We start from the raw sequence: 104,603 nt of genomic DNA, 5'->3' as shown, positions 1-104,603 counted from the left end.
TTGGTGGGCGATTAAGTTTAAGAAACTATAATGCTCAGGTTGGTGAAACCTACGCCATGATTAAAGCGTTGAATAAGCTCACAGGGTTAGGTATGCCTAAAACGATAGAAATAGCCTAATAATCATCCATATTGGCAGTTTCTATCTGAGATCCAATTAGGAAACAAAGCCTGACGAGTGGTATCATCGACAATGACAGAATGGTGCCCTATATGAACTACTTTGGTGCAATTCTCCTCCGTGTAACCGTCGTTATGCCGTTAATGACTTAGACCACCTCTCTTTTCTAGTTATTCTCTATTTTTATGAACAGGTATAAAAATTGCTATGTAATCAATAAAATAGAATCAAAAGGATTTGAGATGGATCTGACTCATTCAGAAAAGCATTGGTTACCGTGGTTTGGACAAGCCGGAAAAATAGCAATGAAGGCATCGTGTTTTGCGAACCGGAATCGAATTGGTGAATTAGAAAAGACGTTTGAAAGTATTGCTGAGACGCGGGTGAAGCTTCTCACTACGTGGGCGAAGAACCAGTGGCGTTTTCTAGAGGATGCGGCTTTTTATCTGTCTTCAAAACCAGAGGATGAATATTCAGAAGCGTTGGGGTTATTGCTGGAACGTGGTCGAGACTTTTCCGAGCTTTTTATTGTTGATGCGGCAGATAGTGTTAGTCACTCAACGTATCGAGCACATATAAATACCCGCGTTACCGAAAGAAAAGCGCTGGAATTAGGTCGACAAAAAAACTTTTTACATGGTCCATATGTGGACGCCTTAACACTGAAGATAGGTCCCTCATCGTCTAAGTTTCATGACGCGGTTACGCTCATGTTCTACCAGCCTTTACTGACCAATGATGGTGAACAACGTATATTATGTGGCCGAGTACCGAACGACGTGCTCGGTGACATAATCCAACGTGAAGCTGGGCATATTTACAGTGAATCGGGTGATAATTATCTTTTTATGGTTGATGCCAAATTCGATACCTCTATTCCTCAGGGCACGGCACTTTCTCGTTCACGATTTGAAGATAATACCTTTTCTCACGGAGAGAACCTGAAACAAGGCATTTCGACGGACTGGGGGATGGTGAAAATCAAGCACCATACTGAATTCGAAGTCATGTTTAATGACCCCGCAACCAACCAGCTTCATCCTGGAGTGAGAGAAACGATTCGGCATGGTAGTAATGTGTATGTGGCGTATCCGGGGTATTCCGATTACCGACATATCCCGGTGATAGGAAAAGGCGTGACGTTTACGCTACCGGGCTCTCCCGATAGGTGGGGAATGATGTGTGAGTCTGACTTAGAAGAAGTGCATCGACATCGTTCGCTTTCCAGACGACTAACGTCTCGGTTCTTTATGTCTGCACTTCTTATCACTTCGCTGCCTTTAATACTTCAACACTTCTTGTCTTGGTCTGCAGCGCTGAGTGCCGGTGTTTCTTTGGTGTTTGCAATGTTGATGACAGTATTGTTTCAACAGTTGACCGCCAAACCATTGGCAAGAAGCTTAGAGCAGATGACCGGTGTGATGAAGGTATTGGCGGAAGGGGATGGTAATTTAACGCAGCGGCTTGATGCGACAAAATTTAAATCAGATGAGACCGGAGATCTAGGGCGTTGGACCAACAGTTTCATTGATAACCTTGAGACTGTGGTATCGGAGCTCGTTTATGCCAGTCGCGAGGTGAATAAGGTCTCCGAGTCGATGTTTCGTTGCAGTCAGCGATTGTCGAATTCAAGTGATGAAACGGCACATTCTATTGCTCAACTACTTGATTTATCGGGCAAGCAAGGGCATGAAATACAATCTGCCAATGATAATGCGCACGAAATGCACGGTCTGATGCAAGACTCGGTTGAACATGCGCAAAATGAATATGAGAAAGCCAGAGACAACGCCGAGTCCATTAAATCGATAGTCCAATCGTCGGCGATTAGTGTGAACGATGTGAATACTGAAATGGAAAAGATTGGCGATATCGTCACCCTTATTACGGATATTACGGCACAAACCAATTTACTGGCGTTAAATGCGGCGATTGAAGCGGCGCGAGCGGGAGAGCATGGTCGAGGGTTTTCTGTTGTGGCGGATGAGGTTCGAGTGTTAGCGAACAGAACCGCCCATGCGGCACAAGATATTGGGCAGTTGATGGATAAGTTGCGTCAGCAGTCAGAAAAAGCCGTAGGAACGATGCGACAAGGCATATCGAATGTAGAGAGTCGCTCCCAAATTGTTGACGCTTCCCAAAAAAATGATCACCTTCAGAGCTCTGTGAACTCACTCTTTGAAGTGATTACTGATCTGGCCAGCATGAGTGCGAGCAATGCGACAACCGCTGAAAAAGCCGCTCACTCGACAGACTCACTTCAGGGACAATCACAACAATTGGCACGCCGAACCGCATTAATGCAAAATGCGATCTCAAGGCTCGACCAGCTTGTAGGGCGCTTCGAAGTGTCATAATTGCTTACAGAAGTTCATGTTTCTGTCATATTTAACGATTATTTTAGGTGGCGTAGTGAAGGAGTACTATGTCATTTAAAATTAGAAAACAATTTGTCTTGCTCTCAGTGTTTGTGGCGTTAACGGCGATCTATGTTTATATAGCATTGCCAAAAATCAGTGTTTCAGATGCCCCTATTTTTTCACAAGCTCGGTGTTCGGTTGATGAAGCGCAAGGGAGTGCGTCATTTAGAATCTATATTCCCACCGATTGGAATGCCCAGCAACTGGCAGATAATTTCTGTAATAGGCTATTAAAAAATAGCCAATATAGTCATGTTGTTGTGTCTTGGAAACCTCGTCAACAATTGTCTGCTGATGAGATGCTGGGTCAGCAATATGAGCTTATCATGACGCGGCATCGGGAATTTAATGGGCTCGTCCCCGACTACCTTACCCTGTATCGAGAAATCGTCTCGTACCCCAAATATTCAGTGTACTTTTATGGACAAATGACCATAGCGGCTTTGTCTAGCAGCGTTTTTTACAAGCGCACAATAGGATTATTACGTGATAACAAAAGTCAGTCTGGGCACCTTATTCCCCTTATCACGTTAAAGCAGCATGGTGTTACTTTTGACAAAGAGCGCATACGTTGGTTTAGCAACAGAGAGCAAATGCTTCGTGCTTTTGAGCAGCAAGAGGTCGACTTTATTCCTGGTTTGGGGATAGAGCCACAACTTTCAAAGTGGCCAGAGAACAAGCGAATACTATTAAAAACGATGCCCTCGTTGGGCAGTTTTTTTATTGCGAACAACGTAGAACCGTCACTTTCTTGTCGAGTCCAGTCGTATTTTCTTAAGGAATTAACGTTGAGTTTGGAAGAGTATTCGCCGCTTTTTGAGATCTCTGACTTAAGAAAAGGCGAACAATGTTAATTTTTTCTACGTGGTTTTCACCATCGACATCCGCGCTTAGGAGGCATGATGTTGGTTTGTGCGTCCAGGTACTGCTGATTGTCGCTTCGATTCCCTTATCTTTCTTCTTCTTACACTATTTACTTGAGAGCGCTATCGCGCGGATGCTAACGCATCGATTACCTGAATTATTACAGCAAGCCTCAGTCAATAGCGTAGACGCTCATGCATTAGTGTTAAGCAGTAGTGCGAACATAAAGACATTCATTGAGGGCCTCACACTGCACAATGGCCTCATTGGGCAAATAGTCAATACGATAAAGGTGTTAGAGATATCTCTAACACAGGAGGAGGCCGGTCAATTTGCCGATGTCCGTTTCATGTTTGACCAGCGTTTGTATGCAATTCAATGGTCGTTAAAGATGACATGGCATTGGTGGGGGCTAGCACCACTGCTTATCGTCAATCCAATATCGATGATGACTGTTGGTTTTCTATTTTTGCGCAGTGATTCAGCATTATCAGCCGAGATAATCACCGCGCCAGCTCGAGTTGAGACGAAAGTGGCGTCTGATGTTGAAAGTATTTTGGAGACCCCAGCCATCGATGAGCCCAGCTCAGATATTCCTCCCAAGAACACCATCACTCGAGCAATGCGACATGACACTGACCATTTACCAATCTGTGATAACGAGGAAGAACTGCTCTTTGAGCTAGCAACACAAAGTATTGTGATAGGGGGAGGGCGTGTTGTCATGCCCAAAACGCCTTTCTTTTACTACTTGTGGTACGCCAAGCGGCAGCTGGAGGGGTTACCGCCGTATGTGAATCCTTCAATGCACCAACCCGATAAACAGGCAGGCCAAGAACTGGCGCAATTAATGCGAGGTTATGGTGGTCATGCTCGAGCAATAAACGATCTCGAACATTTTGGGCTGAGAGCAAAAACGCTCGATCAAAATCGAAACAAAATTAAAGATGAATTGACCAACGCATTGGGTCATAAGGCGAAAGATTTTTTGTTTTGTAAAACTAGGCACGCCAAAACAGGACGATATCAATATCAACTCGTCATAAATAAATCGCTTATAAAACAGATTGATATGAGTTAGAGATATCTATAACTGGTTAGAGTGATGGTTGAAACGTAACTGTCACATCTTTTTCCTAACTTGGGTGGCGACATTAATCCCATTTGAAAGGAATCATGATGAACACCAAGTTAGCGACACTCTCTCTTGCCATTGGCCTTGCCAGTACATTCAGCGCTCAGGCTCTTAATATTGTTCTAACGAATGATGACAGTTGGGCAACTGAGAATATTCAAGTACTGCATGAAAAACTGCAAAGCGCCGGTCACGATGTGATCATGGCTGCGCCATGCACAGGGCAAAGTGGTAAAGGTGGCGCGGTACACTTCTTTGAAGCGGTGAATGTTGATCGCAGTAAGTTGGCGGACAATCAAGTCTGTGTTGGTGATACTGACGAAAGCGTTGCCTACGATCAATTTGTTGAGGGGACACCGACGATGGCTGCTCTGTATGGCATCGATGTTTACGCTCAAGAAAAATGGGGAAAAGCCCCTGATGTTGTCATATCAGGTCCAAATGAAGGGAATAATTTAGGTTACCTAACGAACAACTCGGGTACGTTGGGTGCCGCCAATGTGTCCATTGCTAAAGGCATTCCCGCCATTGCGGTTAGTGCGGCCGATGGTGATGCGACAAAGGCACCTTATGTGGCTGAAATTGTTGTGCAACTGCTAGCCGAGCTGGTGGCAAAACAAAAAGAAGGGGCGCCGTTATTGCCTCGTTATACCGGACTGAATGTTAATACACCGGCGGATCCACAAAATCATCTTGGGTTTAAACACACGCAAGTAGGCTGGAACCCAGGTAATGGCGGCTTAGTACTCAAATTTGCAGGGGACATGGCTGACAACGTGATGGCAATGGAATTGGTCGCGGAAGAAATTATGGCCAATGTCCCTGGTATGACAAAAGAGGAAGCGCTGGCGATGGCGAAAGACATGTATCGTGATAAAGGCGGTGTGGTCATTGACCTAGACCAAAATTACCCAGACCAAGCGGAAAATAGTGAAGGGGTGGCCGTCTCGAAAGGCTATGTGACGATATCAACGATTGAAGCGAATGTTCAGGCGACCACTGCAAAGTCAGAATGGACTCGCTACCAACTTCGTGACCTGTAGGAGGCACTATGTATCGTTTATTATTGGCGTTTTCTTCGCTCGCTCTGTTGTCTGCATGTGATGATACCGATACGGGATCTGATGTGACTTCCCAGAGTGACTTTGTTGAGCAGTATCGAGGACAATATGTGGGGACTCAGCTGGTTGATGGTTCCGCGGTCGGTTATCAATTAACGGTCAATGACGGTCAGTTTTATCTCGAAAAGGTATTAGATAATGAAGCATCGCAGTTGACACTGGGTGTTTATAATCAGCAAACCGGCGAAGTGACATTTTCAGAGCTTGAAACGTCGTGTTCACTAACGGATGACACGCAGCTCTGCCGCGTGGCGGGGGCGGAGGTAACCATGACGGGTCGTGCATTGGATGTCGATGCTATCACGATTGCTGATTTAGATGGCCATTTTGAGAACCGTTTAGGCTCAGTGATGACACTGAGCCGTAATGCAGAAGTTATTCATTTGGAATTAGGCCACTGCACGCAAGAAGCCAGTGTAATGAGTGGAACCGAGATCCAATTTCAAGCTGGCACGTGCTTTGCGAAAGCGACAATGAGTATGGTGGAAGGTCATACATTAAATCAACAAGGGGATGTCTTGTATGTAACGTCCTCAAATGCCGATTTGTCTGGTTATTGGTATAAATAGTGATGTGGAAAGTGCGGTTGAGCAACTAAGCACTAACGGTAAGAAATAAAAGAAAAACCTAGCCCCGTTCATTGACCTGTTCGGGGCTTTTATTTTTACTCATTATCGATAAGCTAGTGATATCGGTTATCTGGCAGGTGGGTTGCTAATGTAACCATCCGCTACCAGGCAAAGGACTGAATGACATTTTCTTTGGTGATAGGATTCATCGCAATATTCTGATTGATGCGACCTAGAAAGGTATCACGTGCCGCCGGCAACATGCCACGCATGGGGGAGATATTGTTGCCGTGGTCACCCCAATAATAACAATCAAACCCATTCATGTTTTCTAGTAGATATTTTTCTTCTTCTAGAATTTGTAAAGGCGTCGGCAAAGTAAACTCACCACGCGCGACTTCTCTTTCAAGCTCAGATCCAGGTTGTATGGCTAAGGCCATGGGAGCGATGGCATCTGGCTGCATAATATTCAGCAAGCTTGTCGTATTTACAGCGTGTTCTACTGAGCGTTCTTTACCGCCTAATCCAAAGATAAATGAAGCAAGTACTTTGATGTTAGCGTCTCTGGCCAGCGCCATACCTTCAATTGCATGTTCACGCGTCATCTTCTTTTTGATGCGCTTCAATACGGTTGGGTCTCCAGATTCTAGCCCTGAGTAAGCCATTGTTAAGCCAGCAGAATGAATTTCTTTTAATTCCGATAAACTTTTGCGGCGAAAGTCGTTAAATCCTGAATATAACGAAATGTTTTTAATCTCTGGAAACGTTGTTTTGATCTTATCAAGGATAGCAATCAGCATTTCGGTTCTGATCGCCATGACGTTCCCGTCGATCAGAAAGATGGATTCAACGTATGGGTAGAGGGTTCTGGCTTCTTCAATATCAAGAAAAATGTCCTTAATATCGCGAACTTTAAATCTTTTATCGTCAAACATCGTGCAGAAGGTGCATTGGTTATTGCTACATCCGAGTGTGGTTTGGATGAGAATACTCTCTGCTTCGATCCAAGGACGATAAATTTTACCTTCGTAATGCATAAGTGTTCCTAAGCTAGATGTTGAGTTGACCGGCGCAGTGTAGCAAAGGAAAAAAAATTGATAATAATCACTATTAATGAATCAGTTTTTAGAAAATATTGATAATGGTGGTAGTAGAGTGAAGGCGTTGTAAGGCGGAGTGTTTTATAACGAGCGTAGGGTTTGTAAGTGTCGCTCGAGTATATTTCCGTAATGCATTTAACCTTATGTGCATAATGGGTTACCATCTATGACTATAACGTAACTATTTGAATAAAATGGAATTGAAAGCGAATGTTGTTTGAACAGATTGTCGAAATTATCGAATTTACTGATAGTGAACACCTAGCGAAGGCGATGGATATTTTTAATCAGACAGGGACCGTGTCTGATGAGCACTTACCTTTTCTGAGTGTGGTATTTGAACAAGCCCCTGAGCAACTTATTGCTCGCTTGGTGGGTATTGGGTTTAAAGGGCAAGTTGTTATCACGCGTATAGAAAATGCGGCTGGAGGTAAAGGCTACCTACTTATCGATGCTGAGCGAATAAAGGTTGGTGAGCCTCTACCATCATCACGACGTTTGTTTGAGCCTGTATAAGGATAGTTTTTTCAACACCTTAAGACGCAGTGTCAGTTAAACATAGCATGTGGAATTTTGATGAATACCGTGCTGCTTGTGAGAACCATAATAGAGCGTGCTGATTACCAAAATCAATCCAATGTTGACCGTCTTTTTAGTTAGCACAAAGGTGTCCACCGTAGGGTTTCAGAATAAATCGTCAAGCCTTTATGACGGGTACGTATGCTATTTATCGATAGTTCGTGTTTTTGCTTTATTGGTAGAGAATGTTACGGTCTGTTTGGTCACGGAGACAAACGATTAAAGGACTTCAAACGGCAACCCAGAGCGAAATTATGTCTGACACCTTTGAACGTTATCGGGCTGCGCACAGCCCAGCCCCTCTATTGCGAGTATCTCACTTATCGAGATGTTATTTACTTATATCATTAGGTAACGCCTTCTGCTTTCACGTCATGAAAAACGGCTTATTTGTGCGTCGGCGATCAAAGTACAGTGTGTGGATGCTGACGGTATTGATAGTGAGTACACCATTTATTGACGTGTATGCAGCAAGTTCGCCTGTGAATAAGCCCCTTTCTACTCTAAAAACATCGAGCATTAAGCATAAAGATACCCCTCTGGAGGCACGTCACTTAGTAACAAGTGCAGGCGCCATGGTAGAAATTCAACGGACAGATAAGTCGGGCAACTCAACCGATTGCTTGATGGATGCTAAGACGAAGCAAATCCTAGTGTGTGCAGATAAAAAATAAGTAAATCACTAATTACGAGCTTTGTTTGCAGCTTGGTTTGCAGCCATGGTAGAGGGTGTATATTTTTAGCGAATCTTTTATCGCATATCACTTTCGAACACCGAATAGGTCGCCAAACAATTCGCTGAAATAATAGTGCCTGAGTTTGTTCATAGAAAAACGTGCAGTATAGTGAGATTCACGTTTTTAAAGCGGCAGCCAAGTTGGTTGCAGAAGGAATACTTATGGATATTACGATCACGACTAACCCATCCGCGCAAGATGTGAAAGATATCCGTGACGGGGTGATACAACACAATTTATCAAAGCTAGGAGAGGTGTTTTTTACCGATTTTGCTTGCTTCACTTATTACGCTGACGGCACAAAGTCAGGTGGACTCACTGGCGAGATCTTAGGGCAGTGGCTGAGTATCAAGTTCCTGTGGGTAGATAGTGAATCTAAAGGACAGGGTATTGGTAGCGAGTTACTTCGCCAAGCTGAGCAGTTTGCATTAGAGCATAACTGTCACTCCAGTCTTCTCGATACATTTAGTTTTCAAGCAAGGCCGTTTTATGAGCGTCATGGGTATCAGGTAGAAATGACCTTACGTCAACACCCTATATCCACTAGCGAGCGCTACTTTATGACGAAAACACTGTCGTCATAAATGCCTCATTTTAATTGCCATGGGCGATTAAAAAAGCCAGTTCATGTGAATGACTGGCTTTTTTAACGTGCTTTGAGGTGCGTGTTTCGAGGCTCGCTTACCGTGCGTGAAAGTTAACCTTCAGCGCGCTTAACTCGAATCTTGCTCTTAGCAACGTCAGTCAGGTTCAAAGTAGAAATGGCTACTTTCGCCTCGTCGTCATTCGGCATGTCAACAAATGCAAAGCCCTTCGATTGGCCCGTTTCTTGGTCAAGTACGAGTGTACATTCACCGACCGAGCCATGAGCTGAAAATAGAACACGGATTTCATGTTCAGTGGTTGTGCGCGCGAGGTTGCGAACTAAAAGTTTCATAATGAACCGTTGATATTGGAATTCCAAGTGGGATTGTCTCAGGTTCACGAGTGCAAACCAAGAGATTAATGGCGCTAATTGTATTTTGTCATCAATTGATGTTCAGATTGACGGCAAAGCCGTTGCTAGAATATTTATTGCGCGTGTTAAGTTGTTTTTGAGCAATAGGTTTTGTGAGAGTAGACTGTGTGCCTAAATATAGATTTTAATGGGTGTCATGTGACTATGAATCGTCATAATATTGTTGGTGCGCTTTTTGCCTTGATTGCTTTATTTTTGAGTGTCTTTTTTATTGTAGAAGGTTCGCAGTTCTCTATCTATCAGTGGATCCCTGAAGCTTTTCATGGACTTGTGTTTAGTTTTGTGTGGGGGTTTGGTGTCTCAACGTTTGTTGGATATGCTTATGCTGCGATGACATTTGTGACCATTGCGGTGGTCAGTTTTGCATGTGGGCATAAAGTGAGCCGTCTATTTAGTCATTCAGATGAAGGCTAAGCGAACGACAACTCTTGCCTTTAACATTGTCTATTAACACAAGGATCACGTGTTGAAAAAAATCGCCGTCATGTCGGATATCCATAGTAATGTACACGCTCTTAAGGCGGTAGTCGCTCATGCTAAATCAAAAGGCGTGAGCGATTTTATCAACTTGGGGGATATTCTATATGGTCCCATCGCGCCGAGAGCCACCTATGACTTTTTGCAGTCATTGAATGCCGTCACGATCTGCGGTAATCAAGATAGGCAAATCTACCAAGCTACTCACGCTGAAATAGAGTTCAACCCAACCATGCAGTTTATTTTGCAAGATCTGGGGGAAGAGCCCTTAGAGTGGATGCGCCAACTTCCTTTCGACTGCCACATTAATGATGATATTTATGCTTGCCATGGTACCCCTTCTGATGATCTGGTCTATCTTCTTGAAGAGGTCAGTTCTGGGTGTGCCAAGGTTAGAGAAGATAAAAATATTATTGAATTATTAGGTCATGTGAGTGCACCTATTGTGTTGTGCGGTCATACTCATATACCTCGGAGCGTACAACTCTCAACAGGGCAGATGGTTATTAACCCAGGAAGTGTGGGCCTGCCAGCTTATGAAGACGATGCGCCTTTGCCACATCGAATGGAAACGTATTCTGCGATGGCGTCATATACAGTAATGGCTCAAAGCTTTGATGGCTCGTGGCAGCCCGAATTTTATAAAGTACCTTATGATGTTGGTGAGGCGGCAAAAGCAGCCAATGCTCGACACAGAGATGATTGGGTCCATTTCTTAACGACCGGGCGATGTTTAGCCGAAGGATAATGCATCGCCAGCTAAAGCAGTATGAGGAGCTCAATTGACCAATTTACAAACACTGTCGCCGTCAGAGGCAAAAAAACTCGTACTCCTGTCCCAGTTATTACCAGCAAAATCGCAGCGAAGTAAAGCACGTAAAGAAAACAAAGCAAGTGAAGCCACACTGACGGTGATCGAGCAGCTCGGGTATATTCAGATCGATACGATCTCTGTAGTACAACGTGCGCACCATCATACGTTGTGGTCCCGAAATAGAGGCTATCAACCTACTCATCTAGACCAGCTTACCCACGAGCGAAAAATTTTCGAGTATTGGGCTCATGCGGCCGCATACTTACCAATGAAAGATTATCGATTCACTCTATTTCGTAAGCGGGCATTTAAGAATGGCAGTCAACGTCATTGGTACCAAAGTGACGTAGCGCTAATGGATCAAGTTCACAGCAGAATCAAAACTGAGGGGCCATTGCTAGCAAAAGATTTTGAAGGCAGTGGTTATAAAAATAAAGGCTGGGGCACTAAACCGGCAAAGCGGGCACTGGAATGCTTGTTTATGCAGGGGGATTTAATGATTACGGAGCGCCGTAATTTTCATAAGGTGTATGACCTTACCGAGCGCGTGCTTCCTTCAGCTATTGATACTCGAGTACCGACTGACCGAGAGTATGCCCAGTTCTTACTCACCCAATACCTAACGGCGAATGGCGTTGGACGGTTATCGGAAATGACATACCTGTTGAAAGGAATAAAGCCAGTCGTAAATGCGGTCATCAACGAGATGCTTGAAGACAGAAGGTTGGTCAGCGTAAACATCAAAGGTGATCAGTACGTGATGTTTCCTGAGGCGTTAGAGCGGCTAAAATACCCACTTTCACGCTCGAAAGCGGCGATACTGTCGCCATTTGATAATGCATTGATTCAACGAAAGCGAACGAAAACGTTGTTTGATTTTGATTATCTACTCGAGTGCTATGTGCCAGAAGCAAAAAGACAGTTTGGTTATTTCTGTTTACCCGTGTTGTGGAATGGTGAGCTGGTGGCGAGGATGGATTGTAAGGCCAATCGAACCACGATGACGCTAGAAGTTCGTCATTTATTCGTTGAAGCTAAATTACGAAAAATGGATACATTCATGTCGGCATTAGAAGCAGAGCTACAACAGTTTGCGACTTTTAATGGTTGTGAGTCGTTTAAGATTCTTCGTGTTACCTCAATGAGTAGTACGACGTAAGAAGAGTGCAATACCTAGAGGGTAACGAGGACAGAACAGTATCGAGTGATAGACAAGAGTGATAAAAAAAACGCAGCGGGAGAGCGCTGCGAAATACAAAGATAGTAATCAAAACCAGAGGGCTGAGTTTCTGGTTGTTTTTTAGGATTTGGGTACTTGATAGTAACGCTGAGATCATAGCGATTTCCCGTAATGGGGAGAACTCGACTAAAGGGGTATACGTCGCGTCAAAGTTACAAACTAAGTTTTCATCTTTGGTGATGTTAGCTGTTTATACATGTAGCTCATAGATAGCGGTACATTCGATTAGCTTGTTTATATTGATAAGAGTCTGTGTATTTGTCACCGAACTGTCGTTGTTATGCTGACGGGGAAGCATAAAACTATCACCGTCATCATAACCAACCCTTGAACTCATCGATGAACTAACGAATTAGCAGCAAAGGCACCCGACTGTTTGCGAGTACTTGCGTTGTATTGCTCCCAACAAAAAACTGCCTGAGTTTAGTATGTCCGTAAGCGCCCATTACCATCATACCGATCTGGTGTTGTTGCTGATAATCAAGGAGTGCTTGCTCGATGGGACCTTCGAGTATCGCCTCTTGTACGTTAATCCCGACTCGTTGCAGTTCGCTGAGCGCTTGTTCAAACGCCGCGCTTTTTTTGCCTGAATCATCAACCATGACTAAATGACAATCTAGCCCTTTGAGCAAGGGTGTACTGATGGCTTTTGCAATGAGCTTTTCACTAATTGGACTGCCGTCAAAAGCAATAAGGTACGAATCTGGACGTTGAAATTTGTTGCTGACCACTAAGATATGAGCTTTGATTGAGCGAATCACGCTTTCGAGCTGAGAGCCGATGGCGCTAACATTCTCATTCTCTTGCTCAGATTTAGCAATGACAAGGACTCGAAGCTCGTCTTCTAGATCCAAGAGATTGTCTAAGAGGCTGCCGTGACGTTGTAGTTTACTGACATTAACCACACCTTCATTGGACGCCCATGCTGTCGCATCTTCAAGTAATTTATTGCTATGTCTAAGCATTATCTTGCTGCGAGCTTCGTCAAGTTCCGCCAGTTCTGCGAGCAGTTCCTCTTGGCTGCCTAAGCCTATTTGCCCCGATAGTTCGCTGGGAACGGGGCGTGTCGTTTTATCAATGGCGTTAAACAGAATTAGTGGTGCATCAATGGTTTTCGCGACCCAAGCGCTGGCTTTGCAGGTCGAGAGAGTAGGACTAATTCCATTAATACAAGCAATTACGTTTTTCATTTTTGTCTCCTCTAATGTCCAGCCAGTAATTTTTCAATTTCTTCTGGTTTATCGTGCACACCAAATTTGTCGACGATAGTCGTGGTGGCTTGATTCATACCAATGAGATTGACGTGAGTTCCTTCACGGCGAAACTTCACGACAACCTTATCTAATGCCGATACTGAGGTGACATCCCAAAAGTGAGCGGCTGATAGATCGATGGTGACGGTTTGTATCACTTCCTTAAAGTCAAAGGACTCAATAAACTTATCGGAAGAAGCAAAAAATATTTGCCCAATAACCTTATATTCTCGAACTGTATCTTCAGTCTTATGATTTTTTATTACCATCATTCGGCTGATTTTATTGGCAAAAAACAAGGATGCGAGTAATACGCCGACAAGAACACCAATGGCTAGATTATGTGTTGCAACGACAATACAAACTGTCGACAACATAACAATATTGGTTGATAGGGGGTGTTTTTTTAGATCGGTAACTGAGCGCCATGAGAAGGTGCCAATCGCGACCATGATCATGACGGCGACAAGCGCTGCCATTGGGATTTGTTTTAGCCATGGACCGAGGAAAACGACCATGATTAATAAAAATACACCGGCTGATAGGGTCGATAACCGTCCGCGCCCTCCTGATTTTATGTTGATCATGGATTGACCGATCATGGCACACCCGGCCATCCCGCCTAGGAAACCAGTAAAAATGTTAGCAATGCCTTGGCCTTTACATTCCTGATTCTTGTCGCTGCTCGTATCAGTTAGATCATCGACAATAGTGGCGGTCATCATTGATTCCAGCAAACCGACTACAGAAAGTGCGATCGCATATGGGAAGATAATCAATAATGTTTCTAGATTTAGAGGGACATCTGGCCAAAGGAAGATGGGCAAGGTGTCAGGTAAGTTGCCCATGTCACCGACAGTACGTACATCAATACCAAAAGCGATGGTGACCACCGTTAAGGTGATAATACAGATTAACGGCGATGGAATGACTTTGCCAATGATAGGCACGTAAGGGAAAAGGTAAATAATACCAAGACCTGCGGCCGTCATCGCGTAGACATGCCAGGTGACGTGAGTCAGCTCAGGTAATTGAGCCATGAAAATCAAAATGGCCAAGGCATTCACGAAACCGGTGACCACGGAGCGGGAGACGAAGCGCATTAAGCTGCCGAGTTTTAAATAACCCGCCACGATTTGCAGCACGCCAGTCAATACAGTGACAGCAAGCAAGTACTCTAGGCCATGTTCTTTGACTAGCGTCACCATTAATAGGGCCATTGCCCCTGTCGCTGCGGATATCATTCCAGAGCGCGCGCCGGTAAAGGCGATAACAACGGAAATACTAAAGGAAGCATAAAGCCCAATTTTAGGGTCAACACCAGCAATAATGGAAAAAGCGATGGCTTCTGGGATTAACGCTAGGGCAACAACGATGCCTGCGAGTAAGTCGCCACGGACGTTAGACATCCAATCAAGTTTGAAGTTTTTTAACATTGAATTCTCAATTTTTGCACAGGAAAACGCACCAGAGGAAGATCTGGAGTGCATCTTGTGCTTCTTTTGATAAAATTTTGGCGCGGAAAAGTAGCCTAAAAAGGCAAATAATTAACAAGCGCAAAGAGTGAGCAAGATACTAGAGATTAGTATTGTGCTTAGATTAGCAATGAGAGCTATGGGGGATGGAGCGGTTAAGGCGGCGTAATTGACACGGTTATTAACATCCTCTTACATTATTAACGTGGCGACTATACGGCAATGTTTTTTCAAAGGCAATGATAGTTTGCTAAGTGAGGATGAATGTAAATGCGGTGATTGGTCTTGTCATATTCTGATGGTTCTACATTCTATGTTTCCTTCTCCCGATAAATCGACCGATCTTCTGTCGTAATATCCCTGATCGTAACCCACCAAGAAAAACTGAGAAATAATGTATCCTTTGGGAGATTCAAACGTGTTGTCTGTAGTGATGACTATTTTGAAGGCAAAACGATGTTTGAAGTGTTCACCAAATTATCGGATTGGTTTACGTACACTCTTTTCGGACTAAAACCTGATGTCCCTCTCGGGGCCGGAGTCCATTTTTTTATTGAAGATACCAGCAAAATACTGGTGCTTTTGGTATGCCTTATCTATGTCATCTCCTATCTACGTGCGAGTCTAAGTGTAGAAAAAGTACGTGACTATTTAAAAGGGCAGCATCGTGGTGTTGGGTATTTACTTGGTTCGTTTTTTGGCGCTGTCACCCCATTTTGTTCTTGTAGCTCTATTCCTCTGTTTATGGGGTTTGTTTCAGCGCGTATCCCGATTGGTGTCACTATTGCGTTTCTTATTACGTCACCGCTTATCAATGAAGTCGTCGTTATCATGCTCGGCAGCATCCTCGGCATTAAATTTACGCTAATGTACGTCGCGATCGGTATGGTATTAGGGGTGTTGGCGGGTTACGTGTTGGATATGTGTCGAGCCCATCGATGGCTACAACCGTTTCTGGCGAAAGCGTATCAACAAGATGAGCATCCGGGAGAGACCACATCGCCTGAGCTTGACGTCGCAGTGATGACTTATAAGACTCGCCACGACTTTGCAGTAAATGAAACGAGCAGCATTGTGAAGCGTATCTGGAAGTGGGTGATTATTGGCGTTGGTTTAGGTGCATTTATACATGGATTTGTGCCCGCGCAATGGTTTGAACAAAACCTCGCCAATGGTCAATGGTGGACAGTGCCCCTAGCGACATTAAGTGCCATTCCTATCTACACCAACGCATCGGGCGTTGTTCCTATTATGGCGTCATTGATTGATAAAGGCATGCCGCTGGGTACCACATTGGCTTTTTGTATGGGGGCCGTAGCCGTAAGTGTACCTGAATTTATTATGCTAAAGCAGGTGATGCAATATCGATTACTCGCGGTGATCGTGGGGTACCTGTTTATCGCTATTTCTATCACAGGATGGCTGTTTAATGCCTATTACTAAATGAGTTTAACGGAGGTTATAATGAAAATTGTACAAGTTTATGGTTCTGGTTGTAAAAATTGCACAATAACCGCGCAGCGTATTGAGCAAGTCGCTAATGATCTTGGTCAGCAGGTTGACGTGCAAAAAGTGACGAGTTTACAGGCGATTATGGAGGCTGGTATTGTGAGTACACCTGGGATTGGTATCGATGGTGTCGTAAGGCATACGGGTTCAGTGCCTAGTGTTGAAAAAGTGCGAGAAATACTGGCTTAATACAATCTAATCGCAATGGTTATTAATGCTGATTTATTTATTCAGAGTAAGCATCGCACTGCCTAGCTAAATGGTAGGGCGGTGTCTTACTAAGAGGGGGGGGCGATGAAATGTTTAATGAAGGCATGGCAAGAAACAGAGCCAATGCTTTATGGCTGGTTAATGAAACAGACTCAAAGTCAGTATGATACTGAAGACATCATGCAAGATGTTTTCTTAAAGGCAATGTCCAATAGTGAACGTTTTTGTACTCTGGAAGACAGTCAATCGTGGTTGTTTAGGGTAACCAAAAATCACCTTATTGATCGTTTACGTCGTAAAATTAATAATGAAGATATTGGGGATCTTGCGGCTCCCGATACGGTGTTACCTGTCATGACTCAGCTGCAAACTTGCCTACCGCGCCTTCTGCCTGAGCTAACACCGCCAGATAGACACATTATTGAGGCGTGTGACTTAAATGGCCTCACGCAAAGAGAATATGCTGAAAAGAATGGTTTGAGTCTTCCTGCTGCCAAGGCTCGCTTGCGCCGTGCGCGTTTTGAATTGAAAGAAAAGCTGATTAATGAGTGTCAGGTTAAACAAGATGACCATAGAGTATGCAGCTTTAAACGTCTTAGAGAATAAGGAACGAGATTGTCAGACCACCGGCTTTTTTGGTGTAGTCTACTTGTGACCGAGCCTAGATGCACCGACGCAAATAACGGACTTTACTGAACAGAAATGCGCATAGATACGAGAGAAAAAAAGCCAACAGTGCCACTAAAGGTATGTAAACAGATACATCCATTTTGTCGAGTAGCCATCCCTCGCCTTGAGAAGATATTAGTTTAATAAACAGTGGATGAATCAGATAGATGCCAAAGCTCAATTGAGTGAGTTGACTCAATTTCAGGTCATAGTTGAAATGCTCTTTAACTAAGAAGAAACACGCAATAGATACCGCAACGACATTGATACTCAAATATGAATAGAAATAAAGATGTGTGACAAAGTAACTACCAAGTACCGTTAAAAATAAGCCAGCAATAAAAATTGCTAAGCATCTATTTTTATTAGGCTTTACGTTATATTTTGCGATGTATCCACCTAAGCAAAAGTAGCCTAAGTAATTCAAGAAGTCATTGGTGAAAAGGCTCACTTTGGCACTCAAATCAAAATACAATAGAACAATGTTTGCAAGCGAAGACAGCATGGCTAAAGCAAAGCTGACGCTGATAAAAAGAAAGAACTCTTTTCTTGTGATCGAATTTATAATCACTCTTAGGAGTGGCGTTACCAGGTACAAGAATGGAATCATGAAAAGATACCAAAGATGGTAATACGGCTCTCCGAGCGCCCACCCTTTTGCAACGGTAAAATACGCGATGGACATATCGCCTCGCATGTAGAACTTTATTAGTACCCAAAGAGAATAAAATAAAGACCAAAACACGAGCGGAATGAGAATTTTACGGATTCTTTTTTTGAAAAAAACGACATTGGATTCAGTTTTATTGAGTAAAAAATATCCGCTAATCATCACAAATAAGGGAATGCACCACATAGTGATTGACGTGTAAAGGTTGCCAGCCCACCAACTGCTGCTTCCATATAGCGGGTTCATGATGTCTATATCACTGACAAAACCTGAAGCGACGTGCAATAAAACAACAGCGAATACAGAAAACACACGTAAGTTATCAGCCCACACAAACAAATCCTCTAAAGTTTTCCAAAGTTTATCACCAAAGGTGGACTAGATAGAGAAAGGAAGCGGGTTTTCTTAGACGATAATGCAGGGGGGAGTGTTGTTGAGTGGCTTTCGCAATACTAAGGCCGCGTGACCGGCCTTAGTATTGATAGGTGCGACCTCTTTATTTTGCCACGCTAGGTTCGTTCACTGCGTTTAGATATTTCACTGCTATGGATTATTTCGCAGTTACTATTAATTCGTCGTGACTGGCTTTGCCGTTGGTGATTCAGCAATCATTTGGGCCAATACACATTTTAATACCGCGTAGTCATACTTTTGTTCGAAGTGCTCATGGAGCGGCTTCAGTTTTCTTTCTGTAAGCGTGTTGAGTATGATTGCTTGCCCTTTGATGGCGTTCATCTCTGAATCGGGTAATTCGATAACCTGCTCGAGATTACATGCACCTGTTTCAATCGCGACGGCCAAATGGGCGAGTACCGTCGCAATTTTAATATTACGCGTTTGAGCAATGTCGTCAGCACTTGAGCCTTCCTTGAGCATTGTTAATGTCACTAACTCAGTGTCGCTGAGTGCTGGCTCATCATCAGTTTTAGGCGTGATAACAGAGATAAACTGCTGACCGTACTTGTTGATTTTTGTCTCGCCAAAACCTGAAATATGAGTGAGTTCACTCAATGCAAGAGGGCGTTCCGTTGCTAAGGCTTCTAATGTCGCATCGTGACAAATCATATACGCAGGGATTTGTTGCTCGGATGCCAGCATTGCTCGCACCTCTTTTAGGGCGTTAAATTGCTTAGTGTCAGCAAGTGATAAACCTGAACGCGTGTGTTTTTTTGCCGTCTTTTTACTTGCAGATGCGCTTCGCAGCGTTCTTAGCTGAATGGGTTGCTGGCCTTTTAGAAAAGGACGGCAGGTTTCGGTTAACCGCAGGCTGCCATGCTGACCGTGCACCTCAAGTAAATTCATCGCGAGTAGCTGCCTAAAGACACCTTGCCATTGCTTCGCGTTTAGCTCTGTGCCGATACCAAATGTTGACAAGGTGTTGTGTTGATTTTGTTCAATTCTTTGATCACTTTTGCCCAGAAGAATATTGATAAGATAACTTGCGCCAAAGCGTTGCTCGGTTCTAAATACTGTAGAAAGCGCCTTTTGTGTTGCCTGTAAGCCATCCCAAGTGTCTGGTGGCGACAGGCAGTTGTCACAATTTCCACAAGGCTCTTCTAGGGTTTCGCCAAAATAGGCGAGTAGGGATTGTCGACGACAAGTGGCGAGATCACAGTAGCCCAGTAGCGAGTTGAGCTTTTGGATAGAGGTAAATTTAAATTGTTCTGATGCGTCAGAATTTTGCACCATTTGGCGCTGTAGCACCATATCTTGCATACCAAACGCCATCCAGGCATTGGCTGGCAGACCATCACGCCCAGCACGTCCAGTTTCTTGATAATAAGCTTCAATACTTTTGGGTAGGCTTAAGTGAGCAACAAAACGAACGTCAGGTTTATCAATCCCCATGCCGAATGCGATGGTGGCGACAATAATAATGCCATCTTCCCGCAAAAAACGTTGCTGATTGAGCGCTCGTTGTTCATTAGACATGCCGGCGTGATAAGGCAGCGCTTGTTTGCCTAAATCACTCAACCATTTTGCTGTTTCCTCCACTTTTTTACGTGAGAGGCAATAGATGACCCCAGCATCATTAGCATGATGTGTTTCAATAAAAGACCACAGTTCTTGCTTGGCATTACTCAAATCAGAGACTTGGTATTGGATGTTTGGTCTATCGAAACTGTGTACAAAGAGACGGGCATCTTGCAGGGCAAGCTGCTCAATGATCTCGTCACGAGTGCGGTGGTCTGCTGTTGCCGTGAGTGCGATTCGCGGAACCGCTGGGAAACGTGCCTTTAGAACACTAAGCTTTTGATACTCGGGTCTGAAATCATGCCCCCACTGACTGACACAGTGCGCCTCATCGATGGCAAACAACGAAATATGAGTTTGTTCTAAAAGCGATAGTGTTCGCTCTAAAAGTAATCTTTCTGGCGCGACGTATAAAATTTGTATCTCGCCCATCCGCACCTGTTGTTCAACCGCTTGTTGATCGTAGGGGCTAAGGGATGAATTTAAGTATGCCGCCTTCACACCAATCTGATGCAGTGCCTCGACTTGATCTTGCATCAGTGCGATCAGCGGAGACACGACGACCCCCACACCGTCACGAAGGATAGCCGGAATTTGATAACACAGCGATTTACCGCCACCGGTTGGCATCAGTGTCATGACATCTTGCCCTGAGACTAATGCATCGATGATCGCTTCTTGTTGATGACGAAAATCATCATAACCAAATAGGGATTTGAGTAATTGTTTTGGGGTCATGGTCGGCAATTGGAATAGGTTGATACGTTAAGTTTCGCAATCTGGCGCGCGGTTTTCAAGCGCTGTGAAAGTTTGTTTGCGATGACTCGCGTTAACATGATGATTCAGTGTCGATAAAGTAGTAGAAGAGGTTATGTCGTTGAGGGGTAAGAAAGGGAAGAGTGTCGGGCTTAGCTTGGCATGTAAGCCCGACATTTACGGAGCTTTGGAATACAGAGCGTTTCCATCGCATACCACGCCTTTAAATACGTGGCACTTTTTAGACACGGAGTGATGGAAAAGTTCCTCAGCTCCGTATCAAAAAGTGATTAAAGACCTTTGATGTTTTCTACTTCAAGTTCGTTGAAGTATTTCACTGTCTTCACTTTCAATTCTTGTTGCGCCGCTTCATCTGCAACGATGATGGCTTTACGGTGCATTTGAAGTGCCGTTACTGTCCACATGTGGTTTACAGAGCCTTCAACTGCCATTTGCAGAGCAACCGCTTTGTTATGACCAAGCGTTAGGATCATCACTTCTTCGGCATCAAGCAGAGTCGCTACGCCGATTGTCAATGCGTACTTAGGTACCTGGCTGATATCGTTGTCGAAGAAACGAGAGTTTGCGATACGAGTATCTTCAGTCAGTGTTTTGATACGAGTACGTGAAGCAAGTGAAGAACCTGGTTCATTGAACGCGATATGTCCATCGATGCCAACGCCACCCATGAATAGGTTGATTTTACCATATGAACGCATTTTTTCTTCGTAAGCCGCACAGTGCGCATCGATATCGTCAGCTTGACCGTTAAGAAGGTTAATGTTTTCTTCTTGTACATCAACGTGGTTGAAGAAGTTATTGTACATGAAAGAACGGTATGACTCTGGGTGATTAGGATCGATTCCTACGTACTCATCCATGTTGAAGGTCACAACGTGTTTGAAGCTCACTTCGCCAGCATTATAAAGCGCAATCAATGCTTTATAAGTTGATAGAGGCGTGCCACCAGTAGGTAAACCAAGAACAAATGGCTTGTCTGCTGTTGGTTTGAAAGCGTTAATGCGCTCAGCGATATGACGTGCTGCCCATTTACCTACTTGATCTGCTTTTTGTAATGGAATAAGTCTCATGGTCTTCCCCTAATAGAAAAATTTGTGTGTGCTGAAACATTAATTCGCATTATAAAATAAGTTTTTCGAGTCGGCTATTACTTTTCAGTGAATTTTGTGTTTTTTCTTGATCAAGATCGCTAATGTGACGAAATTCTTATTGGTTGGTAACGTTATAGCGTGTATTTGTCTGCTAATTTTTGACAGTAAATAAAGTGCAACCGCTTAAGAAGAAAGGTGTATCAGGATAACGGTTACTGATGTTGTGGTTACTCGTCAACAATTCGAATGCAACGTTTTGTCCTGTGAAATGCCTGTAGTGTGTTGTGCTGAGTGAGTTTGGGGTAATTAGTCATCCCGACGGTGAGGATAAATTATCAACGACTCTGATCGACTTGTTTTTATCTCGCGTAAGCATGCAATGAAAACTCAACAACACGATAGAAAAGGAAGACAACATGTTTAAGCGAATGACAGCACTTTTTACTCTAATGATGGCCTCTTTTGCATTTATGAGTGGGGCGCATGCAAACCATCACGGGATGAAGAAAGACATCGTTGATGTGGCGGCAGAAAATGGCTCATTTACTACCTTGGTGGCGGCAGTTAAAGCGGCGGGTCTGGTGGAAACGCTGAAAGGAAAGGGGCCTTTCACGGTCTTTGCTCCTACGGATGCCGCGTTTGCCAAACTCCCTGACGGCACTATTGATATGCTGCTCAAGCCGGAAAACAAAGACAAGCTTGTCGCAATTCTCACCTATCATGTTGTCCCCGGTAAAGTCATGGCATCAGATGTGGTTGCGCTGACGAGTGCAGACACCGTACAAGGAGAAGCGGTAGCGATAAGCGTGGTAGATGGGAAAGTCATGGTCAATAACGCGCAGGTTGTGGCAACAGATGTTGAAGCCAGTAACGGCGTTATTCATGTTATTGATACTGTTTTAATGCCGAAATAAATCGCGATACCGCTAGAGAACGTTAATACGATTAACCGTTGATATGTCTCTCGCAGTTGAAAATATATAGCGACACCTACAAGCAATAAGCGCATCCAATCGAGTGGATGCGCTTTTTTATAGAGAGTAGTGGCCTAGCTATATTGCGTTGCTTTGTTCGTCGATAAGTAACCTATAGTAACTGCTCGTTAGCGGTCACTTTTACATCGACATTACCGCGTAACGCGTTGGAGTATGGGCAAACTTGATGGGCAACTCGTACTAATTCGACAGCAGCCGATGTTTCCATATCCAATGTCACTTCCAGTGCAACATCTAATACAAACCCGCCTTGGTCGTTTGCTTTCAGTGCGACGGTCGCTTTAGTTGGAGCTTCACGCAATGCGATTTTTTGCTGTTGAGCAATGTGCAAAATAGCATTTGAAAAACAAGCGGAATAACCTGCGGCAAATAGCTGTTCTGGGTTAGTTGCTTCACCCGTTCCGCCTAATTGTTTTGGGTAAGACAAAGCGAGATCCAGCATGCCATCGTCCGTTTTTACTTGTCCGTTTCGGCCTGCTAGTGCGGTTGCAGAAGTCGTATATAAAGCGCTCATAAAGATGTTTCCCTTTGTTCTTATCGGAGTTCGATTGAATTTTTATTTTGAATCTAGTGACGTCGTATCAAGTGTCGCTGTTCTTATTTGGATTGTCATCAACTAGGTTGTGCGCAAACTATATTGCCAAATCAATATGAATGCAAGTATATTGTGCACAACTTAATTTTCATTGGCTCACGATAATGGATAACAATAACCCAGATAATTTGGATCTAGACAAGCAGGTATGCTTTGCTCTTTACAGTGCGAGCAATGCATTAATCAGAGCCTATCGCCCGATACTTGATGCGTTGGACTTGACGTATTTACAGTACATGTCGATGCTGGTGTTGTGGAAAAAATCGCCGATGAATGTCAAAAATATCAGTCAGGACTTGCGAATCGACTCTGGTACGTTGACCCCGTTGCTGAAACGTTTAGAACACAAGGGTTTGATATTGCGTAAACGAAGTGAAATCGATGAGCGTGCGAGACTTATCTCCCTTACCGATGAAGGCTGGGCCCTCAAAGAGCAAGCCTTAGCTGTGCCTTCGGCTATTGGATGCAAAGCTAAATTATCCTTGGATGATGCTCTCGAGCTTAAACGGCTTTGTGATCGATTGACTGAAAATTTGGCAGGCTAGAACATGGATTTTGAAAGACTCTCTCGAATTAGCTTTAAACATTTGACAGCGCTGCACGTGATGTTAGATACCAACAGTGTGACGAAATCTGCCGATGTTTTATTGGTAACTCCATCAAGCGTGAGCAAAACCATTGCTCAATTGCGCGAGATTTTGAGTGATGAGCTGTTCTATCGCGATGGCACTCAGCTTACCCCGACCAGGTACGCATTAAAGATTGCCCCATTGGTGCATTCAATGTTGGCCAGTATGAACGGTTTGCTGAATAAAACGAATTTCGAGCCGCAACGGTTTGAAGGGCGTTTTTCGTTGTCAATGCGTGAAAGTACCTTTGAGCTGTTTGCCCAGCCCCTCGCTCACTTGACGAATGACTGCATCCCTAACGCCAAGCTGAATATTTTAACCAAAGCCAAATATGGCTTTGATGCATTAATGAGTGGGCAAGTAGATTTTATTATTCTGCCTCATGATGTGAGTCAGCCCCCAACGAATATGAAGGACTTGGTTTGGGAACCCATCCTTGAAGATGACTTTGTTTGTCTAATGTCCCCAGACCATCCTTTGGCTGATCAGCCGTTGACAATTGAAGCCTACTTGAATAGCCAACATGTTGGCATTACCGACTCTGAGCTGAATCGCCCTTATTTTGAGCAAGCGCTTCGTCAAACGCACCGCGCTCGTGATGTGAAAGTGATGCTACCAGATTTTGGGTCTGCGGCGATTTTGTGTCGACAATCGGAGCTGCTATTTACTTGCTCTAAGCGATGGGCAGATGTTGCGATGCAAGCCAAAGGACTGGTCGTGAAACCTGCGCCGTTTGAGTATGAAAAGTTGGGATACAGTTTGGTGTGGAACAAGGCCAGTATCAATGATCATGCGATTCAATGGTTATGTAACTACCTAAGAGGGTTGATAGAAAATTGCAGGGCAACGGAGAACGACAAGGATAGTGAGGCGTAATATTGGATTAGGCATGGGACAATCGGAAATAAACACCGTTGCATAATCCCGCCTTTGCCCGTAGTGTAGGTAATGTTCATTTATGGAGAATCAAATGATAATTCGTGTGACTTACCTCTGGCTCATTCTGCTTATACCTGTAGCCCGGTAGGTAACACTGTGCCTGGCTACGAGTAACGTAGTGAGGCAAGCCAACCTTATTAATTCTCGTAGCCCAATAAAAGTAAAAGGGAGACTAGAATGACGATAACCAGCAAGCCGATTGACGGTAGCCATCGCTCAAGCACTGGCATCAACTCAACTGCACATACTAGTTCAGGTGCGATCAGCCGCTCTAAGGCCATGGTTCCGGCTAAATCCAGATCTCGTATATTAACTGGAATTTTTCTTGCGCTGCTGGGTGCGACATTATTTTCGCTTAAACCAATCCTCATTAAAATTGCCTTTCAATATGGCGGCGATACGACTTCTATCATGTCGTTACGTGCCATTAGTTCCTTGCCGTTTTATCTGTTGATATTGATTTTATTGTGTCGCTCGAATGATCAAAGAGCGCGAGTGAAAAAAGAAGGTTGGAAAGCCGCTGCCTTAGGTGTGTTGGGATACTATTGTGCCAGTTATCTGGATATTGAAGCGTTGAACACTATCTCCGCTCAGTTAGAGCGTTTGCTATTGTTTTTATTTCCAAGCTTTGTGGTGCTTATCTCTTGGGTGTTTTTAAAGAAAAAACCGTCTAAAAATATCGTCACCGCCGTCGTGATTGGATACAGCGGAATCGTGTTAATTGTGGCTCATGATGTATCTTCATTCGGTAATGAGGTATGGGTAGGCAGTGCACTCGCGGTGTGCTCGGCAATAACGTTTGCTTGTTATCTGATTTTGAGCAAGCCGGTGATTACGACATTAGGAAGCAACGCTTTTACTAGTATCGGGATGGGTAGTGCAGGAGTGGCCATATTGATTCACTTGCAATTATCTCAAGCGGATACCACGCAATGGAGTCCTGAGCTGGTGGCTTTAGGTATCGCCTTAGGCTTGTTCTGCACCGTGATTCCGTCTTACCTAATGGCAGGGGCAATGGCGAGATTGAGTGCAACCGAATTCAGTCTCACGGCTAATATTGGACCCGTTATTACCGCTGTCGCAGCGGTGATGGTTCTTGGCGAGCAATTTACAATTTTCCATGGCGTCGGCATGGTGCTCGTGATTGTGTCGGTATACTGGATGAGTAGACCTGCAGTAACCAAAAATAGGAATGAAGAATACGATAAGCGTTGAATGGCTGTGCCCTAGCACTGTGGCTCAGTCTAGGGCACGATGCACTCTACCAAGCGCCGCCAAATTGGATGTACGTGGTCCACTCTTCTGGGCCTTTAGCAACATCAATACCCATGCGTAAACCCAGTTGTCGGGCAAGCAAGTAACGGAATCCGCCGCCACGAGTATAGTGTACCTTAGCATCACGGATACTCTGATCATGCTCAAAGGCGGTACCGGCACCAGCGAATGCCAAAACCGTCCATCGTTCATCAACATCGTAACTCAGTTCAACCTCGCCTAATGCCGTGTTGTCGGCTTGATAGCGCATCGCTGCGATACCACGCATGTCCACAAACGGTTTAGCGTAAATAGACTCCGGAACGCCCAGTCCTTCGGAAACAGACTTAGCATCTGCTCTTAAACCTAGCCCCCATTTCTGAGATAGTCGACGGTAGTTGTGCACGTAAGCATGATATTTCTCGTAATTCGAACTTCCGCCAAATGCTTTGCGGTGATGATCAACCTGAAACTGAGCCTTGGTTCCCTCACGAGGCGCAAACTGGTTATTGCGGCTGTCATAAGAGATTCGCCATCCGAGTCGTCCGTCTGTACTGCTGTCGGAGAGATCACTGTTGTTCGCCAAGGTAATATCAGAAGACATGTAGCTATAGCTACCACCAACAAAGAAGTCAGTGTCACCCAATCGGACATCAAGATCTTGGAAGAAATAGGTGCCTTGGATACTCAGATCCATCGGTGCCATTTCTGGGGCGTAATACTTTAGGTTGAACTTTGCGCCAAATAAACCACCGAGATATCTCACTCTATCGTTGAGCCAATTGCCAGAATGAAACCCGCCGTACATATTGGTGCCGTTAGTGGTACCTAAGGCCATGACACCGGAAACACTCGCTGGGATATCACCCACATGTTCCCCTGATAGACGTTTCTCTTTGCGCTCTTCTGATTCATGGAAAAATAACAATGCAGCCCCGCCACCAAATCCTACCGCAGGGTCGGTAATCGTGAGTGGCACTGGTAGGAAACCGGCGGCGTTATCGAGAATGAATTGGCTAGCGTCAAGGCGTCCGTCCTCTGGGTCAATAAACGAATCCATCATGCTTGCGTTTGTGATTGAGGTCGTACAAGCGGAGACGATCAATAACGAAGTGACCGATAAAGTATTTGAAATTTTCATTGATAGCGATTTCTATAGTTGAAGAGGGACAGCACTCCTTGCACTTATTAAGCATTATAAACCGTGACTTCTCGTCCAAAAGTCAGTGTTGGGTCTATTATTGCTAAATAGTATTAATGTTCAACTATTAGGTATTCGAATAGTGAATGGCTTCTAACTTGATATTAGGTAGGTTTAATCATCTGGTGATTTTCGGCAAGACTCAATGATTTCTACCAATGTTGTGATCCCTGTTTTCCATGCGTTATTGTCGTTAAAATTCGCCACGCTAAAACGTAAGCAGTGATTAAATTGTCCTTTCGAACCAAATAAGCTGCCTGGTAAAACGGATATGCCTTGCGCCAAACATTGCTGATAAATACGGTCACAATCTAAATGAGAGGGCAGTGTCAACCAGCACAAAAATGAACCTGATGGGGTCGCAATTGAATATTCACCATTAAAGTGGTTGTTTAGTTGTTCTCGGAGTAGGGCAATGAATTTTGTTAGATTATCTTGATAATGGCGGTTCATTCGTCTGACGTGTTGCTTGTATTTTCCAGTAGATAGGAACTCACCGACAGCAGACTGAATGAGATTTTGACTCCCCATATTGTCACTAATGAGTGAGCGTTCAATCTGTTGGCTGTATTGCCCAGCGATGAGCCAACCGATTCGGATACGGGAATCGAGCGTTTTTGATAGCGACGTGCAATAAATCACGCGGTGTTGGGTATCCAATTGTTTAAGCGAAGGGACCGAGTTGTCATGGCATAATGCGCCAAACACGTCATCTTCTATGATAGGTATATTCTCACTGCTTTGAAGCAATTGTTGACGGGCCTCCAATGGCATAAATGCACCGGTTGGATTGGTGAAATTTGGGGTAACGACAATCGCGGCGACAGGCCATTGCTGTAGTGCGGACTGCAATGACGGAATGTGCATGCCCGATTCCACTGAACTTGGGATTTCTAAGGCTTTTAACCCCAAAGACTCCAACATCAATAAGATACCAAAATAACACGGTGACTCGACCGCAACCGTGTCGCCAGGCACAGTGACTGCGCGCAGTGCTTGGCTGATAGCTTGCTGGGAGCCATTGGTGACGAAGATGGATTCGCCGCTCGGATCGATGCCTTGGTCGATGGAAATGTTAGCAATCTGCTTGAGAAGTTTCTTGTTGCCTGGAGGCAGTTGATAATGGCTCGGTATATGCGATTGGGCACGGCTGTGTCGGCCGATTTCGGCGTATAAACTGCTGATCGCCGGTCCTTCAATGTTGGGATGCGCAGAGCCGGCGGGCATCGATAGAGATTCTCTAGCTTGACCGAGAATCTCTTTTGTCATTGAAAGGAGGTCCACCGTCGTTGGAACAGTCTCGGTGGGCATCGGCGTGACTAATGGAGTGCAGTGACGAATAAAAGCAGGTTGCACGATAAAACCAGAACGATCCTGCGCCGCCACTCTTCCTGTGGCTTCTAGCTCTTGATACGCCCGGATGACCGTATTCTTAGCCACCCCTAACTTGATACTGGTTGCTCGAATAGAAGGGAGTTTATCACCTGAGCTTAACGCACCGTTTTGTACCAATTTTTCAATGTATTCCTCAACGGCTCTAAATCGAGATATTTTTTTAGTATTGATGGCCGGCATGATCACTCCGTTGATCGTTTTAAAGCTCAGGTTATCTGTACCCATTAAATAACAATAATCTGTATCTTTCGGTAATTTTTGTACCCTGATAATTTAGCATCATCATGGAAAGATTGGCTAGGTAATATCATGTTGAAACGATGCATTCCTTTTATATTTGTTCTTCTCTGGGCATCGGGTTTTGTTGGCGCAAAAATTGGTTTGGTTTATGCCGAGCCAGCAACACTATTGACGATCCGTATGTTGGGGAACGTCGTGTTATTTTTAATACTGATGTTCGTTCTGAAACGGTCGATACCAACGGGCAAGGCGTTACTCCACTCTTGCGTCGTAGGGATATTGATTCATGGGCTCTATCTTGGTGGTACGTATGAAGCCATTCAATACGGTATGCCTGCGGGATTAAGTGCACTATTGGTTGGAATTCAACCATTATTGACGGCGCTATTGGTGACGATTTTTTCACAACAAGTATTGAAAAGTTCACAATGGCTGGGCTTGATCATTGGTTTTATTGGTATTGGCTGTGTACTGGTGGGTAATATCCATTGGCAAGAGGGGAGTGAAAAGCTGGCGGCGTTTATTTTTGTGTTTGCCGCGCTTTTCGGTATTACCTTAGGCACGTTGTACCAAAAACGATTTTGTCGGGGCGTCGATTTACTTGGCGGTGCGATGGCGCAATACGTGGCTGCGGCGACTCTTTTCATTCCTGTTGCTTTGATGACAGAAACGAGGCAGGTGGATTGGACGTGGGAATTTTCCTTGACCATGGTGTGGTTAGTGGTCGTGCTGTCGGGCATCGCTGTACTGTTGCTGTTGTATATGGTGGAGCATGGAGAATCCTCCAAAGTCGCTTCTGTATTTTACCTAGTTCCACCGGTTGCAGCACTGCAGGCGTGGCTTCTGTTCGGAGAGTCTTTCGACCAATTTGGTCTTCTTGGATTCTGCCTCGCCTCTGCTTCTGTTTATTTAGTGGCGAAAGCGCCAGAATTTAAGAGGAAAAAATCAAAAAATGTGGGTAAAACCATGTCCAAGCAGTATGAAATACGTTAATGTCCGAAGTTCTTAACATCTTATAGTAAGTACTGCGATGATAACCCGTTTTTTAAGCCTGTCTGAATCGACAAAAGGCGTTGTTGCTTCTGTTTTTGCTTCCTGCTTATTTGCTTTGATGCCTGTTTACGTTCAGTTTCAACCTCAATTGGATAATTGGACGATAACCGGTGGCGAGGGGCATTGGATTGCGATTCAACGAGTCATCTGGAGTGCTCTTCTGATGATACTTGTCTTAATGATGAGTGGTAGGATTCGATTGTTTTGGCAAGCATTTAAACAGGCTCATCGATGGCATCGTTATCTACTGTCAGCGCTGCTGGTGGGGCCTCAATATTGGATTTTTGTTTGGGCGCCACTGAATGGAGAGACACTCTCGGTTGCTCTTGGGTATTTTTCTCTACCTTTAGTTTTGGTCCTAGTGGGGCGATTTGTTTATGGCGACCAATTGTCCCCCCTGCAAACGCTCGCATGCCTAGTGGCAACAGCGGGTGTCGCGTATGCATATGCAATGGCTGATGGATTGTCTTGGATTGTTTTATTGATCGCATTGGGGTACCCAGTCTACTTTGTTCATAGACGCACACTGAATATCCAAAGTGACGTAGGATTCACGCTTGATAATGTCTTTTTGTTGCCTTTTGCTATCAGTGCTATGTTTTACTTGCAGCCTTTCGAAGCGCTTCGTGAGCTAGACTTATCGATAATAGGTTATTACATTGGTTTAGCAATAACCGGCTCTGTACCCATGCTGTTGTTTTTGTATGCCTCGCAATCATTGTCTATGTCTGTCTTCGGATTATTAGGTTACGTAGAGCCCGCGCTCGTGTTTTTAGTCGGGCTGATGTTGGGCGAGCGAGTGGCCACGGCCGATTTACCTACCTACTTATTAGTGATGACAGCGTTGGTTATTTTGGCGATCGATGGTGTGCGTAGAGCGCGCTCTCAAGGTTTAGGAATAAACTAACTAATTCTAGTTGAGTGATAACCATGATTGAAAAGATATGGGCCGAGTATCAGGACGGTTTACAGCGATTCTTGCTGAGTAAGTTATCAGACCCTGATGATGTTGATGATGTACTGCAAGAGGTATTAATAAAGACGCACCAAAATCTTGATAAGCTCGAAAACCCCGAAAGCATTAAAGCATGGCTATTTCAGATAGCAAATCGCTCTGTGATTGATTTGTATCGACGCAATGGTCGAAGCGCAATCTTGGAAGGGGAGACGCTATGGTTTGATCAAGATGAAGAAAGTGCAAAAGAGCAGTTGGCGCAATGCATGGAACCATTGATCCGCTCCTTGCCGGGTACTTCCGCAGCCTTATTGACATCGGTTGACTTGGAAGGGAAATCTCAAAAAGAGATGGCAAAAGAGATGGGGATCAGTTACTCGACACTAAAATCCCGTATTCAAAGAGGACGCGTTGACCTGCGCAATGTCTTAGAACAGTGCTGTCAGTTGTCATTCGACACGAATGGTAACTTGATGGATTATCACCCAAGAAAAAAGGATTGCGACGGTTGCTAAGTAAAAATGGCTTTTGATAAATAAATATTTATTTATCAAAAGCACAGAGCGTAAAGGTTTTACATTGTAAATTTAAGCCTTAATAGACTGGATTATTAGACCGCAATAGATCGTTATTCCTTACTAGAGAGTTAGTCCACGATAGTTTGTTATTACAAAATAAATGGTTAACGAAGGCTGATTTCACCTAGTGTGACCTTGGTTAGAGCTAAATAGGCTAGGTTAGAGTGATGAACCAGTCGTGTCGCACCCTCTAGTTCAAACCCCAAGTCTAATGATTCATTGGCATGACCTTTGATTTTATTTAATCGATCAAGAGCGCTTGTTAAGTCTGAGTTTGAGCCTTTAGGGGTCTTCAACTGTTGTAAACTCATTAGCTGGTCAGTGAGCTTTCGCACGCTGACCTCTAAGTCGTAAGCATCTTCGGTTCGACAGATGCGATGTCGATATTTTTCTAATAGTTTTAGAGTATCGATAAGGTGTTCTTGAAGCGTTAACTGATCCATGTTCGGAATATCCTTAATAAAGTCACCTGTTTAGCGGTGAGCGGTGTTGAGGATAAGTGTCGTTCATTATTGGGCAACGGGTAAAAAAAAGAACAACAATTCGATTTATATCACATTAACTGAATAAAAATTCATTTTATTGCATGATTGATTCATGAGTCTTTGGTCTTGTGGATGGCTTTGATCTACTTATTTGTAACGTGGTGTATTAAGCCCTTCAGTTTTGCTAATCCCCAAGCCCCTGTTGTCACAATATCCTGAATCTCACCCTCGATGATCATTGTTTCAAATTCCTCAATGGAAAAGGATTTGGTGATTAAGTCTTCTTCTTCGACATCAAGGTTACGAGCGGATTGGCTAAGCTCAGTGGCAAGGTAGATATGACAGGTTTGATTGAGAAAACCATAAGCAATAAGCTGTTGACCCACATAAGTCATATTACCAGCGATCAATCCCGTTTCTTCTTGCAGCTCTCCTTTTGCCAGTTCTAATGGGTCGGCTTCAGGGTTGGACTCCCAAGCACCTTGCGGCAGTTCCCAGTAACGACAACCTACGGAATAGCGGTATTGCTGGACCAAGTGGATTCGAGCGCCGTCGATGGCAATAATGACAGCGCAGTCAGGTTTATCAACGACCCCATAAATGCCGGTGGCGCCACTTTCTCGTTCGATTTGATCTTCTCTTACCGTCATCCACGAGTTTTGATAAACAATGGTTGAGTTCAATGTTTTGATAGACATAAAATAATGCTCGCAAGTAATAAAGGTCTGGCGTCACTATATAACGCCTAACGTTAGAAAGCTAAAGCTAGAAAGCGATCGCATTCTAGCTAGGTGCTGTGCATTTGATGTGTGAAGCTGACGGGGTCGCAAACCCCTACTCAGTTTCACTAGCAGTGAGTGTTGAAGGAGGAAAATAAACAGAAATATGAGGAATTTCTACTAGTTTGACTGAAATATAGATAACGAAGGGTTCTCAGATGAAGCAATGCCGATGGTTGTTTCTATTTATTATTGCGCTTTCCACTCTTCAAGCGAAGGCGTTAGATTCATTTCCACTATCGCCACCTGACACTCATTCCCCTCGGGCGACATACGAGAGTTTTACAACCATTGTCGCTCAGGCTAATTCTGCGTTGAGTCATGCACTTGCGGATGAGTCAGGGGTCACGACTGAAGAAAAGCAGCGAGTTTATGGATTGTTTAATAAAGCCACTCAAACCTTTGATTTGTCGGATATTCCAGCTTCTTATCATCAAAGAATTGGTATTGAATCAGTAATGTTACTCAAAGAGGTATTAGATCGTCTTCCTCCGTTTGACGTCGACGCGATACCAGACGACCACAACTTGACTAGCTGGCGTATTCCTAACTCAAGTATTGAGATTGTTCGTTCAGAGACGGGACAGTTTTTATTTTCCAAAGTGACGGTTGATCGTTTGTTTGATTATTATTCACTTGTGAAGCACCTTCCAGCTAACGATGTAACGGCACTAGATTATTATGAGTATTATTCACTTAGCGCGGGTCGGTTGATACCGCCAGCATGGTTTCATCATATTGAGGGGTTACCTAAGGTATTCATGTCTGAATTTGGTGATCAAGCGCTATGGCAGTGGTTAGCCATTACTGTGTTGACGATATTGCTCGCCGGATACGCGTTTCTTGTGTACCGGCGACTGAGACGGGCGATCGTCAAACCTGTATTGATGGCAGCGGGATTATTTACTTATATCTGGCTTGCTGATGACCAGCTAAATCTTACTGGTAGTGTGATGAGTTTGCTCAATATCACGGGTGAATTACTACTTTGGCCGTTAGTTGCACAAGTTGCTTACATGCTTGGTGCCTCGATATGCCAATGGTTGATTGGACGGGATAAAAGTCATAATGGGTTACGAAGAAGCTTGGCGCAAATCTCTGGAACAATAATTGGTAGTTTGTGTGCAGTGGCGGTGTTGGGGTTTGGATTACATCGTTTAGGTGTCCCTGTTTATGGCATTGTGACAGGCTTGAGCCTTGGAGGGATGGCGATTGCACTGGCGATTCGCCCCACCATGGAAAATTTGATTGGGGGCGTCATTTTATTTATGGACCGCTCCTTGTCTGTTGGCGATTTTTGCGCGGTAGGCAAGGTTTCTGGGGTTGTTGAGCAGATTGGGGTGCGATCGACACGTATCAGAGCGAAGGATCGCACTCAAATTACCATGGCAAATGGGGACTTGGCTAAAATGGAGATCATCAACTTTAGCCGCCGCGATAGGTATCCATTTTTAGTGACACTAGGCTTACGATATGAGACACCAATGGAAGATATGGTGCAGATCACGAGAGGAATAAAAGAGTGTTTGGCGGGAAATGACTCCGTGCTGAGCACACCTTTACGTGTTCATTTTTCAGCGTTTAGCGACTACAGTATGGATATCGAAGTCTTCGCGCATATTGATACATCTGATCGGGAAACATTCCTCAATATTCAACAGAAGCTGTTAATGGATATCAACACCGTTATTCTCGAGCATGGTGCCAAGTTTGCGTTACCATCGAATACCACCTACCTCCATCCTGATAACCTAGCGCATGCGATGACGCCGTTTAAACGAATAAACGATAGCGTGACGTAATGTGATTCTCTGTAGCATTAATTTAAACGAGATATTATTGGGTGCCATGCGATGGAATTGAAGAGTTTTTATCGAATAGTTCAAATGACGCTAGCTCAGTTCGAGACTTTTTGTTAAAAAGAGCAGATAAAAATGATTCGTACAACATTTGTTGAATCTTTAAATAAACATCAAAACAAAGGACACTGGCGTGCAACCAAGTATTCAATTCGAAAAATTTGTAGACCTAGATTTTGATCTTGCCGAGTGCCCTCGTTGGGACTGGCGTACTCACTCTTGGATGTGGGTGAATATCTGCGATGGTGAGTTATGGCGAAACAAAGATGGTCAAAATGAAAAGCTAGAGTTCGAAGAACCGATAGGTTGTTTTGCATTGCATGGAGAGCAAGGCTTCACTGTTGCCTTAAAGTCAGGGATGTACCTCGTTGAAGCTTGGGGCAGTGAAAAAAAATCGTTAGCGCCATTAGTGTCTGAATTCCCACGTATGCGATACAACGATGGTCGCGGTGCACCCGGTGGTCGCTTTGTTGCGGGTACGCGTAACGGAGCCAAAGTCGGCGATCAAGGTCAATTTCATCAGCTAAATTTAGATGGCACCATTGAAGCGTTACCGATGTTTGCATGGACCTGTAATGGTCTTGCGTTCTCGCCGGATGGTCAGTGGTTATATTGGGCTGATACGGGTTCCAGCAAGGTTTACAAACACAGTTACAACCCGGAAGCAGGCGAATACGGTGAGCAAGTATTGCATTGTGATCTTGACGGTTATGAAGGCCGTCCTGATGGCGCGAGTGTCGATGTTAATGGTAATTACTGGGTCGCTATGTACGCGGGTCAATCGGTCGTTCAAATTTCACCAGAGGGTGAGGTTAAACAGGTCGTTAGCGTGCCATCAGAGAACCCAACAATGGTAGGTTTTGGTGGTGAAACGATGAAAGACTTAATGGTGACGTCGGCAGCCAGCGACAATGAAAAAGGTAAGCTTCTGATAGCGAAAGACGTTGTTGAAGGGGTAAAAGAAAGCCTAGTGACTGTACTCGTATAGTGCATTACTCGCCTTTTACATAAGTCGTACAATACCTAATTCGTACAATACATAAGTCATGTCGTGCATTAACGCCATGAAGATAAAGTCCTAAGTAGGGACGCAATTAGCATTGCTACTTAGGACGTCATCGCGGTTTGACAATGGGTTGTGCGATTCATTTCACTTAAATCGTCCTCAGTAATGTATTTCTTTGCGACTACGTTCCCAGATACCACCAAATGGGAGATGTAATGATGGCTGTTTGAGGTAGGCATATTACTCCACAAAAAGTCTGCTTTAGTCGTATCAGAAAAGCGAATATTCAGTACTATCGCTTGCCGCTCATCTCGCATATCGTACACATTAATCTCGCATTGCCTCATGGCTCACCCTTTCCCTTCGCGTGTCATTCTTGTCTTCCTTAACGTTAAAGCCAGTCGTACTGATAAATACTCTATAAGGTCGATCATGGCTTGATTATCAATGTCGTAACATAATTTCATTCTTGTTAACGAATAGATTACACGTTATTCGTACGGTAAACTTTGAATTGCTTCAAAACGCCTTGAACAAATATCATACAAATAACGTTTTTGGAATACACCTCAAATAAAGTAAGGGTATTGTGATGGCTTTTAGTGAGAATTTAGAAATTAATAAGGGTTAGCGGATGAGTTTATATCACGGGCAGAACGCATTGAATTGCAAGCCTTTATCGGCGATAGAGTCTTCATCAGTAACCACGTGCTGGTTGCAAAGTCGCGGTAGAGCCTCGTTATTCTCTGTAACATGGCTCATCATCGGGGTTGATGAGCCATGTGTAAATTTAGTGAATAGCGTGGCATCGTTTTGTTGAAGAACGTGGTATCGCGTTATTGAAGTACTTTGCGCGCATGAGCAGGTTGGGTTGGTCGAGCGTTATTGCCCATCGCACCTTGCAAAACCTCAAGTTCTTGCTGACCGACGGTTTGTTTATCTTTTAGAACAAACCATCGAACACCTTCGCTGCAGGGAGGTGTTGTTAGAGAACCACTAAACCGGTAGTACGAACGAAGGCGCGGCAACAGTGAATTCAGTGAAATTTGTGTATCTGGTTGAACCGCTTCACCGTTACTAGGAAGGTCTGATAATACGTGTTGCAACGCGCTTTCCTCTCTGAGGCCAGCTTGATAAAAAACACTGATGACGGCTAATTCGTCGTGACTATTAGCATGAACAAAGTGTGCTTCCAACGGAGAGGTTTTACCATTCAATGTGTTTTCGGACGGGGTATGGAAGTGAAATTGTTTAAGAGTAAACGTGTCACCATCTATTTGTAGCGTGTTGTCACCTGTCACGTTAGCTTGGATGGTGTGGCCATTGTTGATGACCTCAGACACATGCCCTGAATACTTGATCGAGAGATTTGGTAATTGCGCATCGACCAAGACGGTGTCATTGATGTCGATTGGGCTTTGATTTTTCCCTTCCGAACATGTTGCGCTGAGCGCTCCCCATGACTCAACCCCATGATCTCCGTGATACCCCCAATCGGAGGCGAATGATGCATGTGCGATGACCATGGCACCTAAGCCGATTAGTGCTCTCGTTGTATTATTTTTCATCACCTGTCCTTACTTATTATTGAGTTCAATCTATGTTGATTGTGTTCTTTTAACGGTATAGCAACTAATTGAAAATCTAGATACTAATAAATTTATACGATGGTTTTGCTTTCTACTGGCGAGAGGGTATGTGAATTATACAAATATGCCACAAGGTGAGTATTGTGTTGTGAAGCTTATCCAAAAATTGAAGCGAAGATAAGGTGCAGTGTGTTGCTAGGAGGCTGTTAATCACGGCATGAATAATACGTTTAGACAATGATGGCATAAGAGGCAAGCATACCGTCTCTAGCGGTCGCATTGTCTCCAGAAGCCAGCGTTACTTACCCGCAAGTACCTTAGGCCGTCATCCACGTGCAGACGAGGATCTTCATCAGCGTGTGACTTACTTAGGTCGAAATGAATGACACCAGAATAGGTTCACAACGCGCTGATGAAGATCCCCTTTTTCAAGGGGATGACGGTTAGTTTTTATTTGTGAAGGTAGTCATATGCCGGAATTTATTCTGCGCTGATGAAAACCGAACTGGCACGTTTTTGGACAGAAATGTTCTACATCCCTTCATTTCTAACATACCCCATATAGCCGTCATCCTCACGAAAGTGAGGATCTCCTACAGCGTGTAGGTGACTGAAAATAAAAGACTAAGCCACCTAAATCAGTTTCATGACGCGCTGAATGAGATCCCCTTTTTCAAGGGGATGACAGTAGTTTTTGGAGTTGTGTGAAACTCGGAACGGGGCAATTTCGTGTTATATGCCTCGTGAGCACACCTTTAGCCACACGTTTTAAGTGTATTGGTCTGAAGCACTTCGTTTAAATTAGAAAAGTACCCTGAAATCTTAAACTTGAACACTCATTAAACCTATATTGTGCTCAATTCTCTTCGCATTTGATCTCTTAACATTAGTGACTTTTTCTTTGTTATATCACCAAGCTCATTTAATTTATCCTGATTAGAACGGGCTAATTCTTGATCGCCACATAATGTGATACTGGCTATATCCCGAATCATCTTTTCTGAGTGTTCAAACAATTTATCGTACAACTCTTGTAATTCATCGAGAGTTGAAGCAACACTGTCACTGGCTGTTAACCTCAGTGAGTTGGTCTGAGAACGCATGACCTGAACCTCATCAAAGCCATCTCTTGTTAATTTTCCTATATCCTCAGAAAACTTTGATGTCGCAGCCGCCGCAGCTACTTGATCATCCATAGCATTTGCTCTCAAGTAGGAGGCGTTAAATTCATTGATTAGTGGTAATACGATTTCATGGTAATCGTTTCTATGTCGATTATGAATTTCGTCGATATTATTGAAATAGTTCTCATACTGATTTGACTTCATCTCGAAAACTTTTTTGCGTCTTTCAAGATCTAAGTCCAATGACTGCTTAAGTTGAACTAACTCTTTATCATGTCTCTTTTTATTTATGTATAAAAAGAACACCCATAGAAAGTTCACAATACCGAACACCCAAGCATAAAACTCAGGTTTCTCAGAAATAATTCTGAATATAGTTTCCACACTTGACTCCATCTATAGGTATAACGTTCGATTAAGCATGAGCAACACTGCCACCTGCCTAAGCTATTGTGTCGTAAACACTAAAGCTGATTCGATCCAAAAATGCCAACCTGCTTGAGTTTCCTATTATGCTCATAGTTCACGAACCCTAGAAACTGAAACTAATAGGCATGATAGATTTAATAACGATTTTATGTAGTTAGATATTTTTTCAATTTGAACCTGCCATTTGTCCTCATCAGGCACTGCAATACAATACTTAACTGAGTTAGGCTCTTTCATTTGCAGCAACGTTTGCCCTAGTGCCGAGTACATAGCTTGCTCTTTTTGCTTCGATGAATGCCCCTCTACCTCTACTAGATAAGTCCCTTTTGTTGGATGAATTGCACACACATCTATACGACCATATTTAGGGTGAGCGCCAATGTCAGCTCCAAGAGCCAAAAGTTGCTCTTCTGCTTTTTCAACACGAGCTTTCTTCTCTGCTGGGTGCTGAGGACCTTTTGCCCTTTCCATAGCATCAACATCAACTAAAACTTCCCACCCGTCACTAGGCGGAAAGTAATGTTTTACTAAATAATACTTTACTTCTAACTGGTACATAGAACTCCTGATAAGCATAACGCTATCTATACGTCTCCGAGATCGTCGGCCCCATACCGTAAATTGAAACAATACAGGCATGAGAAAAAGTAAGTCAAATATTTCTCGGTTTGACTGATGTGTTTGTCTGACGAAACACGAAAAGGGGCAAAACTAAGCTAGCCAACATATGATAATGTTGTTGTTCAGTAAGCGTTGTCGGTAGATTCCTTTCTTCAACGGAATGACGAATTGTTGGATGTTCTGGTTGTTGATTAAGGGTGGCGTTTGTCCAGAATCGAATAAGCTCAGTCTTCGCTAGCGCACAATGACGTCTGGCATGCTACTGCTCCCACAAACAAAAACTAACCGTCATCCCCTTGAAAAAGGGGATCTTCATCAGCGCGTTGTGAGCCTATTCTGCTGTTATTCACTTCTATTTAAGAGAGTCACACGCTTTGGGCGATCCTCGTTGGCACGAGGATGGCTGCATAATAGGGACGGGTTGAAAAGGCACATTTCCGATCAAGCTATATTGTCCCCCTGGCAGCTGTACATTAACGGTCAAAGCTGGTCCTTTAGCCGTGCCATGTAATAGGTCGAAATGAACTCACCATCGCGAAGCACCGAGCAGAGTGCTTCGCCCTCGATTTCAAATCCATATTTGGTATAGAGGGCGATGGCAGCCTTGTTATCGGCATTCACTTCGATTTGGACACGCTGAACATTTAGCCAGTTATCGGTGAGCTCTAACACGGTTTCGAGCAAGCGGCTGCCGATGCCCATGCCGTGAAAATCGTCATGGACTCCAATGCCAAAACTGGCGCAGTGTGCAGTGCGAGGTCGCTGAGAGTGTTGAAGACCAATATTACCGACAATTTTTCCATCTAATTCCGCAACAAAACTATACGTTCCAACCGGTATGTTTGCCAGGCGCTCTTCCCACAATGAGATAGACGGGAAGGGCAGCTGAAGGGTCTCGCGTTGTGCTTTCGGTTGAGAGTACAACTGAGTCAAGCCTTCTGCATCTGCTTGTTCTGATGGCCGGATAAGTATGTTCATGCTGGCGTCCTAAATCTAGAAGTTATGCCTCTATAACTAATTGAATTAAAGCGATGATGCAAGTGTTACCTTGCTGAATATACGGGGGGATTATTGTTGTGTCAGGGTTGGCATTCGTGTTTAGTTCCGCAATTTGATGGTGACGGAGACAACGGCATGATCAGAACTGATGTCGTCTACACCAAATCGTGGGTCAATAATGTGCTTGTTCTCTACGTGATAGTCGAGAAGCTCAAACTGCGCATGTGTATAGCTGATGTCAAACTCAGGAGACAATAAGATGTGGTCGAGTCTATTGCCTTGAGAGCCATAATAGTGGGTAACAGGCGACACGTTATCGGGGTGGGTTTGTCGCTGTTGAAATAACGTCCAGCTGTCTAGCAGCGTATAAGGCAATATGGCATTGGCCGATTGCGGCTGGCGTCTTAAACTTTGTGAGTGAAGGGGATGGAATTCGGCTGCATCAAGGTTGTTGTTAAAATCCCCAAGTAGTATCGCGGGATTCTTGGTGGCTTGTTTGTGTGTGACAATCGTGTTGTGGAGGCTAAGCACTTCCATTTGTCGTAATTGGGTTGATGCGGTTGAGGCATGCAGTTCATTGAGCCATTGTTCCACTGGTGATTCAAGCATCGGATCTAGGATAGATGATGCTGGTCGTTGGGATTTTAAGTGCACGTTATACAGATCAATTTTTTGTTTTTCGTTGATACTAAGCGTGACATGCAATGGAGGGCGGCTGAACTCTCCAGGCCAACCTTCGGCGAAACATGGGTTGGGTTGTGGTGTTAATGGTAAGCGAGAAGCAAAAGCAACGGAAGGTTCAGAGTAGATATAACCCGCCTCAAGGTAGCTATCCTGATTGAAGTAAAAATACTGATAGCCAAGTTCATTCACTAGCGCTCGCAAAGCGTCGGTTGAAAACACTTCCTGAAATGCGATGATGTCGGCATTGAGCAAGCTGAGCGTTTTTTTCAGCCAGTTTGTTTTTTGAGCCCAATGTTGCGTTGTGTAAATATTATCCATTTCATAATACGCAAAGGGCGGCTCCGCGAAATTGCACAGGTTAAAAGTCGCGAGTTTTATTGTATTTATATTTTGCAACGTATTAGACTCCACACAGGCTCGTAACAAAAGTCACCATAACAAAACGAGCCAATTCAAAATAATAGTATCTTAGATCTATAGCACCTTAATCCTATAGCACCCTAGATAGTTAACACCTCAGACCAATAGTATCAGCACTTCAGGGAAAAAATCATGTTATCTAGCCATAAAGAAAATGATTGGCGAACGCCTCAAAACTTTCTCATTATCATTTCTATTATTGTTCCTATCGCATTCTCTAGCTGGATGGCGTTACTTAACAACTTTGTGATAGAAAAAGCCAATTTTGATGGTGCGGATATCGGGCTGTTGCAAAGCGTGCGAGAAATCCCAGGCTTTCTCGCGTTTACTGTCGTCTTTGTGTTGCTGTTTATCCGTGAACAGAAGTTTATGGTGTTGTCTTTGCTTATGCTGACATTAGGCACGGCGATTACTGGCTTGTTTCCGTCGGTGGCAGGATTGCTCATTACCACATTCATTATGTCGACGGGATTTCATTATTTTGAAACGTTAAAACAGTCGTTATCGCTGCAATGGTTAAGCAAAGAAGAAGCGCCTGAAATGCTGGGTAAGCTTATCTCGATAGGTGCGCTCGCGTCACTCCTGACTTATGCTTCATTGTGGGTCATGCTGGAGATATTTAAACTTGATTATATTTGGGTGTACGGAATTTCTGGTGGTATAGGCTTTGTGTTGGTCCTTGTCATCGCCTTTGCATTTCCACAATTTAAAACCGAAACCCAGCAAAACAAAAAATTGGTGTTGCGTAAACGATATTGGCTTTATTACGCATTGACCTTTATGAGTGGCGCACGACGCCAGATTTTTACGGTATTCGCGGGCTTTTTGATGGTTGAAAAGTTTGGTTATAGTGTCGCCGACATCACGTTACTATTTCTTATTAACTATCTGTTTAACTTCTTGTTTGCTAAAAAAATCGGTCGATTTATTGGCATTGTTGGGGAGCGTAAGGCTCTCATGTTCGAATACGTTGGCTTGATCTTTGTCTTTGTGGGTTATGGCTTGGTACAAACCGCAGAATGGGCCGCGGCATTGTATGTTGTCGACCATCTATTTTTTGCGTTGGCGCTGGCAATCAAAACGTATTTCCAAAAAATTGCTGACCCTGCTGATATGGCTTCGACGGCTGGCGTGTCATTTACTATCAATCATATTGCAGCGGTGGTTATCCCCGTCACGTTTGGTGTGATTTGGTTGGTTTCTCCATCCAGCGTTTTCTATATTGGCGCCGCGATGGCGTTGGTATCGCTCGTGTTGTCCTTGAATATTCCACGAAACCCGACAGAGGGAAATGAAGTACGAATGTTGAAATGGAGCTAAGATACTCGGTTTGAAAAATGAATATGTCAATGGCAGCCAGTGGTTGCCATTTTTTTTATAAAGATGAATTAAACCAGTTCGCTACTGTTTTCCTACCACGCTTGTTCGCTCAGTAACCCGCTTATAGACGTGTTTATCGACACGTTATCACCCAACGGTAAATGGTAAAATATAGCCTGTTGAGATGACTGAAATAGTGATTAGGATTCAAAGGGCCGCATTTATCTTTGAACTTGGTCAAAATAATTTTAAAACATCATTTCACTTAATTGATTTTCTCTCATTGTCACGTTAAGGTGCTATGAATAACTTAATAGTAATACATTAATACTTTATCGATGTGTGGAAGACCGACAATATGATTCTCGATTCATTTAGTTTAAAGGGCAAGGTTGCCATTGTGACGGGTTGCAATACAGGGCTCGGACAAGGAATGGCCGTCGCGCTTGCCAGCGCAGGCTGTCATGTTGTTGGCGTTAATCGGAGTGATGCTGCTGAAACTCAAGAAAAAGTGGAAGCGACCGGACAGTATTATCTCGATGTTCGTGCGAATCTCATGAAGAATGATGAGTTGTCCTCTATCGTGGAGCAAGCCGTGAATCGGTTCGGTCGTATCGATATTCTAGTCAACAATGCTGGCATTATTCGTCGCAATGACGCCCTCGATTTTACTGAACAAGATTGGGATGACGTCATGGATGTTAACGTCAAGACCGTGTTCTTTCTTTCTCAAGCCGTGGCTAAGCAGTTTATAAGCCAAGGAGAAGGTGGGAAGATCATTAATATCGCTTCTATGTTGTCCTTTCAGGGCGGTATTCGTGTGCCTTCTTATACGGCATCGAAAAGTGGCGTGACGGGGATTACGCGTTTGATGGCAAATGAATGGGCAAAGCACGGTATTAACGTTAATGCTATCGCCCCTGGGTATATGGCGACGAACAACACCGCTGCTTTGCAAGCTGATGAAAAACGAAATCAGGATATTCTTGCTCGTATACCAGCCGAACGGTGGGGAACGCCAGAAGACATCGCAGGCCCATGTGTTTTTCTTGCTTCTAAAGCATCCGATTATGTCAACGGCTATACCATAGCGGTTGATGGAGGATGGCTAGCCCGCTAGTTAATCCTCTTATAGCTTTTACCATTTTTATAACGTCTATGGCTTTCATCTTCTTATAGCTTTAGAACGTTTATTAATCTTTCAGTGATACTACTAATTTCTGTGGCAAGACAATTTTGGAGAAACCAATGAAAATCGCGCTAATGATGGAAAACAGCCAAGCAGGTAAGAATGCCGTTGTTCTTAATGAACTCGAGAGTGTTGCGCGTACGCAAGATGATCAGGTCTTTAATGTGGGTATGTGTGATGAGAATGACCACCACTTAACGTATATTCATTTAGGCATTATGGCGAGTGTTTTGATCAATTCTAAAGCCGTCGATTTTGTCGTGACGGGTTGTGGAACCGGTCAAGGCGCGATGATGTCGCTAAATATCCATCCTGGCGTTGTATGCGGGTACTGTTTAGATCCTTCCGATGCTTTCCTATTCAATCAAATCAATAATGGTAACGCGTTGGCTTTAGCTTTTGCTAAAGGTTACGGTTGGGGCGCGGAGCTTAACGTTCGCTATATCTTTGAAAAAGCCTTCACAACCGGTGAGCGTGGTATGGGTTACCCACTTGAACGTGCGGAACCACAACAACGAAATGCAAGCCTATTGACCGATGTTAAAGCTGCGGTTATTAAAGAAAACTATTTGGATACATTGAAAGCGATTGATCCTGAACTTGTTAAAACGGCAGTGAGTGGTGCGCGATTCCAGCAGTGCTTTTTTGAACATTGCCAAGATAAAGATATTGAAGCCTTCGTGCGTGCAATTCTCGACTAGTTTTTAGTGCTGCTTATTTAACACTTATTTGAGCCCGCTAGAGAGATACCATTGATAAATGGTGTCTCTTTTTTTATGTTTAGCTAACAGGCTGTGCCAATAGATTTGTGCACTATTGGTCATTGATAAGGAGTCAGAAACAAACGCCATAATGTAATGACGGCACTCATGTTTTTTATCAAGTTGACGTAAATTCTAAGAAATGGATTGTGTGCGGTGACACCCGCTACACCATCGCAATTATTCGTGAATACAGGGGGAGCGACAACGAAAAAATGAATTGCTCAAGCGCTAAGGTACCGTTTCACATGCATATAAATACTGATATCTAGTGCTGTAAAATAGCAGTTGTTGACTCATTTAAAGCCGCCCTCAGTAAAAGAAACCATAGACATTCGGCTGCTTTTACTGAAGTTATCCATCAGCGAAGATGGCGTAACTTGGCGACTACTTCTTTATCTTCAAGCTCTAACCAAGGCTACCGTTATCAGGTGTCGGTTAAAGTTCATAGGTGTCGATTAAGGTCATAGGTGTCGATTAAAGTGTCATTGGGTAATTTTTGAAACCGAGATGTTCGGAGATGTTTTTTCCTGCTACGTGCAATAAGTGCACATAACGTTCTTTCTTATCTTCGTCGAAGCGAATCGTGGGGAAGGAGATTGACACCCCAGCCACCACGGTACCAAATCGGTCATACACCGGTGCGGCGATGCAGCGAAGCCCTGGTTCTTGCTCTTCATTATCTTCGCCAAAGTGCTGTTGTTTAACAAGCGCTAGCTCATCGATCAACTGCTCAATATTTTCTAACGTATTGGGCGTACTTTTAACAAACTCTACATCGGCAAGGGCATCACGTATGGATTCGTTATCACGTTCAGCAAGCAGGACTTTCCCGATTGCCGTAGTGTGTAAAGGGTTACGGCGACCGACTCTTGAATGCATTCGTAGCGCATGGCTGGAATCAATTTTATGGATGTAAATGATGGAGCCATGATCTAAAGCGCCAAGGTGGATTGTCTCGTTAGTTTCTTCAGAAATGACTCGCATTTCCTTTTCTGCAAGTTCAACTAAATCAACCCACTCCAAAGACTTAGACCCTAATTCAAACATTTTTAATGTTAATGAATACCTATCAGCTTCGCCTTGTTGTGAGACATAACCTAAGCCTTTCATGGTCTGCAAAAAACGATAAGTTGTGGCTTTAGACATCATCAATCGCTGAGATAAATCAGATACACCAATCTCTTTTTGGTCACCGAGAGACTCTAATATATTGAACACTTTTAACACTGAAGATACCGCTTCAGGTTGTGTGGATTTATCCATTGATATTCCTTTGCTTACGATTGTTATATTCATGTAACTTAACACTGTTCACTATTTTTAAAAAGCCTTTTTATAAAAATTGAATACAATAGGATCGTTGTCATATTTATTTGACTTTGACTTTGACTTTGACTTTGACTTTGACTTTAGGAGGGAGTTTTAAAAGGTGTGAGGGGTACGTTGCCGATATTGCACATGCAAGTCCAACCAAATGATTAAAAATGGCAACCCGAAAGGTTGCCATTTTGCTTACTGAGTGAGAGATGGTTATGTGTTAGTGATCTAAATAAAGATAGTTTTGCCAACTCTTCATTCTGATCAGCACTTTACGCATGATAGATACATGTTTGAAGCTATCTGAATAAATCGCAATCTCAGCGTTGGCACCAGTAGGCAGCACATATTGGCTCATATCATCATCGATGACCAGTTTGACCATCGCTCGACCAGATGTGTTGAAGGTCTGCGAATTTCTTAATGTACCGCTGGCACTGATTTGTCCTTCCGCGATGGTTGGGAGTACCTCGACTATTTTACCTTTAAACACCTTACCTGGTAATGCTCTGAACAAAAATTCGGCTTCAAAACCTGGCTTAAGCCTTTGCAGTGAATTTTGTCTAAAGGCGCCAACGAAAAAATTCTCTTCGGTATGCACAAACGTCATTAAAGGCACGAGTGGTAATGGTACCGCCATCATTCCGGGTCTTAATGCCAACTGAGTGACATAGCCGTCAGTGGGAGCAAGTACCACGGTCTCGCGAAGGTTAAACTCGGCTTGAATAAGGTCTGCTTTTAGCTGAGCTACGGTGGTGTTCTCTCCAAAAATTTGCGATTCAAAGCCGAGTCTTGCGCTTTCTTCTTTGGCCTCAAATGCCTCAAGTGAGGCTTGGTTTGCTTTGTAAGTTTGACGACGAGTATCCACTTGTTGCTCGGTAAAGGCACCTTTCTTAAAGCCCGTTTGATAACGTTCAAATTCACGTAAAGCTTTATCGCGTTCTGCGACTGCTTTGATGGTATCGGATTGCGCTGCTTTGTAATCACTTTCTAGCTGCAGAACGTCTTGGTTCGCGTCAGCCAGCGCTGCTTTCGCTTTAATCACCGCAGCCTCGTAAGGAATTGAGTCAATTTTAAACATGACGTCTCCCTTTTTCATCTGCTGATTTGCTATCACATCGACTTCAACGACCTTACCTCGAACGCTAGAAACAATGGGTGTTGTGCTATAGAACTGACCACCGACTTGAGTAAAAGGGTGGTTATAGTTCATTAATAAAATGAGTGTACCAATCAGGACGACACCGCCGAGCACGGCAGTAGGGACGGTCCATTTATTCAGTGGAATCTTAAAGATCTTGAATACGGCAATACATAGTGCGGCATACGTTAATATGAGTAATAAATCCATGAATTACTTCTCCTCTTCCACAGATTGAGCGTGTTGCACGACTTGTTTACCCTTAAGGTACTTAATTTCTTGTTCCATATTCGTTACTTGATCGACCAGCTTTTCTAAACGGTGATGAAGGTCATGCTGCTCTTCTTCGAGCTTATGAAAGCCCCAGCCGCGTTCTTTGCGCCACAATGTTGCCCAAATCCATAAAAATGGCCAAATGGTATGAAGTGTGAATAAACTTACCCAACCCGCGACATGTATGGCATCCTGATGTGGATGATCGCGCTCTTTTGATATTTCATAAGGGATGTCGTGAATAACAATAATTCCGTAAAAGATCACAAGTGCTACAAAAACCAGTAGCCCTAATGCAAAGTAATCAAGAAACATAATTCATCCTTGTTTGAAGGTGATGTTAGCCAGAATGGCGCACAGTGTTAGGTTAAGTATTTGTTATATGAGTAAGTTAATCAATGGGTTTGTGATAATAAATTAAGGATAGAGTTAATGTTTGTGGGGGAGTTATCGGCGATTGGAGCCGCAATAGTCTGGGCATTGGCGACGTGGATTTATAGTCAGTTCAGTCACCACTTTTCTGCTTTGCAGCTAAATATTATCAAAGGTGTGATCGCGTCGCTAATGATGGCAATGGTCTTGCCACTTATGCCTGCACCAACATTGAGTATCGAGCCTCAGTATTTATGGGTGCTGGGGATTTCTGGTGTCGTTGGCATTGCGATTGGCGACAGTGCGTATTTTGCGGCGTTAAAACGGATTGGTGCGAATAAAACCTTATTATTAGAGTCACTTGCACCGCCACTTTCTGGTGTGCTAATGCTGCTTTTTTTAGGAGTGACATTGCAACTACAAAGTTGGCTTGGGGTAGTGATTACAACCGTTGCTGTTGCTTTCGTCGTATTTCAACCCACTCAGGCAGACCGTGCAAATGATATGGCGGGTATTGGTTTTGGGCTGGTGGCAAGTATATGCCAAGCATCTGGGGTCGTGATTTCCCATTACGCGTTAGTACAAGGTGATTTACCCCCACTGCTTGGGGCGTTTATTCGACTGACTATTGGGGTGCTGGCTGTTGTGATATTTATCCCTTTTATAGAGAAAAAACCTTTTTCTAGTATCCTAGCCCGCAGCAAAACGATGTCTCGACGACAATGGACGTGGCTGCTTGGGGCAATATTTGTCGGAACATTTCTGGCATTGTGGTTGCAGCAAATTGCGTTAAAACACGCCAACCCAGCAGTGGCGCAGACACTTATCGCAACCAGTCCACTATTTATACTTATTATTTATGCAGTAAGGGGAGAGCGGGTTAGCCGCCGAAGTGTGATAGGTACGTTATTCGCCCTATTAGGGATTTCTTTATTTTTTCTATAGTCGATGACGTCAGAATTTTATTATTACTCAAGTAGCTGTTTTAGCGTCATTGGGGTTTGGCAAATGTTTAATCGTTGAGCCGCGGTGAGCCCCTGTTTATCTTGATAACATAGGTTATGCCAAGCTCGGAATATGTCGAGTAAAGGCATAATGCCGTTGGGGCGTAATTTTCGCCTTGGCTCGTTAATAAAGCTTTCAAACAGCAATTGGAATCGATTTTGATAAAATAATGCACTTTGAATAGATGCCGTCTTTAACCAGCTATCGTTATGGCTATCATGACTGAAAACGTCGGCGTTACTAGCGAAAGAATCATTCCCCGATAGGTAACAGAGTCCCTTGCTGGCTCCATTGTCTTGATGAGCAATGGTCCATCGGTCCCGCCACCAACCCATTAGTGCTATATCCGTCGTTTTTGATTGACCGCTGTTGTCCCAGTGAGGGTCTTGCAACACATACATTAGGTCAATATTGTTTTGATGGATACGTTCAAGGTAGACGGTTAGGGCTGCCGAGCGCAAAAGGGGATCTTGGGGCATATAAATAGTGAGTGGCTTTTGGTCACCAATCATCTCAGAGATGAGTAGATAATGTGCGTAAGAGGTGTACGGCGCTCGAATTAATGTCCCAGTATTTGGATAGTTAAAGGTAGAGAAATTACCAAGGGGGTCTTCGACATTACTTCTGGCGAGAATATTTTGATAATTAATATCGATTCGCTCTTTGAGGCTGAAACCGCTGTGTTCTTTTGTTGTGTCATTCCCAGTAAAGCTTTTGTTCTCCGAATAATTTTCAGCCTGATAGCTACTCGGCAAGAACTGTGAATTCTGCTGATAAGCATCATGATCAAGGTTACTACTAGATTTGGTTTGCGCGGTGTAATTGGTGTGTTGGCATAGCACATAGCCCGAATTGGCTTCACAAGTGACAAACCAAAATACCCCGTTGTTACTGCTCTTTTGGAGACTTTGATAGTTTGAGGCAAGCTCATAGTGACTGGCATGGTTCAGCCAGCGAGCATCAATGTTGGCAAGTTTCCTACGACATCGACTCGCAATTTGGTCGATATTGTCGTAAAACGTTTTGGGGTTAATGTCGAGCTTTCGGCAAATCTCTCTGACGGAATAACCAGTAAATAAAAGTGCGAGTAATGCTTCTTGTATCAAGGTCTTTTTATTCGTGCCCGACCACTTATCGACAAATGTGCCTTGGCATTGCTTACATCGATAACGCTGACGATCGCCACTAAACCCAAAGGCATGATAACGCTCCTTATGGGTATAAACGGACATGCCAAAGTGCTCACATTGCGCATCTTTGCAGCAAGGGAGTCCATCATCATGAGCCAATTGCAATCGCTTTAGCTCGGAGAGGACCTCTTGGTTGTTAAGTAGGGGGGGAAACGCACCACATTCACGGCACACCATCGCAGGTCGCTTGGGATTACTGTGCTGCAAAATATACAAACTTGCATCACTTTGTCCAAAATTATCACACGCCAATGTTTTACAAAAATTGAGCTGTAACCCATTTGCGGCCCGCGGCAACTTGCCTTCTGACACGTTCACCCCCTATGGTTTGATAAAAAGCCAGTTCAACTTCAGGCATTGAACTGGCTTCGTAAACTTAAATATTGATCGCGGTTTCTAGCGCGACAGTCATCATATCGTTGAACGATTTTTGACGGTCTTCTGAGCTCAGTTTCTCGCCACGGATGATGTGATCTGACACGGTCAGAATCGTCAACGCTTTCGCACCTAAATCAGCCGCGACGCCGTAGATACCGGCCGCTTCCATATCAACCCCCAAAATACCTAGATGTTTCATCTTGTCGAAAATATCGGCTTCTGGCGTATAGAAAAGGTCTGCTGAGAAAATATTACCGACTTTAACCGGAACATTTTGTCCGCGAGCTTGCTTGACGGCTTCTTCTAATAAACCAAAATCAGCAATCGCAGCGAAGTCATGATCGTTAAAACGGATACGGTTAACCTTAGAGTCTGTAGAAGCTCCCATACCGATAACGACGTCCATTAAGTTGACGTCATCGCGTACTGCACCACAACTCCCTACTCGAATTACATTTTTAACGCCAAAATCTTTGATAAGTTCATGGACGTAGATGCAGCAAGACGGAATACCCATACCGTGACCCATCACAGAAACGCGTTGTCCTTTGTAGGTACCGGTGTAACCGAACATGTTACGAACATCGCACACTTTTTCTACGTTGTCTAAAAACGTATCAGCGATATATTGAGCGCGAAGTGGATCACCTGGCATCAGGACTGTTTCAGCAAAATCACCCGGGTTTGCGTTGATATGAGGGGTAGCCATCGTATTGCTCCTAATATTTTAACTAATTCTGTTGAACGCTTCGTTCTTTGTTAAAACGAATACTACCCGTATTTTAAAGGCTCACATGCGATTTAAATCACATTTTTTCGTGAAAACTACAGATAGCCACACAATGATAACTAAATGTGTTGAAAGTTGTTAAGCAATCGATTTACTCGCAGAATGGTTTGCACACATCAATAATTTTTCTGAAGAGTGAACTTGTGGCTGAGTCGCTCGTAATATTGTACAGATTATTTTTTTGTATCACTTATCAGGTTGTGCTATTCCTTATACATAACCATTTTTTGTACAACGAGGAACCGCAAATGGATGAGCAACCAATCACGCTGGGTATCAGTTCTTGTTTATTGGGAGAAAAAGTACGATACGATTCGGGGCATAAACAAAGTACCTATGTGAATAAGGAACTAAGGGACTATTTTTCATTTGTATCGGTGTGTCCAGAAGTTGGGATGGGGTTACCTGTACCAAGGCCAACCATACGCCTTATGTCTAATGAAGAACGCATCAGCTTGGTTGAAACGAAGGACGCTACGAAAGATTATACCGACGGAATGCTGACTTATACCCATCAAAAAGTGGCAGAGTTAGAAGACACTGAAATGTGTGGCTACATCGTTTGCGCTAAATCTCCAAGTTGTGGCATGGAAAGGGTAAAGGTGTATACCGTCGGTCACGCCAAAACAAATGGCGTGGGTCTATACACAGAGCACTTGATGAAGAAAATGCCTTGGTTACCTGTTGAGGAAGATGGAAGACTCAATGATCCGGTGTTGAAGGAGAACTTTATTTCTCGAGTCTTTGGGTTAAATGATTTTTATCAATCCATGCAGGGCGCACCTACGCCAGGGAAAATTGTTGATTTCCATTCTCGTTACAAGTTAACACTTATGGCGCATAACCCGAGTGCCTATAAATCATTAGGGCGTTTAGTCGCACATCAAAACGAACTTGAGCCCAGTGATTTTTATCAGCAATACCGTCAGGGGTTGATGGACGGCTTGAAACACAGGGCAAGTAGAAAGAATGTGACCAATGTGCTGATGCATATTCAAGGGTATTTTAAACGGTCTTTGAACGCAGATGAGAAGCGTGAGCTATCACAAGTGATTGATGACTATCGCACTGGTGTCTTACCGTTACTGTCACCGCTCACATTGATCAAGCATTACCTCAGGGCCTACCCAGATGATTACCTAGCGCAACAGCGCTTTCTACAGCCGCACCCAGAAGAAATGCGGTTACGTTATGGCCTCTAAAGAAACATGCTATGCGATTCGGGAAGTGGCTGATATTACTGGCATAAAACCAGTGACGCTAAGAGCTTGGCAAAGGCGTTACAACTTAATCCAGCCAGAGCGTACGGATAAAGGTCACCGACTCTACACGCAAAGTGATATCGAAAAGATAAAATGCGTACAAGGTTGGTTGGCGAAAGGGGTTTCCATTGGCAAGGTGAAATCACTGATCGATTCCAATACGTTACTGACGGAGCAAACCACATCGGTTCAACTTGACGAAGTGGAGCATGTACTCGAAGCGTTGAGTCTTTTAGATGGCAGTAAAACAGACCGAATCATTAGTTATGTTTTGAAAGAATACCCGTTAGCGGTTGTAGAAACACAATTTGTGTTGCCCGTACTGTCCGCGATCGATTTTGTTAAAGCAGGGCTGCGTTCTTTGCAGCTTGCTCTATTTCGGACAACGTTGATAAACCGATTAATGTTGATGATTCAAGCTGAATCGAAGAAATCGTTAACAAGCAAATGCTTGCTCATCAACATGGACAGCGTTGGGAATGTGTTTGCATGGTTTTATTACGCCAATTTAGTTGAACAGGGTATTGCGGTGACATTTTTAGATGGCGTGGATGAGATCGCTGCTTTATTCAATGACGAGATAATGATGAACTTCCAGCACGTTCACGTGTTTGCTGAGAAATCGTTGTCGGAAAAGCATCTGGCCGTGATACGAGAACAACGTGAATATCGCGATACCCAGATCCATGTGTCGCCAGTCATTGACCTTTTAATCTGATCACCTTTAAGCCAAATTAAGAGAAACTAAGATGAAGAAACTCGTGCTGTTTAATCGTGATCTGAGAACCGTAGATAACACGGCACTTATCAACGCCATCGATGGGGAAACCCCGGTTGTCGGTTTGTTTATTGCGACGCCTCAACAGTGGCAGCAACATGATCTCGCGCCCATTCAAGCCGATCTAGTGTATCGCCGCTTAACGGTGTTGAGCAGGGACCTCGACGCTTTGAATATTCCTCTGCTTTATCACGAGTGCGAAGATTTCGATACTGCCAACGACTGGATAATCAATACGCTCGAAGAGTTAGAGATTGACAGTGTATTCATGAATTTAGATCATGAAGTCAACGAGATACAAAGAACCTTAGATTTGGCCGCTCGTTTAAAAAGCATAAGTAAAAAATTAATAACATTTGATGACAAATGTGTTTTGCGTCCAGGTACGGTTTTAAATAAACAGGGGAAGAACTTCAAAGTGTTTACCCCATTTAAAAACGCTTGGAAATCGCAGTTTACGCTACCTGTAATACAAAAACCGGCGATATCAGTGGCTGTCGATATTCCGTTGCCACATCAGTTTTCACCAACTCGTCCGTTTAGTTACCCACGTGTCAGCAGCCAGGATTGGCCTGTAGAGACGGATGACATCATTCAAAGGCTAAGAGAATATTGCCACGATAGGGTCGCTGACTATCATAACGACAGGGATTTTCCTTCAATAGACGGGACCAGTCAGTTGAGTCCTTATCTCGCGATTGGGGCTTTATCCGTTAGACAGTGTGTCGCACGTCTTTATTACGATGCGAAAGGCGAGGCGCTTTCCGCGGGGGCTGAGATCTGGCTAAGTGAGCTTATCTGGCGAGAGTTTTATCAACATTTACTTCACTTTGAGCCCAAGCTCAGTCGGCACGAGGGGTATCTGCCGTGGGAAAAAAACCTCGTTTGGCAAGGAAGTCAGGATTACTTCTCTTGCTGGTCGACTGGCCAGACCGGTTACCCGATTGTTGACGCTGCGATGCGACAGCTCAATGCCACGGGCTGGATGCATAATCGATTGCGAATGGTTGTCGCCAGTTTTTTAGTGAAAGATCTTCACATCGACTGGCGCCAAGGAGAGGCTTACTTTATGTCAAAGCTTATTGATGGCGATTTGGCTTCCAACAATGGCGGTTGGCAATGGTGCGCGTCAACAGGATGCGATGGTCAGCCCTACTTCCGGATTTTCAACCCGATTAGTCAAGGAGAGCGCTTTGATGCCCATGGCGAGTTTGTTCGTCAATGGATCCCTGAATTATCGGACGTGCCCAATCGTTATATCCATCAACCTTGGAAGTGGGCATCGTTTCAAAGTTTAGATTATCCGGAACCTATAGTTGATCACAAGACACAAAGAGAGATAACCTTAAGCGTATATAAAGAAGCAAAGGATCAACATTGATGTATCGTAGGACGATTTTAGCGGCTTGCCTAGGCTTCTCGCAGTGGGTAAATGCGGCGACATATGAGCTGCCGGAAGATGGCAGTAACCTTGTCGGGACCATCAATTATCATAGTGTCGTTGAAGGTGAGACAATGTCAGACATCGCGAAGCACTACGATGTCGGTTTTTTGTCTTTAATGGCAGCCAACAAGGGGGTCGACCCGTTTTTGCCGCCACAAGACTATGTGTTGACCATTCCAAGTCAAACCATACTGCCTCAGGTTGAGCACAAAGGCATCGTCATTAACCTTGCAGAGTTAAGGTTGTATTACTTTGAACCTGAGAAGAATATTGTGCATATTTTTCCGGTTGGTATCGGGCGTATTGGACAAGATACACCAGAAATGACGACCAAGATCAGTCAGCTTAGAGAGAACCCAACTTGGACGCCGCCAAATTCAATCAGGAAAGATTATTTAGAAAAAGGTGTCGAGTTACCTAAAGTCGTACCTGCAGGTCCTGAAAACCCGCTGGGGGACTATGCGATGCGTTTAGCTTATGGTACCGGGACGTATCTTATCCATGGTACCAACAAAGACTTTGGTATTGGCTTACGGGTGAGCGCAGGCTGTATTCGCATGGACCCTAAAGATATCGATTGGTTGTTTCATCAGGCCAAGGTTGGGTTACAAGTGCGCGTGATTGACGAGCCGATTAAAGTCGCGTTGGAGCCTGACAGAAGTGTATTCATTGAGGCTCACGAGCCGTTAACTCGCAGTGATGGCACAAAAAAGGCGATGACGATACCGCAGGAGCTTGAATGGTGGATCGAAGAGTATGGTGTCTCTGACCGAGTGGCTAAGGCCGTTGTGTTAGCACAAAACGGTGTACCTGTAGAAGTAATACCGCCGATGGAAACGCTAGAATAACGCGTATCAGCATCCATAAAAAAACACCCGCTTAGCGGGTGTTTTTTTATTTATCTTGTGCTGCTTACTTAGTGTAATACGCAGCCATTTCCTGAAGTCAGTAAAATCAAGGGTTCCGTAGCTATTTCAATGCTTTACTGTTTGCCTGTTTTGTCAGTATTGTTCAATAATGACCAGTATTCAGAAAATCTGTCGCCATTTTGTCGCCATTTTTCGTTAGGTTTATGGCTACAATCCCAAACTAGAAATGGGGTTTAATTCCGCTGCCTGAATGAGGTGATCAGGCGAGAAATGGGAATAACGCATCGTCATTTTGATGTCACTGTGACCAAGGATTTTTTGCAGTACCAAAATGTTTCCTCCCGCCTCCATAAATCGGCTTGCAAAGGTATGACGAAAGACGTGGGTATTCTGTCCATCCGGTAAGTCTGGAAACGTTTGGTTAATTAAAAACGCAACGCCGTGATGGCAGCATTTAAATAACCTATCCTTTTCGCCCGTTGGTTCAAACGCTACCAGTTCATTATAGAGCTTCTCTGTGATAGGCACCGTGCGGTTCTTTTTGCTCTTGGTATCCAGAAATGTGATTTTGAATTTAGTAACCTGCGATACACGAAGATTATTAGCTTCTGAAATTCGGGCGCCTGTAGATAAGCAAATTTTACAGACCAGCTCGTATTCTTTGGCGCGTTTGCTTTTACTGATCCTGCCAAAAAGCGCAGTAATATCCTTATCTGAGAAGAAGCCCATTTCAGATTCCGTCACGGGGATCTGCTTAACGCCAGTCAGTGGGTTGGGTTGCGTCCACTCGCCAAGGGAAATGAGTTCATTGAACACAGCACGTAAGCATCTTAAATCAAGATTATTGGTGGGTGCGGATATCAACTTACCTGTATCCGCCCCCGTGTGCCTGTGTTTTGCTTTTCTGCTAGAACGCCAGTGAACAAAGTCTTTGGCCGTGAACTGGATAGCAAAAGGGTTCCCCAGTTCTTCCACTATGGTGCAGAGGCGAGGGTACAGTTTTACCGAAGATTTTAAGTGCTGGCCGTGAAGCTTGTACCACAGCTCAAGTAAGTCATGAAGTGTGCGTAAGTCCTTCTTATCACCCAGCCAAGGTTTGTCATCCACTTCCTGCATGGTGAACTTTTCGAAAGCAAGTGCCTCACCTTTAGTGGCGAAGCGCTTGCGAATACGCTTACCTTTACGGCCCTGCGGGTAACACTCGCAGAGCCATGGCTTTTTGTTGCCGTCTGTTAGATTGCGGACAGACATAGCTTAACTGAATAAAAAGGACATAACTTGAATGAATAAGTAGACAAGGAGTAGGCCAAATGAAGCCCCTGCGATTGAATGTCTAGCAGACCATAGAATGTATGTCTTTGGTTTTAGCACTTTGTTAAAGTGATTAGTTTCAATCTCACTAATTATTGTGTCACATGTTTCTTGAAGGTTGAATTTCAGTGAGCCTCGTTTGCTATCGTTGGTATCTTTATCAACGAACTCTTCGATATCAAAATCATACAGTTTGTTCAAAGTTTCTTGAGGGGCTAATTCACATGACGCTAGAGTATTAAGCTGTTTTAGTTTCCAAAAAACACTTTCAATTTTAGTGTTATATCTTTCACCTTGATAGAAAGAATCATCGTCAGTATTTAGCCATGATAGGTCTGATATGGAAGTTAGCGCATCAACAAGGGTATCTTTGTGATTTAGAATCGCAACTCGCTTCACGTTATGGTGATGGATAAAGAGCGATATTATCCAACTAATAAACACCCATTCAAATACAAAGCCATTACCCATTTTGAATACGCTTTGCTTCTGCCGCTTCAATTCGATCGTTGACGAGGTCGATGAAATTTGGATTTGTGTCGTGCTTAACAACTAGCTTAGCGTCCAAATCAGCTTTAGTTAAATGCTCCCTGGAAATCAGTCCACCAAATGCTTCGGCCAGAAATGAACGTCCATATCGATTGTAGCCTGTTAAATCTACAATCACTTTGTCGTGCTCTCTTATTGCATCGACAAGTATGTTTTTTCTGAATACTTCACCCGCAGTCAGCTCGCAACCAGGCGCGTCTGTTGCATATCTTCCTTTAGGACGAGGGTGAAACTCATCGACCAACTTGATTTCTCTAATCGAGCTCATCTAAATTAATACTCCATTGTAGCATTGTGCCAGGCAATTCATGTGAATGTTCAACTCGTGAATGCTCTTCACTATGCCCCTTATTATATTGATAACAGCCTTTGTTACTGAATACTAGCAACTTACTGTCTGTATCGTTAGTTATGACATCCTTGATCGATTTACTGCCTTGACCGTGGTCTTCATCGTCTAGCCTTGTTAGATCTTGCATCATTGATGCGTAAATTAGACCCGAATCCCCTATCATATCCCTAAAGGGCGTAACATAAGACTTCATTGTTCGTGCAAGTCCTACAATAGCGTTACGTTTACTTTTACCAGTTACATCACCGTGAATCAACGAATCATATTCTTTAGGGTAGTGTTTCCTAACTCGATTCTGAAAAACAGGACTATCAGGAAAAGATGAAGGAATGCCTCTTCCTGCATCATAGATAGCTAAGTACATGTATTTATCATCCGAATGATAATCAGATTGTCCGACAGAACAAATTAGCCACCATTTTTTGTTTATAGCTTTATCCTCCTCAGGATAGGCGTGGCGTCCGACGTTTTCCAGAGTTTCCGTGATTGCTTGTGAAATTTTTTCTTCTACTTTAATTGGTATATTGCCATCGTAGTACTTGTCTCGAATGGCATCTACAAGTACATCTGGGAAGTCAACAAACTCTGCATTACTTCCGCTGATTACTGGGATTCGAGAATCACTACTATCTAAGAGAGTTGATCTACGTAGACTTGCGCTGTCAAAAGCACCAGCTTCTATGATAGATCTATTGACGGATTTATGGTCAGACTCAGCCCAGATAATTGATACTTTTGCTCCATATTTCTCTTGAAGCGAAACTATCATTAAAAACATTGGGAGTCTTACTTTTTTTGTTTCTTTGAACGACAAATAAATATGGCTGTGTTCTGTCAATAAGTTTTCAAATAAAGTAAAGAATATAAGTAATTCATCTGAGAACCCGTCGATTGAAAGGTCCAAATACTTAGGGACAGGGAGTATAGGCTTACCAAATAATGTATTAATTGTTTGAGATTTAGATAGCTCTTTAATGCCAATACCAGCAAATATTGATTGGGGCTTTTTAGATGAACTACGAGGTTTCAAGTACCTTTTCGCGTTTTCTCGATCTAGCTGTTGTAAGTTTTTTTTCATATCTGAATTATCTGTCTTCTTCTGTAACTCTGACGGTAGACTCACCGAACGCTATTACCAATCTTTGTACCTGATAAACATCCCAACTAAACTCTAAAGGATACTAAAAAGGGGCACTTAAATTCTTGGTACTAGGATGTTAAAGTTCAACTAAGGTCATATTTCGCACTATATTAGAGTGATCTTACAACCACTCTAACGGATAATTAAGCAACTTCTACTTGCAGGTCTTTTTCAATAGCCAAGCTTTCACGGTATTCAGCGGCTTCTGCTTTCAATGTCCAATAAACGTCAGAAACACCATGCTGTTCAACCGCTTGTTTAACTTCAGATACAGTTGTTTTAAAGAACTCTTTACGCGGGTTGACTTTGTTGACTGACTGTAAGTTAAAACGTCTATGAAGTTCTTTCTCTAGAGTTGGTGCATCATCGCTGTAAATCATTGCGTGAACATCAAACGAGAATGGGACGGATGCATCACCAAGTTCTTTAACTCGATCCATTGGCTCTAATCGGCGAGTCATACCAATCTTAAATACTTCTTCTCCAAAGCTACCCACATTACTAATGACATAAACATGCCCACGGCGGGTTTGCTGAGCCATAGACAATGCACGTTGGCCTTTTTCTTCTGCTTCATGCAGTTTTGTTTCGAGCTCTGCTAATTGAGCTTCATACTGCGCTCTTTGTTCTTCAGTGGCGTCGGCAAGTTCAGAACGTGCTTTTTCAAGTGCTTTTTGGAGGAGTCGTTCTTCTTTCTCTGCCTCTTTTCGTGCTTTTTCCATCTCACGGATAGCACGTTCTTCTTCACGAATTTGTGCTTTGATTTCGGCTTGTTCTTCTCTTTCTATTTTCCGCAATTCAAATGTAGCAACTGCCCATTTTAATTCAGTAAGGCGAGCATCTAAAAATTCTTGGTTTATACGAGCATTCCTAAATGGGGCTCCGTTATGATTGACGAGAGCGAATGCATCGATGATTTCTTGTTTAATTTTACCAAAGTTGTCATGTTTAACTTTCGATAGTGCACTGTCTACTTTGCCGTTAAATGCATCCACAGCGAAGTGAATAGCGTATGTTTTTCGGTTCATTTCAGCATAATCACATGCGCCAGCATGACCATCTTTCACCATTTCTCTAATGCGTTTTCGAGATGCTTTTAGTTCTTCGCCTGCCTCTTTATGCCCAAACTCATCGGCCAAGTCGTCGAGTACGGAATGATTGGGAATAATGTAATCATCTTTGTAACCATCAATGGTATTTCGCATTGCACGGATAGCTTTCTCGTAGGAATCAGCTTTGGCTTTAGCTTCATAGGCATCACCTGCAATTTCCTTAGCCTGAGCTTGTGCGAAGCTAATGACTTTCGACGCTTCTTCACGAGCGTCATTCTTAATGGTTTCAGCCTTTTCTTTTGAATCTTTGACGCGAAGTGTTGCTTCTGAACGTAAAGATTTGGCTTCTTGTCGAATGTCTTCTGCTTCGACTTCTGCATCAGAGACTAGCTTTAAAGCCATATCACGTTTAGAGGCAGCATCTTCCTCAACTTCATCAAGTAGCTCGGCAGCGTGTTTTTCTATATCTAATATAGGGCTGTATTTGGTGGTGAGGCCGTCTCGTTCTGCTTCAAGCTCTGCCGCTTTAGCAAAACCCTGTTCGATTAATTTGTCAGCTTCTGCAAGCTTTGCTTCGAATGCTTTTCGTTTACTCTTCCCTCGTACCCAAGTAATTAGAAGTAATAACAAGGGTAAAAAGAAAATAACGAGAGCAATAATAGAGCCAGAATTCATAGTTATACCTTAGCCTTTAAGTAATGTTGTTAGACGTTGAGTTTTCGTAGAGTAATTTGAATTACTTCTTCTTCATTTCCATAGCCACTCGGCCTAGAACTTTAATGTCTTCTTCTGCAACTTCGACAGTTGATTCACCGAACGCTATTGCCAGTTTTTTGCCTGGTAAGCGTTGCAGGTAGTTGATCGACAAGCGCCCATCAATATCAATTAGGTAGTCGCCTGTTACAGGGTCGGTTGATTCTTGGTTGATGTAATAGATACCAGCATCATCCTCAACCACTTGAGTCAGTGACGCTTTTAAGCTAAAGCGTTCTAAAGTGGCTTGGTCTATCGCCATATTGCCACTTTCTACCAACACGCCATCCAACAATTTGGATATCTGCATCCTTTCAGTCGATACAGAATCAGTATGTTCACCTTCGAAAGGTTCACCTTCACCAAGCGCCATATACCGAACTGATGCTCCTGACTTCAAATGCTCGCGAATAATCAGCTCGAAACCTGTCCTGTTGTGTGTATGCCAAGTTAATAAGGTCGATTTTGGGATCCCAAAGTAATCAGCAAGTAGGTTGTAATTATGGCACCCCGTTACTTCTTTAAGCTTTTCTGTGAATTCGCGGCCACCTAAGTAATCAAAAGGGGGCACTGTCGCTGGGATTCTGCTCATTTTTCGATTTATCCTATCGTAAATTCGATCTAGATCTTGTTTTCGACCTTAACTTCAGTAAAGGAGGTCTTAAATTGGATTTATTCTTGACTGGGTCGTATTTGAGATCAAAACTAAGCTTGTAAACGATTAAATGCTTCCATGTCTCATCATTGAGCATCAAAAACAATCTCAAACACGTAGGATACCACTTATGGCAAGTCTCAGAATAGCGTTAGACGCACCTTTTTGTACGAAAAAAGAGTTTATTAGACGTACTGGCTGGTCTACATCGTCACTTGATAGGGCAATAGCCCGTGGCGAAATCCCAATTCTTCCTAAACATGGCGAGAAAGGCTCCGTGCTCATCAACTTAGTGAAAGTGTTCGAGCGTTCTGCGGAGCAAGAAGTATGAGCTTTCTCACCACCCTTAAAACCAAACCCACTTTGCTGCAATCGCAAAGTGAGTCTTGGGAAGAAAGCTATCCAAACGAATGCCCAATTTGGCTCAATGTCGTTGGTTGGCTATTCGTTTTCGTCCCTTTCTTCATTTGAGTATTGGCTATGGACGCAAACAACTCAATGTACGGATTCTGTGAGTCCAAACAAAAGTCATTTGACGAGGCTTGTTTCTCATTCGCGAGACAAGAGAACATGGAAGCGATCGCCAGAAAGCTAAAAATGCAGCCCGGTATGCTTCGCAATAAGCTGAATCCTGATCAGCCCCATGTTCTAAAACCCGTAGAACTGGTCGCCATTTCTAAAGTGAGTGGCAACTACACCCTTATCAATAGTCTTTTGCTTGGGCTAGACGTTGTCACCGCCCCCATTGAAAGCGCCGAACACGCGCAAAGCATTGTAGAAAGAGTGCTCACGCACAGCACCAATGCTGGCGAACTGTCTACTTGGGCATTGCAACACGGCAATGGCCCACGTTTATCACGCACTCATAAACAGTCACTCATTAAAAAAGCACAAGCTGGCATCGGCAACCTTGTGCTTCTTATCAACGATATCGAAAACCGCACTTCAGGCGTTTCCCCAATGTTAAGCATGGGCGTGGACTTTATTGCCAACGGTGCAGCAATCCCAGGTTTGGGTTAGGAGAGGTTATGAACTTAGACCTTATTTGTAGGAGTGTCGCCGATGAAATGACCTGCTGCTCTGTTGACCAATGTGTATTCATAGTTAGGCGTCATTTGCATCTTAATAGCCGCGCGATTGAATGCCAGTGGGATCAACATACCAACTTGTTCACTGTTGGTTTCGCGGAGCGCAGCGATGTGGTTACCAAGCTCGTTGTCCTTGAGTGTATGCATTGTGGCCAGTATTTCACTGTATTTATTCGCTTGAGTATCTGCGGATATCGCTTTGCGCAATGGCTGAATAACAACATTTATTGCAGCCAGTATCGCGACACTCAAGCCAATGAAAATATCGATGTTCAGCGTAGCTGCAATCGATGTACCCAGTACGATAAGTGCGATGTTGATGCATGCATCTACTCGGCGCCAAAACGTATTAAGCATGTGTTCAAGCCAGTAAGCGTATTCAACTTGGAACTCTTGATCATGTCGCGTCATTTTTGTCGTCCTTTGCGTTATTTACGGTCCTCTTTTGGAGGAGTTGGTTTAGGTGGTCGATGGTCTTTAAATTTATCTGGGTTTCCCATGTTAGTTCCTACTTAGTTATTGGATCGCAATAACTATCCTACCGTGTATTGGGTCGCACTTCTACACAACCAGTTGCTGATCTGGATATTAAAATCAGCGCCCATATTCCAAGGAGGATTTATGAGTCAGCTAGCAAGAGAACAAATTAAACAACAGCAAATTGCGCAGCCCACAGCCCCTAATGCATTGGAAAGCATTGCGGCTTGTAAGTCCCTTTTTAACGGTGAAGCGACGCGTCGTAAGTTGAAAAAGGTGTTCAACAATATGCCGGATAAAACTCGCGGCCTAGTGCTAATAGCTGGCGGCTTACCCGCAAAAGACTACCAACGACGTTTTGAATCTTTCAATGATTTAGAGCTGCAGAAAATCCGCACCGGAATGCAGTGCTTAAAAGAAATCGTGGTGGGATTTGATAAGAAACTCGGCGATGTCCGCCGCCTAAAACACTACCAGTTCAGCAGTACCAATTAACACCCTAGCCAGTGTCCTTTGCCCTCGAAAGGGGGCGTTTTTTTCGTCTTAGCGTAGGAGCATAGAAGATGAACAATACCTTATCAAAAGTCGCTATTCAGAGAGCGATCTTATCCACTATCAATAGTTTGTATGCCTTAGCCATAGATTGTTCAGACGTGCTGAGCATTCGAATCGAGTATTCATCAAAAATGAAGTTGATGAATATCATCCTGTTTTCAGAGAACACCACTCATCACGCATACAACTTAGTGTTGCTTGATAGCGAAGAAGCACTAGAAGACTTACTCGCCATTGAAGACAAGATTATTGAGAGAGTTGCACAGATCCGCGATGAAAAAGAAGCGGAGGAAGTGGCATGAGTGATTTTGAAATCCATCTATTCAATACGTCATTTGAGCAAATTTCGGCAAGGTTCGAGAACAGCAGCACTGAGCAGCAGCATGAAATGCTCATCCAACTCGATGCTATTGCGAAGAAACTTACCCCCGTTCAAACCCATCGACCACAAGAAGGTGTGTTGGCCGACATCAAACAAGCCATGCAAGGCGACCGCGCTTGTGTCTTCTTTGCGCATCACTACGTGAGCTGGTATCGCTCTTGCCAAAGTGAGAACGCGAAACCACAGCTACACCATTGGTCACAGCTAGATATGAACAACCGCCGCCTGTTTATTGAAATGCTCGCCCTACGTGACTTAGGCCACTGGGACGACGAAGCACTTTTTCAGTTCGAGAAGTACTGCTTGGCAGTGATTGGGGAATAGGGGATAAGTCATGAGTTCAACAAACGGAAAAGTACAGCCACGCGAACTTTACCCAACGCCGCCAGAAGTTGTTGATGCGCTTATGGCTAAGTTGGCACTTCGCCCAACGGACAAGTTTTTAGAACCTTGTTACGGTACAGGCGCGATCTTCGACAAGATAGCTTTGCCACAGAGCCAAAAGTCATTTGCTGAAATCGAAAAGGGTATTGATTACCTCACTACTGAGTTTGGCACTCAAGACGTGATCATTACTAACCCTCCGTTTTCACTAACGGAGGAATTCATTCGCAAGAGCCTAAGTGAGTTAGCACCAAACGGCACTATGGCATACCTACAACGTGTGAACTATTTAGGTTCAAAAAAGCGCCTTCCTTTCTGGTTCGAAATCGGCTTTCCGCCAAAGTGCCCAATCATTGTGCCTCGCCCACGTTTTGTGGGTGGTGGTTCAGATTCGTGTGAATACGCCTGGTTCATTTGGGATAACGGTAACCGTTTCGATATGCCTCAAGGTTTGAGCCATATTGTTTCCGCAGGGCATGAGGTGGCGGCATGAGTGAAGCAATCAAAGTGGCTGCCGAAGCACCGGAATATATTCAAACCTTACTGACTGAAATGTTGGAAGGTCACCACCCAGATAACGAGGTACTACTTGGAACATTGCTTTCTGGTAAAGACACGATTCAAGTACAACTTAAAATCACCCGTAACCCAGCAGATTTCATGGATGAATGTTAGTGGGTTACCTAACCGAACCTGTCGAAATAGAACGGTTCGACCTTCCTTATAACTCCCCCCTTTCACCAATTGATGGGGGGAATGCTTGTATTCCTCATGGCTTTCAACCTGTTCAGGTAGAGCCAGACGATTTATCTGTTATTCAACGTATTCTTTACGACACAAGCCCAGATGATTATCACTGGACGTCACAGCAATTCGAAAACGTTCCTGCCTATTTAACCAAGTACTTTGCTACTCGCTATACGCGTATTTTTGAAAAAGAAGGGCGCAAGGTAGCCAACACATTCATAAATAAAAAGCTGATGCCAGCGAAGCAACGAGTATTGCTGGTTTTGAAGCAATACAAACGACTTCCCACCACACAAAAGATTGCTTTGTTCAGTGAAGAATTGAGCAGCACTAAGCAAAGTGATCTTGATGTTCAGCACCCTCAAATGGGGTTTGATTTTGAGCAGGCAGAGAAAACACGCAAGCCAGTGAAAAGCCGTATTCTTGCCGAGTTAGAATCGGATGAAGTGAAAGAGATGGCCTTCAAAATCGGTAAGATTGTGATCGCCAAGGTGCAGCATATTGGCGACCAGCTGGCGAAGCTCGATGTTGATGCCATTAATGAACAGCGCACTGAAAATGACCCGTTCATTCTTGAGGTGGAAGGGTACGAAAAACTTGCCCAATTCGCGCAACAATTTGGGGTGAAAATCCCCCGTAAATACGTACAACAAACCGCGATAAGTGCTGCACAAGATGTCTCTAAACTCATTGATGAAAAGTGGTGGTTTGGGCGCTTGTGGGCGATTCGTAAAATTATGCGCGAGCATTTAGCGATTGCTATGGGGCAGGTGTCTGCAAAGGCGTCCCCCTATGCGAGTTGGAATTGTATTCGTGAGCACCAAGAGCAGCAAAAGCGTAATTACGAATTCATGAAGCAATCTGAGCTCTTTGATGAAGAGACAGAAGAAGTAGTGGGAATGTGGGATACGGTTAAGAAAAGTATCTCAAACCCTGCGATTCGGCGACATGAACTCATGGCCCGTTGCCGTGGGTGCGAAGACATTGGCAACGAACTTGGCTTACAAGGGCTATTTCTAACACTAACAGCGCCTTCTAAATACCATAGTAGTTATAAAAAAGGTGGCTTCATCAATCACTGGAATGGTGCCAGCCCAAAAGAAACGCAGGCTTACTTGAATAACATATGGCAACGCATTCGAGCAAAGCTAGGCCGTAAGGGAATTCGTTGGTTTGGGGTACGTGTTGCCGAACCACATCACGACGGCACGCCCCATTGGCACATGCTGATTTGGGTAAAGCCAACAGATGCTTTGCAAGTGACAGACATATTCATTCGCTATGCGGTGCTGTTCGACAAAGAAGAGCTTACTCAAGCCAAACCTTGCTTGCCGTTTGATGCCATTAATTATGTGGAAGAACGCGAGTTTTCCAACCCTTTCCGAGTCTATAAAAAGATCTACGCTAATCACTTTCCATCTTCATTAAAGCAGTTTAGGCCAGAGGTAGAGTTGCCTGAATCGGTTCAACTATGGCCGATAAATCGACAGGGTTTGACGACGTTAAATATCGACTATCAACCGCGCTGCGATGTTGGGTTTATCGACCCAGAGAAGGGGACGGCCACTGGTTACATTGCCAAGTATATTTCAAAAAATATTGATGGCTATGCCATGGATGATGATCTGTCGGATGAAGTGGATAAGCCCGTAAAGGAAATGGCCAGAAACGTGACGGCATGGAAAAGCCGTTGGTGTATTCGCCAGTATCAATTCTTTGGTGGTGCTCCGGTGACCACTTACCGAGAGCTGCGCCGTTTCGCAAACCAAAACAAAAAAGCCTTTATGGAATATTTGTACATGCAGCAACGTGTCGACCTACTAACGCTGTATTCCATGTTAATGCGTGATTTGGTCGGCCCTATTAAACCAAGCCGATTGATCTCGAAACCAGAGCTGATGGAAGCGATTGGTAACAGCTACCAGGCGAGGTTAAAAACAGAAGATGAACCTACCGTCAGCAACACGCTTAAAGCAGCGGATACTGGCGATTGGATGGGTTACATCATGGGGCAGGGTGGCCCATTTGTGAAACGTGATGACTTGCTGATCACCAATTCATACGAAGTACTGCCGTTTGCTTCACCCCATGGTGAAGACGTACGCAAGATAGAGGGCTTTAGCACGCCTCAAGATACGGTGAAAACCCGTACGAAGGTTTGGACCATTCGCAAGAAATCTACGGTGATAGACGGTGCGGAAGCGTGTGCTCTTGGGAGCGAAGCGACTGCTGTTGGAGCCTCTGGCTCCTCTCGGAGTTCTGTCAATAACTGTACGGACCCCCAAAAAGTACAGGTCTGCGATCAGCTAATTAGATTATTCGAACCGAAGATGAAAAAGAGTAAGGCGCCTCCGAATATAGATGAGTCGGCACTGGCCGCACTGCTAAAAGGCAGTTCATTAAAGGTAGATAACGAGACAAGTATTCAAATTCGCCCAGCGGAGGTAGACGACCGCGGCAACAAACGCCCAGCGCAGCTGGTTGAAGTCAGCCGAACGCAAGCAGACAACCTAAGTTGGATGGATTTTGAAGGGTGGGATGAAACATTCACCCAACCGAAAGAAGATGACTATCAACAACCCGACCTTTCGTACTTCCCAGAGTTGGAAGGGGAATGGCCGTTGGGGTAGGGGTGTGCAAAGGCTAACTATTTACGTAAAGAGTTAGCCTTTGCACACTTTAGTTGCTATTGGCTTTGAATTTATCTTCAATAATTTGTCGATAGTATTCTGCATTATCTATGTAGTACTGCATATCTTGTTTGTAACAGTGATGAGCATCAAAGTTTTGTTCTTGAGCTTCGTTTATCAAAAAATCATGAACAACAAAATGGTAATCATATTTCGAAAGTTTAATGCCTGAATATACGAGTGCTAAGTTACTTGTGCAATCCCACTGCATGGCGTTACGTGGCCAAGTGCCATCCGAATAGTGAATGTGGGAAAGGTTTTCTTTATGGATGCCATTAATAAGGTGCTCAGGGAACTCAAAAACCTTGTCTCGACCCAATGCTGGGTGTACTGGTTCCTTCATAGATTGAATACCTTCTGGAGGAGCTACAAAGTTCAAAGTGGGTTCTTCTGACAAGCTAATTTGCTTATAATCTTTAAGCGCATTGATGGCTTTATTTTGACCAAAAGATAAAGGGTGATATTCAGATGTGTAGGATACTTTAACGTTAACCTTAGACGGTATAGACAACTCTTTCCCTTACTGGCGTATCAAACTTTTTATAGTCACGACGTTCTCTTGCAACAGATAATGTTACAAATGCCTCACGCACTTCTTGTGCTGTTAGTTGGCTTTTCTGGCGCAATTCTTGTCTAGATTTTTGATGTTTCATATTAATAATACCTGACGGTAATGGTAAACGCAGTTCTTACTTGTTTACGTAGAACAATGAGAATTGCCTACTTATGAACCAATTCTCGTTTATTTCGGCTTTCACGTCAATACTATTACGTGCAATCGCTGCCCCAATACACACCAATGCACCTCAATATCGTATATACCTCATTGACTATTATAGAACACATCAGCTAACCTACTAGGGCACTGGCAAAATCTAGTGCCGGGATTAGTACCCTGAAATGACAACGTAGGCGCATAGACGCCAGCTTACTGCTGGTTTTTTTATGTGTGGCTTTAGCGCATCTGTACATAGACGTTTCGTGTAAGAATCGTACTATCTAAATTATGGTGGGCTGGGCAAGGCAGCTTTGGCTGGCCGTTTCCTACGTTGCGGTAGTACTAACCTTGTTCAGTTCACCACCCATTGATTAGTACCTCTGAGTGGTGATTCAACGAATCAACGTAGGAGGTCATCATGACCACAGCACTTACTTTCCAAAACACCCACTTCGATGTAATTGAATATCACCAAAAGCTTTGGCTTACCGCTACAGAGCTGGCACATGCACTTGGGTACTCTAAATCTGATGCAGTAACTCAAATATATGATAGGAACTCTGGCGAATTTTCAGGTGATATGACTGAGACCCTCAAATTGAGTGTCTCAGGGAATTATCAGAAAACGGTTCGTATCTTCTCACTCAGAGGTGCGCATCTTGTCGCCATGTTCAGTCGAACAAAAGTGGCGAAACAATTTAGAAAATGGGTGCTTGATGTGCTCGAAAAAGAATCTTTACACCCAGTTGCTATTCTTCCTCCAAATTCTGTGCCTCAACTTCTTAATCGCACTTACCCAAACTTCTACGACTCTGGTTGGACTCCTGCTTTATATCGCCGTTGCCAATCTGAAACCCATTGGACGTATCATATAAAATTCAATGTAAGGCCAAGAGGCGACAAATTCTCAGCCACCTTTGAATTGGGTATCGGTGGGAAAGGGCAAGCGCAACCGAATTTCTCATCAAGCGGTTCGCAGTTCGTGGACAGTAACTTCTATTTGGAATATAGAGACCTAAATGAGTTGTGGGAGTACATCGCTAAAGTGTTAGCCAAGTACGGGGCTAGAAGTCCATTCTAGTGTGTCTTTTGTAGCAAAATCAAATGCAAGTCAATGTAATTTAATGAAAACATTTCACAGTTATCCACAACATAATTAAGGTGGGTTGAAACGACGGTTATCCACAGCCGTCGTTTTTTTTCGCCTATTGACAGCTGATCTGCATTTCGCAACTATTAATACACCCTCCTTCCCAATCCTCCCTTCATTCAGTTTTTTTATTAAGCACAGTTGCGCCATAACATATTTGGTTCTGCAAACAAAATACGTCTAGTGGCGATCACTGGTTTCTAAATCGAATTGGTTACAGTGCTTGTGTATGGAAAATAACCCAAGGAAAAAGAAGATGAGTGAAGTGAGTCAAAAAACAGCTATAGTATACTGTATTAATATACAGTATATTTGTGGGGTCGTTGGTAAGGGTATTGATATGAAAGAAGAAAAAAAGCTATTTCAATTGGCGCTTGATGTGATCATTGACGGTGTTTCAGTGAGTATGCCTGCGGAAGGGCGTGCTGAAGCGGGAGTGTTGTTGATGAGAGGATTAGTGGCGAAGTACCCTCACTTAATTGATGCTGAAAAAACAAAAGCCATTCAATCGATAATTGAAATGGCCGATGAGGTAGAAAGCCCTGAGTTTAGGTTGTAATTAGAACATCGATAGCTGAAGACTAAGCTCCTGCCTCTTTTCTGGGGGCAGAGCCTTTACCAATGAATTAGCCAGTTGCTGTGTTGTTTTTGATGATGGGCTTAATGTGTGGCTGAAGTATAACGACATCACAAATTGATGTTCACATTCAGGGTTTTTACATTCGCAATAAAGGTCTGCGCAGTCATTGGATAGGCGGTTGGTTTTGTTGATTACCGCCCGTTCTCCGCAACCACAAAAAACACGGGTACCAAATACTTTACCAAATAGAGGCTTGCTGGCTGCACCAATCCCCAGGTGAAGCTTTGAAGGCCTTAAAGAATGTTTATACCCTAGCGCACTCACAAAGGTGTGACCGCAATCTGGGTTTGAACATGAACAAGATAACTCCGCGCAATTCGCATCCGCTGCTTTGCTTCTGCTAACAATCGCGCGTTCACCGCATTTGCAATAAACTCGCATATCTGACCTAAGCTTTTGACTGACAACTATATATTAGTGCTGAGCTGTTATTATGTACAGCATTTGATTGTTTAGATTTACGAGTATTTTTCCCCGTTTTCCTTGATTGTGTATATACACACTGTATATACTGGGTGTGTACAGCAATAAGGTTCAATAATTATCATAAGGCTAGGAAAGACGGATGAAGCTAGTCATTTCCCCAAGTGTGGCACGAAAGTTAGCAACAAAGCATGATGTAACTGAGAGTGAGATTAGAGATTGTTTTGCTAACCGTGAAAAAGAATTTTTAAAAGACCAAAGGGAAGAACACCAGAGTGATCCGCCGACTCTTTGGTTTGTAGCTGAGACTGATTACGGAAGAAAGCTGAAAATTGCATTTATCTTCTACAGTGATGACGCAAGATTTGTCATCCGTACAGCTTACCCAGCCAATCCCGATGAAATTCGGATTTATAATAAGTTCGCATAATAAATATAAGAAGACACCACCTAAAAACCACTGATTGTGGATAATGCTACCCAGAGAGAGGTAGCTATGGAGAACTAACACATGAACACTAAACCTAAAAAGATCGATAGCACCATTGAAGCATGGGAAAACGGTCAGTTAGGCCGTGACGAAGCGTTTGTAGAAAAAGTAACCATCGAACCATCACTAGTTGATGATAGTTTGGAATTGCAGATGATTTCAATTCGTTTGCAAAAAGGTTTGCTTGATGACTTAAAAAACATTGCTCAGATTAGAGGTATAGGTTATCAGCCTCTCATTAAGCAAGTTCTAAAACGCTTTGCTGATGCAGAAATGAAAATGATTTTGCGCGAGATGGCCGCAGAGGAAGCTCAAAAGGAGCTAGAAGCCGCAGAAGGGAATCCTGAGCTAATGAAAGCATGCGGCTAATTCAGATTGTTCGATGTAAAAACACTCCTATAGGGAGTGTTTTTTTCTGGAAACTATGTGGATTCTCTAGATGTTTCAAACTCCAACTTCAGTGACCTAGGGATCTCTGGGTCACTGTTCACTTCATCCATTATCAGCTCACATACTGGAATGATTTCATCTTTGGCGTACTCGCTGCCAATCTTGTTCGGGTCACCTAAACTGGTTGTTCCTTGCGGGATAATGCCTGCTTTGCCTACTGGAAAACGGTGGCCTACTAGGATGTCTTGCGCGGTAATGTTCTTAATTCGTTCGAATTCATCTTTAGTGGCAATATCGCCCACCGGAATTAATTGAATACCTTTCTCTTTACCGTTCGGGATGTTCACAAACATGCTGCGGAAATTGCCCACGCCCTTGGAGCTGGCAATGGTCTCCTTCATCATCTCTTCGTCCGCTTCGCTTAAGCTCGGGTCTGTTGCGTAAAAGATAAAGCCCATGTGAGCGCCGTTCTTGTAATAACGGCGGCGAAACAGTGTGGCATCTTTGTTTAATAAGCTGCTTTGGATACTGCCTAAGTAGTCGGGTAAACCATAAATCTGCTGTTGCGGATCATACTGTGGCAAAAATATCACATCGTCTTTGCGGTATTCTCGCTGTTGGTTGTCGCGTTCTAGAATGATGAAGTTGCCATTTTTACGTTTACGCAGGTACATGCCTGGCAACGGGTGCAAACGTACCACGCGCTTGAAACCATCTCGGATTTTTAAAAATCCAGCATGACCAAAAGTGAAGTAGTCACGACAAAATGCTTGAACGTGTCGACGGCGAATCGCACCACCTTGCTGGAATCGTCCTGCTACGTAGTTGGCTCGAGCGATTAGCAAAGAACCATGATAAGAGTTGGCTCTGGCAACATCGGCCAATCCCGTTGGCGAAATGGGCGGTTCCCAGTAATTCTCTGAATCGTTGTAAAACAAATCTGAGTAGGACGTCATCCAACTATTGCTATCAATGGCTTCTGATGCAGAGTCGATGTGATAGACAGATTCAGGTGCTTGTTCTTCTTGTTTGATTAACGTTTCGGTTTGCTCGGTCATGCTGCAGTCGCCCAAGTTGATTTAGTTGGTGATGAATGGTCTAACGGCTCATTAATAATGGCGTGAGAGATGGCCCAGAATGCATCGGCGTGACCGGTGGTTTGGCTACGCTCTGCTTTGAATGTCATTGCATTGCCGCTGGCGGTTGGAACTCGTTTAATTGCCATAAATGCCATGGCAATGTCTTTGTGTTCAGCATCGAATTGAAGCCGCTTGGCTTCTACAATGTCGATCATCTTCATAACGAGACGGTTTTTGTTTTCGTTGCTGTAGTGAATGGCGTGCGCTTCACGTGGATGTTTTTTAGAAATTAAGTCCCAAACACCGCCACCAATGCCAGTGGTGTCTACGCCAATGTAAGTGACTTTGTAACGTTGAAATACTTTGTCGATTTCAGAAACGTGATACTGAAAGTTGAGCCCTTTCCAGTAGTGCTTTTCTAGAACGCGGAATTTCTCCCCTGCAACGGCAGGTGGCGCGATGACCACTAAGCACGCATTGTCTCGAGTTCGGCTTGGGTCATAACCCAACCAAACCTCACGGTGGGCGAAGGGCTGCTTATTGTTTGGTTTGAAGTCCTGCCAGTGGTCGGCATCCACCATGCTTTTTTCAAGGTCTGAGAACTTGAAGACAGAAAGTGACCCATCAACAAATATGCACATGAACAGGTTGTTGAAGTCGTCTTGACTGTATTCTTCACGCAGTTCGTCAATGTCGAATAGGTCACAGCCACCGTTGGCGGCATCTTCAATGGTGACTACATAACGCCACTGTTTATCGTCACAGAGTCGGCCACCGTCGCGAAATTCTTCAAACGTTGGGAATTCAATTTTCTCGCGAGACTCTTTGCCTTTGCGCCATTGGTCACCTGTCCAGAATGGGTAAGCCTGGTGCATTTTTGACGACGGTGTAGAAAAGTAGGTTTTACGCCACTTCTTATGCGTCGCCATTGCGGAAGCGAGTTTGTTCAGCTCGTCGAACTTGGGTATCCAGAAATATTCATCCACATAAACATGGCCGTGGTAACTCTGGGCGGTTTTGCTGTTGGTTGATAAAAAGCGAAGTTCGGCACCGTTTGAAAGAATGATCGGGTTGCCGGTTAACTCGATATCTAAAAACTCTTTGCCAATGGCAATAATGTAGCTGCGGAAAACCTCTGCTTGAGCGCGAGAGGCAGAAAGGAATATTTGGTTATCGCCCGTTAGGATAGCGTCTTCTAGTGCTTCACCACTGAAGTAATATGTTGCCCCGATTTGACGTGACTTAAGGATGTTTCGAATACGCTGCTTTATGTTGTTACGCATGGTGTGTTGGTATTCGAACAATGATTCATGCCAGTCTACAAAGTCACCTTCGCCAAGGTGTTCAATGTTATTTCTGCCTTTTCCTTTCTTCTTACTTCCGCCATTACCATTGCGGTTTTTATTAGATGATTCGGAGCTGTTTGTCTTTGAGCTGCCTTGCGAAAGCATTCGTTCTGCTTTGGCTTTTGCATCGGCATTCGCTTTTAGCAGTTTGACGTGATGGTCTATGAGTTTATCCATCTCTTTAAGCTGCTGATCGCTTTTCTCGTCTTTATCAATTAACACGGCCAATCGGCGGTTAATCATTTCCTCTACGGACAGTTCGTTTAACAACAAAGCCCAGCCGAATTTCTCCGCCCAGGTATAAATGATGCGGTCACTATTTAAGTTAAGTTGCGCCGCTATTTCTTTTGGAGGTACTCCGCGTAAATAAAGCTTTTTCGCGGCCTCTTTTATTTCATCTGAATATGCCATAGCCGCATCATACGCGCTGAAAATGCGCAAATGACTAACCAAAATTCGGATGAATTCGGATACGGATAAAATCCGAATTTCTCGGAATTGAAGTGGCTGAAAGCACTAAGTCAAAGGCGTATTGTTGGCTCAAATGAAAATGTGAATAACGAATTTGAGTACGTAAATGCCTAAGACGAGTGACTGGAAAATCGTAGCGACAGAAGGGCCAACCGTAGATGGGCGAAAAATCACCCGTGAATGGTTAACCCAAATGGCGGAGTGCTATTCACTTGACGAATATCCTGCATTGATTTGGCCAGAGCACCGTAGATTTTATGGGTTTGGTGAAAACTGGGGCAAGGTTGTTGAACTTAAAGCGGAAGAAAAAGACGGGAAAATGCGTCTTTTTGCCAAGCTAGAGCCTAATGACTACATGCTTGAAGCCAACCGTAAAAAGCAAAAATTATTCACTTCTATTGAGCCAAATCCTGATTACAAAGGCGAAGGGCGTTGTTACTTAATGGGCCTAGCTGCGACTGACTCCCCAGCATCCACCGGTACTTCGCTACTTCAATTCTCCCGTAAAGAGGGCGAAACCACTCGCCTTGAATGTAGTCACCTTGAAGAAATCAATCTTGATGAATGTTTTACCCGCAGTGAGCGATTTTTCTCGATGTGCCATCAATTCTTTTCCTCTGGCGAAGATAGGCCAGAGAATTCATCGCAACCAGAGGATAGCGACGTGACCGAAGAGCAACTACAAGCCGCACTACAAAAGCAATTTAGTGCTTTTAAAGGTGAGCTAAAAACTGAACTTACCAACGAACTCAAGCAAGAGTTTAATAAGCAAGAATCTGAGCCAGAAACAAAGCCGGAAGTTAAACCAGAAGGCACAACAGTAGAGCAGTTTTCTGCAGCGCTGGAAGAAAAACTTAATCCACTCGTTGAGAAAGTGGCTGGCTTAGAAAAGAAATTCAACGACCTTTCACAAGAAGTGCCGGGTCAAGAGCCGGAAGGCGAGGGCGCAAACACCACTATGGAGTTCTTCTAAATGAGCAAGGCACATTTTAAAACCTACTTAGCAGAATTTATCAGCGGTACTCTTAAAGCTGCGAGTGCCGAAGCAGACGAGAAGATGTTTTCTATTACACCAGTAATGGAAACCAAACTTCGTGAAGCACTAAAACATTCTCATGCTTTTCTCGGCATGATCCACACCGGGCTTGTTGACCAAATCCAAGGTCAAGTTGTTGATGTGGGTGACGACGGTCTATCTACTGGCCGTGCGGCTGGTCGCTTCAGTGTGGAAGTCGGGCAAGATGGTAATACCTACCAGTTAGTAAAAACGGATTCTGGAGCGCATATCCCTTGGGAACTTATGACCCAGTGGATTAATTCTGGCAGTAAAGGGCAGTGGATGAACCTAATGAAAGGTGCCATCACTAAACGCTTTGCACTAGACATGCTTCGTATTGGCTTTAACGGTACAAGTGTTGCAAACACCACCGACCCCGCTGCTAATCCACTTGGACAGGACGTTAACAAGGGCTGGCTTACGCTTGTTAAAGAGAAAGCACCCGCACAAGTTCTTGCGGCAGCAAAGCTTGACTCAACAGGTGCAACGGCAGATGCCTACAAAAACTTGGACTCGCTAGTCCAAGATCTAATCAACACAACCATCGCCGAGCAATCTCGCCAAGATGATGACCTAGTCGTGGTGATCGGTTCGAATTTGGTCGCAGCAGAGCAGCACCGACTACTGGAATCAGCAGACACACCGACTGAGCATAAAGCGGCTCAATCCCTGGCGAAGACTATTGCTGGCAAAAAAGCATACACCCCACCGTTCTTCCCTGCGGATGCAGTTTGGGTAACTAGTTTGAAGAATCTACAAATCCTTACTCAGTCGGGTACGCAGTGGCGTAAGCAAGAGAACAACACTGATCGTATGCGATTTGAGAGTAACCATATTCGTATGGAAGGTTATGCAGTTGGCCGACTATCTAAATTCGCTGCAATTGAATCAGTAACTGTTATAGAGCCAGCGGCTTAATGGAGTGAAAAATGGTTAGCCCATTAGCAAAACAGCGGAAGCAATTACTTGAAAAACAGGCTAGCCAGTTTGCACCGGAGGTTGTTTCTGGTGCAGACACCAATAGCTTGCACATCAAGCTGATTGACTTCGAAGAAGACCGCAAGCATTTACGCACTTTCAATGCGATTGCTGATCGTGTTGAGCATAAACGCAATGTGTTGGTACCGAAATACAAACCGTACGTTCAAGCCTATTTGGAAAGTGGTGAGCAATTTGAAAACCCAATCTTTACCAATTTGGTGATCTGGCTATTCGACATTAAAGAGTTGGATACCGCGATTGATTGGTGCATGACGGCCATAGAACGTGACCTGCCAACACCAGAAAACTTCCGTCGTAATTGGCCGACATTCTGTGCTGATGAAGTTCTAGCGTGGGCTGAAAGCGAATCAGAACGTGGCAATTCAATTGAACCTTATTTCTCCAAAGTATTTGAGAAGGTTGAGAAAGAGTGGCGCCTGCATGAAAAAGTGGAAGCTAAGTGGTTCAAGTTCGCGGGTTTATATCTGATTCGAAATGAAGACGGCCAACCGCAAGCCACAGCAGTTGGTAATTTGGAAACGTTGGAAAAGGCTCTGGGCCTACTTCAACACGCACACAATAAGCACTGCAAAGTGGGTGTGGGTACGCAGATAAAGAAAATCGAACAACGTATTCGTGCCATTAGAGACGGTACGAATCTTTAGTCCGTAATAGAAAAGACTCCTACGCCACCGCGCCTCGGCTGGCAAGAGTGCAATAGCAAACGCTCATTGTGACTCGTTGACCCAGTGGCTAGAGGCGCACCTATTTCGTAATTGGAAAGCAAGGAATCGAAATGAGCTTTGGTGGGAAAGTGAACAGCGCAGTAAATGCCGCCTTACCAGGTGAAGGTTGGCCGGATTTATCAACCGATGAATTCCGCCAATTGCGCCGTATTCCCCATACCTTTGATAACGATTCTATGGCTGCAGCCGTGAGTATTGCCGCTTTGAATATTCAGCAGCGACTTGAAAGCCTGTTGGTTGATGGCAACCCGCCAGTGCTAAGCGCAGTAAAAACAGCCGTATATAAGCGCGCAGTTTATGGTTTGGCCCATGCTGATCTTTTACCAGAGTTCGCCACGCAGGACCGTCGAAAGGAAGGTGAAAGCGTAGCAACGGATGAACCAGAGCAAGAGGCTCGTTTTATCACCCAAAGTAATCAGGATGTGCGTTTGCTACTTGGCCGTAGTGCCAATGGGATTGGTTCGATATGAGTGACACGGTTTATAACAAAACCAAGCTTGAGCATCTAACGGAATACATTGTTGGTCATCTCAATAGCAATGTACTCGATAACAAAATAGAAGCTTGGCAGGAAAGAGCAGCCATCGTGGTTGATGGTGAAGACCGTGGTAACGGTGGCCACATTGCAGCGTATTGGCGATATGAAGCGGTGGTTTCAATAGAAGAGTTTCCTCATCGACAACTAGACCCGCGTAACTTGTTTGCTTTGGTTGCTTGCTGGCTATCTGACTGTGATACCGAGCGTGATATCCATGAATTGGATGATCCAGAGATTAGTGTCGATGTGATTAGCCATGAAGCGGCTGATGTCCTTATCGAAATCGAGATGATGGAACCTATTGAGATGATACCAGATCAGCAAGGTTTGATTACCTGGCGAGGAACGAGGTACCGAGTGCAGGCTGTCCCAATTGATACCGCTGAAGAATACGAGCTGACCAATGCAAATTGAACTAGTAGGCAAAGGCGCCATTAGTGCGAAGCAAGCATTGGAAGCGTTAGCACTTACCAAGCGTAAAAGGTTCTGGCTTCTTAAAGATTTGGGACGTTGGGAAAAAAGAATGACGCGAAGTCGTATTCGTAGGCAAAAAGATGTCGACGGCCGAAAATTTGAAAAGCGTAAAAAAGGTGAAGGTGCAGTGCTTACTTCCTTCGCCAATGGAATGGAACCTTACGTTTTTCACGATGCCACGATGCTTGATTTGACATGGAACCGAAAAAAGAAAGCGCAAAAAGCAGCAGTACACCAAGCCGGATTAACCGAAAGCATTTCGGCTCATGAGCATATAAAGGAACAAACAAAGAGAAGAGGTGAACCAGATTACGGATCACCCTGCACCAAAAAGCAAGCAATAGCACTACGTAGGCTTGGTTATCGAATCCGCCGTAAAGGTGGCAAAGGCTTCAATAAGCCCAGTGTTCGAAACCTAGAGAAGCGACTTACCTTGGGGCAAGCGGGCCTGATCATACGAATGATGAGAACAGGTAAAGAAAAAGGTAAGCAGAAGTGGAAGGTACATACACCACAACGCCAAATGATGGGGACAAAACCTCAAAAAGTAAGAGAGCGCCTCATTAAAAATATCGAGAAAGCTCGCGTGAAAAAATAACCCTTTGAGTAAGGAATATTACCAATGGCAACCGGAAAGGTAGAGGTAAACAACCTCAATTTAGGGCAAGGCGGGATACCAGAAATAGAACGCCACTTGCTCTATATCGGGCGCACCGATAAAGCGGAACTGCAAGGCAAGGTCACGCGCGTAAACAACATGACCAACCTTGATGAAGTGGTGGCAGATGATGTGTTAGGCGCAAACATCAAAGCTGCGCAGCTTAATGGCAAAAAAAACTGGACGGGTGCCATCTTCGGTTTGGCCGTGGATGATACTTGGCAAGAAGCCGTAGACATTGCCAACCGTACTGACTCGTTTGAAGGCGTTTGCATTGTTGATGTGGTGACAGACAAAGCGCAGTTCACGGCCATGCAAGACAAAGCAACAGAGCTCACGAGCAAACTTGGCCGTTGGGTGTTCTTCTTGGCTGCGTGTCCTGGCATTGATGCCGATGATCAAACCTGGTCGGATTATGAAACCGCCATGCTAGCCCTAGTGAAAGATGTGGCCGCAAACATGGTGACGCCAGTACCAATGCTTAACGGCAATAACATGGGTGTTTTGGGTGGCCGTTTATGTGACCGTGCGGTCACCGTGGCCGATAGCCCAATGCGAGTCGCAACAGGCAGTTTGCTTGGCTTGGGTGCAATGCCGATTGATAGCACGGGTAAGCCATTGGAGATGAGCACTATTTCAGCATTAGCTGATGCCCGTTACTCATTACCGCAATGGTATGCGGATATGGAAGGGGTGTACTGGACGGATGGTTGCACGCTAGAAGCCAAAGGTGGCGACTACCAATACCTTGAATACGTTCGCCCGGTTCACAAGCTTAACCGCCGTGTTCGTATTAAAGCGATTCGTCGTATTGCTGACCGAATCCTTAATTCGACACCACCAAGTATTGAACTCAACCGCACTTACTTCAGTAAAGACATGCGTGACATGTCTAAGACCACTGAGATTGGCGGTATTCCGTTCCCTGGTGAAATCATGCCCCCACGCGATGAAGACGTGTCGATTCAGTGGATGACTAAAACCAAAGTCAACATTGGCTTAATGGTTCGCCCTCATAACTGCCCGAAACACATTGTGGTCAACATTGGGCTTGATCTCTCTAACCCTGCCGATGTGGAGGCATAACCAATGAGCATGCGTATTTCAGGCAAGAACATGCACTTTTCAATGGGCGACTACAAGCTAAAAGCGCAAAAAGTCACCCTATCGATTACCGACAATTCAGCCGTGAACAAAACCTCTGGTGTACCTGATGGTTGGGTTGATGGCGATGTAGAAGCCAGCGGTGAAATGGAGCTGACCACTCAGCAGTTCAACCAAATGAGCAAGGCAGCCAAACAAGCCGGCTCTTGGCGCGGACTGCCGGACTTTGATTCGTTGTTCTACGGCAAAATTGATAAAGACGAACTGAAAGTAGAAGCCTTTGGTTGTCGTATCAAAATCTCTGATCTGCTTGATGTGGATTCCAATGGCGCCAACGCACTGGTACATAAGTTGCCGTTTGAAGTGACCAGCCCAGATTTCATCAAAATCAATGGTGTTCCATACCTGCGTCCAGATGAAACCGAAGACTTGGTTCAGTAACTTTTTGCTTAATAGATAGGAGGCGTAATGTCTGATGTTATCGACCATGCCAGTGGCCTTGAAGCCCAATTCACACAAGTGGCGCTTGCTCACCACCTGGCAAGGGCTAAGCAAAATGAACAACGGGAAAGTGCACAGGATTGCGAAGAATGTGGTGACCCAATCCCTGAGCAACGCCGTCAAAAAGTGCCAGGGTGCCAATACTGCACTCAGTGCCAATCCTCAAGGGAGTGATGAATGCGCGACTGGCTAGATAAAATCACCGCAGGCATAGCGTATTTGTGTTCTGTGTTCGGTATCGCCGTTAGCCAAATGACGATGGAGCACTGGTATTTCCTGTCTTCCATCGTGCTCGGGGTAATTATGGCGGGAGTTAACATTTGGCATAAACGCAACATGCAGCGCATTGCCAAGGAAAAGGGAGTCGTCATCAATGAAGCTGGCTAAAAAGATAGTGTGTTCGGTTGGTGTGGTCATCGCCTTAATTACGGGCGGGGCAACATTAGGTACCCACTCAGTGGCGCCCACAGGGCAAGTGGTGGTTGCTAATGAAGCGCTAGGCGAACTTCGTATCAGTCCGAAAGGGCTCGCGATTGTCGGCAATATGGAAGGATGTCGATTAGATCCATACACCTGCCCATCAGGTTTAACAACCAATGGCATTGGCAATACGCACGATGTGCCGGATCTCATCATTACCATGAACCAAGTGGCTAAGGATTGGGTGAAGAACTTGCAAGGTGCAGAGCGCTGCATTGCAAGAGCCGAGAAACAGTCGGGGGTAGCGTTATCTCAGGGCCAATTTGATGCCTTTGTCTCTTTTGCTTTTAACACCGGATGCACCCGTTTTGAACGTAATCGTAATGGCACCAAAACTCGCATTTATAGTCACCTTTTGGCGAGTCGTTATGAACAAGCGTGCAATCAATTGCCGCGATGGGTTTATGGTGCTGGGAAGAAGCTACCTGGTTTAGTGAAACGGCGGAGGGCGGAGCATGCTCGCTGCATGGAAGTGGATTAAGTGGGGCGGGCTCGCGTTGTTCATTGGTTTATTGGTACTGCAGGGGTTTGCGCTTAAGGCGAGTTACGCCAAGCAAGATCTTCTTCAAATCAAGTTAGATAAGGCAGAGCAGGACAACCAAACCAATCAACGCACGATTAACACGCTCAAACAGGATAACCAGCACATTAACCAAGTGTTGGTTGCTCGCAAGAAACGACAAATTACTCAGCGTCAGGAACTAGAAGATGAAGTACAGCAGCTCAAACAACAGATGGAAGGTATTGAATGCGTTATTCCTAGCGCTGTTACTGACCGCTTGCGCGAGCACTACTAAGACGACAGCAACCGAAGTGATCGTGAAGCTGCCACCTGCTGGTTTGATCGAGCCTTGCTATAAACCCACAGTGATCGGTACATGGCCAGAGGTGGTGACCGATGACATACCCAATTTAAAAGCCGCACTCGGAGAGTGTGCAAAACAACCCGATGAATATTTAAAATGGCGTGCGATGCACGAACAGGAGACACAACAATGAGCAAGTCAATTGTACTAACTGTCGGCAATACCGATATTGAATTTATCCCAACCCCTGCCGAGTACGATGAAGCGCAAAACACCATTCTACAAGGTGATGCGAGTAGCGCGGCGCACAACTTCTTAATGAGCTGTGTCAGCGAAGATTCAAAAGAGGCGTTACGCGAAATTACTAACAACAACGCAGGGGCGGCGACACAGATTTATGGCGCCGTTCTTAAAGAATACGCGCCTAAGCTCGCTATCTCAGTAAAAAAATAGATGCGCTTGTCGCAGCAGTAGAAAGCAGCGACAGGCAAAAGATGTATGCGTGGCGGCGAAAGTGGCTACCTAATGAACCGGATACTGATCAGAACCTTGCTTACGCGATTTGGTTAGAGACAAACCATTGGGAAAACATGCAAGCCGTCACCGCTAGCGGTGTAGCTAAAGGGTTTGGCGCCTAAGCCTATTTGTTAACAGGAACACGTAATGTTACCAGAAGCACTCAGATTTCAAGTTGGATTGATTGACCAGATTTCAAAACCTCTGGGCAATATTCAACGTCATCTGGATGATGTCACCAATACCTATCGTCAAGGTACCCATACCATGATGGCGGGTGCGGCTGGCATGGTGGGTGCAGGTTTCGCATTGCAAAAAGCGTTGATGCCAGCGATTGAATTGGATAGAGCACTAGGCGAAGTAAAGTCTCTGGGTGTGGCTGATGACCAATTGAAAACCCTTACGTCTACCGCCATGAAATTTTCGGTTGAATACGGTAAGTCCGCGACGGATTTTGTGGCTGCGTCTTACGATATTAAATCGGCGATGGGCGATATGAGCGGTGATGAATTAGCGGGTGTGACAAGAAGCTCTGCTATTTTGGCCGCCGCGACCAAAGCCGACACCGCCACGATTACCAACTACATGGGCACCATGTACTCGGTATTCAAAGACCAAGCGGATGACATTGGCAAAGATAACTGGGCAGAACGTGTCGCAGGGCAAACCGCGAAGTCCGTGGAGCTATTTAAAACCAACGGGCAAGGCATGTCTGATGCTTTCAAAGGGGTGGGCGCATTGGGTAAAACTCACGGTGTCGCCATGGAAGAACAAATGGCCATCCTCGGTATGTTGCAGGGCTCAATGTCAGGCAGCGAAGCGGGGACTCGATACAAAGCGTTTTTGAGTGGCGTAGTGAAAGCTCAAGATGACCTGGGCATTTCCTTTACCGACAGTAATGGAAAGATGCTGCCTATGTTCGACATTATGAACAAGCTTCGGAATGAGTTCGGTGAGCTGGATTCAATGGAGTTAGCCAAGCTGAAAAGGGCATTCGGTAGTGACCAAGCGCTATTGGTTATCACTGACTTAATCGGCAAAACGAACGACCTAAAATCCAATGTATCCAGCCTAAACAATGCCGCGAATTTAGATACCGCCGTCAATATGGCGCACAGCATGACCGACCAATGGGAAAGGCTAGAACAAGGTGTGTTTGCCGTTCGCACTGCGTTTGGTGCTGCGTTACTTCCTGCATTGTTACCGGTGATTTCAAGCTTAGCCGATGGTGCGTTAGAAATTATTGAATGGACCGAGATGTTCCCGAACCTCACCAAATATATTGGCTTTGCTGCCATAGGAATTTTAACCGCAGCGGCAGCGGGTGGTGCATTTACGTTAATGATGGGCGTAGGCAAACAAGCGATGGCCGCTTATATGCTCGCGCTAAAAGCGTTGGTGGTCGTGAAACAAGGTTATTCAGCGTTAATCAAGGTATTGAGAGTGTCGCTGCTCGCCCTACACATGAATATGAATATTTATGGGGTAAAAACCAAACTGGTGACCGCTGGGCAGTGGTTGCTCAATGGTGCTGTGACTATGTCAGCGGCTATTTATGGTACAGCTACAACAGCGCTTACTTGGCTAGGTCGTGCATTCATGACAGGCACAATGGCTGCTTTAAAATTTACAGCCGCACTACTCACTAACCCTGTTTTCCTCATTGCTGCGGGTGTTACTGCAGCCGTGGTGGCCGTGGGCGCACTCATTTATTACTGGGATGATCTCAAGGCCTCATTTGGTGACACAACGTGGTTCCAAGTATTAGAAGGTGCCATCAATTTAATCACCCTGCCATTTCGAACGTTATTCAATTTCGTATCGGCTGGTTGGAAATGGGTGATGAGTGGATTCACAGATACCAGTGGCTTTGCCTTCATTGGGCAAATGGCCGAATACATGCGCAACATATTCGGCAGCGTGTTTAGTTGGTTTACCGACAAGTTGGCGGGTATTTGGGAAAGCTTGAAAGGGTTGGTGGATTGGGTTCCAGGCTTCGGCGGTGAGGATGAATCTATTCAAGTGAAATCGAAGTCAGTGCAAAGGGCGACCCCTCATGCACAAATTCCTCAAGGTGGCGCGGCCAAGAGCATTGCCAACTATCAAACCAGTTCCACCAATTATGGTGGCGTGGCGATTTACCCAACCTACATGAGTGACCCACAAGACATGGCGAGTGAATTAGAAATGGCGGCAGGCTAATGGCAGATTTTAAATACCAAGACTTGCTGATTGAAAACGGTGATGTGGTGCTCGATGCAGGCCGTAACCCGGTATTGATTCAAGACCGAGCCGTGATCGCCCAAGACATTAAGCACGCCATCATTGAAAGCAATCTGGCTGTGTTTCTGATTGCTGAGCGAAGCCCCTCAAAAAAGGCGGATGCACGGACCCAACTAGAGCTCTTGGTTGAAGAAGATGTGCGATTGGTACCTGGGACGGTTCGTATTGAAGAAGTCGACGATGGACGAATTTATATTTTTGCAGAAACCCTAGAGTTTGGCAGCGTAAGCGCAGAGGTGAACCTTGACTGATATCCCTAAACCGGACTTTACTGAACTGGCCAAGAAAGCGGGTTTGCCTCTTGAAGAAGCACAGTGGAAAGCCGTGCTGAAAGAAGAAGCAGAAAAACAAGGCAGCACCATTGCTAATGATTCAAAGTATTCCCCGTTCTGGCGCTTGATAGAAACCATGGTAATCAGTCCGACGGTATGGCTTATCAATACCTTTTTGGTGGGTTACATACTGCCAAATATGTTTGTCGCAACCGCAAAAGACAAGTGGTTGGATTTATGGGCGTGGCAATTCAATGTACTACGAAAGCCTGCCACGAAAGCAGTGGGGCAAGTGGTGTTCTATCGGGCCGCATCAAAGGGGCCAGTCATTGTGGTCCCCAAAGGCACTTTTATTCAGACCGACCCCATTAACGGCACGGTTTATCGCGTTATTTTAAAAGAAGACACCGCGTTGCCTGAAAATGCGCTGTCTGTAATGGGTGAAGTGGAAGCTGAACATGAAGGCGCTGCGTTTAATCTTGGTGAAGGTTACTACCATATTTTCGCCACGGCAGTGCCAGGTATTGGAGAAGGCGTCAACTCAGCGGATTGGCTTATTGAAGCAGGGGCGGATAAAGAAAGTGATGATCAACTTCGAGTGCGTATTCGCAACCAATTTAGTGGCGTAGCAAAATGGCATATCGATGCGGCGTACCGTTCTTTGCTTATGCTACGCGCGGGTATCAATAGCGAAAACGTCTACTTCGAACATAACGCTCCACGCGGTGCCGGTTCAGCCAACGCATTCATTTTATTGGATTCCGGTGAGCCATCTTCTCAAATGCTCAGTGACTTAAATAATCATATTAATCGTGATGGCAATCATGGCCACGGCGATGATCTTCTTGTGTATGCGATGCCAGGTAACCTCATTGATGTGACATGCCGAGCGTGGGTAGGTCGAGTGCTAACGAGTACCGAAAGGGAAGAACTAGAAACGAATATTGGCCTATTCATTGGTTCAGCATTTAGGCAGAACACCGACTACAAGGCGACGAAAACGAAACCATCATCGCGCTTTAGCTTTTCTAAATTAGCGCAAGAGCTTCACGGCCAGTTCCCTGAAGTTGAGTCGATAGAGTTCGAGAACGCTGATATTGCCAATGGTATGGAAGTGCCACGGATGAGCCGTTTGGAGGTGAACATTGAATCTGCCTAACTTAACGCTTAAGCACTGGATGGGTAAAGGCGAGCTCTACAAATTAGGCAATGCTCTGTTGGGATATTGGAGCCGAATTAAAGCCATTTTGGAATGGCCACTTCAGCAGCTTGATCCCATGGTCGCGCCCATTGAGTTTGTCGATTTGATTGCTTGGCAGCGTGACATTGAACGCTTACCCAAAGAGCCTGAGCAGATATACCGAATACGAGTGAACTTTGCTTACTCGTTTGCGGCAGGCGGCGGCTCGGAAGTGGGTTGGGAAGATATGTTTGCCAAACTCGGTTACCCACACATCAAAATTGACGAACGGCTGAATTATTACCCTTGGGATATTGTGAGCGTCAAAGTTAAAGATGGAGATATCAACGATGTACCAGGTTTGATGGATGCCATCGTGAGGCAATACGGTCGAACGTGCCGCCGATACAGCTTTGATGTTACCTCTACCGCTAATTTTCATGTTTCGGTCGCTGAGTTCAGCCACACCCATGAAACCTACTCCGCTTCAATAGGATAAGAATATGGCAGTCATTACTATCGCGGGTGAACGGCTTATTGCACAAAAGCAGCAAGCAGAAGAACCACTAGAAATTGCAGAGTTTGTTTTGGCCTACGTACCAGGTGTTGATCCTTCAGTGCCGCCAGAAAGAAATCAGTCTTTGCCGCCAAGTAACCACATTCGACTAAGAATGACCCCAACTCGTAGCGCGTATGTGAATTCGAATGAAGTGGTTTACTCACTGATTTTGGATAACACGGTTGGGAATTTTGATTTCAATTGGCTTGGTCTAGTGAGTGAAGAAGGTGTGTTGGTGTCGGCCAACCACATGGTGGTGCAGTCTAAACGCAAAAATAATGAATTGACGGGTGAAGAAGGGAACAATTTAACGCGTAACTTCTTGCTCAAGTTCTCGGGCGCACAAGCAATCACAAATATCATCGTGCCTGCCGAAACATGGCAATTCAATTATTCAGACAAAATTAATTACTTTGACACGATGGTGGTGTCTTTAGCAGCAAATCACTTTGCTTCTCAAAAACACATTGTCGAGCTTTATCACAAGAACATTCAAATCACTGAACGATTGAATGCATTGGAGAAATTAAATGGTTAATCAAAATATTGAGCAGCTATTGCAGCAAGCGGTAGACCAGTCGATGGCCCAAACGCAAGAAAGCCGGGACTTGGCAGAAGAAGTCGCGGGGAAGATGGGTGATATTGACAGTAAAGTTAATCAGAAAATGTCCGAGATGGATACCAAAATAACTCAAGCGACAGGAGATATTGAAGCAGCGATACAAGGAAAAGTTGATATTGTTCTTTTTGTTGATTCTAGTGAAGGGACACCAGAAGGCAGTGGAACACAGTTAGACCCGCTTGATACAGTAGAGAGTGCGTTTAAAAAAATCATCTCTGGAACTAATTCACTTATCTATTTGACAGGAGATGGCTGCCGTTATGTTCTAAATGAAAAAGTTATTGCTGACAATGTGACAGTAGCATTCAAATCTTATCGAGCTAACGGCACTCCCCCTGTGCTTACTCATTCAGCTAAGAAGAATGGAGATAATATTGAAGCTAAAAGCTTCCTATTGAAAGGAGGAAGTAATTTTCAATTTTTTGGTGTCGATGTTGAAACTTGCCGTTGGCAAGATTGGGTGTCGTCAGGAGTCCCAGTGAACTACATAAGCGCATTATTTGGGACACATTCAAATGGTGTAACAGGTGGGCGAGTAACATTCTATTCGTCGAACATAACCCTAAATAACAGCGCGCTGTTTCAGCAACATGCTAGCGGAACGATTGGTTGGTTAGATACTATCGCTATTGTTTATTCGTCGGTTACGAAGCGTGATTTATCAAATGATTTAATCACTAATGGTTTCCAATATTTAGTGGATCAGTATGGGACGGCAAACCTTCCATTTGATTTAGAAATTATTTCTTTGTCTTTGAATGGTGGTATTACGTTACCTGAGTTAATCGGACCACTCGTTGGCAAAGATAACATTCGTTCGACAGTACCACTAACTGCTTAATAGGGACTGAAAATGCAAATGATTGCTCATGCAGAAATAAACGGGTGTCACTATTACAATGTGACGATAGAAGATCTACAAGAGTTAGGTATTGGACAAAGTATCATTGATGCGGCGTTGGATAATGAACTATGGAAGGAAATTTCAGGAAAACGCAGTCAGTTGTTATTTGAAACCGACTGGACGCAGGGGCAAGACAGCCCGTTAAGTCCTGAAAAAATCGCTGAGTTCGCAGCGTACCGCCAAGAGCTACGTGATGTCCCTCAAACCTACAGCTCACCTGAAGATGTTATTTGGCCTGAAAAGCCAGTGTTATAGGAACTTTTAATGCTAACTCTCGACGGCTCCCAACTCCCATTAAAAAACCTACGCATAAGCGTACGCCAACAACTCGCCGGACAAGACATGTCCGGCCAAACCTCGGCTACCGACCAAGCGGAAACAGGTACTAAGGGTAAAATCTTAACTGTAAAAGGCGTGATCCCGTTCAGTAAAAGCCAACTTCTTACCAATCTGTTTAGCATGGCTGAAGCGTTAGAAACTGGGTCTCGCCATATCTACCGTATCAGTAACAAAACGGCAGAAGCTTTGAAAATTCGCCAAGTGAAATTCCAAGGTGCCGTTCGTGCTGATGAGCAAGATTCTCACAGGCAATGGAGTGTTTCATTTGAACTTGTAGAGCATCTATCGGTACCAGAACGAGTAGAGCAACGCCAACCGGATAAACCCGCCGCCCAACAAAAAGTTCAAGGGGTAAATACACCCGTTGAAGCCGGACAAAGTGACGACGTGCCGCCAGATACGGATGTGGAATTAACGGGCGTAATGAAAGTACTCAAAGCGGTGGATAATGCTTTGGCCTAACCGTAAAAAGGCGGTGAACAATGACAACAAACAACAAATTTCTTTGCCGAGCTTACCTTGGCAAATCCAAGGCCAAAGTGAAAAGTCATCGCATTGTGTTTAGCGAAAATACCCCAGGACGTTGTGAACTCTCAATTCAAGGAAACCCGCAACCCAACGCCATCATTGCCGTGGACCTTGGTTGGGGTGATGACATTACTCGAGTATTCCTTGGTTACATCGAACGAGTTCAACCTGCAGAAAAAGGATGGTCGAAAGTGTTTTGCCGTGAATTAGCCGCAATACTCTATAAACCACTTAACATCATCATGCGTCACCCAACACTCATGCAGCTGCTTAGCGAAGTCACCAATAAAACGGGCCTTCAGTTTGTGGTACCAGAGAAAGCTTACAGCAAAACAGCTATTCCTTGTTTTTACAGCGATGGTAACGGCTACCGAGTTATAGACGAGTTAGCCCAAGCGTTCAGCATTGATGGCTTATTCTGGCAACAACAAGGCAACGGGCAAATTTACGTTGGCAGTTGGAAGGATTCATTCTGGGCAGATAAGCCTATCACCATACCCAATGAACTTATGACCAACCACACGGCCAACAAGTCGGTAAAGATACCGGCTATTCCAAAACTAAAGCCAGGTGTTGTCGTTAATGGACTTCGCTTAGTCGGTGTCGAGTTTGAAGGAACGGAGGCGAAGCTAACATGGATGTGAATGTTATTAAGCGCATTATCTTCCGCTTGTTCCCAGAGTTTACAGGCCAATGGCATTTGCCAAGGTGGGGCAAGGTCGTTGCATTGCCAGAGCTGCCAGAAGAAGGGGATTTATCGGATCGCTTTTATCCTCACTATGCTGTGGATGTTCAGCTACTTGATGAAAAGGGTATGGAGTACGAAGATAAACCACCATTGCAGGCGGTACCACTTCCCGTGCCTGGTCTTGGTGATCACGCTGGCCGATTAGAGCCACCGGCTATCGGCAGTATTGTTGAGTTAGGTTTTATGTTTGGCCAACCGGACAAGCCTTTTATTCGTTGCGTTCTTCCGCTTGGGTTCAAGTTACCAGGCATAAAAGAAGGGGAAAGCCGATACCAACAACGCAAAGGCGTTTACCAGCTGGTAGACCAAGACGGAAACTTTGAGCGCAAGACAGATAAAGAAGATAAGTTGGAATGCTTAAACCAACGTATCAAAGTGCTAGAAAACCGTGTAGCTGAAATCGAAGGCGATCACACAGAAACCGTCAAAGGTAATAAGGCTACCACGGCTAAGAACATCACCGAGAATGCAGACTCGATAAAGATGAATGCTGGCAAAGGAGTCTGCACAGGTGCAAGCATTTGCCCGTTTATGGGTAAGCCTCATGTAGACGTATCGACCACCGTATTTGCAGGTAAGTAAGATGGCACTAAGCAAAGCATCACTGAAAGAGAAGCTAGAAAAAGAACTGAAAGCACAGGGCTTTGTGCTCGATGGTGAGTTTGCAATGGCTGGAAAGATGGCAGAAGCCATTGCTAACGCAGTAGTGGACGAAATTACGCAGAATGCCCAAGTGCCAGTTACAGGCGGCAGCTCAGCCGGGAACTACAAAGTAACCTAAGCTAAACACATACCATACAATCACTAAGCGCCCACCACGGGCGTTTTTCTTATATCTAAAGCCCAATGGCATAGCGACAGCCTTACGTCACGGAAAGGAGCAATCAGGTGACGAAATCCGCACTCCTCCTCCCCACCTGCGACGTTTTCGATCTGGTTTTTTCGCAATTTAGAACATGCGCATTTCTTTAGCCTTACATCGTAGCTATATCATCGACTCAAGCCTTATAAGACAAGGGGATTACGTTGTAACTCGATATGAAGAAAGAGCCTAAAATAGCGTTGTACTAAATTTCAGCTATTGATCAAAATTGAAAAAAGATCGCGTGTGAAGTTCTGCTTTGGGATTTCGAGTCTTATTTAACTCACTGATAAATAGTGGTTATCCTAGATTTCGTTACGGTTTTAATGATCTGGTGTGTGATTTTAATGATCATGGTCTGCATCGCAAAGCCTTTATGCTACGAGGGCTAAGCGCCCATTGAGCCTTAAAATGATTTTTTCGAAAATGAAAAAGGTCGCACTTGGTACGACCTCAATAAAGAATTTACACTACAACCTACACATTATCTTCAACTTAATCAGAATCCTCTGATTTTATGATTATGGTATCTTGATCAGATAAATGATCCACATCCCCTTTGAATACGAAATATTTCAAAACTTCTTCTCGAACTAAAAAGTCGTATAAATCAATGAAGTATGCAATTGCAGCACCATCAGCAGTAAGCTGATCGCCTTCGGAATTTACCAACATAAAATGCTCAGCAAGCTTTCCATATTGGTCATTGATAATATTTGGACATAACGGTATCTCTTTGTCATTTAATCGGCTGTACAATATTTTGGCAGTAGACTTATAATCAACCAATAGTTGGCTGGCTAGCAGCATTTGTTTTTTTGACATTGGAGATTTTTGAGCTGTGCAATTATAAAAGTTAGCTGCTAGTTGACGGATTTTTCTCTCTTTGCGTTTATCAATACTTACTAAGATAGAAGCTAAAACAAGAATGAAAGTAAGTAAAAAAGCGAAACCTAGTAACAGAAACCTTCCAGTGTTTATCTTCCAGTTGTCAGAGAAAAGGCGCCCTAATATTGAACGTTCGTCCGCTGAATCGGGGTTGTGGATGACTCTTACTTTGTCCACACCTTCTATTACACCAAATGCAGTAACGTCTGGTGTTTCATCTTTGCTATGTAAGGCGATTAACTTGACTTCGTAGTAATCACCAGAGTTGATGATTACTTTTGGTAGAAGAATTTTATTTGGCTCTGTTTGTGAAAGAGGAATATTGTCTTTTTCATACGACGTGTTTGAAATGGTAACCGTAGGTTCTTCTGGAATAATACCTTTGGTCAATTTGAAACCAGCGAGTGCTTTATCGTCGTATGAGTTAACCCGAATGTTGTCGTCACCATTATTTACGATCTTAAGTGTAATTACAGAAAGAGACTGACCATCTTCATTGAGGCTTTTACCTCGGTATATAACGTCTAACTTACCTAGGCTTTCTTTAACATCGAGTACGTTAAAGTTGGACACAACCTCGATATCTAGCTGGGGAGAAGGTTTATAGAGCATGGTGAATGCAATACCACCAACACCGATTAAAATACTCGCAATTATGCCTAATAAACTATATGGGAACTTATTTTCATGTTGACGTAGCTTCTCGATGGCGCTTGACATTATGGACTCGTGTAGGATGAAGAAAAATCATATACTCAATGTACACCAATATAACTCATTGACACAAAAGGAACCACGACCTATTCTACAAAAGCACTGGCAAAATCCAGTGTCGGGATTAGTACCCCGCAATGACATTCCGGCACGTAGATGCCAGCTTTTGCTGGTTTTTTTATGTGCGGCTTCGGCACATCTAAACATAGTCGTTTCGTATAGGAACTGTACTATTAGCATTATGGTGGGCTGGGCGAGGGCGCTTCGGCGCGCCGTTTCGGAAGTGCGGTAGTACTAACCTTGTTCAGTTCACCACCCGAAGATTAGTACCTTTGTGTGGTGATTTTACTAAATTACTTCCGGAGGCCACTATGCCTACAGCTTCTCTAACTCTCACAGTATCTGATCTTGTCTTTAATCAAGGCGAGAAAATCCGCACATCTTCACTTAAAGTCGCAGAAGCATTTAATAAACAGCACAAAGATGTTTTAAAGAGGCTTGAATCCCTTCAATGCTCAGACGAATTCAACGGGCGCAATTTTGCGCTGGTTGATTATCGAGATAGGAAAGGTCAGCTTCGCAAAGCATATGAAATGACCAAAGACGGCTTTATGTTCCTTGTTATGGGCTTTACTGGTAAGCAAGCAGCACATATCAAAGAAGCCTACATCAACGCATTTAATCAAATGGCAAACCAACTCAAACCTGCCTCTCCCGTGCTTTCCCAATCGAGCAATTTGCTCACTACATTTTCACGGTTACCAAGCTATTATGATTCAGGTTGGCTGCCAGCACTTTATCGACGCTGCGAATCTGAGAAACATTGGACTTACCACATAACGTTCAGCGTTCGAATGGAGGGTGATAGGTTTACCGTGCTATTTAAGTATGGTGTCGCAGGGAAGAATGAAAGAGAACCGACTTGGTCTAACGGTGGAAGCAAGAGTGTGAATAGTGGCGACTACTTTGTTTATCGTGATCTTGAAGAACTTTGGGAAAACATACGCAAGGTGCTACGGAAATATTCAGCGCGAAGCCCGTTCTAACGAGTATGGCGACAAAGTAAGGTGTGGGGATTTTGTTTCAGTTGGCGCTGACAGCGCGACTGCAGCCATAAAAACAAAAGTGGCGACATGAAATCATGTCGCCACTTTATCGCCATTAGGCGGCTATTCGAAATGTAAACTATTGATTAATATCGAATTTTAAAGCTAGTTTAACTTACTTAGTGTAAGACTGAGCGATGTTATCAATACGCTCATTCGCGCGTGCTGCTTCTTCTTGTGCAGCCATTGCGTTTTTGTTACCCATTTGTACTTCGTCTTTAAGCGCTTGTACATCAGTGCTTAGTTGGCTTACTTGGTTGTTTAGATCATCCATTTTAGCCATTTCTGCTTCATCTGGACCAGATGCACAACCTGCTAGTAGTAGAACCGACGCTGCTGTTGCTGCAATTATCATTTTATTCATTATAAAGCTCCTTGAGGATATTATTATTTCAAACAGCCCTGCTACATCTAGGCAATAAGGCTAATTTTCAGTTTAGTGCCTTATTTTAAGAACGCAAACTATTTAAAAGTCAGAAAAACCAAAAAATTACGCGATTTTATCGTTAAATTTTAGCTGTCTTAATTATGAGATTAATTAGTACCGTGTTAATGTGATCTAAATCACGATATATAACAGGTGTCGCGTTAACTTATTGTTTCATTGGCTTTTCTGAAAAAAAAGCTTATGTTCGCATCTTTGCATAAGAATTAGACTACAACATCCGTCGAAATTTAGGTTTTTTAGTTGCTATGCACTATGCTGGTGACGATGACAAATATCATGTATTATGCGCCCCTTATTTTTTAGTTCGTTCCACCTCGTTAGGAGTACAACCATTGCAATTTAAAGATCTTGGTCTTGATAACCGTTTATTGAAGAGTTTGAAGCACTACGACTTCAAAAAAGCGACAGATATCCAGAAGCAAGCGATCCCAGTCGCCATTGCGGGTAAGGATCTGATTGCCTCTTCGAAAACGGGTTCAGGTAAGACTCTGGCATTTGTACTGCCTATGCTTCACAAATCACTAAAAAGTAAATCTTTCTCTGCTAAAGACCCACGTGCTGTCATTTTGGCGCCAACGCGTGAGTTGGCGAAGCAAGTCTATAGTGAGCTTAGAGCAATGCTTGGTGGTTTGACGTACGATGCGACGCTTATCCTAGGTGGTGAGAACTTTAACGATCAAGTAAAAGCACTCAGCCGCTACCCTAAGTTCATCGTGGCAACGCCAGGACGTCTAGCGGATCACTTAGAGCATCGCTCTTTGTTCCTTGATGGCCTAGAAACGCTTATTCTGGATGAAGCTGACCGTATGTTAGATCTAGGTTTTGCTCCTGAATTGATGCGAATTCATCGTGCAGCGAAACACCGCCGTCGTCAGACTCTCATGTTTTCGGCGACACTTGATCACACTGAAATGAATGACGTAGCGAATGAATTGCTCAATGAGCCGAAACGCATTTCTGTTGGCGTATCGAATGAAGAGCATAAAGACATTACTCAAAAATTCTACTTGTGCGATCACTTAGATCATAAAGAAGCGATTCTTGAGCGTGTATTGCAAGAAGCCGATTACACACAAGTCATGATCTTCACGGCGACGCGTGCTGATACCGAGCGTTTAGCCGCTTGGCTTAATGAGAAAAAATTAAAAGTAGTGGCGCTAAGTGGTAGCTTGAATCAAACTCAGCGTAACAACATCATGAGTCAGTTTGAACGTCATGTCTTTAAGATCCTCGTGACGACCGATGTCGCATCTCGTGGTATTGATATCAATACGGTCACGCACGTGATTAACTTTGATATGCCAAAGCATACTGAAGAATATGTTCACCGTGTCGGACGTACCGGTCGTGCGGGCAACAAAGGTGACGCTATTTCGCTTGTCGGTCCAAAAGACTGGGACAGCCTAAAGCGCGTTGAGTCATTCCTACAACAAGATATTACTTTCTCTGAGTTAGACGGCCTTAAAGGCAAATTTAAAGGCTTGAAACCTCGTAAGCCTGCGTTTGCTAAGAATACCGCAGCAAAACCTGCTCAGAAGAAGAAGAAACAAACGGGCACTAAGAAGCCAGTTAAGCGTGATAAGGCGTTCTACCAGAATGTCGCAGTGGGTGATACGGTCTTTATCCCGAAGAAAAAGCCTAAGCCAACCGCTGAAACCGAATAATAAAAAAAAGCCTCGTTAGAGGCTTTTTTTTATGTCGATTTAGAGTACCCCTAACCGAATTCGAACGATGCGCTCGCATTTGTCGATTTCAGCGATGCTTTTAGGGATAACCAACACCGTATCATTCCCTCCTACCGTACCTAATATCTCACTGTGTGGATCAATATCCACGAGCCGTGCGATAAGTTGTGCGCTTCCAGGGTGAGTTTTGACGACAACAACAGCTTGGTTATGCGTTATAAATTCAATTTGAGAAGAGATCGATGACTCAACCCGCACTGGCGCATTTTCTACCGTCAAACAATACGCTTTCTTCCCACAAGCATTTTGCACCTTGATGACACCAAGCTGCGACAGTAATCGAGACACCGTAGATTGGCTTATTCCCGAAAACCCGATATTGACTAAGGCTTCTCGCAATTTGTTTTGTGTCGTAAAGCTCTGTTGCTGGAGCAGTTTCTTGCATGCTGCTGTGAGTGTTTTGTCATCGGCTTCGATGATTGATAATTCAAGAGTCTCGTTCATGACTACTCCTTTCATGATGGAATGAACGATACCTTCCTTGTCGCGACACACTCCGAACCCTTGGAGTGAGAATAGAGCCACATTCTACCACTTAATGGTTATTAATAAGTGACGGTGAGTTAACACTATTGATATTCTATTTTAGTCAGTAGTGAATGGATATTTATTCAGTGAGTAGAATAAATATCCAAGTATTTCTGCCGTTATATTCTTTGTTTATAACGTGTCGCCTATTATTTAATTTCAGTTACGATATTTCGTGAGAATACTTTTTCACAATAATGGCATTTTAACTGGATACTACTTTTCTTATTAATCACGCGGAAATTACTCTCTACAGGCTCGCCATGCGATATGCAGTTACTATTAGGGCATTGGAAGATAGAAATAATTGATTTTGGCAATTCAAGTGATAATTTATTGATCACTTTGTATTCTTCAATCTGATTAACGGTTGCCTGCGGTGCATAAAGCGCGAGCTGATTGGCTTGGTCTTCGGTGAGGTAAATGTTTTCTATTTTGATGATATCTTTTGCGCCGAGTGCAGAGGAGGGGAGGTTTAACCCGATCGTGACACGCTGTTCGCTCTTATGCATTTTGAATAGCTTTAGAATTTTTATACCGATATTGGCTGGGATATGATCGATGACGGAACCATTTTTAATCGCTTCTACTTGAAGTTTGGTTTGCTTGTTCATGTTGCCTTCCTCTTAAATTGTTATCAATATTGACCTTAAACAGGCGATTTTAAACCGACTCAGAGAGCACGAGTGCAAGCAAGGCTTCACGTGCATAAACGCCATTTTCAGCTTGCTCAAAGTAGTAAGCATGAGGCGTTTTGTCGACGTCGGTAGTGATCTCGTCTACTCGAGGGAGAGGGTGAAGGACTCGCAGGTTCGGGCGTGCTTGTGTCAACATATCGGCATTAAGAACAAAGGCCGATTTAATGTGTGCGTATTCAGATTCATCAAAGCGCTCTTTTTGTACTCGAGTCATATAGAGCACATCAAGCTCTGGGACAACCTCATCAATACTGGCATGAAGGCTGTAGGCGATGTCTGCGCTCGAGAGCTCCTCGCAAATATAATCGGGCATTGATAGGGCGTCGGGTGCAATGAAGAAAAAACGAATATTGTTGAATTTAGCAAGGGCTTGCGTCAATGAATGAACCGTTCGGCCGTATTTGAGATCGCCGACAAAGGCGACATTGAGGTTATCGAGCGTGCCCTGTGTTTCGTAGATAGAAAAAAGATCCAACAAAGTTTGTGTTGGATGCTGGTTCGCGCCGTCACCGCCATTGATGACAGGGGTATTATTCGAAAACTCTGAAGCCAAACGGGCTGCGCCTTCTTGAGGGTGACGCATAACAAAGGCGTCCACGTACGATGCAATGACCTGGACTGAATCTGCCAGTGTTTCCCCTTTTTTTGCGAGTGAGGTATTGCCACCATTATCGAAACCAATAACGGTGCCGCCAAGTCGCTGCACTGCCGTCTCAAAAGATAAGCGAGTACGAGTCGACGGTTCGAAAAAGCAACTCGCGACCACTTTGTTTTTCAATAACTCAGGGTTAGGTTCTGCTTTTAATCGAGTCGCCGTGTTGACGATGAGTTCTAGCTCAGTGCGGCTCAGCTCAGGGATAGAAATGATGTGCTTGTTGAACAGTGAATGCGACATAATGCGATGCTCTCTAGTGGTCAGTTAAGTGCAAGTAATCGATAAGTAGAAATAGTTTGTTTTGTATAAGTGACGAGTTACACCCAAAAACAACGAGCCAAACACTCGTTACTCGTTAGATACAAAAAAGCCTCCATAAAATAGGAGGCTTAAGGGCGGTAATAAAAAGAAAAACAACGGCCTATTTGATTAATTAATCGAGAGTGGTGTTGGATGTTGAACGGGTAAGCCATGTTTTCTCCTTAGTCATTGGAGACAAATTATAATGCTAATTTATCTCCAATCAATAGTTCTGAAAAACTATCCAGAAAATGGATAATTATCCATTGTTGTAAGATTAATTGGAGAAGGAATTAACGCCAGTGATACCTTTTGTAGCTTAAATAATAATCTCAATGTTCAGGGTTATTATTGAAATATTATGCGAGCCTTATTCATAAACTAGTATCAATAAGGCTCGGTACTTTTGTGACAACGGAGTCAGTTGCTGTTCAGGTTAGTCACCTAATGTTGCCACCATGACTGCTTTGATGGTGTGCATTCGGTTTTCAGCTTCATCAAAGACAATGGAATGCTCAGATTCCACCACCTCGTCGGTCACTTCGCAGCCTTGTGCAAGGATTGGGTATTCCTCAGCAAGCGACTTCCCTACTGCCGTATCTTCACCATGGAAAGCAGGTAGGCAATGCATAAATTTCACATGTGGGTTGCCAGTTGCTTTAAGCATTGCCATGTTGACCTGATAAGGAAGCATTAAATTGATGCGCTCTGCCCATGCTTCTTTTGCTTCTCCCATTGATACCCAGACGTCGGTGTAAAGGAAGTCGCAGCCTTGAACACCTTCGTTGACATCATCAGTTAGGGTGATTTTTGCGCCGGTTTTCGTTGCGATGTCCTGACATTGTGCAACCAGCGTGTCTTCTGGCCAGAATTGTTTAGGTGCGACCAAGCGAATGTCCATACCCATTTTCGCTGCACCAACCATCAGCGAGTTGCCCATGTTATTGCGTGCATCACCTAGGTATGCAAATTTGATTTCATGCAGTTGCTTACCACGGCCGTGTTCCATCATAGTCAAAAAATCGGCAAGGATTTGCGTTGGGTGAAATTCGTCAGTAAGACCATTCCAAACGGGTACTCCTGCATAGGCACCAAGATCTTCGACGATGTCTTGCCCGAAACCACGATATTCGATGCCATCGTACATTCTTCCCAATACGCGGGCGGTATCTTTCATGGACTCTTTGTGGCCAATCTGAGAGCCAGATGGGCCTAAGTAAGACACTCGCGCACCTTGATCAAAGGCGGCAACCTCAAAGGCACAGCGGGTGCGAGTTGAGCTTTTCTCAAAGATGAGCGCGATGTTTTTCCCTTTGAGGCGAGGCTGCTCGTAGCCATTGTATTTGGCTTTTTTGAGCTCTGCGGAAAGATCAAGGAAATGCTGAATTTCACGTGGAGTAAAGTCTAATAGTTTAAGGAAGTTACGATTACGAAGATTAAAAGCCATGATGATTTCCTTTTTGAGTTGTCGCGATGCCAATGACCGAATCAAGCGAAGTCGTGATGGCAGGCGACCGATAATATCTATGTGTTGATCGAGTTCAGTTACGCATTGAGTAAGTTGAACGCTATCGAGTAATTTTTTGCGTATATACGTATTTAGCCTTTGACGATATTGGTGCCAGCGGTCCCTTCCAGTATCTTAATACCTTGCTCAAGAGACCCAATGCCGACCACTTTCCCGCCTTGTTTAATGAATTCACAAGAAGCGTCGATTTTTGGACCCATAGAACCTTCATCAAACTGGTGTTTAGCCAGTTCACCAATGGTTGTTGAACGCAGGGCATGTTGAGTGGGTTTCCCCCAATCTAGATACACGGCGTCGGCATCGGTAAGAATAAGTAAGGCATCGGCATTGAGCTGTTTCGCGAGATACGCAGCAGACATGTCTTTATCAATCACTGCTTCAACGCCGATTAGTTTGCCGTTTTCTTTTTTGACCGGAATACCGCCGCCGCCAGTACAAATGACCAGATGACCTTCATCAACAAGTTTGGTAATTGCGTCGTGTTCGATGATGCCTGTTGGTTGAGGGCTAGGGACAACACGTCGGTAAAACTCGCCATCAGGTTTGACCGTCCAATGAAACTTCTCCGCTAATTCGCAAGCCTCTTCTTTACTGTAAACCGGTCCGATGGGTTTGGTTGGATTAGCAAATGCCGGATCGTTAGGATCAACGGTCATTTGTGTCAACATACAAGTCACATTGACGGATGGCATTTGATTTTTGAATTCTTGCATCAGCATGTAGCCGATCATGCCTTGTGTTTCACTGCCTAAAACGTCAAGTGGGTAGGGGTTAACTTTTTTGTACTCCAGCCCCTGCAGCGCTAATAAACCGACTTGTGGACCGTTACCATGGACTAAGACAACATTATATTCTTGAGCAATTTTAGAAATAGTCGCCACTGCGATTTCAATATTATGACGTTGAACATCGGCTTCTAAAGGCTCGCCTCGGCGAAGCAATGCATTTCCACCAAGAGCAACGACGATGGTTTGTTTTGTCATGATTTGTTTTCCTATTACAGGGGCAAAGCGGTGCTTTGCCCGTTCAATATTAATGCGAGTCGGTGACTGATGTCGCCACCATAAATGACGGTGTGCTTATCAATTATGGTGGCCATCAATCAACGGCTGAGTTAGATGCCATCTCGCTCTATCGGGCAACTCATGCAGCGAGCACCGCCACGTCCACGTCCTAACTCGTCGCCTGGAATAGGTAAGACAGTAATGCCGGCTTTGTCATATTTCTCATTGGTATAAGTGTTACGTTCGTAACCGATGACGACACCTGGCTTAACGGTCAATACGTTGTTTGCGTCATTCCATTGTTCGCGCTCTGCTTCGAAGTTGTCACCACCTGTCGTGATCAGGTTGAGTTTGTCTACGTGTAAGGCTTTCTCTATCGTATGGATATACGAGTCTTGCTGCTTCGCTTTGACAAAACCAGATTCGTCGCCGGTTAGGCTCCAACATTTCACATCGTCAGGAATCACATTTGGATAAACGGAGAACGTATCTTCACGCATATGAGTCATCACCGTATCTAAATGCATGCATGAACGATCTTTTGGTAGTTCAAGGGCGATGATTTGTTTCGCTTGACCATGTTTGAATAATCCCGATGCAAGTTGCTCAACCCCTTGAGGTGTGGTTCTTTCAGACATACCGATTAATACCGCTCCTTTACCGATGACGAGAACATCACCACCTTCAATGGTAGAGCGGTCGTATGACTTCTCTTCATCCCCGAAGTATTTCACAAAATCTTGACCGGCAAAGGTAGGGTGCCAACGGTAAATGGCTCTTACATGGTTTGTTTCTCTCTGACGGGCTACTTTAGCCATTGGGTTGATTGAAACCCCACCGTAAACCCAGCAAGAAGTATCGCGAGTGAATAAATGATTAGGCAATGGATCGATAATAAAATCAGTAGGTTTGTGCATGGACTGCAATATTGAAGAGGATTGCATTTGCATTTCACCAAATGACAGACCACCTGTGAGTATTTTTGCCAGCTCTAGGTTTGGTATGTCACCAAGGTAGCAGCGAACATCATTAGCAAATGTTGGGCCGTATCGATAGTTTGAGATTTGCGTATTCAGCAGCCATTCTTTCGCCTCTGGAACGGATAAGGTTTCTGCCAATAAGTTAGTTAGCAATAGAACCTCAACACCTTGATCTCGTAATGTCTGGGCAAACACATCATGCTCTTCACCCGCTCGTTCGACAGACAATACATCGTCAAATAATAGGTCGTGACAATTCGAAGGCGTTAAGTGAGTAAGAGCGCGTCTTGGGCGATGGATAAGAACGCGACGTAGTTGACCAACTTCTGAACCGACATAAAGTGTATTCATGATGTTATCTCTCTTCTTATATGATCGACTCAAATGTCACCGAGTTATCATTATTAGGGTATGGTTTTATTATTAGCTTTCTCGTGGTGAAATTAATATTACTCCTCACTGCGGGTATTTATTTGATGAGGCTCACAAATATATTTTATTCGTTTGTGGTTGATGGCGCGGAGTAATTAACAATAGGTATTCATGACGATTTAATGCTTGCCAAAATTTATTGGCTAATAAGTAGGAATATTATTCACTATTAATTAGTGGAGAGTTGGTTTATCTGGTGGTGTAGAGAATTTAATGCAAGAGTCAAAGGAGTGGATTATTAACGAATAGAGTAATTATGCACTCAGTGATGCTATCTATACCCTTTTGAAGGGAAATTAATCATGTGATAACAAATTAGTATCACAAACTTGTTATCACCATCACAGTTATTACAGTCTAATCGCTGAGTAAAATAGACCCTAGCATTATTAAATCTAATTAACTACCAATATATAAAGTAATCTATCTAAATAACAATGGCTTTATTAGGGTGGTTTTGAAGTGTGGAAGCAAGGCGAGATAATGCGAAAGAGCATGGATTGAATCAGAACCGCTAATTCCTAACGATGTTCCGCCTAAATTTTACCCAAAATGGTACCTCTTAGTGAGAAATGAGCACGTTTGGGTCAGATGGAGATAAGCCAAAACTTCATTATTAATGGCCTGAGGGATGAAGCGACAAGGTTAGTGGGTGCTGAGTTGATAGCATTAATCCGATAGCATCGTGTATTCACCGTAGCCAATCACCGTAACCAATCAGCGTAGAGTAATAACAGAAGGAAACACAAGACATGAGAGTGAGCTTTAGCGCGGGCTGTGGTTCATGAATAGTTGGAAGTATCCAATACGGATTTGAATGTGTCAGGCTCATACCAGGGAAGGTTTTAAGGGGGCGTGATTACTTAAAAGAGAGCACCGCTCGTAAGCGATGCTCTTGGTGTTAACGATTATATCTCGCGATTTTCTTTATATGCTTAAGCGATCAGTGCGCCTACGCTGAGTACAACAACACAGAATACGGTCAAGATACCTAATAGTGGTGCGACCCATTTTACCCATCGAACATAAGGTACTTTGGCTATAGCAAGGCCTCCCATCACCACCGCGGATGTTGGTGTAATGAGGTTCACTAACCCGGATGCGGATTGGTACGCAGTGATGACAAGCTCACGTCCTACGCCAGCAAAGTCGGCAAGTGGTGCCATAATTGGCATGGTGAGTACGGCTAAACCAGAGGTAGAAGGGACTAAGAATGACAGCAATATTTCCAAAAAGAACATCACATTAATGAAAACAACGGAAGACAGGCCTGTCACCATATGCTCCGCAGAGTTTAGAATGGTATCAGTGATCATACCTCGGTCCATCACGACGACGATACCACGCGCAATACCTATGATAAGTGCTACGCCAAGTAAATCTCGTGCGCCATCAATGAAGCTGTTCGTGAAGTCTTCCTCGCTCATTCTTGCCACAAGCCCTACAAGAATAGTGGCAGCTAAGAACATGGCGGAAATCTCTGCCATCCACCAGCCTGCAACGGATACTCCGTAGATCATCACGGCAAATGAACCGCCAAATATGGCTAAAATGACTTTACGCGTCATGGTGAATTCGAGTTTCTCACCATTTTGATTGCCTAGGAAATGTGCTTTGTTTTCTTCGTATTTATCATAAACAATGGATTTGGTTTGGTCTTTTTTTACCATGCGAGCATAGCGCATCACATAAGCCACACAAATGCCCCAACCAGCAACAAGCATGAATACGCGCAGCATAATGCCGTCGGTAAACGGAATACCAGACGCGTTTGCAGCGATAACCGTGGCGAATGGGTTAATGGTCGATCCTAAAACACCGATGCCTGCTCCGAGTAATACCGTTGCCGCTGCGACGAGTGGGTCAAAGCGAGCTGCCATCATGACCGGGACCAGTAGCGTATAGAAAGGAAGAGACTCTTCGGCCATGCCATATACGGTACCGCCGGCGGCAAATAATGCCATAAGTATCGGTATCATTAACTCTTCGCGGCCGTGCAGCCTTGCGGTGACGCGTTCGATACCCGCATCAATAGCACCTGTTTTGGTCACTAGGCCAAGGAATCCACCAATAACTAATATAAATAGTGAGACATCAATGGCAGCAGCTTCATAGGTATTGTGGTCGTAGAAGCCATCAATAGGGGCGAGTAAAACGTCTACCACACCTTGAGGGTTACTTTCTACCGATTGGTATGTACCGGTTACAGGCACTTCACGACCTAAGTCATCATTCATTACTCGGTCGTATTGCCCAGCAGGAATAATCCAAGTCATCATTGCAACAAGTGCAATTAAAATAAAAAGAATCGTATAGGCAGATGGAAATTTAAAATTAGAAAAGAACCCTTGTTTTTTTGATTTGTCGGGCATTGTTTGTGTAGTCATGGCTTTCTCCTTATTCAACTTGATGACCACCAAGTTGAATACCAGTCGAATATATTAAGTTAATTCAATTACCACGTTGAAACCAATAATATAATTTATAGAAAGCAGTCTTACTTAAGTAAGAAATGTTTATAGGGTTATTCTATGAGTAGTCAATAAAATTAACTCAGTCCTTGTTCACATAATGCAGTAGATACTTATCGACCAAAAATATTAATGAAAATTTGTAGGAATAAGAGTTAATTATTTTTGCATCAATATTCATGTGACAAGTACTCACCTGTCTGGTTGCAAATGTATCCTGTCCTTTCCGACAAATAAGTGGGAATTTTATTCAGGTCTATTCAAAAGCAGCCAACAGAATAAATTGCAGCGATTATTGATTTCCGTCAAAGTTCGGCTCTGTTGTAAATCCGAGATTGCTCGAAAGGTAAAGGTAAAGGTAA

116 protein-coding genes and 1 pseudogene are annotated in these 104,603 nt (G+C 44.1%); 73 read left to right on the top strand and 44 right to left on the bottom strand.

All coding sequences use genetic code 11. The features are described from left to right. From AB4405_RS06940 to AB4405_RS06915, 6 genes and pseudogenes are all read left to right on the top strand, one after another. Positions 1-119, top strand: a pseudogene (locus AB4405_RS06940) (IS5/IS1182 family transposase); the annotation flags it as partial. 243 nt (positions 120-362) lie between these two features. Continuing rightward, positions 363-2,477, top strand: a complete 2,115-nt coding sequence (locus AB4405_RS06935) for a methyl-accepting chemotaxis protein (RefSeq protein WP_372060200.1) — start codon at positions 363-365, stop codon at positions 2,475-2,477. 68 nt (positions 2,478-2,545) lie between these two features. Next, positions 2,546-3,394, top strand: a complete 849-nt coding sequence (locus tag AB4405_RS06930; protein ID WP_372060199.1) for a hypothetical protein — start codon at positions 2,546-2,548, stop codon at positions 3,392-3,394. Then, positions 3,388-4,485, top strand: a complete 1,098-nt coding sequence (locus tag AB4405_RS06925; RefSeq protein ID WP_372060198.1) for a hypothetical protein — start codon at positions 3,388-3,390, stop codon at positions 4,483-4,485. The genes AB4405_RS06930 and AB4405_RS06925 overlap by 7 nt, the downstream gene beginning before the upstream one ends. 95 nt (positions 4,486-4,580) lie before the next feature. Then, on the top strand, positions 4,581-5,582 hold the full coding sequence (locus tag AB4405_RS06920; protein WP_372060197.1) for a 5'/3'-nucleotidase SurE: 1,002 nt from the start codon (positions 4,581-4,583) through the stop codon (positions 5,580-5,582). An 8-nt stretch (positions 5,583-5,590) separates the two neighbouring features. After that, positions 5,591-6,229: a hypothetical protein gene (locus AB4405_RS06915; RefSeq protein WP_372060196.1), complete on the top strand. Its 639-nt coding sequence runs from the start codon at positions 5,591-5,593 to the stop codon at positions 6,227-6,229. A 161-nt stretch (positions 6,230-6,390) separates the two neighbouring features. Here AB4405_RS06915 and AB4405_RS06910 read toward each other — a convergent pair whose 3' ends face one another. Beyond that, positions 6,391-7,266 (bottom strand): radical SAM protein, encoded by an 876-nt coding sequence (locus AB4405_RS06910; protein ID WP_372060195.1) that lies wholly within the window; start codon positions 7,264-7,266, stop codon positions 6,391-6,393. A 273-nt stretch (positions 7,267-7,539) separates the two neighbouring features. On the opposite strand from AB4405_RS06910, the gene AB4405_RS06905 reads away from it, so the two are divergent. The 3 genes from AB4405_RS06905 (at position 7,540) to AB4405_RS06895 (ending at position 9,229) form a co-directional block, all read left to right on the top strand. Further along, entirely contained in the window at positions 7,540-7,845 is a 306-nt protein-coding gene (locus AB4405_RS06905; protein WP_372060194.1) for a hypothetical protein, read from the top strand. A 503-nt stretch (positions 7,846-8,348) separates the two neighbouring features. Then, entirely contained in the window at positions 8,349-8,582 is a 234-nt protein-coding gene (locus AB4405_RS06900) for a hypothetical protein (protein ID WP_372060193.1), read from the top strand. Between the two features lie 224 nt (positions 8,583-8,806). Then, on the top strand, positions 8,807-9,229 hold the full coding sequence (locus AB4405_RS06895) for a GNAT family N-acetyltransferase (protein ID WP_372060192.1): 423 nt from the start codon (positions 8,807-8,809) through the stop codon (positions 9,227-9,229). 113 nt (positions 9,230-9,342) lie between these two features. Here the strand turns inward: AB4405_RS06895 and AB4405_RS06890 are convergent, their stop codons facing one another. Beyond that, entirely contained in the window at positions 9,343-9,582 is a 240-nt protein-coding gene (locus tag AB4405_RS06890; protein ID WP_102470423.1) for an RNA recognition motif containing protein, read from the bottom strand. 225 nt (positions 9,583-9,807) lie between these two features. Between AB4405_RS06890 and AB4405_RS06885 the strand changes: the two genes are divergently transcribed. Genes AB4405_RS06885 through AB4405_RS06875 form a run of 3 tightly spaced genes read left to right on the top strand, consistent with a single transcriptional unit; the run spans position 9,808 to position 12,113 of the window. Continuing rightward, the gene (locus AB4405_RS06885; protein ID WP_372060191.1) at positions 9,808-10,077 is read left to right on the top strand and encodes a hypothetical protein; all 270 of its coding nucleotides are present in this window, start codon (positions 9,808-9,810) and stop codon (positions 10,075-10,077) included. Positions 10,078-10,129: 52 nt separating this feature from the next. Then, positions 10,130-10,888 carry a metallophosphoesterase gene (locus AB4405_RS06880; RefSeq protein ID WP_372060190.1) on the top strand — a complete coding sequence of 253 codons (759 nt, stop codon included), beginning with the start codon at positions 10,130-10,132 and terminating at the stop codon, positions 10,886-10,888. A gap of 34 nt (positions 10,889-10,922) precedes the next feature. Beyond that, positions 10,923-12,113 (top strand): winged helix-turn-helix domain-containing protein, encoded by a 1,191-nt coding sequence (locus tag AB4405_RS06875; protein WP_372060189.1) that lies wholly within the window; start codon positions 10,923-10,925, stop codon positions 12,111-12,113. A gap of 425 nt (positions 12,114-12,538) precedes the next feature. Here the strand turns inward: AB4405_RS06875 and AB4405_RS06870 are convergent, their stop codons facing one another. Beyond that, positions 12,539-13,384: a universal stress protein gene (locus AB4405_RS06870; protein WP_372060188.1), complete on the bottom strand. Its 846-nt coding sequence runs from the start codon at positions 13,382-13,384 to the stop codon at positions 12,539-12,541. 11 nt (positions 13,385-13,395) lie between these two features. Then, entirely contained in the window at positions 13,396-14,883 is a 1,488-nt protein-coding gene (locus AB4405_RS06865; RefSeq protein WP_372060187.1) for a SulP family inorganic anion transporter, read from the bottom strand. Between the two features lie 495 nt (positions 14,884-15,378). Here AB4405_RS06865 and AB4405_RS06860 point away from each other — a divergent pair, with 495 nt between their 5' ends. The 3 genes from AB4405_RS06860 to AB4405_RS06850 all read left to right on the top strand — a co-directional run bounded on the left by AB4405_RS06860 (position 15,379) and on the right by AB4405_RS06850 (position 17,247). Next, positions 15,379-16,365, top strand: coding sequence for a permease (locus tag AB4405_RS06860; protein WP_372060186.1), 987 nt, complete (start codon positions 15,379-15,381; stop codon positions 16,363-16,365). A gap of 21 nt (positions 16,366-16,386) precedes the next feature. Beyond that, entirely contained in the window at positions 16,387-16,620 is a 234-nt protein-coding gene (locus AB4405_RS06855; protein ID WP_372060185.1) for a thioredoxin family protein, read from the top strand. Between the two features lie 117 nt (positions 16,621-16,737). Further along, the gene (locus AB4405_RS06850; protein WP_372060204.1) at positions 16,738-17,247 is read left to right on the top strand and encodes an RNA polymerase sigma factor; all 510 of its coding nucleotides are present in this window, start codon (positions 16,738-16,740) and stop codon (positions 17,245-17,247) included. Positions 17,248-17,302: 55 nt separating this feature from the next. Here AB4405_RS06850 and AB4405_RS06845 read toward each other — a convergent pair whose 3' ends face one another. The 3 genes from AB4405_RS06845 to nagB form a co-directional block, all read right to left on the bottom strand. Continuing rightward, entirely contained in the window at positions 17,303-18,313 is a 1,011-nt protein-coding gene (locus AB4405_RS06845) for an acyltransferase (protein WP_372060184.1), read from the bottom strand. Positions 18,314-18,547: 234 nt separating this feature from the next. Beyond that, on the bottom strand, positions 18,548-20,692 hold the full coding sequence (gene recQ, locus AB4405_RS06840; RefSeq protein ID WP_372060183.1) for a DNA helicase RecQ: 2,145 nt from the start codon (positions 20,690-20,692) through the stop codon (positions 18,548-18,550). Positions 20,693-21,000: 308 nt separating this feature from the next. Next, positions 21,001-21,801, bottom strand: coding sequence for a glucosamine-6-phosphate deaminase (gene nagB / locus AB4405_RS06835; RefSeq protein ID WP_372060182.1), 801 nt, complete (start codon positions 21,799-21,801; stop codon positions 21,001-21,003). A 437-nt stretch (positions 21,802-22,238) separates the two neighbouring features. Here nagB and AB4405_RS06830 point away from each other — a divergent pair, with 437 nt between their 5' ends. Then, positions 22,239-22,736, top strand: coding sequence for a fasciclin domain-containing protein (locus AB4405_RS06830; RefSeq protein ID WP_372060181.1), 498 nt, complete (start codon positions 22,239-22,241; stop codon positions 22,734-22,736). 172 nt (positions 22,737-22,908) lie between these two features. Here AB4405_RS06830 and AB4405_RS06825 read toward each other — a convergent pair whose 3' ends face one another. Beyond that, positions 22,909-23,331, bottom strand: a complete 423-nt coding sequence (locus AB4405_RS06825; RefSeq protein WP_372060180.1) for an organic hydroperoxide resistance protein — start codon at positions 23,329-23,331, stop codon at positions 22,909-22,911. A 185-nt stretch (positions 23,332-23,516) separates the two neighbouring features. Between AB4405_RS06825 and AB4405_RS06820 the strand changes: the two genes are divergently transcribed. The 3 genes from AB4405_RS06820 to AB4405_RS06810 all read left to right on the top strand — a co-directional run bounded on the left by AB4405_RS06820 (position 23,517) and on the right by AB4405_RS06810 (position 26,195). Then, positions 23,517-23,957, top strand: a complete 441-nt coding sequence (locus AB4405_RS06820) for a MarR family winged helix-turn-helix transcriptional regulator (RefSeq protein ID WP_372060179.1) — start codon at positions 23,517-23,519, stop codon at positions 23,955-23,957. A gap of 3 nt (positions 23,958-23,960) precedes the next feature. After that, positions 23,961-24,917, top strand: coding sequence for a LysR family transcriptional regulator (locus AB4405_RS06815; RefSeq protein ID WP_372060178.1), 957 nt, complete (start codon positions 23,961-23,963; stop codon positions 24,915-24,917). Between the two features lie 342 nt (positions 24,918-25,259). Then, positions 25,260-26,195 carry a DMT family transporter gene (locus tag AB4405_RS06810; RefSeq protein WP_372060203.1) on the top strand — a complete coding sequence of 312 codons (936 nt, stop codon included), beginning with the start codon at positions 25,260-25,262 and terminating at the stop codon, positions 26,193-26,195. A 46-nt stretch (positions 26,196-26,241) separates the two neighbouring features. Here AB4405_RS06810 and AB4405_RS06805 read toward each other — a convergent pair whose 3' ends face one another. Together AB4405_RS06805 and AB4405_RS06800 are read right to left on the bottom strand one after the other, a co-directional pair. Continuing rightward, the gene (locus AB4405_RS06805) at positions 26,242-27,375 is read right to left on the bottom strand and encodes a BamA/TamA family outer membrane protein (protein ID WP_372060177.1); all 1,134 of its coding nucleotides are present in this window, start codon (positions 27,373-27,375) and stop codon (positions 26,242-26,244) included. Between the two features lie 174 nt (positions 27,376-27,549). Next, positions 27,550-29,010 carry a PLP-dependent aminotransferase family protein gene (locus tag AB4405_RS06800; protein ID WP_372060176.1) on the bottom strand — a complete coding sequence of 487 codons (1,461 nt, stop codon included), beginning with the start codon at positions 29,008-29,010 and terminating at the stop codon, positions 27,550-27,552. Between the two features lie 129 nt (positions 29,011-29,139). Here AB4405_RS06800 and AB4405_RS06795 point away from each other — a divergent pair, with 129 nt between their 5' ends. The 3 genes from AB4405_RS06795 to sigZ are packed head-to-tail and all read left to right on the top strand — an operon-like array spanning position 29,140 to position 31,593. Further along, complete coding sequence (locus AB4405_RS06795; RefSeq protein ID WP_372060175.1) at positions 29,140-30,063, top strand: DMT family transporter; 924 nt, start codon at positions 29,140-29,142, stop codon at positions 30,061-30,063. Between the two features lie 37 nt (positions 30,064-30,100). Further along, positions 30,101-31,030: an EamA family transporter RarD gene (rarD, locus tag AB4405_RS06790; RefSeq protein WP_372060174.1), complete on the top strand. Its 930-nt coding sequence runs from the start codon at positions 30,101-30,103 to the stop codon at positions 31,028-31,030. Between the two features lie 23 nt (positions 31,031-31,053). After that, positions 31,054-31,593 carry an RNA polymerase sigma factor SigZ gene (sigZ, locus tag AB4405_RS06785; RefSeq protein ID WP_372060173.1) on the top strand — a complete coding sequence of 180 codons (540 nt, stop codon included), beginning with the start codon at positions 31,054-31,056 and terminating at the stop codon, positions 31,591-31,593. A gap of 167 nt (positions 31,594-31,760) precedes the next feature. Here the strand turns inward: sigZ and AB4405_RS06780 are convergent, their stop codons facing one another. Continuing rightward, a complete protein-coding gene (locus tag AB4405_RS06780) occupies positions 31,761-32,099 on the bottom strand; it encodes a hypothetical protein (RefSeq protein ID WP_102470441.1) in 339 nt (112 codons plus the stop codon). A gap of 185 nt (positions 32,100-32,284) precedes the next feature. Continuing rightward, positions 32,285-32,839 (bottom strand): NUDIX hydrolase, encoded by a 555-nt coding sequence (locus AB4405_RS06775; protein WP_102470442.1) that lies wholly within the window; start codon positions 32,837-32,839, stop codon positions 32,285-32,287. Positions 32,840-33,078: 239 nt separating this feature from the next. Here AB4405_RS06775 and AB4405_RS06770 point away from each other — a divergent pair, with 239 nt between their 5' ends. Then, a complete protein-coding gene (locus AB4405_RS06770) occupies positions 33,079-34,722 on the top strand; it encodes a mechanosensitive ion channel family protein (protein WP_372060172.1) in 1,644 nt (547 codons plus the stop codon). 190 nt (positions 34,723-34,912) lie between these two features. Further along, positions 34,913-35,767 carry an SMP-30/gluconolactonase/LRE family protein gene (locus AB4405_RS06765; RefSeq protein WP_372060171.1) on the top strand — a complete coding sequence of 285 codons (855 nt, stop codon included), beginning with the start codon at positions 34,913-34,915 and terminating at the stop codon, positions 35,765-35,767. Positions 35,768-35,886: 119 nt separating this feature from the next. Here AB4405_RS06765 and AB4405_RS06760 read toward each other — a convergent pair whose 3' ends face one another. From AB4405_RS06760 to AB4405_RS06735, 6 genes are all read right to left on the bottom strand, one after another. Further along, positions 35,887-36,132: a hypothetical protein gene (locus AB4405_RS06760; RefSeq protein WP_102470445.1), complete on the bottom strand. Its 246-nt coding sequence runs from the start codon at positions 36,130-36,132 to the stop codon at positions 35,887-35,889. 489 nt (positions 36,133-36,621) lie between these two features. After that, positions 36,622-37,311 (bottom strand): carbonic anhydrase, encoded by a 690-nt coding sequence (locus AB4405_RS06755; protein WP_372060202.1) that lies wholly within the window; start codon positions 37,309-37,311, stop codon positions 36,622-36,624. Positions 37,312-38,219: 908 nt separating this feature from the next. Continuing rightward, entirely contained in the window at positions 38,220-38,882 is a 663-nt protein-coding gene (locus tag AB4405_RS06750) for a hypothetical protein (RefSeq protein ID WP_372060170.1), read from the bottom strand. A 132-nt stretch (positions 38,883-39,014) separates the two neighbouring features. Further along, positions 39,015-39,485, bottom strand: a complete 471-nt coding sequence (locus AB4405_RS06745; protein ID WP_372060169.1) for a hypothetical protein — start codon at positions 39,483-39,485, stop codon at positions 39,015-39,017. A gap of 543 nt (positions 39,486-40,028) precedes the next feature. Further along, entirely contained in the window at positions 40,029-40,526 is a 498-nt protein-coding gene (locus AB4405_RS06740; RefSeq protein WP_372060168.1) for a GNAT family N-acetyltransferase, read from the bottom strand. A gap of 120 nt (positions 40,527-40,646) precedes the next feature. Beyond that, positions 40,647-41,642: an endonuclease/exonuclease/phosphatase family protein gene (locus AB4405_RS06735; protein ID WP_372060167.1), complete on the bottom strand. Its 996-nt coding sequence runs from the start codon at positions 41,640-41,642 to the stop codon at positions 40,647-40,649. A gap of 141 nt (positions 41,643-41,783) precedes the next feature. On the opposite strand from AB4405_RS06735, the gene AB4405_RS06730 reads away from it, so the two are divergent. From AB4405_RS06730 to AB4405_RS06720, 3 genes are all read left to right on the top strand, one after another. Beyond that, positions 41,784-42,971: an MFS transporter gene (locus AB4405_RS06730; protein WP_102469587.1), complete on the top strand. Its 1,188-nt coding sequence runs from the start codon at positions 41,784-41,786 to the stop codon at positions 42,969-42,971. A gap of 358 nt (positions 42,972-43,329) precedes the next feature. Further along, positions 43,330-44,091 carry a 2-dehydro-3-deoxy-D-gluconate 5-dehydrogenase KduD gene (gene kduD, locus AB4405_RS06725; protein WP_102469586.1) on the top strand — a complete coding sequence of 254 codons (762 nt, stop codon included), beginning with the start codon at positions 43,330-43,332 and terminating at the stop codon, positions 44,089-44,091. Positions 44,092-44,219: 128 nt separating this feature from the next. Next, positions 44,220-44,861 carry an RpiB/LacA/LacB family sugar-phosphate isomerase gene (locus AB4405_RS06720; protein ID WP_102469585.1) on the top strand — a complete coding sequence of 214 codons (642 nt, stop codon included), beginning with the start codon at positions 44,220-44,222 and terminating at the stop codon, positions 44,859-44,861. 537 nt (positions 44,862-45,398) lie between these two features. Here AB4405_RS06720 and kdgR read toward each other — a convergent pair. From kdgR to AB4405_RS06705, 3 genes are all read right to left on the bottom strand, one after another. After that, entirely contained in the window at positions 45,399-46,187 is a 789-nt protein-coding gene (kdgR, locus tag AB4405_RS06715) for a DNA-binding transcriptional regulator KdgR (RefSeq protein WP_372060166.1), read from the bottom strand. Between the two features lie 274 nt (positions 46,188-46,461). Beyond that, positions 46,462-47,592: an HlyD family secretion protein gene (locus tag AB4405_RS06710; protein WP_102469583.1), complete on the bottom strand. Its 1,131-nt coding sequence runs from the start codon at positions 47,590-47,592 to the stop codon at positions 46,462-46,464. A 3-nt stretch (positions 47,593-47,595) separates the two neighbouring features. Beyond that, complete coding sequence (locus tag AB4405_RS06705) at positions 47,596-47,970, bottom strand: DUF3302 domain-containing protein (RefSeq protein ID WP_102469582.1); 375 nt, start codon at positions 47,968-47,970, stop codon at positions 47,596-47,598. A gap of 117 nt (positions 47,971-48,087) precedes the next feature. Here AB4405_RS06705 and AB4405_RS06700 point away from each other — a divergent pair, with 117 nt between their 5' ends. Continuing rightward, the gene (locus AB4405_RS06700; RefSeq protein WP_372060165.1) at positions 48,088-48,972 is read left to right on the top strand and encodes a DMT family transporter; all 885 of its coding nucleotides are present in this window, start codon (positions 48,088-48,090) and stop codon (positions 48,970-48,972) included. A gap of 23 nt (positions 48,973-48,995) precedes the next feature. Here the strand turns inward: AB4405_RS06700 and AB4405_RS06695 are convergent, their stop codons facing one another. Together AB4405_RS06695 and deoD are read right to left on the bottom strand one after the other, a co-directional pair. Continuing rightward, complete coding sequence (locus AB4405_RS06695; RefSeq protein WP_372060164.1) at positions 48,996-50,534, bottom strand: lactate dehydrogenase; 1,539 nt, start codon at positions 50,532-50,534, stop codon at positions 48,996-48,998. A gap of 64 nt (positions 50,535-50,598) precedes the next feature. Continuing rightward, a complete protein-coding gene (gene deoD / locus AB4405_RS06690) occupies positions 50,599-51,309 on the bottom strand; it encodes a purine-nucleoside phosphorylase (protein WP_102469579.1) in 711 nt (236 codons plus the stop codon). A gap of 329 nt (positions 51,310-51,638) precedes the next feature. On the opposite strand from deoD, the gene AB4405_RS06685 reads away from it, so the two are divergent. The 4 genes from AB4405_RS06685 to AB4405_RS06670 are packed head-to-tail and all read left to right on the top strand — an operon-like array spanning position 51,639 to position 55,722. After that, positions 51,639-52,592, top strand: a complete 954-nt coding sequence (locus tag AB4405_RS06685; protein ID WP_102469578.1) for a DUF523 and DUF1722 domain-containing protein — start codon at positions 51,639-51,641, stop codon at positions 52,590-52,592. Further along, positions 52,582-53,370, top strand: coding sequence for a MerR family transcriptional regulator (locus AB4405_RS06680; protein ID WP_372060163.1), 789 nt, complete (start codon positions 52,582-52,584; stop codon positions 53,368-53,370). Before AB4405_RS06685 ends, AB4405_RS06680 begins: the two co-directional genes overlap by 11 nt. Before the next feature lie 31 nt (positions 53,371-53,401). Beyond that, on the top strand, positions 53,402-54,811 hold the full coding sequence (gene phrB / locus AB4405_RS06675; protein WP_372060162.1) for a deoxyribodipyrimidine photo-lyase: 1,410 nt from the start codon (positions 53,402-53,404) through the stop codon (positions 54,809-54,811). Continuing rightward, on the top strand, positions 54,811-55,722 hold the full coding sequence (locus AB4405_RS06670) for a L,D-transpeptidase family protein (RefSeq protein WP_372060161.1): 912 nt from the start codon (positions 54,811-54,813) through the stop codon (positions 55,720-55,722). Before phrB ends, AB4405_RS06670 begins: the two co-directional genes overlap by 1 nt. A 228-nt stretch (positions 55,723-55,950) precedes the next feature. On the opposite strand, the gene AB4405_RS06665 is transcribed toward AB4405_RS06670, so the two are convergent. The 6 genes from AB4405_RS06665 to AB4405_RS06640 form a co-directional block, all read right to left on the bottom strand. Beyond that, positions 55,951-56,994 carry a tyrosine-type recombinase/integrase gene (locus AB4405_RS06665; protein ID WP_372060160.1) on the bottom strand — a complete coding sequence of 348 codons (1,044 nt, stop codon included), beginning with the start codon at positions 56,992-56,994 and terminating at the stop codon, positions 55,951-55,953. A 3-nt stretch (positions 56,995-56,997) separates the two neighbouring features. After that, on the bottom strand, positions 56,998-57,525 hold the full coding sequence (locus AB4405_RS06660; protein WP_372060159.1) for a hypothetical protein: 528 nt from the start codon (positions 57,523-57,525) through the stop codon (positions 56,998-57,000). Then, on the bottom strand, positions 57,518-57,871 hold the full coding sequence (locus AB4405_RS06655) for an STAS-like domain-containing protein (protein WP_372060158.1): 354 nt from the start codon (positions 57,869-57,871) through the stop codon (positions 57,518-57,520). The genes AB4405_RS06660 and AB4405_RS06655 overlap by 8 nt, the downstream gene beginning before the upstream one ends. Beyond that, positions 57,858-59,033 carry a hypothetical protein gene (locus AB4405_RS06650; protein ID WP_372060157.1) on the bottom strand — a complete coding sequence of 392 codons (1,176 nt, stop codon included), beginning with the start codon at positions 59,031-59,033 and terminating at the stop codon, positions 57,858-57,860. The genes AB4405_RS06655 and AB4405_RS06650 overlap by 14 nt, the downstream gene beginning before the upstream one ends. A gap of 206 nt (positions 59,034-59,239) precedes the next feature. Then, positions 59,240-60,823 carry a DUF4041 domain-containing protein gene (locus AB4405_RS06645; RefSeq protein WP_372060156.1) on the bottom strand — a complete coding sequence of 528 codons (1,584 nt, stop codon included), beginning with the start codon at positions 60,821-60,823 and terminating at the stop codon, positions 59,240-59,242. Between the two features lie 61 nt (positions 60,824-60,884). After that, positions 60,885-61,493 (bottom strand): helix-turn-helix domain-containing protein, encoded by a 609-nt coding sequence (locus tag AB4405_RS06640; protein WP_372060155.1) that lies wholly within the window; start codon positions 61,491-61,493, stop codon positions 60,885-60,887. Between the two features lie 193 nt (positions 61,494-61,686). On the opposite strand from AB4405_RS06640, the gene AB4405_RS06635 reads away from it, so the two are divergent. Genes AB4405_RS06635 through AB4405_RS06625 form a run of 3 tightly spaced genes read left to right on the top strand, consistent with a single transcriptional unit; the run spans position 61,687 to position 62,576 of the window. Continuing rightward, positions 61,687-61,887: a Rha family transcriptional regulator gene (locus AB4405_RS06635; RefSeq protein ID WP_372060154.1), complete on the top strand. Its 201-nt coding sequence runs from the start codon at positions 61,687-61,689 to the stop codon at positions 61,885-61,887. Continuing rightward, on the top strand, positions 61,884-62,027 hold the full coding sequence (locus AB4405_RS06630; protein ID WP_372060153.1) for a hypothetical protein: 144 nt from the start codon (positions 61,884-61,886) through the stop codon (positions 62,025-62,027). The genes AB4405_RS06635 and AB4405_RS06630 overlap by 4 nt, the downstream gene beginning before the upstream one ends. 9 nt (positions 62,028-62,036) lie before the next feature. Beyond that, positions 62,037-62,576: a phage regulatory CII family protein gene (locus AB4405_RS06625; protein ID WP_372060152.1), complete on the top strand. Its 540-nt coding sequence runs from the start codon at positions 62,037-62,039 to the stop codon at positions 62,574-62,576. A 14-nt stretch (positions 62,577-62,590) separates the two neighbouring features. Here AB4405_RS06625 and AB4405_RS06620 read toward each other — a convergent pair whose 3' ends face one another. Further along, positions 62,591-63,055 (bottom strand): hypothetical protein, encoded by a 465-nt coding sequence (locus AB4405_RS06620; protein WP_372060151.1) that lies wholly within the window; start codon positions 63,053-63,055, stop codon positions 62,591-62,593. A 210-nt stretch (positions 63,056-63,265) separates the two neighbouring features. Here AB4405_RS06620 and AB4405_RS06615 point away from each other — a divergent pair, with 210 nt between their 5' ends. The 6 genes from AB4405_RS06615 to AB4405_RS06590 all read left to right on the top strand — a co-directional run bounded on the left by AB4405_RS06615 (position 63,266) and on the right by AB4405_RS06590 (position 67,819). Continuing rightward, positions 63,266-63,616 carry a hypothetical protein gene (locus tag AB4405_RS06615; RefSeq protein ID WP_372060150.1) on the top strand — a complete coding sequence of 117 codons (351 nt, stop codon included), beginning with the start codon at positions 63,266-63,268 and terminating at the stop codon, positions 63,614-63,616. 68 nt (positions 63,617-63,684) lie between these two features. Continuing rightward, positions 63,685-63,978, top strand: a complete 294-nt coding sequence (locus AB4405_RS06610; protein ID WP_372060149.1) for a hypothetical protein — start codon at positions 63,685-63,687, stop codon at positions 63,976-63,978. Then, a complete protein-coding gene (locus tag AB4405_RS06605) occupies positions 63,975-64,382 on the top strand; it encodes a hypothetical protein (protein ID WP_372060148.1) in 408 nt (135 codons plus the stop codon). The genes AB4405_RS06610 and AB4405_RS06605 overlap by 4 nt, the downstream gene beginning before the upstream one ends. A gap of 10 nt (positions 64,383-64,392) precedes the next feature. Then, positions 64,393-64,935 carry a DNA methyltransferase gene (locus tag AB4405_RS06600; RefSeq protein WP_372060147.1) on the top strand — a complete coding sequence of 181 codons (543 nt, stop codon included), beginning with the start codon at positions 64,393-64,395 and terminating at the stop codon, positions 64,933-64,935. After that, on the top strand, positions 64,932-65,117 hold the full coding sequence (locus AB4405_RS06595) for a hypothetical protein (protein ID WP_372060146.1): 186 nt from the start codon (positions 64,932-64,934) through the stop codon (positions 65,115-65,117). Before AB4405_RS06600 ends, AB4405_RS06595 begins: the two co-directional genes overlap by 4 nt. Beyond that, a complete protein-coding gene (locus tag AB4405_RS06590) occupies positions 65,117-67,819 on the top strand; it encodes a replication endonuclease (protein WP_372060145.1) in 2,703 nt (900 codons plus the stop codon). The genes AB4405_RS06595 and AB4405_RS06590 overlap by 1 nt, the downstream gene beginning before the upstream one ends. Before the next feature lie 49 nt (positions 67,820-67,868). On the opposite strand, the gene AB4405_RS06585 is transcribed toward AB4405_RS06590, so the two are convergent. After that, positions 67,869-68,390, bottom strand: coding sequence for a hypothetical protein (locus AB4405_RS06585; protein ID WP_372060144.1), 522 nt, complete (start codon positions 68,388-68,390; stop codon positions 67,869-67,871). After that, positions 68,374-68,532, bottom strand: a complete 159-nt coding sequence (locus AB4405_RS06580) for a hypothetical protein (RefSeq protein ID WP_372060143.1) — start codon at positions 68,530-68,532, stop codon at positions 68,374-68,376. The genes AB4405_RS06585 and AB4405_RS06580 overlap by 17 nt, the downstream gene beginning before the upstream one ends. Positions 68,533-69,015: 483 nt before the next feature. On the opposite strand from AB4405_RS06580, the gene AB4405_RS06575 reads away from it, so the two are divergent. Further along, entirely contained in the window at positions 69,016-69,678 is a 663-nt protein-coding gene (locus tag AB4405_RS06575; protein WP_372060142.1) for a Bro-N domain-containing protein, read from the top strand. A 298-nt stretch (positions 69,679-69,976) separates the two neighbouring features. After that, on the top strand, positions 69,977-70,306 hold the full coding sequence (locus AB4405_RS06570) for a hypothetical protein (protein WP_372060141.1): 330 nt from the start codon (positions 69,977-69,979) through the stop codon (positions 70,304-70,306). Here the strand turns inward: AB4405_RS06570 and AB4405_RS06565 are convergent, their stop codons facing one another. Then, positions 70,307-70,768, bottom strand: a complete 462-nt coding sequence (locus tag AB4405_RS06565; protein WP_372060140.1) for an ogr/Delta-like zinc finger family protein — start codon at positions 70,766-70,768, stop codon at positions 70,307-70,309. Positions 70,769-70,952: 184 nt separating this feature from the next. Between AB4405_RS06565 and AB4405_RS06560 the strand changes: the two genes are divergently transcribed. Then, positions 70,953-71,240 carry a hypothetical protein gene (locus AB4405_RS06560; protein ID WP_372060139.1) on the top strand — a complete coding sequence of 96 codons (288 nt, stop codon included), beginning with the start codon at positions 70,953-70,955 and terminating at the stop codon, positions 71,238-71,240. An 81-nt stretch (positions 71,241-71,321) separates the two neighbouring features. Next, positions 71,322-71,669, top strand: a complete 348-nt coding sequence (locus tag AB4405_RS06555) for a CopG family antitoxin (RefSeq protein WP_372060138.1) — start codon at positions 71,322-71,324, stop codon at positions 71,667-71,669. 53 nt (positions 71,670-71,722) lie between these two features. Here the strand turns inward: AB4405_RS06555 and AB4405_RS06550 are convergent, their stop codons facing one another. Next, a complete protein-coding gene (locus AB4405_RS06550; RefSeq protein WP_372060137.1) occupies positions 71,723-72,748 on the bottom strand; it encodes a phage portal protein in 1,026 nt (341 codons plus the stop codon). Further along, positions 72,745-74,526: a terminase large subunit domain-containing protein gene (locus AB4405_RS06545; protein ID WP_372060136.1), complete on the bottom strand. Its 1,782-nt coding sequence runs from the start codon at positions 74,524-74,526 to the stop codon at positions 72,745-72,747. The genes AB4405_RS06550 and AB4405_RS06545 overlap by 4 nt, the downstream gene beginning before the upstream one ends. Before the next feature lie 166 nt (positions 74,527-74,692). Between AB4405_RS06545 and AB4405_RS06540 the strand changes: the two genes are divergently transcribed. From AB4405_RS06540 to AB4405_RS06415, 26 genes are all read left to right on the top strand, one after another. Then, positions 74,693-75,559: a GPO family capsid scaffolding protein gene (locus AB4405_RS06540; RefSeq protein ID WP_372060135.1), complete on the top strand. Its 867-nt coding sequence runs from the start codon at positions 74,693-74,695 to the stop codon at positions 75,557-75,559. Next, positions 75,560-76,561, top strand: coding sequence for a phage major capsid protein, P2 family (locus AB4405_RS06535; protein WP_372060134.1), 1,002 nt, complete (start codon positions 75,560-75,562; stop codon positions 76,559-76,561). It begins immediately after the preceding gene. A gap of 11 nt (positions 76,562-76,572) precedes the next feature. Beyond that, positions 76,573-77,289 carry a phage terminase small subunit gene (gene gpM / locus AB4405_RS06530; protein WP_372060133.1) on the top strand — a complete coding sequence of 239 codons (717 nt, stop codon included), beginning with the start codon at positions 76,573-76,575 and terminating at the stop codon, positions 77,287-77,289. A 131-nt stretch (positions 77,290-77,420) separates the two neighbouring features. After that, on the top strand, positions 77,421-77,840 hold the full coding sequence (locus tag AB4405_RS06525; protein WP_372060132.1) for a head completion/stabilization protein: 420 nt from the start codon (positions 77,421-77,423) through the stop codon (positions 77,838-77,840). Next, complete coding sequence (locus AB4405_RS06520; protein ID WP_372060131.1) at positions 77,837-78,322, top strand: phage tail protein; 486 nt, start codon at positions 77,837-77,839, stop codon at positions 78,320-78,322. Before AB4405_RS06525 ends, AB4405_RS06520 begins: the two co-directional genes overlap by 4 nt. After that, positions 78,312-78,980 (top strand): hypothetical protein, encoded by a 669-nt coding sequence (locus AB4405_RS06515; RefSeq protein ID WP_372060130.1) that lies wholly within the window; start codon positions 78,312-78,314, stop codon positions 78,978-78,980. The genes AB4405_RS06520 and AB4405_RS06515 overlap by 11 nt, the downstream gene beginning before the upstream one ends. A 24-nt stretch (positions 78,981-79,004) precedes the next feature. After that, on the top strand, positions 79,005-80,126 hold the full coding sequence (locus AB4405_RS06510; RefSeq protein WP_372060129.1) for a DUF2586 domain-containing protein: 1,122 nt from the start codon (positions 79,005-79,007) through the stop codon (positions 80,124-80,126). 3 nt (positions 80,127-80,129) lie between these two features. Continuing rightward, positions 80,130-80,585, top strand: coding sequence for a phage protein (locus AB4405_RS06505; RefSeq protein WP_250618022.1), 456 nt, complete (start codon positions 80,130-80,132; stop codon positions 80,583-80,585). Positions 80,586-80,612: 27 nt separating this feature from the next. Beyond that, on the top strand, positions 80,613-80,819 hold the full coding sequence (locus tag AB4405_RS06500; RefSeq protein WP_372060128.1) for a TraR/DksA C4-type zinc finger protein: 207 nt from the start codon (positions 80,613-80,615) through the stop codon (positions 80,817-80,819). A 3-nt stretch (positions 80,820-80,822) separates the two neighbouring features. Further along, positions 80,823-81,032, top strand: coding sequence for a phage holin family protein (locus AB4405_RS06495; protein WP_250618020.1), 210 nt, complete (start codon positions 80,823-80,825; stop codon positions 81,030-81,032). Then, positions 81,019-81,606, top strand: coding sequence for a lysozyme (locus AB4405_RS06490; RefSeq protein ID WP_372060127.1), 588 nt, complete (start codon positions 81,019-81,021; stop codon positions 81,604-81,606). The genes AB4405_RS06495 and AB4405_RS06490 overlap by 14 nt, the downstream gene beginning before the upstream one ends. Beyond that, positions 81,581-81,922 carry a hypothetical protein gene (locus tag AB4405_RS06485; protein ID WP_372060126.1) on the top strand — a complete coding sequence of 114 codons (342 nt, stop codon included), beginning with the start codon at positions 81,581-81,583 and terminating at the stop codon, positions 81,920-81,922. The genes AB4405_RS06490 and AB4405_RS06485 overlap by 26 nt, the downstream gene beginning before the upstream one ends. Positions 81,923-81,944: 22 nt before the next feature. After that, a complete protein-coding gene (locus AB4405_RS06480) occupies positions 81,945-82,124 on the top strand; it encodes a hypothetical protein (protein ID WP_372060125.1) in 180 nt (59 codons plus the stop codon). Next, entirely contained in the window at positions 82,121-82,384 is a 264-nt protein-coding gene (locus AB4405_RS06475) for a putative phage tail assembly chaperone (RefSeq protein ID WP_372060124.1), read from the top strand. Before AB4405_RS06480 ends, AB4405_RS06475 begins: the two co-directional genes overlap by 4 nt. Before the next feature lie 41 nt (positions 82,385-82,425). Next, positions 82,426-82,569: a DUF6890 family protein gene (locus AB4405_RS06470; protein WP_372060123.1), complete on the top strand. Its 144-nt coding sequence runs from the start codon at positions 82,426-82,428 to the stop codon at positions 82,567-82,569. 25 nt (positions 82,570-82,594) lie between these two features. Continuing rightward, positions 82,595-84,649: a phage tail tape measure protein gene (locus AB4405_RS06465; protein WP_372060122.1), complete on the top strand. Its 2,055-nt coding sequence runs from the start codon at positions 82,595-82,597 to the stop codon at positions 84,647-84,649. Beyond that, the gene (locus AB4405_RS06460; protein WP_372060121.1) at positions 84,649-84,981 is read left to right on the top strand and encodes a DUF2590 family protein; all 333 of its coding nucleotides are present in this window, start codon (positions 84,649-84,651) and stop codon (positions 84,979-84,981) included. Before AB4405_RS06465 ends, AB4405_RS06460 begins: the two co-directional genes overlap by 1 nt. Then, positions 84,974-86,161 carry a baseplate J/gp47 family protein gene (locus AB4405_RS06455; RefSeq protein WP_372060120.1) on the top strand — a complete coding sequence of 396 codons (1,188 nt, stop codon included), beginning with the start codon at positions 84,974-84,976 and terminating at the stop codon, positions 86,159-86,161. The genes AB4405_RS06460 and AB4405_RS06455 overlap by 8 nt, the downstream gene beginning before the upstream one ends. After that, the gene (locus AB4405_RS06450) at positions 86,148-86,681 is read left to right on the top strand and encodes a hypothetical protein (RefSeq protein WP_372060119.1); all 534 of its coding nucleotides are present in this window, start codon (positions 86,148-86,150) and stop codon (positions 86,679-86,681) included. The genes AB4405_RS06455 and AB4405_RS06450 overlap by 14 nt, the downstream gene beginning before the upstream one ends. Before the next feature lie 4 nt (positions 86,682-86,685). Further along, the gene (locus AB4405_RS06445; protein WP_372060118.1) at positions 86,686-87,279 is read left to right on the top strand and encodes a phage tail protein; all 594 of its coding nucleotides are present in this window, start codon (positions 86,686-86,688) and stop codon (positions 87,277-87,279) included. Continuing rightward, a complete protein-coding gene (locus tag AB4405_RS06440) occupies positions 87,272-88,204 on the top strand; it encodes a hypothetical protein (protein ID WP_372060117.1) in 933 nt (310 codons plus the stop codon). The genes AB4405_RS06445 and AB4405_RS06440 overlap by 8 nt, the downstream gene beginning before the upstream one ends. 12 nt (positions 88,205-88,216) lie before the next feature. Beyond that, on the top strand, positions 88,217-88,522 hold the full coding sequence (locus AB4405_RS06435; protein WP_372060116.1) for a tail fiber assembly protein: 306 nt from the start codon (positions 88,217-88,219) through the stop codon (positions 88,520-88,522). A gap of 9 nt (positions 88,523-88,531) precedes the next feature. After that, positions 88,532-89,068: an adenine glycosylase gene (locus tag AB4405_RS06430; protein ID WP_372060115.1), complete on the top strand. Its 537-nt coding sequence runs from the start codon at positions 88,532-88,534 to the stop codon at positions 89,066-89,068. Between the two features lie 20 nt (positions 89,069-89,088). Continuing rightward, a complete protein-coding gene (locus tag AB4405_RS06425; protein ID WP_372060114.1) occupies positions 89,089-89,778 on the top strand; it encodes a hypothetical protein in 690 nt (229 codons plus the stop codon). Then, complete coding sequence (locus tag AB4405_RS06420) at positions 89,769-90,464, top strand: hypothetical protein (protein ID WP_372060113.1); 696 nt, start codon at positions 89,769-89,771, stop codon at positions 90,462-90,464. Before AB4405_RS06425 ends, AB4405_RS06420 begins: the two co-directional genes overlap by 10 nt. A gap of 1 nt (position 90,465) precedes the next feature. Further along, the gene (locus AB4405_RS06415) at positions 90,466-90,663 is read left to right on the top strand and encodes a hypothetical protein (protein WP_372060112.1); all 198 of its coding nucleotides are present in this window, start codon (positions 90,466-90,468) and stop codon (positions 90,661-90,663) included. A 576-nt stretch (positions 90,664-91,239) separates the two neighbouring features. On the opposite strand, the gene AB4405_RS06410 is transcribed toward AB4405_RS06415, so the two are convergent. After that, positions 91,240-92,352 carry a hypothetical protein gene (locus tag AB4405_RS06410; protein ID WP_372060111.1) on the bottom strand — a complete coding sequence of 371 codons (1,113 nt, stop codon included), beginning with the start codon at positions 92,350-92,352 and terminating at the stop codon, positions 91,240-91,242. A gap of 365 nt (positions 92,353-92,717) precedes the next feature. Between AB4405_RS06410 and AB4405_RS06405 the strand changes: the two genes are divergently transcribed. Beyond that, positions 92,718-93,392: a Rha family transcriptional regulator gene (locus tag AB4405_RS06405; RefSeq protein WP_372060110.1), complete on the top strand. Its 675-nt coding sequence runs from the start codon at positions 92,718-92,720 to the stop codon at positions 93,390-93,392. A gap of 175 nt (positions 93,393-93,567) precedes the next feature. Here the strand turns inward: AB4405_RS06405 and AB4405_RS06400 are convergent, their stop codons facing one another. Next, on the bottom strand, positions 93,568-93,816 hold the full coding sequence (locus AB4405_RS06400) for an Lpp/OprI family alanine-zipper lipoprotein (protein WP_102469574.1): 249 nt from the start codon (positions 93,814-93,816) through the stop codon (positions 93,568-93,570). A 416-nt stretch (positions 93,817-94,232) separates the two neighbouring features. On the opposite strand from AB4405_RS06400, the gene AB4405_RS06395 reads away from it, so the two are divergent. Continuing rightward, positions 94,233-95,564, top strand: coding sequence for a DEAD/DEAH box helicase (locus tag AB4405_RS06395; RefSeq protein WP_372060109.1), 1,332 nt, complete (start codon positions 94,233-94,235; stop codon positions 95,562-95,564). 39 nt (positions 95,565-95,603) lie between these two features. On the opposite strand, the gene AB4405_RS06390 is transcribed toward AB4405_RS06395, so the two are convergent. The 7 genes from AB4405_RS06390 to AB4405_RS06360 form a co-directional block, all read right to left on the bottom strand. Beyond that, on the bottom strand, positions 95,604-96,089 hold the full coding sequence (locus AB4405_RS06390) for an arginine repressor (protein ID WP_102469572.1): 486 nt from the start codon (positions 96,087-96,089) through the stop codon (positions 95,604-95,606). A 233-nt stretch (positions 96,090-96,322) separates the two neighbouring features. Next, a complete protein-coding gene (gene pyrI, locus AB4405_RS06385; RefSeq protein WP_102469571.1) occupies positions 96,323-96,787 on the bottom strand; it encodes an aspartate carbamoyltransferase regulatory subunit in 465 nt (154 codons plus the stop codon). A 49-nt stretch (positions 96,788-96,836) separates the two neighbouring features. Then, positions 96,837-97,766: an aspartate carbamoyltransferase gene (pyrB, locus tag AB4405_RS06380; RefSeq protein WP_372060108.1), complete on the bottom strand. Its 930-nt coding sequence runs from the start codon at positions 97,764-97,766 to the stop codon at positions 96,837-96,839. 496 nt (positions 97,767-98,262) lie between these two features. Beyond that, positions 98,263-99,273 (bottom strand): ornithine carbamoyltransferase, encoded by a 1,011-nt coding sequence (locus AB4405_RS06375; protein ID WP_102469569.1) that lies wholly within the window; start codon positions 99,271-99,273, stop codon positions 98,263-98,265. Positions 99,274-99,425: 152 nt separating this feature from the next. After that, a complete protein-coding gene (gene arcC / locus AB4405_RS06370) occupies positions 99,426-100,337 on the bottom strand; it encodes a carbamate kinase (protein ID WP_372060107.1) in 912 nt (303 codons plus the stop codon). 131 nt (positions 100,338-100,468) lie between these two features. Continuing rightward, a complete protein-coding gene (gene arcA / locus AB4405_RS06365; protein ID WP_372060106.1) occupies positions 100,469-101,689 on the bottom strand; it encodes an arginine deiminase in 1,221 nt (406 codons plus the stop codon). A 1,016-nt stretch (positions 101,690-102,705) separates the two neighbouring features. Then, positions 102,706-104,157 (bottom strand): YfcC family protein, encoded by a 1,452-nt coding sequence (locus AB4405_RS06360; RefSeq protein WP_372060105.1) that lies wholly within the window; start codon positions 104,155-104,157, stop codon positions 102,706-102,708. Between the last annotated feature and the right edge of the window lie 446 nt (positions 104,158-104,603).

Origin of the sequence: Vibrio sp. 10N.261.51.F12, from assembly GCF_041471725.1 — a bacterium.
Taxonomy (GTDB): domain Bacteria; phylum Pseudomonadota; class Gammaproteobacteria; order Enterobacterales; family Vibrionaceae; genus Vibrio.
This window is presented reverse-complemented; position numbering and strand designations above follow the sequence as displayed.

What these genes read in the sequence shown, in the direction of transcription:
- AB4405_RS06935 (WP_372060200.1), top strand. Translation starts at nt 363, where the DNA reads ATGGATCTGACTCATTCAGAAAAGCATTGGTTACCGTGGTTTGGACAA.
- AB4405_RS06930 (WP_372060199.1), top strand. Translation starts at nt 2,546, where the DNA reads ATGTCATTTAAAATTAGAAAACAATTTGTCTTGCTCTCAGTGTTTGTG.
- AB4405_RS06925 (WP_372060198.1), top strand. Translation starts at nt 3,388, where the DNA reads ATGTTAATTTTTTCTACGTGGTTTTCACCATCGACATCCGCGCTTAGG.
- AB4405_RS06920 (WP_372060197.1), top strand. Translation starts at nt 4,581, where the DNA reads ATGATGAACACCAAGTTAGCGACACTCTCTCTTGCCATTGGCCTTGCC.
- AB4405_RS06915 (WP_372060196.1), top strand. Translation starts at nt 5,591, where the DNA reads ATGTATCGTTTATTATTGGCGTTTTCTTCGCTCGCTCTGTTGTCTGCA.
- AB4405_RS06910 (WP_372060195.1), bottom strand. Translation starts at nt 7,266, where the DNA reads ATGCATTACGAAGGTAAAATTTATCGTCCTTGGATCGAAGCAGAGAGT.
- AB4405_RS06905 (WP_372060194.1), top strand. Translation starts at nt 7,540, where the DNA reads ATGTTGTTTGAACAGATTGTCGAAATTATCGAATTTACTGATAGTGAA.
- AB4405_RS06895 (WP_372060192.1), top strand. Translation starts at nt 8,807, where the DNA reads ATGGATATTACGATCACGACTAACCCATCCGCGCAAGATGTGAAAGAT.
- AB4405_RS06890 (WP_102470423.1), bottom strand. Translation starts at nt 9,582, where the DNA reads ATGAAACTTTTAGTTCGCAACCTCGCGCGCACAACCACTGAACATGAA.
- AB4405_RS06885 (WP_372060191.1), top strand. Translation starts at nt 9,808, where the DNA reads ATGAATCGTCATAATATTGTTGGTGCGCTTTTTGCCTTGATTGCTTTA.
- AB4405_RS06870 (WP_372060188.1), bottom strand. Translation starts at nt 13,384, where the DNA reads ATGAAAAACGTAATTGCTTGTATTAATGGAATTAGTCCTACTCTCTCG.
- AB4405_RS06865 (WP_372060187.1), bottom strand. Translation starts at nt 14,883, where the DNA reads ATGTTAAAAAACTTCAAACTTGATTGGATGTCTAACGTCCGTGGCGAC.
- AB4405_RS06860 (WP_372060186.1), top strand. Translation starts at nt 15,379, where the DNA reads ATGTTTGAAGTGTTCACCAAATTATCGGATTGGTTTACGTACACTCTT.
- AB4405_RS06855 (WP_372060185.1), top strand. Translation starts at nt 16,387, where the DNA reads ATGAAAATTGTACAAGTTTATGGTTCTGGTTGTAAAAATTGCACAATA.
- AB4405_RS06850 (WP_372060204.1), top strand. Translation starts at nt 16,738, where the DNA reads ATGAAGGCATGGCAAGAAACAGAGCCAATGCTTTATGGCTGGTTAATG.
- recQ (WP_372060183.1), bottom strand. Translation starts at nt 20,692, where the DNA reads ATGACCCCAAAACAATTACTCAAATCCCTATTTGGTTATGATGATTTT.
- nagB (WP_372060182.1), bottom strand. Translation starts at nt 21,801, where the DNA reads ATGAGACTTATTCCATTACAAAAAGCAGATCAAGTAGGTAAATGGGCA.
- AB4405_RS06830 (WP_372060181.1), top strand. Translation starts at nt 22,239, where the DNA reads ATGTTTAAGCGAATGACAGCACTTTTTACTCTAATGATGGCCTCTTTT.
- AB4405_RS06825 (WP_372060180.1), bottom strand. Translation starts at nt 23,331, where the DNA reads ATGAGCGCTTTATATACGACTTCTGCAACCGCACTAGCAGGCCGAAAC.
- AB4405_RS06820 (WP_372060179.1), top strand. Translation starts at nt 23,517, where the DNA reads ATGGATAACAATAACCCAGATAATTTGGATCTAGACAAGCAGGTATGC.
- AB4405_RS06815 (WP_372060178.1), top strand. Translation starts at nt 23,961, where the DNA reads ATGGATTTTGAAAGACTCTCTCGAATTAGCTTTAAACATTTGACAGCG.
- AB4405_RS06810 (WP_372060203.1), top strand. Translation starts at nt 25,260, where the DNA reads ATGGTTCCGGCTAAATCCAGATCTCGTATATTAACTGGAATTTTTCTT.
- AB4405_RS06805 (WP_372060177.1), bottom strand. Translation starts at nt 27,375, where the DNA reads ATGAAAATTTCAAATACTTTATCGGTCACTTCGTTATTGATCGTCTCC.
- AB4405_RS06800 (WP_372060176.1), bottom strand. Translation starts at nt 29,010, where the DNA reads ATGCCGGCCATCAATACTAAAAAAATATCTCGATTTAGAGCCGTTGAG.
- AB4405_RS06795 (WP_372060175.1), top strand. Translation starts at nt 29,140, where the DNA reads ATGTTGAAACGATGCATTCCTTTTATATTTGTTCTTCTCTGGGCATCG.
- rarD (WP_372060174.1), top strand. Translation starts at nt 30,101, where the DNA reads ATGATAACCCGTTTTTTAAGCCTGTCTGAATCGACAAAAGGCGTTGTT.
- sigZ (WP_372060173.1), top strand. Translation starts at nt 31,054, where the DNA reads ATGATTGAAAAGATATGGGCCGAGTATCAGGACGGTTTACAGCGATTC.
- AB4405_RS06780 (WP_102470441.1), bottom strand. Translation starts at nt 32,099, where the DNA reads ATGGATCAGTTAACGCTTCAAGAACACCTTATCGATACTCTAAAACTA.
- AB4405_RS06775 (WP_102470442.1), bottom strand. Translation starts at nt 32,839, where the DNA reads ATGTCTATCAAAACATTGAACTCAACCATTGTTTATCAAAACTCGTGG.
- AB4405_RS06770 (WP_372060172.1), top strand. Translation starts at nt 33,079, where the DNA reads ATGAAGCAATGCCGATGGTTGTTTCTATTTATTATTGCGCTTTCCACT.
- AB4405_RS06760 (WP_102470445.1), bottom strand. Translation starts at nt 36,132, where the DNA reads ATGAGGCAATGCGAGATTAATGTGTACGATATGCGAGATGAGCGGCAA.
- AB4405_RS06755 (WP_372060202.1), bottom strand. Translation starts at nt 37,311, where the DNA reads ATGGTCATCGCACATGCATCATTCGCCTCCGATTGGGGGTATCACGGA.
- AB4405_RS06745 (WP_372060169.1), bottom strand. Translation starts at nt 39,485, where the DNA reads ATGTACCAGTTAGAAGTAAAGTATTATTTAGTAAAACATTACTTTCCG.
- AB4405_RS06740 (WP_372060168.1), bottom strand. Translation starts at nt 40,526, where the DNA reads ATGAACATACTTATCCGGCCATCAGAACAAGCAGATGCAGAAGGCTTG.
- AB4405_RS06730 (WP_102469587.1), top strand. Translation starts at nt 41,784, where the DNA reads ATGTTATCTAGCCATAAAGAAAATGATTGGCGAACGCCTCAAAACTTT.
- kduD (WP_102469586.1), top strand. Translation starts at nt 43,330, where the DNA reads ATGATTCTCGATTCATTTAGTTTAAAGGGCAAGGTTGCCATTGTGACG.
- AB4405_RS06720 (WP_102469585.1), top strand. Translation starts at nt 44,220, where the DNA reads ATGAAAATCGCGCTAATGATGGAAAACAGCCAAGCAGGTAAGAATGCC.
- kdgR (WP_372060166.1), bottom strand. Translation starts at nt 46,187, where the DNA reads ATGGATAAATCCACACAACCTGAAGCGGTATCTTCAGTGTTAAAAGTG.
- AB4405_RS06710 (WP_102469583.1), bottom strand. Translation starts at nt 47,592, where the DNA reads ATGGATTTATTACTCATATTAACGTATGCCGCACTATGTATTGCCGTA.
- AB4405_RS06705 (WP_102469582.1), bottom strand. Translation starts at nt 47,970, where the DNA reads ATGTTTCTTGATTACTTTGCATTAGGGCTACTGGTTTTTGTAGCACTT.
- AB4405_RS06700 (WP_372060165.1), top strand. Translation starts at nt 48,088, where the DNA reads ATGTTTGTGGGGGAGTTATCGGCGATTGGAGCCGCAATAGTCTGGGCA.
- deoD (WP_102469579.1), bottom strand. Translation starts at nt 51,309, where the DNA reads ATGGCTACCCCTCATATCAACGCAAACCCGGGTGATTTTGCTGAAACA.
- AB4405_RS06685 (WP_102469578.1), top strand. Translation starts at nt 51,639, where the DNA reads ATGGATGAGCAACCAATCACGCTGGGTATCAGTTCTTGTTTATTGGGA.
- AB4405_RS06680 (WP_372060163.1), top strand. Translation starts at nt 52,582, where the DNA reads ATGGCCTCTAAAGAAACATGCTATGCGATTCGGGAAGTGGCTGATATT.
- phrB (WP_372060162.1), top strand. Translation starts at nt 53,402, where the DNA reads ATGAAGAAACTCGTGCTGTTTAATCGTGATCTGAGAACCGTAGATAAC.
- AB4405_RS06670 (WP_372060161.1), top strand. Translation starts at nt 54,811, where the DNA reads ATGTATCGTAGGACGATTTTAGCGGCTTGCCTAGGCTTCTCGCAGTGG.
- AB4405_RS06665 (WP_372060160.1), bottom strand. Translation starts at nt 56,994, where the DNA reads ATGTCTGTCCGCAATCTAACAGACGGCAACAAAAAGCCATGGCTCTGC.
- AB4405_RS06660 (WP_372060159.1), bottom strand. Translation starts at nt 57,525, where the DNA reads ATGGGTAATGGCTTTGTATTTGAATGGGTGTTTATTAGTTGGATAATA.
- AB4405_RS06655 (WP_372060158.1), bottom strand. Translation starts at nt 57,871, where the DNA reads ATGAGCTCGATTAGAGAAATCAAGTTGGTCGATGAGTTTCACCCTCGT.
- AB4405_RS06650 (WP_372060157.1), bottom strand. Translation starts at nt 59,033, where the DNA reads ATGAAAAAAAACTTACAACAGCTAGATCGAGAAAACGCGAAAAGGTAC.
- AB4405_RS06645 (WP_372060156.1), bottom strand. Translation starts at nt 60,823, where the DNA reads ATGAATTCTGGCTCTATTATTGCTCTCGTTATTTTCTTTTTACCCTTG.
- AB4405_RS06640 (WP_372060155.1), bottom strand. Translation starts at nt 61,493, where the DNA reads ATGAGCAGAATCCCAGCGACAGTGCCCCCTTTTGATTACTTAGGTGGC.
- AB4405_RS06635 (WP_372060154.1), top strand. Translation starts at nt 61,687, where the DNA reads ATGGCAAGTCTCAGAATAGCGTTAGACGCACCTTTTTGTACGAAAAAA.
- AB4405_RS06630 (WP_372060153.1), top strand. Translation starts at nt 61,884, where the DNA reads ATGAGCTTTCTCACCACCCTTAAAACCAAACCCACTTTGCTGCAATCG.
- AB4405_RS06625 (WP_372060152.1), top strand. Translation starts at nt 62,037, where the DNA reads ATGGACGCAAACAACTCAATGTACGGATTCTGTGAGTCCAAACAAAAG.
- AB4405_RS06620 (WP_372060151.1), bottom strand. Translation starts at nt 63,055, where the DNA reads ATGACGCGACATGATCAAGAGTTCCAAGTTGAATACGCTTACTGGCTT.
- AB4405_RS06615 (WP_372060150.1), top strand. Translation starts at nt 63,266, where the DNA reads ATGAGTCAGCTAGCAAGAGAACAAATTAAACAACAGCAAATTGCGCAG.
- AB4405_RS06610 (WP_372060149.1), top strand. Translation starts at nt 63,685, where the DNA reads ATGAACAATACCTTATCAAAAGTCGCTATTCAGAGAGCGATCTTATCC.
- AB4405_RS06605 (WP_372060148.1), top strand. Translation starts at nt 63,975, where the DNA reads ATGAGTGATTTTGAAATCCATCTATTCAATACGTCATTTGAGCAAATT.
- AB4405_RS06600 (WP_372060147.1), top strand. Translation starts at nt 64,393, where the DNA reads ATGAGTTCAACAAACGGAAAAGTACAGCCACGCGAACTTTACCCAACG.
- AB4405_RS06595 (WP_372060146.1), top strand. Translation starts at nt 64,932, where the DNA reads ATGAGTGAAGCAATCAAAGTGGCTGCCGAAGCACCGGAATATATTCAA.
- AB4405_RS06580 (WP_372060143.1), bottom strand. Translation starts at nt 68,532, where the DNA reads ATGAAACATCAAAAATCTAGACAAGAATTGCGCCAGAAAAGCCAACTA.
- AB4405_RS06575 (WP_372060142.1), top strand. Translation starts at nt 69,016, where the DNA reads ATGACCACAGCACTTACTTTCCAAAACACCCACTTCGATGTAATTGAA.
- AB4405_RS06570 (WP_372060141.1), top strand. Translation starts at nt 69,977, where the DNA reads ATGGAAAATAACCCAAGGAAAAAGAAGATGAGTGAAGTGAGTCAAAAA.
- AB4405_RS06565 (WP_372060140.1), bottom strand. Translation starts at nt 70,768, where the DNA reads ATGCGAGTTTATTGCAAATGCGGTGAACGCGCGATTGTTAGCAGAAGC.
- AB4405_RS06560 (WP_372060139.1), top strand. Translation starts at nt 70,953, where the DNA reads ATGAAGCTAGTCATTTCCCCAAGTGTGGCACGAAAGTTAGCAACAAAG.
- AB4405_RS06555 (WP_372060138.1), top strand. Translation starts at nt 71,322, where the DNA reads ATGAACACTAAACCTAAAAAGATCGATAGCACCATTGAAGCATGGGAA.
- AB4405_RS06550 (WP_372060137.1), bottom strand. Translation starts at nt 72,748, where the DNA reads ATGACCGAGCAAACCGAAACGTTAATCAAACAAGAAGAACAAGCACCT.
- AB4405_RS06545 (WP_372060136.1), bottom strand. Translation starts at nt 74,526, where the DNA reads ATGGCATATTCAGATGAAATAAAAGAGGCCGCGAAAAAGCTTTATTTA.
- AB4405_RS06540 (WP_372060135.1), top strand. Translation starts at nt 74,693, where the DNA reads ATGCCTAAGACGAGTGACTGGAAAATCGTAGCGACAGAAGGGCCAACC.
- AB4405_RS06535 (WP_372060134.1), top strand. Translation starts at nt 75,560, where the DNA reads ATGAGCAAGGCACATTTTAAAACCTACTTAGCAGAATTTATCAGCGGT.
- gpM (WP_372060133.1), top strand. Translation starts at nt 76,573, where the DNA reads ATGGTTAGCCCATTAGCAAAACAGCGGAAGCAATTACTTGAAAAACAG.
- AB4405_RS06525 (WP_372060132.1), top strand. Translation starts at nt 77,421, where the DNA reads ATGAGCTTTGGTGGGAAAGTGAACAGCGCAGTAAATGCCGCCTTACCA.
- AB4405_RS06520 (WP_372060131.1), top strand. Translation starts at nt 77,837, where the DNA reads ATGAGTGACACGGTTTATAACAAAACCAAGCTTGAGCATCTAACGGAA.
- AB4405_RS06515 (WP_372060130.1), top strand. Translation starts at nt 78,312, where the DNA reads ATGCAAATTGAACTAGTAGGCAAAGGCGCCATTAGTGCGAAGCAAGCA.
- AB4405_RS06510 (WP_372060129.1), top strand. Translation starts at nt 79,005, where the DNA reads ATGGCAACCGGAAAGGTAGAGGTAAACAACCTCAATTTAGGGCAAGGC.
- AB4405_RS06505 (WP_250618022.1), top strand. Translation starts at nt 80,130, where the DNA reads ATGAGCATGCGTATTTCAGGCAAGAACATGCACTTTTCAATGGGCGAC.
- AB4405_RS06500 (WP_372060128.1), top strand. Translation starts at nt 80,613, where the DNA reads ATGTCTGATGTTATCGACCATGCCAGTGGCCTTGAAGCCCAATTCACA.
- AB4405_RS06495 (WP_250618020.1), top strand. Translation starts at nt 80,823, where the DNA reads ATGCGCGACTGGCTAGATAAAATCACCGCAGGCATAGCGTATTTGTGT.
- AB4405_RS06490 (WP_372060127.1), top strand. Translation starts at nt 81,019, where the DNA reads ATGAAGCTGGCTAAAAAGATAGTGTGTTCGGTTGGTGTGGTCATCGCC.
- AB4405_RS06485 (WP_372060126.1), top strand. Translation starts at nt 81,581, where the DNA reads ATGCTCGCTGCATGGAAGTGGATTAAGTGGGGCGGGCTCGCGTTGTTC.
- AB4405_RS06475 (WP_372060124.1), top strand. Translation starts at nt 82,121, where the DNA reads ATGAGCAAGTCAATTGTACTAACTGTCGGCAATACCGATATTGAATTT.
- AB4405_RS06470 (WP_372060123.1), top strand. Translation starts at nt 82,426, where the DNA reads ATGTATGCGTGGCGGCGAAAGTGGCTACCTAATGAACCGGATACTGAT.
- AB4405_RS06465 (WP_372060122.1), top strand. Translation starts at nt 82,595, where the DNA reads ATGTTACCAGAAGCACTCAGATTTCAAGTTGGATTGATTGACCAGATT.
- AB4405_RS06460 (WP_372060121.1), top strand. Translation starts at nt 84,649, where the DNA reads ATGGCAGATTTTAAATACCAAGACTTGCTGATTGAAAACGGTGATGTG.
- AB4405_RS06445 (WP_372060118.1), top strand. Translation starts at nt 86,686, where the DNA reads ATGGCAGTCATTACTATCGCGGGTGAACGGCTTATTGCACAAAAGCAG.
- AB4405_RS06440 (WP_372060117.1), top strand. Translation starts at nt 87,272, where the DNA reads ATGGTTAATCAAAATATTGAGCAGCTATTGCAGCAAGCGGTAGACCAG.
- AB4405_RS06435 (WP_372060116.1), top strand. Translation starts at nt 88,217, where the DNA reads ATGCAAATGATTGCTCATGCAGAAATAAACGGGTGTCACTATTACAAT.
- AB4405_RS06430 (WP_372060115.1), top strand. Translation starts at nt 88,532, where the DNA reads ATGCTAACTCTCGACGGCTCCCAACTCCCATTAAAAAACCTACGCATA.
- AB4405_RS06425 (WP_372060114.1), top strand. Translation starts at nt 89,089, where the DNA reads ATGACAACAAACAACAAATTTCTTTGCCGAGCTTACCTTGGCAAATCC.
- AB4405_RS06420 (WP_372060113.1), top strand. Translation starts at nt 89,769, where the DNA reads ATGGATGTGAATGTTATTAAGCGCATTATCTTCCGCTTGTTCCCAGAG.
- AB4405_RS06415 (WP_372060112.1), top strand. Translation starts at nt 90,466, where the DNA reads ATGGCACTAAGCAAAGCATCACTGAAAGAGAAGCTAGAAAAAGAACTG.
- AB4405_RS06410 (WP_372060111.1), bottom strand. Translation starts at nt 92,352, where the DNA reads ATGTCAAGCGCCATCGAGAAGCTACGTCAACATGAAAATAAGTTCCCA.
- AB4405_RS06405 (WP_372060110.1), top strand. Translation starts at nt 92,718, where the DNA reads ATGCCTACAGCTTCTCTAACTCTCACAGTATCTGATCTTGTCTTTAAT.
- AB4405_RS06400 (WP_102469574.1), bottom strand. Translation starts at nt 93,816, where the DNA reads ATGAATAAAATGATAATTGCAGCAACAGCAGCGTCGGTTCTACTACTA.
- AB4405_RS06390 (WP_102469572.1), bottom strand. Translation starts at nt 96,089, where the DNA reads ATGAACGAGACTCTTGAATTATCAATCATCGAAGCCGATGACAAAACA.
- pyrI (WP_102469571.1), bottom strand. Translation starts at nt 96,787, where the DNA reads ATGAACAAGCAAACCAAACTTCAAGTAGAAGCGATTAAAAATGGTTCC.
- pyrB (WP_372060108.1), bottom strand. Translation starts at nt 97,766, where the DNA reads ATGTCGCATTCACTGTTCAACAAGCACATCATTTCTATCCCTGAGCTG.
- AB4405_RS06375 (WP_102469569.1), bottom strand. Translation starts at nt 99,273, where the DNA reads ATGGCTTTTAATCTTCGTAATCGTAACTTCCTTAAACTATTAGACTTT.
- arcC (WP_372060107.1), bottom strand. Translation starts at nt 100,337, where the DNA reads ATGACAAAACAAACCATCGTCGTTGCTCTTGGTGGAAATGCATTGCTT.
- arcA (WP_372060106.1), bottom strand. Translation starts at nt 101,689, where the DNA reads ATGAATACACTTTATGTCGGTTCAGAAGTTGGTCAACTACGTCGCGTT.
- AB4405_RS06360 (WP_372060105.1), bottom strand. Translation starts at nt 104,157, where the DNA reads ATGACTACACAAACAATGCCCGACAAATCAAAAAAACAAGGGTTCTTT.